We start from the raw sequence: 115,343 nt of genomic DNA, 5'->3' as shown, positions 1-115,343 counted from the left end.
TGGGCACCAGTGAAATCGCCGGTAATTTTATCGCGTTTTCGATAGCATCATTGATTAACCTGCCAGGTAATGCTCTGGGCTCGGCGTCAACGATTATCACCGGCAAACGTCTTGGGAAAAACCAGGTTTATCAGGCCTCAATACAGGTGCGTCATGTTTTCTGGCTATCGACCTTTGGTCTGTGCTGCCTCGCGCTGTTGTCAGCCCCCCTTGCCGGGGTACTGGCGCGGTTCTATACCAAAGATCCTGAGGTTATCCGGGTGACCGAGCATCTGATCTGGCTGAATGCTGCATTTATGCCAATCTGGGCGACGTCATGGGTTTTGCCGGCCAGCTTCAAAGGGGCCAGGGACGCGCGTTTTGCGATGTATGTATCGATGTTTAGTATGTGGGGGGCCAGGGTCGTTTTAGGCTACCTGCTGGGAATCTATTTTGGAATGGGTGTGATTGGCGTATGGTTAGGGATGTTCCTTGACTGGGCAGTCCGCGGTGCCTGTTTCTGGTGGCGACTGGTGAGTGGCAGTTGGCTGAATAATTATCGCCGTTTACAGGCCAAAGCCGCGGCGGCCGCCGCCAAAGTCCGGGAAGTGCCGCAGGATGCGACGGAAAAGTAGCACGCTGCTTCTTATGCATCGATGCATCGTTTGCTCTATTCACTATGTAGTCAGTTTCTGCCGTCAGCAGAAGAGGCAGGTAAACAGGACCGCAGTTCACCGTTAAGCAGGATAAATGATGAGCAGAGCAACAAAATTAACTCTCCGGACAGCCTCCGGGCCAGATATACCGTCGACAGAACCGGCATCGTTTGCGGTTTTTAAACAACTGGTGTTTGACCATATTCCTCTGCCTGCCTGGTTTGTTTCAGCCAATGGCAGCGAGATGGTTGCCAATCATTGCTGGCACGAAAAAATGGCAAAACTTGCCGCTAAAGTACCACAAGAGTGGCTCAGCTGGTTGCATCCTGAAGATAAGGTGATTGCCAGTGCGGCCTGGGCCGGTGCGTTACAACATCGTTTGCCCTTTCATCATCAGGTCCGGCTTGCCCTGGCTGATGGCAGTTTCATCTGGCATATCGTTTATGCTTTTTACCTCGAATCATTTGATTGCTGGTTGGTGAAGTTTTTCGATATTGATGAGATGCAGGTGGCCAAAGTTCGTGCCAACGATGATCTGCGTCACTCGAAAAGCATGCTGGATGCCAGTATTGATTGTATCAAGGTCATCAATCCCGAAGGCAACCTGGTGGATATGAATTTCTCGGGTTGTGAAGCCCTGGGAGTGGATCCGGATTCCGGATTTGGGATGGACTGGTTGAACCTGCTACCCCGTGAAATTCGCACCCGGGGTCGTAAAGCATTAAAAGTGGCGCGAACCGGGGTCAATGCACGTTTTTCCGGCAAAAGCCAGCTACCAGACAGTGCCCCTTTCTACTGGGACAACATTCTTACACCCGTGCTGGGACCAGACGGGAAAGTGGTCAGTATTCTCTGTGTTTCGCGGGATATTACCGAGCTTCATGTGGCTGAACAGCGATTTAAGTACATCAGCGAGCATGACGACCTTACCGGGTTGTATAACCGCCGCGTTTTCCACAGCTCACTAAAAAAATATCTCAGAACTGCAGATTCGCAAAACGCGTCACTGGCAGTCATGCTGATCGATCTCGATTATTTCAAACTGGTTAATGATACGCTCGGACATGTGGCCGGTGATCATCTGCTTTCTGTGCTGGCGAAGCGGCTCACCCGTTATTTGCCAGAAAAAGCCTTTATCGCAAGGATAGGCGGGGATGAGTTTGCTGCCATATTTCCTGGTATCGAAAACCGTGAGCAATTACAGCATGCGGGCACGAAACTGATTGAAGATACCTGCAAGCCGCTGAGTTATCAGGGACATGTTATCTCTTTTAGCCTCAGCATCGGTGGGGCGGTATTTCCGGCCCATGCCACGGAGAGTACTGCGCTGATTAAAGCAGCAGATATTGCGCTGAATGAATTAAAGCGTAACGGGCGCGGGGGGATTTGTTGTTTTGAACCTTCGATGACGAAACTGGTGGATACTACCCGTAATCAGTTAGAGCAGGCGAAAGATATTATTCAGAATGAAGCTATTCTCCCTTTTTATCAGCCCAAAGTACGGTTAACAGACGGTCAGATTATAGGAATGGAAGCGTTAATGCGCTTCTATAATACTCAGGGTGAACTCTGTTTCCCGGGGGATATCTGGGCTGCCTTCGAAAACTATGCGCTGGTCGAGAGGATCGGCTTTTTTATTCGTGACCGGGTGTTCGCTGATATTCGTCAGTGGATTGACCAGGGGCTGGAAGTCGTTCCGGTCTCCGTCAATGCATCCCCGGTTGAGTTTATGCGGGATAATTACGCAGAAAAATTCCTGCAACAGTTGCAAAAGTACGATTTACCTCCGGAGCTACTGGAAGTCGAAATTACCGAGCATATGTTCGATGGGCGGGGGGCTGGTTATGTGTTCCGTGCTATCAAACTACTGAAAGAGAAAGGTGTCAGGATATCCCTGGATGATTTTGGGACCGGTTACTCTGCGCTGGCGAATATCCGGGATTACCCTGTCGATGTCATCAAAGTTGATCGCACTTTTGTTAGTAGTTTGAGTCAGGGCAAGGAGGGACTGGCGGTCATAAAAGCGTTATTGTTGTTGGCTACTCAACTGGAACTGGATGTCGTGGCTGAGGGCATAGAAAATACCGAGCAGCGTGAGTTTCTGATTAATGAAGGCTATACGCACGGACAGGGATTCCTGTTTAGTGCCGCTGTTCCTGCAAACATCATCAGTGAGTATCTGGCTAATCTGGCAACTCATAAACTGCTGTAAGCCGTACTACATTGATCATCTGGAAAATATTGATACTTCCCCGGTGAGTCGTCATGCGGCAATGCTGACGGATGGCTGACCGGTTAAGTTCGGACTCCGTAGTACTTCGGTGAGTATTCCTGTGGTTCACACTGCCAGGGGTGTACAGTTTACTGTCTCTTATTCAGGGTGGGCACCCCGGCGGATGACAGTGGCATTTCTGATGCTGATAATTTGTGCCATGATTGAAATGGCAATTTCTGCCGGGGTCTTACTGCCAATTTTAAGACCGATGGGGGCGTGCAGTCGGGCGATATCTGTTCCAGAGCACTCCATAATCTCTCGTAGTCGTTGACGACGTTTCTCACTATTAGACGCTGAACCCATGGCGCCTATATAGAATGCATTGGTATTAACGGCCTCACTCACACTTAAGTCATCGATGGTCGGATGGTGAGTCAGTGATAACACAGCCGTGCCGGGGCCTGCGCCATAAAGTTCCAGCCAACGCGCAGGATGCATATTGATGATTTGTAACTGTGGGTTGGCCGGAAAATCTGTCAGTAACTGGCCAAAGAGATCTTCTCTGTGTTCGCAGATTCTGACGGAGTAACCGGTTAGCAGTGCCAGTCTGATACATTCATACGCCACCGGCGAATATCCGGCAATAAAGATTTCGGTGGCTGCCCCTACCGGCAAAATCACCTGTCGGGAGTTATAGCTAAGCTGACGCGGCCCTGTTGCTGCTGTCGCTTCGGTAATAGTATAGCCCTGACCAATACTGACGGTTTTAATCACCGGCGTGCCACCATTCAGTGCCTGTGATAACCGGGTGAGTTGCCGGTGATTGATTTCATCCGGCAAAATATGTTCGGTGAGGACATCAAGACTACCACCACAGGGAAGCTCAACCGGTGCAGCCAGGCCTTGCCCTCCGTAGCGCACAATCTGGCTACAGACCCGGAAATCCGGGCCTTCTAATCTTGACAGGAAATCATCCTCGATACAGCCACCGGAAATTGAACCGCAAAAATCTCCACCGGCATTCACCACCAGCATAGCCCCTGGTGGACGGGGGGCTGATCCCCAACTGTGCAGCACTGTGCATAGCCAGATAGCTTGTTGCTGTTGCAGCCAGTAAACAGCCTGCTGCATAACACGTTGATCCAGTGAAAGGAAACTGCTGATGGTTGGCATGGTCTCAGTCACCGGAGACTGAGGCGGCAGGGGCGACGACATCGCCCTGAGAAACCACCAGCAGATCATCAACACGGATATCACATTTCCGAAGAGCAATATCCATATGACAGGGTGTTTTACGTGTGCCACCGACTTCAGTGTTAGGGCCGGTAGAAAACAGGAAATTTCCGTAAAAGGCACGGGCATCCATACACATACCGTCATTTCTGTCGTGTAGTCCCATGGCAGTCCATTGTGCTCTGGGTTGCAATCCCCAACCAATATGGGAAATACCATAAACTTCCGGGTCGTTAAAATAGCGCATATAGTCCCTGAGGTATTCTGCTTCGAAGCCACCATGAATCCTGGTGACAAATCCTTTTTCAATTTCCAGGGTAATTTTTTCGCGGGTATAACTCTTAAAAGGTAAAAGGATATCGCCAATATCCAGTGACAAAATCCCTTCGGCCTGTTCTTCATTTGGCCAGGTAAACAAAAATCCACTTGGCCAGTGATCCCAACGACCCGGTTTGTCTGCGAAACCGTATTCTGTAACGGTCGGATACTGGCCCAAAGGTGCACGAAAATCGCTGCCCGCCGCTGATTTCACCGTCATTATGGATGCTTTTTCCAGTACTTCCGCCGCCGCCAGCACTCTCTGTTTATCCTGTTCCGTCGGCAACATACGTGCCAGCACTTCCGGCGGTTCGACGGCTAACAGGATACGGGTGCCGGTTTTAAGAATCTGTTCCTGCTCAGGGGAGTGTAGCAACATCATGGTATCAATTATCAGATCAGCAGCTTCCAGGGCGCGTTGAGCGGCCAGATTGCCGGTCAATGCCGTATCTCCGCAATACGCTGTCATGTCGTTGCCCATGGCTTTGGGATGGTTGAAGGAAGGCAGTTCAATTCCATAGACATTTGCGCCCAGCCTTAACGCCGCATCGGTTGCCGCCCTGACGGTACGTTGATCTGAGTAATGGCTTTTCAGAATGGCAACACTCTGTGTGTTATCCACGCCGGATAATCGAAGTACCTGTTCAAACATCCTGGCAAATTCACTGTCATTTACTGCCATAGATTACCTCATTACAGTTATAGGATTCACCGGCACAGTATTTAGTGTCAGCAAGGCTAATAAAGTGAACACACTATATTTACTGTTATATTCATGATCTGCTTAGCAGCGCAAGAAAATCCCTCAGGAATAAGAAAAAACTATGAGTTACTGCGTGATTTGTCAGTATGAGTAGGGCGGATTGCAGTGATACAGCTGAGGTTTCGGCAATTAATCCAGCTGCCGTAGTGACAGGTTGCAAAAAATATAAAGCGTCCACACTTTACATTGCCCCTCTGAGGGAGGGTAGCCCGGATAACAGTCAAATGTCTTGTCTGGCGGCTGATCATCATATTTTTAACTGTTATTTTTTGGTGTATAACACCACAAATAAAAGGGATTTATTAAATTTAATATGGTTTTTTTGTTATTTAACGGTTTTATATTTTTATATTTACCAGAATTTCGGAGCTATCTTTTTATTTTAATCTCCGGAGTCTGACAGGTGCCCTGCTGTGGTGCGAGCAGTGAGGTGAAATGGATAATAATAAGTCATTACGCTCTAAAAGGATGCATTTACAAGTGTCCCTGGAGATGTGATAGCCTGGGTTTGTTTTGTTGTTATTTATAAAATGTTGATATATATGCATTTTATTTAAAATGCGACGTAAGGGTTCATCTTTTCTCTGTGGTGCATACCGAATAATTATAGTGTATAGACTTTAATTTAAATTGCGGGTATACATTTTAATACGCGATGTAAGAGGTCATCTTGCGTTCATTGTGATTAAAAAATGTATCCGGAGCACATTCATGAGCAAATCCAGAAAAATTGCGGTTATAGGCGCAGGGTTAGGTGGAGCAGCCGCAGCACGTTTATTACAAAACGCCGGTTTTGATGTTGATGTTTATGAACAGGCACCAGAGTTCTCACGCATCGGAGCGGGTATCCATGTGGGGCCTAATATCATGAAAGTGTTCCGTGAGATGGGGTTGGAACAACAGTTGGAAGCCATGGGCTGTGATCCGGATGCCTGGATCAGCCGGGATGGCAGCAATGCCGAAGTTATGGCCGAAGCCAGCGTCCGTGACTATGGTGCAACTTACATCACTGTTCACCGGGGAGACATGCATCTGCTGCAGGTGCAGAGCCTGGACCCGCAAAAGCTGCATTATGGGAAACAACTGTTAAATGTTGAACAGACTCCCGATGATGTCACCCTTTACTTCACCGATGGTACCACCGCAACAGCCGATATCGTGGTAGGTGCTGACGGGATCAATTCTAAAATTCGTGAAATCCTGCTGGGGGCCGAACCACCTCTGTACAGTGGCTGGGTGGCGCATCGCGCATTAATCCGTGGTGAAAAACTGGAAAAGTTGCGGGCTGAACATCCCCTGGATGACTGTGTTAAATGGTGGCACAAAGATCGTCACCTGATGGCGTACTACACCACCCGCGAACGTGACGAATACTATTATGTTACCGGTGTCCCTCAGGAAGAAATGGATACCGGAGGGCGCTCTTTCTTAGAAAGCGATCATCAGGCAATGTACGATGCTTTTGCCGAATTCCATCCGCGAATTCAGGCAATGATTGCCGCCAGCGAGGACATTACGATCTGGCCTTTAAATAACCGTAACCCGCTGCCGGTTTGGAGTGATGGCCGTCTGGTACTGCTGGGAGATGCCTGCCACCCAATGAAGCCTCATATGGCACAGGGGGCGGGTATGGCGATAGAAGATGCTGCCATGCTGACGCGTTGCCTGCAGTTGGAAGGGCTGGAAAATTATTCGTCGGCATTCAGACTCTATGAATTAAACCGTAAAGACCGCGCTACCCGGGTTCAGTCTGTCTCAAATGCTAATTCATTTTTAAAATCCCAGGAAGATCCTTCCTGGGTCTACGGTTATGACGTCTATGCTGCGCCTATTCGTCGTACTGAGGAGGATAATGTATGAGTTCGACCTTTCTGTATGGTGCCAACCAGGCCCTGGGTTCAGTGCGGCTGCACTTTCTGCGTTATGGTGGTCAAGGTCAGCCATTGATTTTGGTGCCTGGAATTACCAGCCCGGCCATTACCTGGGGGTTTGTGGCTGAGCGACTGGGGCAACTCTATGATACTTATGTGCTGGATGTCCGAGGTCGTGGTCTCTCTTCTACCGGCGAAGGGCTGGATTACGGTACTGATGCCTGTTCTCAGGATATTGTCGATTTTGCGAAAGCGCTGAAACTTAAAAACTATATTCTCGCCGGACACTCAATGGGAGCACGCTTTGCTATCCGCAGCGCTACACTGGACAGCAATGGCCTCGAAAAGCTTGTTTTAATTGACCCACCGGTTTCAGGTCCGGGCCGACGGGCTTATCCCAGCAAACTGAACTGGTATGTCGACTCTATACAGCAATCACTGGCAGGAATGAGCGGTGAGCAGATGACAGCATTTTGTCCTACCTGGACCGAAGAGCAATTACAGCTTCGGGCTGAATGGCTGCATACCTGCTATTTACCGGCTATTGTGAAGGCGTTTAACGATTTTCATGAAGATGATATTCATCAGTATATTCCGCAGTTAACGGTGCCGGCATTACTGATGGTGGCAGGGAAAGGCGGGGTCATCCTGCCTGAAGATGAAGCCGAAATACAGCAACTGAATGCGGGGGTGACGGTAGCCCGGGTGCGGGGTGCCGGGCATATGATCCCGTGGGATGACGAAGCTGACTTTTTCCGTGTGCTGGGCAGCTATCTTAACTGCTCATTCCCGGAGAAAGCATGATGAGCAAAGTGTATAAGATTGGGCAGATTGTACCCAGCTCAAACACCACTATGGAAACTGAAATACCCGCCATGCTGATGGCGCGGCAGTTGATCCGTCCGGAACGCTTTACCTTTCATTCCAGCCGTATGCGGATGAAACATGTTAAGAAAGAGGAACTGGCGGCTATGGATGCCCAGTCTGACCGCTGTGCGCTGGAATTATCCGACGCGCGGGTGGACGTGCTGTGTTATGCATGCCTGGTGGCTATTATGGCCATGGGGTATGGTTATCATCGTGAATCTGAACAGCGGCTGGGTAATGTCACGGCAGAAAATCTGGCTCCGGCACCGATTGTGACCAGTGCAGGGGCGTTAGTCGATGCACTGAAAATGATGGGGGCCCGCAAAATTACGGTAGTGACGCCCTACATGAAACCACTGACTGAACTGGTGGTGGATTACATCCGCCACGAGGGCTTTGAGATTGTCGATTCGGTCGCGCTGGAGATTGCGGATAACCTGGAAGTGGCCCGGCATGATCCGCAGAAATTACCGGCCATCGTCAGCGGACTTAATTACCAGGATGCAGATGTGATTGTGCTTTCTGCCTGCGTGCAGATGCCTTCCTTGCCGGTCGTAGCGAAAGTTGAAGCCTTAACCGGAAAACCGGTGATTACGGCAGCCATTGCGACCACCTGGTCAATGTTAAATGCGCTGGGGTTAGAAACCATTGTCCCTGGTGCCGGAGCATTATTATCCGGTGCCTGGCCCGGGAGGACGTCGCATGACTGATACGATTTCCGCGGCAGAAAATTACCAGGGGGTCTGGAACGGCCGTATCGGTTTCGGTAAGAAACCGGTATTGCTGCTGGTGGACTTTATGCAGGGTTACACCACACCGGGCCTGCCGTTATACGCTCCGGATGTGGTGACGGCGGTGAATGTTAGCGAGCAGGTACTGGCGGTAGCCCGTCAGACAGAGACGCTGGTCATTCACACCAATATTCTCTATCACCTGCCAGACCAGATTGATGGCGGGATATGGGTTAAGAAATCGCCTGTAATGAGGGCTATGGTGCAGGGCAATCCTGCTGCTGAGTTTTGTGAACAGGTGAAACCCCTGGCTAGTGAACTGGTCATTACCAAGCAATATGCCAGTGCTTTTTTTGGTACCAGCCTGGCCGCAACCCTGACCGCTCAGGGCGTGGATACCGTGGTGATTGTCGGTTGTTCAACCAGTGGTTGTGTTCGTGCGACAGCGGTTGATGCTGTGCAGCATGGTTTTCGTACTATCGTACTGCGTGACGGGGTGGGTGACAGGCACCGTGACCCACACGAAGCCAACCTGTTTGATATTGATAGTAAATATGGCGATGTGATTACTGCTCAGCAGTTTATCGATCATCTACAACCATCATCCTGAGGCAGGGTGACCGCGGCAGCGGTCACCCTTTGTGTGTCATTGACTCTGCTGTGACGATTTTCCGGAGCCAATACTCATTATCTGGTGGATAATAATGGCCGCCAGGGTGGCTGTACCAATTCCACCCATCGCAAAGCTGCCGATATTGACTGAAAAATTACCTGCCCCCAATACCAGTGTGACACCGACTGTAAACAGGTTTTTAGGCTCAGCAAAATTCACCTGATTGTCGACGAACAATCTGATCATCGCAGCAGCGATTAATCCAAATACTGCGACAGCCAGCCCCGCCAGTACCGGTGCCGGAATAGTGTGCAGCAAGGCTCCAAATTTCGGCGAGAATCCCAGTGCAATGGCGAAAAAAGCTGCAATCAGAAACACCAGTGTCGAAAACACCCGGGTCACTGCCATTACGCCCATATTTTCTACGTAGGTGGTGACACCGGTGCCGCCATTGAAGGCAGACACAATTGTCGCAAGACCATCGCCGATAAACCCTCTGGCGATGTAAGGATCAAGATCCCGGCCCGTCATGGCGCTGATTGCCTTAATATGCCCAAGGTTTTCGGCAATCAAAATAAAGGCTACGGGTGCTATCAGTATCATGGCTGATGTGCTGAATTGCGGATGAACAAAGACCGGTACTCCGAACCACGGGGCCTGAGCCAGGGCCGAAAAATCAATCGCTGGCATCAGGCCAGCCAGGTTACCCAGCACGATAACACACAGATAACCAGTCACTATGCCGGCCAGAATAGAAATCCGCCGCAGCGAGGGCGGGCCATATGCAGAAATCAGGGCCACAGAGAGTAATGTCACCATAACAACCAGAATATGCATCCCGCTTCCCTGAGCGCTTTGCACAGCCACCGGAGCCAGATTCAGACCAATAGCCGTACCCACCGCCCCGGTGACCACCGGTGGCATCAGCTTTTCAATCCAGCTGGTGCCGGTAGCACTGACAATGCCGCCAATAATGACGTACAGGACGCCGGCCGCAATAATGCCTCCCAGTGCCAGCGGGATATCGGCATTGACGCCAGTGCCTTTCCAGCCAGTCACGGCCAGCACTACCGCGATAAAGGAAAATGATGACCCCAGATAGGCGGGCAGTCGTCCGCCGGTACAGATAAAAAACACTAAGGTGCCGATGCCGGAAAAAAGGATGGCCAGGTTCGGGTCAAAACCCATCAGTAAAGGGCCAAGAATGGTGGAACCGGACATAGCAAAGAGGTGTTGAATACCCATAGTAATACTGGCTCCTGCCGGTAATCGTTGCTCAGGGTATACCGTATTGTTTTGGGTCAGTGACCAGCGGGGAAAGTAAGCCATAGTGTGTACCGAAGGTGAGGGGAAATAAAAGCCGACCGAAGCCGGCCATCTGTCAACGGTTAACCAGTTTTGCCGGCAGCGCAATCACCAGCAAACAGCTTAATAACAAACAGACCGCAAATACCCACAGGGCGTCGCCACCACTACCGGTATATTGCATCGCCAGACCCATGATGGAGTTACTGACCAGCCCGGCGATATTAGCCACAGAGCAGGCCAGGGCAAATCCGGTCGCGGCCGCGGTGCCTTGTAAAAAGGTACCAGGCAGGCTAAAAAACACCGGTACTGCACCGATAATGGCAAACTGTGCGACCGAAAACAGTAATACAGTGGCAATCACGTTATGGGTAAAGAAAGTGCTGGCCCCCATGGCAATGGCACCTACGATAAACGGGATAATGATATGCCAGCGCCGTTCACGGTAGCGGTCTGAACTTGCCCCGAGGTACAACATGCCAATCAATGCCGCCAGACTGGGGATCGCTGTCAACATACCAATGGTACTGATGTCGTGAACACCGGTATTTTTGATAAAAGTCGGCATCCAGAAACCCATTGCATAGGCACTGAGTAGAATCGAGAAGTCTATTCCGCCGAGCATCCAGACCTTAAGATTGAAAAATCCATCGCGGAAGCGGTGGCGGGCATGAGTCGCCTCTGCCGCATCTTTAGTCAGTTCGGCACTAATCTGAGTTTTTTCATCCCCGGACAGCCATTTTGCCTGACCAACAGTGTCCGGCAGCACCCAGAACGTCAGAATACCCAGAATGACCGTCGGGATACCTTCCAACAGAAACATCCACTGCCAGCCCTGCATCCCCTGGTGGTGGGAAAATGCGGCCATGATCCAGCCGGATAGAGGACCTCCCACTACTCCGGATAACGGAAGGCCAATCATAAACAGCGAAATGATACGGCTACGACGCCAGGAGGGATACCAGCGGGTCAGATAAAACAGTACACCGGGCAGAAAACCTGCCTCTGCGGCACCTAACAGAAAACGCAGAATATAGAACTGAGTAGCGGTCTGAACAAATAATGTCCCGGCAGAGAGCAACCCCCAGGTAATCATTATGCGCGCAATCCAGATTTTAGCGCCGACCCGCTCAAGGACCAGATTACTGGGGACTTCAAACAGAATATATCCAACAAAAAACAAGCCGGCGCCTAATCCAAACGCCGCTTCACTAAGTTGTAGCTGGCTGGCCATTTCCAGCTTGGCAAGACCGATATTGATGCGGTCCAGATAGGCCGCCAGGTAACAGAGGCAAAGAAACGGAATAATCCGCCACGTGATCTTACGGTAAGCCTGGTGGTTACGGGCTGCCGCTGACACTGACGTATTTACATCTGCAGGTGCAATGCTCATACAAAGTCTCCGGATAGTCTGTTCCGGCACTTAGCCGGCTCGGGGAATGGATCCGGGGGCTTTAGGTTTCCCGGAACGGTTAAGGACAGCCTGGCCGGTTGCGATATGTCCGGAGGCGTTCACTGTACAAACACCTGCAACAATCAGGCCAAAAATAGTGAGTACACTCTATTGATAGAGATTGTCAGTCTGGATGCAATTATTCAGGAGGATAAGCCATGATAAGCAACCATGACTGCATCATTATTGTGCGGTCACCTGGTGTTACTGCCATTGCGTTGTGCGGCCGCGATGTCCGGGGAGGAAGAATAGGGTGTGATATGCCTCTCAGCAGGCATTATGGAAACTGGCCTGATAATTGCAAAGCAATAAAATAACAGCGTAGGCACTTGAAGTGATTGTCCATGGAAGCCACGGCAAAGCTTCGGGGGATTAATAAAGAAAACGTTTGCGGGTTGCTGACGATCAGCTAAAGTCATTTCCAGATTATCGTGAACCAGGAAACAGATGAATGGAAAAACAGCCCCTTACAGACCCTGCGGTTGCTGACTACTTTTTTACTGCTCAGGTCGGGCACCTGCTGCGCAAAGTTTATCAGCGCCACCAGGCGATATTTCAGCAAAATATCGGCGAGGCGCAGCTGACGGCAGTGCAGTTTATCACCCTGTGCGCTCTTCGTGAAACGGGTCCCTGTGCACAGACCGACCTGGTCAGAATAACTGCGGTTGACCAGGCCACTATTCGCGGCGTTGTCGATCGCCTGAAAGCCCGGGGGCTGATTGCGGTCACTCAGGATACTCAGGATAAGCGAAAAGTGATTTTATCGCTAACTGATGAAGGTATGGCTCAGGTCGGTGACACCATTCCCCGGGCCCGCCAGGTGACCGAGTTGACCTATGGCAGGCTCAATGCTGCCGAGCGTGTGGCGCTGGATTTTTTATTAAAGAAAATGCTTGAAGACGAAGAATCACACATGTCCTGAGGTGACATCGCACACTTCACCTCAGGTCTGGAAGGAAAATGAGGTGGGGAGCGATGCAAGATAAAATAACTGAGACCGGAGCACCTGCGTTACAAAAAAAATTGCAACATTTTGATTTACAGGTGAATGGTGAAACACGCAATGTCAGTGCTTATAAAGACAGCTCATTGCTGCTGGTGCTTCGTAATGAACTGTCGCTCAACGGGCCTAAATATGGCTGTGGGCTGGGGGAATGCGGGGCCTGCACGGTACTGATTGGCGGCATCGCCGCTCGTTCCTGTGTGATCCCTGCCTGGGGCGTCCGTCAACGGGAAATTACCACTCTGGAAGGTCTGGGGAACCGCCAGCGCCTCCATCCGGTTCAGCAGGCATTTATCGATAAGCAGGCGGCACAGTGTGGTTTTTGCCTGAATGGCATGATCATGACCTGCGCCAGCTTGCTGAATGACAACCCCAACCCTGATGAACAGCAAATCCGTCAGGCACTGTCAGGTAATCTTTGTCGTTGCGGCACTCATCTTGAAATTCTGCAGGCAGCAAGGCACGCCGTTATCCTTTGTCAGCGACTGACGGAGGAGAATGCCGATGAGTAATCACGATTTACCTACCCGGCAACAGTTGCTGGAAAAAGAAGGCGTATTGCTGGTTGTCGATCAGATTCAGCCCCCGGCCGGCCTGGTGCCTAAAGGCCGCCAGCCGGTACTGAAACCGAAGGAACTGGGGCTGTTTATTGCCATCTGTGATGACGGACAGGTTCTGGCGTTTAATGGTCATGTCGATTTAGGTACAGGAATTAAAACCTCACTGGCACAGATTGTCGCCGAAGAACTGTATCTTAGGATGGATCAGGTCTCAATGGTACTGGGCGATACCCAGCGTGCGCCCAATCAGGGAGCGACCATCGCCAGCGCCTCGATTCAGATTTCTGCGGTTCCGCTTCGTCAGGCGGCCGCTGAGGCCAGACTATGGCTGCGCCACGAAGCCGCCCGTCGGTTATCTGTCGAACCGCAACAGCTCATTTTGCTGGATGGGGTCTTTTCCGTCGCGGAAGAGGGCGCTGACAGGCGTAGCCTCTCGTTTGCTGACTTAGTCCGTGGTCAGCATATCCGGATCACCAACAGTGGTCAGGCAGCGCTGAAACCTGCTTCGGAATACCGTATTGTCGGTGAGAGTACCGCACGGGTAGATATACCGGGTAAAGCCACTGGTGAGCTGACCTGGGTGCAGGATTTGCGCCTGCCTGGCATGTTGCATGGCAGGGTTATACGGCCACCCTATGCCGGTTTTGACAGCGGGTCATTTGTCGGACAGTCGTTAATCGATATCGATGAATCTTCGGTCGCGCATATTGAGGGCCTGATTTCGGTCGTGCGGATAGCTGATTTTGTCGGGGTGGTGGCTGAACGCGAAGATCAGGCAGAACAAGCGATGCACAGTCTGAAAATCCGCTGGAAACAATGGCAACAGGCTATTCCGGACATGAGTGATGTGGAGCAGGCGATCCGTGATAATCCCCGTACTTCACGGGTGGTTCATGATACCGGTGAGGTTGATTCCGCGCTTGCCGCCGTCGATCGCCGCCTGACCCGTCGCTATCTCTGGCCCTATCAGTTGCATGGGTCTATCGGCCCCTCCTGCGCGGTCGCAGATTATTCCCCGGAACTGATCAGTGTCTGGTCTGGAACTCAGAACCCCCATGTACTTCAGGCGGATATTGCCTGGCTGCTGGAATGTGAAGAGTCGTTGATTGAAATTAACCGGATGGAAGCGGCTGGCTGCTACGGACGTAACTGTGCTGATGATGTTGCGGCGGATGCGGTTTTATTATCGCGGGCTGTCGGCCGTCCGGTCAGAGTGCAACTGACCCGGCAGCAGGAGCATCTGTGGGAGCCGAAAGGCACTGCACAGTTAATGGAAGTCGACGGAGGGCTGGATGAAAATGGTCATCCCTTGGTCTACGACTTTAAAACATCTTACCCGTCGAACGGATCGCCAACACTGGCTCTGCTTCTGACCGGGCGTGTCGACCCGATTGCCCTTGCCTATGAAATGGGTGACCGAACTTCAATTCCTCCGTATGACTATAAGCATATGCGGATCACTATTGAGGATATGGCGCCACTCATCCGGGCATCATGGATGCGCGGGGTATCCGCGCTGCCTAATACCTTTGCCCATGAATCCTATATGGATGAACTGGCAAAAGCGGCCGGGGTAGACCCGGTCGAATACCGGCTAAGGTATATTAAGGATGAGCGTGCCGCCGAACTGATGAGGGCAACGGCTGATCGTGCCGGCTGGCAACCCAAAGCCACCGGTACAGCGATAGTTCCGGATGAGAATGGCATTCTGCGCGGACGCGGATTTGCTTATGCGCGCTATATTCACAGTAAATTCCCCGGCTTTGGTGCCGCCTGGGCGGCCTGGGTAGCGGATGTGGCTATAGATAAAAAATCCGGTGAGATTGCGGTTACCCGGATTACGGTAGGACACGATGCCGGTATGATGGTTAACCCTGCCGGAGTCCAACACCAAATCCACGGTAACGTCATTCAGTCGACCAGCAGAGCATTAAAAGAAACCCTGACATTTGAGAATTCCACGATTGCCGCAAAAGAGTGGGGAGCCTATCCGGTGCTCACTTTCCCGGAAGTGCCGGATGTCGATGTACTGATGATGCCAAGGCCCTACGATCCCCCGCTCGGGGCCGGTGAGTCCGCTTCGGTCCCCAGTGCGGCGGCTATTGCCAATGCGGTATTTGATGCCACCGGCATTCGTTTCCGGGAATTACCCATCACCTCAGACCGGTTACGTGAAGCTCTGAACGGCCCGGACCCACAGCCGAAGATTGCTTCGCCGACGAAAGCGCCGATAAAAAATACCCGCCGGAAGTGGCTGTTTGGCGGGATGACCGGGCTTACCGGAGCGGCAGTAGGGCTGGCTATCAATGCAATGCCATGGAGAATGGCGATTGCGCCTGTTGAAACGCCGTCTGCAGGTACCTGGTCAGAAGCGACTCTGGAACGTGGCCGTCTGGTCGCTGCCGCCGGGGATTGTGCCGTCTGCCATACGGCGTCAGAAGGCGCGGTGAATGCCGGTGGACTAAGGATGGATACGCCGTTCGGCGCGCTCTATTCAACTAATATCACCCCGGATCCCGATACCGGGATTGGTAACTGGTCATATACCGCCTTTGAACGAGCGATGCGTGAAGGGATCAGCCGCGACGGGCACCATTTGTACCCGGCCTTTCCTTATACTTCATTCCGTAAAATCAGCGACGGGGATATGCAGGCATTGTACGCCTGGCTGATGTCGCAGCCGGCGGTTAAACAAACACCACCGCCTAATGAAATGCGTTTTCCGTTCAGCTTCCGACCGCTGATGGCAGGCTGGAATGCCATGTTCCTGGGGCGTGGAGAATATCAGCAGAATACAACGCAAAGCGCTGAGTGGAACCGGGGGGCGTACCTGGTGGAAGGTGCAGGTCACTGTGGTGCCTGCCATTCACCCAGGAACCTGTTAGGGGCTGAGAAAACCGGCGACAGCGCGTTGTCGGGCGGCTGGGTCGATGGCTGGGAAGCCCCGGCACTCAATCAACTGAATCAGTCGGCAGTGCCCTGGACCGAGGAAAGTCTTTACCGGTACCTGAGTACCGGGCATGACGCTGATCATGGCGTTGCTGCAGGACCGATGGGGCCGGTAGTCAGCCATCTGGCGACCTTGCCCGAGAGTGATCTCCGGGCGATGGCCCGTTATCTCACCAATATCAATGGTCAAACTTCGCCAGAGCCGCAGCCAACCAGTACTGCGCCTGCCGTGACATTTTCCACCGGCAATGCCATCGCCGGGGAGCGTCTGTTTAACGGAGCCTGTGTGGCCTGCCACAGTGCTGCCCACGGGGGGCCAAAGTTGTTTGGCGTCAGTCCGGATTTGGCGAAGAGCAGCAGTGTTTTCAGTCGTCAGCCAGATAACCTTTTACAGGTCATTTTGCGGGGGATTGATAAACCCGCCACCGATGGGCTGGGCTATATGCCAGGATTTGGCGGAAATATGAGCGATAAGCAAATTGCCGACATTGCCGCATTTCTTCGCCAACGCTATGCCAGTAATGAACCCGCATGGGAAGATTTACCGGCTCAGGTCGCCAGAGTACGCGCCAATCCAGGTAGTCATTGATTCGCTGAACAGTGCCTGTCCAGTCGTGGTTCCAGGACGGGCACTGCCGATTCACAGCTAAAGGATGTCATGAAACAGGTTCATCCTTGAGTCACACGGTTGACTACTGTGGGTTTACTGCTGCCCGTAGAATGGCAATCTCCTTACAGAGCAACATCCTGTCCTTTCAGGAAAAAATATATTTATCACTATACTAACTCTCTGATTTAGCAGGTATCGCTTTTAATTGGCGATTATTTGCTTTATCTGACTTCCTGTGTGTTTTTATCCCGATTTAGTTTGTTTTGTGGTCTAATGGTATTGCTAAGGTATTATATTGGTTTTATAAAGATTGCATCCGGTAACCGGTTGGAAATTCACCAACAGCAGGGGGAGTAATGTGATGCAAAATAAAATTCCTAAGTTGTCAGTCATGATGTTTCTGGAGTGGTTTATCTGGGGAGCCTGGTTTGTGCCATTATGGGCTTTTCTGAGTAGTCGCGGGTTCACTCCTGTGCAAATTGCCTGGTGTTATGCCTGCACCTCGATAGCCGCGATTATTTCACCAGTAGTGGCAGGAGCATTGTGTGACCGTTATTTTCAGGCGCAGAAAGTATTGTCGTTGCTCTCAATTACCGGTGCGATACTGATGTATCTGGCTGCGCAACAGACCCATTTTTCTGCCTTTTTTCCATTGCTGTTGCTCTATGCATTGACCTATATGCCCACTATTGCGTTGACCAACAGTATCGCGTTTAGCCACGTTGACCGGGTCGACACTGACTTTCCCCGTATCCGGGTAATGGGAACGCTGGGCTGGATAGCCTCGGGTATTGTGTGTGGCTTCCTGCCGTCGATGCTGGGTTATGGGGATATTTCATCGACCAATATTCCGCTGTTAATCACTGCCATAAGCTCCCTACTGTTAGGGTTATTTTCGCTGTTATTACCTGCGACCGAACCGAAAAGTCGTGGCAAATTCAGTCTTCGTGAAGCATTGGGCATTGATGCCCTCAGGCTGCTTAAAGACCGTAGCTTTCTGGTGTTCTTTGTCTGCTCCTTCCTTTTCAGCATGCCGCTGGCGTTTTATTACATCTTTGCCGAGGGCTTCCTGACGGAAGCAGGGCTGGCACATGCAACAGGCTGGATGACTCTCGGGCAACTGTCTGAGATCTTTGGACTGCTGGCGATGCCCTTTTTCATCAAACGATTTGGGATTGGTAAGGTGTTATTACTCGGGCTGGTCACTGCCGCCATCCGATACCTGTTCTTCGTGTTTGGCGGGGATGAGAATACCTTTGCTATCGCTTTGCTATTCATGGGTATTTTGCTGCACGGAGTCAGTTATGATTTTTACTTTGTGACTGCCTATATCTATGTCGACAACAAAGCGCCGGTGGCGATGCGTAATGCGGCTCAGGGCCTGATAACGCTGGCCTGTCAGGGTATTGGAAGCTTACTGGGATATCGTCTGGGTGGCTATCTGATGCAGGAGCTGTTTGCTTATCAGACACCTCAGCATGGTATGACATTTAACTGGTCTGGAATGTGGTTATTTGGGTGCCTGATGATAGTGGTCATTACTGCGGTATTTATGTTGTTTTTCCGCGACGGAAAACAATCAGCAAAGTCTGCAAGCAGCAATAGACTGCCTGCCGGCGATAACAGCTAACCTGACGGCAGTTGAAGACACTTTTACTGCCGGTTTTTGAATAATCACAGGATAAGGATTAAACATGTCTGCAAGTCGTGAACAACGAATACTGGGAACATTCTATGGACAGGCCCTGGGGGATGCGATGGGTATGCCTTCAGAATTATGGCCACGCAGCAGGGTAAAAGAGGTTTTTGGCTGGATAGATAAATTCCTGCCGGGTCCTGCAGAGAATAATGCGGCCTGTTATTTTGGGCGTGCCGAATTCACCGATGATACATCGATGGCACTGGCACTGGCCGATGCCATTATCGAGTGTCAGGGGGCTGTAGTCCCTGAGGTGATCGGCCGAAATATTCTGAGCTGGGCCGAAGATTTTGATGCTTTCAATAAAAACGTGCTGGGTCCGACCTCTAAAATTGCCCTCAATGCGTTGAAGCAGGGAAAGCCAGTCAGTGAACTGGAGAATAACGGGCTGACCAATGGTGCCGCGATGCGGGTATCACCATTAGGTTGTCTGTTGCCGCCGGGCAATCTGTCCCGTTTTATTGAGCAGGTAAAACTGGCCTCCAGTCCGACCCATAAATCGGATGTGGCCATCGCCGGGGCGACGGTGATTGCTTATGCAGTATCACTGGCGATTGAAGGCGTTAGCTGGGAAGCGATCTGTGACCAGTTACCTTCAGTGGCCAGTCAGGCTCAGCTCGACCGTATTACCACATTTAGCCCGTCAATGGCGGCAAGAATCGAACTGGCGTTGAAAGTTGTTCAACAATCCGTCGGGGTTGAAAGTGCTATGGAGCAGATTTACCAACTGGTCGGTGCCGGGACAAGTACGATTGAGTCAGTGCCAGCGGCGGTTGCGATGGTCACTCTTGCCGATACCTGTCCAAACCGTTGCGCAGTTCTTTGCGCTAATCTCGGCGGCGACACCGATACTATTGGTGCAATGGCCGTAGCAATATGCGGTGCATTGCGGGGTATAGAGAGTATTGACCCTCAGCTCAAAGCTGAACTGGATCAGGTGAATCAACTGGATTTTACTCATTACAGCCGCGAATTTTATCGTCTAAGATGTGCTTCAGAGGTAAAAAATGGCTAGAGGAAAAGTGAATCTGCTGTTGGTTGAGCTGCATCCGGTGTGTGTTATCGGTGCGGCCGTGGTTGATGTCATTGCCTGTGTGCCGGCACTGCCACAGCGCGGAGGCGATCTGGCATTGACTCAGCAATCGGTGACTGCCGGAGGCTGTGCACTGAATGTCACATTGGCTTTACACCGTCTGGGAGTTGTTCCGGTGAATGCTCTGCCGGTCGGACAGGGCGCCTGGGCCTCCGTGATTCGCCAGAAGCTTCAGCAGTATGGTATTGAAACAGCGATTGAGATTCCTACCGGTGACAATGGCTGGAGTCTGGCGATGGTCGAACCAGATGGTGAACGAACTTTTATGTCAGTGGCGGGGGTCGAAAATCGCTGGACACCTGAGCTACTGGAAGAGCTTCAGGTGTCTGAGGATAGCTGGATCTACTTATCAGGGTATCAGCTCATCTCAACAGCAGGTGAAATACTTATTCACTGGCTGGAGAAACGACAGATTCAGCAACGTATTTTTGTCGATTTTGGACCGCGACTGGGGGATATCAGTCATGATCATTTCTGGCGTATTATGGCGCTACGTCCCGTGATTACGGTAAATCGTCAGGAGGCCATACTGCTCTGGCAAAAGCTGCTGCAGGATAGCGAAAATTATTCCCATGAAGCCCTGATGGACTACTGGCAACAACAGGTTTCTGCCACGCTGATTCTGAGGCTGGATCACCAAGGGGCAGGGTATTGTTCTGATACCAGCCAGGGCTGGATTCCCGCGACACAGGTTGATGTTGTGGATACTATCGGAGCAGGAGACAGTCATGCGGGAGCTTTACTGGCCGGGCTTTGTTGCGGTTGGGCATTGAGTGATGCTGTCAGTCTGGCAAACCAGGTAGCGGCTTACGTCGTATCTCAGCGTGGTGGCGATTGTGCTCCAACACTCCGACAACTGAGAGAATTTATCACCCGAAATTAACCGCTGATAAATGCATACATATCGCCACGGCAATAACTGATGCTGTATTCGACGGGCTGTCCGTAGGCGCTAAGTGCTAATTGTTTTATCACTAAGACAGGAATGGCCGCGGACAGGGTTATTTGCTGCTGAAGGGCGGGATCAGGCATTCGGGTAGTGACCCTGCTCTGTGTCTTTGCAGGAACAATACCATGAGCCCGTAAATAGTCGTACAGTGAAATGCCGATATCCTCAGGATTATCGATCAACTCAGCTGGGATATAGGATTCATCCAGCGAGACGGCTTCTTTATCCACATAACGTATGCGCTTAAATAAGAATACCTGGCTATTCACCGGCACCTGTAACTGGCGGGCAATATCTGCGGGACAGGCAATTGCGCTTTTACTGATCCATTCAGTATCAGGATGTTTCCCAAGAAGAACAGCCTGCTGAGATAATCCCTGAGGTTCCTGTAACGAATATTCAAGCTGGCTGCGAATCTGTGTTCCGTAGCCGCGGGAACGCCAGATAATTCCTTGCTGTTCCAGCAAGGAAAGTGCTTTTCTGACGGTGATCCTTGAAATGTTTAAATGCAGACTGAACTCTCGCTCACTGGGTAAAAAATCATCCTGCTGTAAATCGCCCTGACGTACCGCCTGCTTAATAATTCGGGCAAAACGTAGGTAGAGTGGAGTCTTATCTGTAACGGCCAGTTGTTGCTCCAGTCTGACCAGCAATGCAGAGTAATCTTTCATAAGTCCGTTTCTTTGAGGAGAGTCTGCGTCAGTATAGTCGTAAAGCGGGGGGACCGAACAGACGGATGGGCAACAAACAGTTTTAGCAACTACTGCAAGAACACGCAGAACAGTCAGGCCTGACAGCTCTGCGCTATTGGTTATTTTTTCAGTACCAGACGACCTTTTTTCACCGCTTCGCGTTGACCAATCAGATCGGCCCAGCGGTTCAGGTGGGTATAGGAGGATGCATCGAGGAATTTAGCGGCATCACCATACAACCCCCCCTGAACCAGCACTCCGTACCATGGCCAGATAGCCATATCGGCGATGGTATATTCTTCACCGGCAATATAGGTATTTTTCGCCAGTTGTTTATCCAGAACATCCAACTGACGTTTGGCTTCCATCGCGAAGCGGTTTATCGGATATTCCAGTTTTTCTGGTGCGTAGGCATAGAAGTGCCCAAAACCACCCCCAAGGAACGGGGCACTCCCCATTTGCCAGAACAGCCAGGAAAGGCAGGCGGCACGTTCGGCAGTGGCTGTCGGCAGAAAGCTGTTAAATTTTTCTGCCAGATAGAGCAGAATGGCTCCCGACTCAAAAATATTCACCGGTTCCGGACCACTCCGATCGACCAGTGCAGGAATTTTAGAGTTTGGATTGACAGAAACAAACCCGGAACCAAACTGATCACCTTCCATAATTCGGATCAGATGAGCATCATAACGAGCCTCTTCCACACCCTTTTCCAGTAGCTCTTCAAGCATAATACTCACTTTGACGCCGTTCGGCGTACCCAGCGAATACAGCTGGAAAGGATGTTCGCCGACAGGCAGATCCTGCTGATGCCGTGCGCCGGAATCAGGCCGGTTGATGCTGCCAAACCTGCCGCCGACAGACTCAGGGGGGGTCCATACTTCTGGTGGGGTATAGGAAGTACTCATAGGGTCTTGGTTCCTTTGGCTGAATGTTAAAATTCACTGCAGTTTGTACAGTATATATCAGCATAGCATTGCACTTTCAGGCAACCTTTGCCTGCCTGTGCGGAGATAAGATGCGAAGGAAGGAAAATTATGGTTTAATTAAAGTAAAAAAATCGTTAAAAGATGACTGTTATTTTACCCATAAAATCAATACCCTATAAGCGTAATAAGTATTTAGTGCTGTTGATGTTAGAATAGTGTAATTCAGACGTTGGCAGTTTAAACACCACCCGCTATCATCCAGATTGTTAGATACAAGTAATGTCACAGCCATCATATTGATGACTTTCTTTTAACCTAAGCCGTTTTCAGGTTTATTTATCATCAGGTCACTATGTCTTTCAGCACACCTAAAGAAATAGCAGCGCTGGCGGTCCAGTCCGGAGTCAATAAAAGCCACTCCTCGTTGCAAAATTTACTTATTCTCGGCTTTTTGGGCGGCGCTTTTATCGCTATTGGATTTCTTCTCGATCTCCATGTAATTGCACAGTTACCTGCAGACTGGGGCTCATTTGGCGGATTATTGGGCGCGATGGTGTTCCCGTTGGGTCTTATCCTGACGATCCTGGCCGGTGCCGAACTGCTGACCGGCAATATGATGGTACTGACGATTGCGGCGTTGTCGAAACAAATCAGCTGGGGCGCGCTGGCACGCAACTGGTTCTGGGTCACTATTGCCAATTTTATCGGTAGTGTCGCGGTGGCATGGTTCTTCGGTCACATGCTGGGAATGACCGAAGGGGCATTTCTGAAGAAAACGCTGGCGGTGGCTGCGGCTAAAACCAGTGCCCCCTTCGGTCAGGCATTTATTTCCGGTATTGGTTGTAACTGGCTGGTGTGCCTGGCAGTTTGGCTGGGTATGGCCAGTAAAGATGTGGTGGGCAAAATCATCGGTATCTGGTTCCCGGTGATGGCGTTTGTCGCGATTGGCTTCCAGCACGTAGTAGCGAATATGTTCGTTATTCCGGCCGCCATCTTTGCCGGTCAGGGTAACTGGTCAGAATATCTGATGAACTTTGTGGCGGTGTTCCTGGGTAATGCCGTCGGTGGCGCAATTTTTGTCGCTCTGATTTACTACATGGCCTACAGCCCTGAAAAACAGATGAAAACTGAAACTTTCTGATAGCCAATACGTTGTGAACATCGACGGCCGCCGCTGAATACAGGGGCGGCCGTTTTGTTTACCACGTCTGCAACCGGCGCTGGATTTCTTCCAGAAAGAGTCGTAACGCCGGTGGCTGAAGTTTACGTGACAGATACATACCGTAAATGCCCAGTGAGAGCGGAGTATATTGTGGCAGAACAGTCACCAGCCGCCCTTTAGCCAGCCAGGGGCTTGCCTCTGCCAACGGAATCATGGTGATACCGCACCCTGCCAGTGCGGCGTCCAACAGTACCGCAGAGATGCCGGCGCTGAGGTTACCATTGACTGCCAGTGACAAAGTTTCACCTTGCTCTGACAGCAGTTGCCACTGCGACTGGCTGAAATTACTGTAACTTAAGCAGTTATGAGCTGACAGGGCAGAGACAGACGCAGGGGTGCCGTGGATGGACAGGTATTCCGGTGAGGCACAAATCACCGAGGCACATTCTCCCAGTCGACGGGCAATAGCGCCGGGTTCAGGGTTTTCGGTGATTCGTATTGCGACATCAATTCTTTCGCCAATCATATTCACCGGGCGGTTATTAATATCCAGTTCAATACGCAGGTCAGGGTAGCGCAGCAGAAATTCAGGCAGTACAGGGCTGATGAGATGTGTTGCGGTATAGTGCGCACAGGCGACACGTAAAATTCCTGAAGGCGTCTCCCGGCCAGCCTGGCCGCTGATATCCTCTGAAAGCCGGTTTAACTGGCGGGTTTTCTGTAAAATCTCTTCCCCTGCCGGGGTCAGGGTCATATGGCGTGATGAACGGTGAATCAGCCGTGCTCCGGCCCATTTTTCCATCTCTTCCAGATAACGGCTGACCATCGGGCGCGATATTCCCAATGCCCGTGCGGCAGCACTCAGACTGCCGGCTTCACAAATGCGGTTGAATACCTGCGCCGCCATCACTCTGTCCATGATTACTCCTGATCGATTGACGAAATTCAGCATCTCATAATAAGAGGATTTTAACAGATCATGAAATCTATAGAATGTGCCGCATGAGCCGGTGACGCTGTTTTACAGCCTGTCCGGAACCCTTTAAACCTTAAATGTCTTCGCCGTCACGGCACAGACTCCGGGAATTTTCATGAAACTTTCTAAACTGATGTTATTAAGCGTGTTACTGAGTGGTGGAGTGGCCGCCGCACCGTTGCAGTTTACTGTCTATAATCCTCAGGAGCAGGGGATCTTTCCGGTGTCCTCTACGCTGGTCACGGGTGACAAACAGGCGATACTGTTTGATGCACAATTCAGTGTCAAGGACGGTGAAAAGCTGGTTAACCTGATCAGGAAAAGTGGCAAAAAGCTGACCCGGATTGTGATTACTGCGGGTGACCCGGATTACTATTTTGGTCTGCAACCGTTGGTGAATGCCTGGCCGAAGGTAGAAATTGTGGCGACCCAACGTGTCGTCACCCATATTCAGCAGACACAACAGGCAAAACTCAGTTACTGGGGACCGAAAATGGGCAGTGGTGCACCGCAAAAACTGGTGACCCCACAGGTGATTCCACAAACCCGTTTCAGTCTGGAAGGCCAACCGGTAGAGATTCGCAATGCAGATTCTCAGCAAGCCTATGTCTGGTTCCCACAGGAGAGGACCCTGCTGGGCGGAACAGCGGTGGATGCCGGAATTCATGTCTGGACCGCCGATACGCAAACCGTGGCGAGTCGCCTGCAGTGGCAGAAGACATTGCAGCAGATGCTGGCACTGAAACCACAGCGGGTTATCCCGGGGCATTTTATCGGTCAGGCTCCGGGCGGTGATCAGGCGATTCGTTTTACTCTGAAATATCTGCAGGATTTTGACAGCACACTTCAGCAGCATCATGACGCCGCCACTGTTATCAGCACCATGGAAGCGCTCTGGCCACATCTGGCCGACAAAAGTTCACTGGAGTTGAGTGCCAAAGTGAACACCGGAGAAATGCACTGGCAGTAAAGGTCATGCAGTCGGAGAAGAAAATCACTTCGGATAAAAAAATGGCAGGCTCAGAGGCCTGCCATTTATCGTTAACCATTCGTCGGATGATTAATGTGAAACATCTTCACCGAAGTATTTTTCGGAGATTTTTTCATAGGTTCCGTCTTTCTTAATGGTCGCCAGGGCGTCATTAATCGCCGTCTGCAGTGTGGATTCATCTTTACGCAGCAGTACCGCAGAAGCGCTGGCATTATCTTCTGAAGCGACGATTTTCACCGGAGCATCAGGACGGTGCTTTTTGAAATCAAGGAAAGACAGTTTGTCGTTCACCGTTGCATCGGCACGACCCTGAACAACCAGGTCGATGGACTGGTTAAAACCATCGGTGCTGACCAACTGAGCGCCATACTGACGGGCAATTTGTGCGTAGTTACTGGTCAGTGACTGAGCGGAGTTTTTCCCTTTCAGATCGGCAAAACTGTGAATGCTGGTATTGTCGTTTTTAACCACCACCACGGCTTTAGACACGATATAAGGTGTGGAAAAGTCATATTTCTTCTGACGCTCCGGGGTTACACCTACTTCATTGATCACTACATCATAACGTTTGGCATCCAGACCGGCGATCAGCCCGTCCCATTTGCCTTCGACAAATACCGGTTTAACGTGCAGTTGCTGAGCAATTGCACGGCCGATTTCCACATCGAACCCGGTCAAATCCCCGGAGATGGTGTGATAGGTGAACGGAGCATAAGTTCCTTCAGTACCAATTTTCAGTTCGCCTGCCGCTTTTACGCGTGCCAGGGCATCGTCTGCCAGTGCCGCATGTGCAAAGCTCAATGACATCAGTGCAGACAATAACAACGTGGTTTTTTTCATTTTTATACTCCTGGATTATGCCGGACCGACAGGCAGACCGTCGGTCAGAGTCGCAATATATTTGGCTGTTCTGGGTTTTTGCGGATGACGGAACAGCGTTTCAGATTCGCCGGTTTCCACAATTTCACCCGATTCAAGAAAAATAGTGTGGCTGGCGACCGATGCCGCCAGTCGTAAATCATGGGTTGCCATCAGCATGGTGGTGCCTTCATCTGCCAACTGGCTGAGCACAGCCACAACTTCTACCGACAGTTCCGGGTCCAGTGCTGAGGTGGGCTCATCGCACAGCAAAACTTTAGGCGACGGGGCCAGCGCCCGGGCAATCGCGACACGCTGTTGTTGCCCGCCGGACAGAGTGACCGGCATGACATCACGCTTATGCAGTAGCCCGACTTTAGTCAGTAATTCATCGGCCCGTGCGGCGGCGTCTGCTTTTGACCACTTATGAACCACAATCAGCCCTTCGGTAATGTTCTCCAGCACACTTTTATGCGGAAACAACGAGAAGTTCTGAAACACCATGCCAGTCTGACGACTGATACGTTGTATATCTTTGCTGCGCAGCGGTTTGTTATGAAACTCCAGTGTCTCCTGATCCAGTGTCAGCGAACCAGATTGCGGGATTTCCAGCAGATTAACACAACGCAGCAGGGTACTTTTACCACTGCCGGAAGGACCAATCAGCGCGGTAACCGACCCTTTAGGCAAATTCAGCGAAATGTCCTTCAGGACATGGTTATCCTGAAAAAACTTGTTAATTCCGGTTAATGAAATCATCAGGTTACGACTCCGCCTTTTCTTCACGGGAGAAATGGATCTCCAGTTTATTTTGCAGTGCTGACAACAAAGTACTGAAAAACAGATAGATAAGCGCTGCTTCGGAATACAGGATCAGTGGCTGGTAGGTCACAGCAGCAATTCGCTGTGCCGCCAGGAACATTTCAGGAACAGTAATCACCGAGGCGAGTGAGGTATCCTTCACCAGGGAGATAAAGGTATTCGAGAGCGGGGGAACCGCAATCCTCGCTGCCTGTGGCAAAATAATTCTGACCAGCGCCTGACGCCAGCTCATTCCGATGGAATGGGCGGCTTCCCACTGGCTGGCAGGGACCGACTTAATGGTGGCGCGAATGATTTCAGAAGAATAGGCACCGATATTCAGCGTGAATCCAATCACCGCGGCCGGGAATGCGGAAATAGTAATTCCGGCACTCGGCAGGGCATAGAAAATCAAAAACAGCTGCACCAGCAGCGGCGTCCCCCGTAGTAACCAGACATAAAAACGCGCCACTGCAACCAGTGGTTTAGGCCCGTACAGACGGATCAGCGCAATAATAAAACCCAGAGACAGCCCGAGAACGAATGAGAGTAGCGTTAAGGGGATGGTAAATGTTAATCCGGCATGTAACATCGGCCAGAATGATTCTGCTGCAAGATTCAGCCAGGCTGGCACAGTACACCTTCCAAACAATTGATGAAAAAAAATGGGCCAGCCGCAGGCTGACCTTTCCGCTTATTTTAAGCGGTAAATTATCACAGTGAAATATTATTTGTGCATATCTTTATATGCTAAGTCAGAGATACCTGACTTCTGTACTAAGGCATGGTCATTATTTAGCGGTTCATGGTGTTTGTTCCTTGATTACTAAAGTGACTGTCTGCCGGAAACAGCGACCATGAAATGTGATATAAAAGTCCTCAGGGGGGGGGCATGATACGATGCAAACGGGTTTATGACCAGGCCGAAGAGGCTGATGGCTGGCGGGCTTTCGCTGACCGATTGTGGCCGCGTGGGGTCAGTAAAGCTAAGTTCAGACCAGACGAATGGTGCAAATCGCTGGCTCCTTCCACATCGCTCCGCCAGCAATTTCATCAGCAGCATATTGATTACTCTTATTTTGCCTCACTCTATCGGGCAGAACTGGCAGCACCTGCTCTGCAGCCAGCACTACAGCAACTGGTTACACGAGCCGTCGGCGGAAATATCACGTTGCTGAGTGCTGTTAAGGATCTGCAATTCAGTCATTTAACGGTATTGAGAGAAGTGATGACAGAAATGATACAACAGCGACAGCAAACTTAGCCCGTCAGTCAAATATCGTTTGTCGCTACCTTCGCAGGCCAGTCTGGTAATGCTCTGCTAACCTTAACAGTAACTATCCGTAGAGATAATCCGCAGCATAACCTGCAATGACTGTGAGCAACCGGAGGCAATGAAATGGCTAAAAGACGTAGCGTACCCGGAATTCATCCTTATGATGGTCCTGCCGGAGGGTGGGGAGCACTGAAAGCAACGGCGATTGCCGTTCGCACCCAAATGGATATCCTTACCGCCCCGCCAACCCTGCTACGCACCAACCAGCCGGATGGGTTTGACTGCCCGGGATGTGCCTGGCCTGATAAAGATCACCGTTCAACCTTTCAGTTTTGCGAAAATGGTGCCAAAGCCGTGACCTGGGAAGCAACCAGTAAACGGGTCACGGCGGATTTTCTGGCGGCCAATACCGTGACCTCGTTACTGGCAAAATCAGATTATGAACTGGAAAACTACGGACGGCTGACCACGCCATTGGCTTATGATCCGGCCAGCGATACCCTGAAACCCGTTAGCTGGGACGAGGCCATGCAACAGATTGGGGAGGTTCTGCGTGGGCTGGAACCTAATCAGGTCGAATTCTATACCTCGGGACGGGCGTCTAATGAGGCAGCCTGGTTATTCCAGTTGTTTGCACGGGAATATGGGACCAACAATTTCCCTGACTGTTCGAATATGTGCCATGAGGCGACCAGCGTCGGTCTGCCACAGTCTATCGGTATCGGTAAAGGGACCGTTTCACTGGATGACTTTGACCATGCAGAACTGGTGATCTCTATTGGCCATAACCCGGGCACCAACCACCCACGGATGATGGGCACACTACACGAATTGTCACGTAAAAATGTGCCTATCATCGTGTTTAACCCACTGCGTGAAAGGGCACTTGAACGCTTTGCCGATCCCCAGAACGTCGCCGAAATGGCGACCTATAGCTCGACGGATATTGCTTCCGGTTATTATCAGGTCAGGGCCGGAGGTGATGCTGCGGCACTGAAAGGGATCGCCAAAGCCTTGCTGGAATCTGAAGCGCAGCAGGGCGGGGTGCTTGATCACGATTTTATCGCCGAACATACCCACGGTTTTGAGGCATTCTGTGATGACTTGCAGGCAACCCGCTGGCAGGAGATTGAGCAGGAAAGTGGTCTGACACAGGAAGTGCTTGAATCTGTCGCAGCTATCTATGCCAAATCGAATGCCACTATTATTACTTACGGTATGGGGATCACCCAGCATAACAAGGGCACAGAAAATGTGCGGCTGATTGCTGACCTGTTACTGATGCGTGGCAACATCGGAAAGCCAGGTGCGGGTATATGCCCGTTACGCGGACACTCCAATGTGCAGGGCAACCGGACAGTAGGAATTACCGAGAAACCGTCAGCAGATTTTCTGGCACGGCTGGAAAAAGAGTTCGGTTTTACTCCGCCTAAAGAACATGGTCACGATGCGGTAAAAGCCATGCAGTCGATGATTGACGGTAGCGCCCGGGCTTTGTTGTGTCTGGGCGGTAACTTTGCGGTGGCATTGCCAGACTCTCAGGCCTGCTTTCCTGCAATGAAGGCCCTGGATTTGAGTGTGCATATCGGTACCAAACTGAACCGCAGTCATTTACTGGTGGCCCGTCAGACCTTCATACTACCTTGCCTCGGCAGAACCGAACTGGATATTCAGTCTTCCGGGCGACAGTCAGTGACTGTCGAGGACTCCATGTCGATGGTTCATGCTTCTTCCGGCAAGCTGAAACCGGCATCACCGGATCTACGGTCTGAGCCGGCCATTGTCGCGGCAATGGCGACCAGTACCCTCCCTGACACTAAAGTGGCCTGGAATGAACTGGTGGCAGACTATGACCGGATTCGTGATCTGATAGAAAAAACCGTTCCGGGCTTTGAGGATTATAATCAGCGGATCCGCCAGCCCGGTGGGTTCCGTATGCCACTGCCACCCACTGAACGACACTGGCCGACGGCATCCGGTAAAGCGGAGTTTTCGGTGTTCCGTGGCGTGCATGAAAATATCAACGTGGAAGGCGACAATATACTACGGCTTATCACCTTGCGTAGCCATGACCAGTACAACACCACCATCTACGCACTGGATGATCGTTACCGGGGAGTGTTTGGCCGACGGGATATTTTATTTATGAGTGATAATGACCTTGAGCGTCTCGGGCTGGAACATGGTGATGTGGTCGATATTGAAACTGCGCTGCCGGGCAGTACGCTGAAAATGGAAGGGATCACCGTTGTCGCTTATAACATCGCCGAGGGTTCGGTGGGCGCTTATTATCCGGAGGCCAATGTGCTGGTGCCGCTGGATTATAACGATCCGCAGAGTGGCACTCCCTCTTATAAATCGGTGCCGGTGCGGGTGAAACTGCGTTCGAAAGAGCTGACTGAATTACCCCGTTCCGCCTGAGTCGCGATAATATCTGCCGGTGAAACGGCAGATTGCCAACGGATGGCGATCTGCTAAGGAACCGTTATATTCTCCCGCTGTTGTGTAAAAATCCGGAAAGCAGGGTGTTGCCGGATTTTGTGACTCCTCAACAGGTTCCCGATCTGCTATTACGCTAAGATTTTCCCGCTATGCGGAGCTGTTCTGTCGGGGCGTCAGGAAGGAACACGCAATCAGTCACCCGGCAGAGCAATTTTCTTTTTTTTATCCGGCGGTTTATTCGGGACAGAAAAAAGTCGCAAATTTTTTCACTCATACAAGGAAGAATTATGGGGCAGGATATTTTTATAAAGATTAAGGGTATCGGAGGAGAATCACAGGACTCCCTGCATCATGGAGAGACTGAGGTACTGGACTGGGATTTATCGGTTAGCCAGACATCTGATATGCATTCCGGTAGTGGTGGAGGTGCCGGGAAATGTACTGTTGATGACTTCCATTTCGAACATTATATCGATAAATCCACTCCTGGCTTTCTTCACTATTGCCTGATGGGGAAACATATTCCTGAAGCGGTTCTGACAGTAAGAAAAGCCGGCGGGGCTTCGCTGGAGTATCTGCGTATTACACTTCAGGAAATTATCATTACCGGGGTGCATCCGGTCTACCTTAATACCATGCGGGTTCCGCGTGAAACGGTAAGCCTCAGTTTCTCCCGGGTAAAAATAGATTACGTTTTACAAAATATGGACGGAAATTCTGCGGGTACGGTTTCTGCAGGATACGATATTAAAGCTAATGCCGTCATTTAATGACAGGTGATATAAGTAAATATAGCCATGTTATTTGTTGATAAAAATGGTTTAGTGGATGCGGAACGTATTACTGTGAAGCGATTTAATTCGATTGAACGCGGTAAGCTTGCTGCGGTCAATGGTATTATTGTGCATCAGACTGACAGCACGACAGCCAGAAGTACTTTTCACAGCTATCAGAACATCGGTGCGAATGGTGCTCATTTTCTGATAGATAAGGACGGAACTATCTGGCAGACAGCGTCATTGTACAAAATAACCAATCATGTGGGTTTCCTGCAATCGCGTTGTTTACTGAAAAAATCATGTAGCCCGCAGGAATTAAAAAAAGTAATGGATATGGATAAAATAAAAAACACCAGGGAAAAAATCAAGGAAAGTACACGGTTATGAAGCCAGGAAAAATTTCCCGGACAGATTCCCTTATAATGCTGACTCTATTGGAATAGAAATTGTCGGAAAGGCAAGGATTATAAATAAAGTATATGTATACGAAGCGGTTAATGACAAACAAAATAAATCATTAAAGTGGCTGGTAAAGAAATTATCAGACACCCTAAATGTTTCGCTAAATGAAGTTTATCGTCATCCTGATGTGGCCAGGAAAAATATCACGGAGGGGAGTACTGCAAAATGGTAACCATTAAAAAATTTTCATTAAAAATTTTACCTCCGCTACTGCCGGTCTTTATCATTTCTGCATGTAGCCATCCGGAAAAAGTAAAAACACTGACTGAGATTGAGACAGGTATGACGGTTTCATGGTCAATGAAAGATGAAAATCTTAAAGAGGAATGTAAAAAATTCCAGCCAACCCGGGAACAGATACTTAAGTTTTTTAATAAATCACAGCGTGTTGAAGGGTTCGTTGTTAGCGAAGATCGTTACACCCCCTGCTTTGCAACAGGCCGGTTAACATGGCGTGATGGCACTGGTGCAGAATGGTATTTGTATTCCAGCGGCACAGCCAACCTTTTGCTGGATAATGGTGAAACAATACATCTGTATCAGCGGGATTATCGCTGGTTTGATCCAACGGCATGCACTTATGGCCTGAGTGGTGAAGGTGAATGTTAATGGCTTTGAAATGATGGTAACCATTAAAAAATATTTATTAAGAATTTTATCTCTGTTACTGCCTGTCTTTATTATCTCTGCATGCAGTCATCCGGGAAAAGTGAAAACACTGACTGAAATCGAAACCGGAAAGACGCTTGAGTGGTATTTAGATGATGCAACCATAAGAGAAGATTGTATTAAGTTTAAACCCACCTATGTACAGATACTTAATTTTTTCAATAATTCGCAGCGTGTTGAAGGGTTCGTTGTTAACGAAGATCGTTACACCCCCTGCTTCGCAACAGGCCGGTTAATATGGCGTGATGGTACCAGTGCAGAATGGAGTTTGTATTCCAGCGGCACAGCCGGCCTTTTGCTGGATAATGGTGAAACAATACATCTGTATCAGCGGGATTATCGCTGGTTTGATCCAACGGCATACACTTATGGTCTGAGTGATGAAGGTGAATGTTAATGACTTTGAAATGATTAACCGGGCGCAGACCCGGCCAGCTCACTGGCCGGGATGACTGGTCGACTATTTTCATGCGCTTATGCAGACTTTCTCTTTGCAGGCCAGAGAGGGTGCCGTCCGGGATGAACTGCGGGCACTGATCGCTCCGGCCCTGCAAAGTCTCAGGTTTTTTCAGTAATTAGCTGTTAGCAAAATTGTGCAGTGCTTCACCGTCCAGGCGATAGCGGACCCATTCACTTTGCGGCAGGGCACCGATGCTTTTATAAAAGTCGATAGCCGGGGTATTCCAGTCGAGCACACTCCACTCTAAACGACCACACTGACGCTCAACGGCCAGCCCGGCAATATGCTTAATCAATGCCTTTCCGGCTCCCTGACCACGGGCTGCCGGTGACACATACAGGTCTTCCAGGTAGATGCCGTTACGCCCCAGCCAGGTAGAGTAACTGGTGAAAAATACTGCATAACCGATGATTTTTCCGTCCGCTTCACTGATCAGTGCTTCGGTTTTACTCTCTGGTCCAAACAGTGTGGCGCGGATTTCTTCCGCTGAAGTGACAACCTGTTCCGGAGCTTTTTCATAAATAGCCAGTTCGGTGATCATATCGAAAATAATCTGGCTGTCGTCAGGCTGTGCCTGACGGATACGCAAGGTCATGGGCTTTCCTTAAGTGAGTCTGTGATTGCAGGTGCTAAGCATAATCGTTATGCTCCGAAGAATTAAGTGCAATGAAATCACCTAATGATGAATATTATGCATCCTGTGTTACGCCGTCTGGATCTGAACCTGTTGCTGGTACTGGATGCTGTCTACCGGCATGCCTCGGTCAGACGCGCCGCTGAAGAGCTTTCCATGAGCACTTCTGCCCTCAGCCATGCACTTTCCCGGTTGCGGGAGTCGCTGAATGACCCGCTGTTTTATCGCGAAGGTCACCGGATGATTCCCAGCGTGTTTGCCACCGGACTGGCTCCCTCCGTCAGTCAGTTACTGGGGCAGCTTAACCAGGTACTGGCACCACAACCGGCGTTTAACCCGTTGACCAGTCAGGAATGTTTTAGCATGGGCATTACCGATTACACCGCCGCCTGTGTATTCCCGCAGTTAATGGCTACTCTGCAACCGCAGGGACCGGCGCTCAGTTTTGACTTACGCTATTTGTCGTCGGGTCTGGCCGTGAATGAATTGCTGGCAGGGGAAATCGACCTGGCGCTGGGGTTTAGTGTGCCGCATCAGCCGCCGCATCCGGAGCTGGATGAAATTGACTGGATGCAGGATGACTATGTGGTCATCAGCCATCAACAGCGACGCAGGCTAAGCTTCGAGGATTATCTGGCGGCACGACATCTGGTCGTGACCCCCTGGAATGAGCGACAGAGCGTGCTGGATTACCAGCTGGAGCAGCTGGGCCACCAGCGGCAGATTGCGATTAAAACACCGTCCATGTTGAGCGGTCCGTGGATTGTCGCGGAAACTGACTTATTGATGGCGCTCCCTCGCCGGGCAGCAGAACGTTTACGGCATTCGCTGCCGGTCACTGTCTGGGAACTGCCGTTTGAAGTTGAGCCTTTTACAGTGAAAATTTTGTCACACCGGCGCAGTGGTAAGAAACAGGCCACAGACTGGCTGAAAAGCCTGTTATGCAATATCGATAAAGAATAACCGGTTAAAGGGTAGGCTGTTTCAACTGACAATCATCCGCGTCTTTTCCGGGGCTGAAAGCAGTTTTCGCACCGCGCTGATCACTCTGGCCGGATCGGTCAGAAACGGGCTAATCCGGGATGTCACACAACGACTGTCGGCAAACCGCTCAGCACCGTTTAACTCAATATCGGTAATCAGCAGGACAGCATCCGCTGCGCGGATTAACTGCTCTGTCAAAGGATTTTCGATACCCAGTGCCCCCTGGGTTTCAATGTGAATATTCCAGTTTTCCTGCTGGCAGATTTTCTCAAGCCGTTCAGCGGCCATATAAGTATGGGCAACGCCACTGACACAGGCAGTGACAGCGACTAAATTCCGTCCGGTGAGTGGCATAAATCCTCCGGGCAACACGGTTAATCATCTACGCAGCAAACGGAACCTGTGCGGCCACTGCAGGCCGCAGGCAGGAACCGGCAGCCGTGGATTACTGGCTCAGATGTGCATCTATCTTAGTCATTATAGCGTCTGCACGTTTTACCGCATCGCTGATATTCACCCTGACAATGGTTTTGCCGCTGAAACGTTCTTCATTCTGAATACCAATATCTTTAGTCAGGATCACCAGGTCCGCCTCACTGATATCGTTCTCTGTCAGAGTATTTTCCTGACCCAGTGATCCCTGGGTTTCGACTTTAACCTGCCAGCCACGGGATTTGGCGGCAGTTTCCAGGGCTTCGGCGGCCATATAGGTATGTGCAACACCTGAAGGGCAGGCAGTTACAGCGATAATTTTTGTCATCAGGTTTTCCTCACGGGTGAATTTCGAAGTCCAGATCCAGATCCTCTTCCGCGGCAGGGGCTGCGGAGACTTTGTGACGGCTAAGATGCTTAAGCAGATTGACGCAAAGGGCAGTCACCACCATGCCGGTCACGACGGCTAACAGGTAACCAAATTTACCGCTAACCACCGGCAGAACAATTAATCCGCCCCAGCCGGCATAACATTCAGCACCGGTCAGCGCAGCGACCACGGCACCGCTTACTGAACCGAGCATAATCGAAGGGATCACCCGCAAAGGATCGCTGGCGGCAAACGGAATGGCGCCTTCTGTCACCCCGACGCATCCCATGACCAGCGCGGCTTTGCCGGCTTCCTGCTCTTCGGCAGAGAAATTACGGCGGCCGATCAACGTTGCCAGCCCCAGGCCAAGCGGCGGGATGCAGATACTGACTGCGGCAATTGCTACCACGTGATAAACACCCTGAGCGACACAGATCAGCATAAAGGCGTAGGCCACTTTATTTACCGGCCCTCCCATATCAAATGCCAGCATTAACCCCATAATTACTGCCAGGATCACCACGCTACCTTGTTGCATACCTTGCAGCCAGACAGTCAGGCTTTTGGTCAGCATACCAACGGGTTCTCCCAGGCCCCACATCATGATACCTGCGGTGATCAGAGTGCCAATTACAGGGATAACAAAGATAGGCATAACCGAGCGCAGCACTTTATGCACGGGGATTTTTTTCAGGTAATACACCACAATACCGCCAATAATTCCGGCAATCAGTGCCCCGAAGAAACCTGCCCCGAAGCTGTTACCGACCCAGGCGGCAATGGCACAAGGGGCAAGTGCAGAACGTTCGGAAATCGAGTAGCCAATATAGGCAGCCAGGAAAGGCACCATCAGTGTCAGACCTGCCACACCAATATCAAATAATTTTTTCAGATTCGCCGCCGACTCAGCATCCGGTACGGCGCCTTTACCATAAAACATCACCGCGACCGCCAGCAGAATCCCGCCGGAAACGACGAACGGGATCATATAAGAGACCCCGGTCATCAGGTGTTGCCGGGTATTTTTTAGAATCAGTGTTAATTCGCTCATCGATTGCTCCGGAACCTGAGAACGCCAGTATGCAGGCAGATGATCGCAACAATAGAGAATCCGGAGAACGCCAGACAGGGGAGAAAACAGGGATTTGCTGGATTTTTGTTGTATCCCTCCGGAAATGAGAGGGAATTCAAAATAAATCACATTTAGCTACATTAACCGATATTATTTAACATGTGAGCTGAGTCCCGGTTTCAGACTCTGCATACAATTGTCCAGTATTTGGCAGCTTTGTGAGATATCCGGCAGGACAGCGCTTACTTATCCTGTACTGACGATCAGTATTTTACGGAGAGGGGCCATGGCAGAAACAATAGAGTTTGTCTGTGAGTTAAATGAAGGGGTTCATGCCCGTCCGGCCAGTCAGATTGAGGCTGTCTGTAACCGGTACAGCTGCGATATTGAATGGCATAACCTTAGGAGCGGACGCAACGGGAATGCCAAAAGTGCCTTATCACTGATTGGTACTGATACGCTGAAAGGCGACAACTGCCGGCTGATAATTTCCGGAGACGACCAACAGCAGGCTTACCAGTTTCTGTACGACTGGATAAAAGAGGAATTCCCGCGTTGCGATGCACCGGTCAGTGCTGCGCCGGTACTGCAGCGTGAACCGCTACCTGAATCACTGAGCCGGCTAAATCCACACTGCTTCCCCGGCCAGCCGGTCAGCCAGGGAAGCAGTGCCGGTCGCCTGACATTACTGGCGGCATTCGATTTCGAAAACCCGGGTGAGCTCCCTGCGGCTGATGAAATTTCCCGGGAACAGCTGCGACTAGCCGGGGGGCTGGAGATGCTGGTGAAAACCCTGAAGCTGCAGTTACTGGACAACGAAGGCACCGCGACAGCGGTTCTGGAAGCCCATCTGTCGCTGGCAGGTGATCTTTTGTGGCAACAACGACTGACCGGCCATGTTGCTGAGGGCAACAGCTGCGCACAGGCGATAGTGTTGACCACCGATCATTTTTGTCGTCAGTTTAATCAATCTGACAGCGGTTACCTGAGGGAGCGGGTACTGGATATTCGTGATCTGGGCTTTCGCCTGTTGCAACAGATTTATGGCGAGCAACGTTTTCCGTCCGCCCGAAAACTGACGTCGCCTTCCATCTGCCTGTGCGAAGAACTCACCCCCGGACAGTTTCTGGAACTGGACAAAAGTCTGCTGAAAGGGCTGGTGCTAAAAAGTGCCGGAACCACATCACATACCGTGATCCTTGCCCGGTCATTTAATATTCCTACGCTGGCAGGGGTGAAAGTCACGGCGCTGCTGCCAAAACTCAACTCTGATGTCTACCTGGATGCGGACGCAGGGGTAGTGATTACTGATCCTTCACAAGCGATTCACCGTTACTACCGCCAGGAATCCCGGGTACAGGAAAGCCTGCGTCGTCAGCAAAGTGTCTGGAAAGATGCTCCGGGAAAAACTGCCGATGGCCGAAACCTTGAAGTCGCTGCCAATATTGCCCTGTCAGCCGAAGCTGCCGGTGCTTTTGCCAACGGCGCTGAGTCGATAGGTCTGTTTCGTACTGAAATGCTGTATATGGACAGGAGTAGTGCTCCGGGGGAAAGTGAGCTTTACAACATCTTCTGCCATGCTCTGGAATCTGCTGCGGGGCGCAGCATTATTGTCCGCACCATGGATATTGGTGGTGATAAACCAGTGCCTTATCTGCCCATTCCTGCTGAGAATAACCCGTTTCTCGGTTACCGCGCCGTGCGTATTTATCCGGAGTTTTTAACACTGTTTACCGGTCAGTTACGGGCGATTCTCCGTGCCTCTGCTCATGGTGACCTGAAGATTATGATCCCGATGATTTCATCGATGGAGGAAATTCTCTGGGTCAAAGAAAAACTGCAGGAAGTGAAGCAGCAGTTGCGGGAAGAACAAATTCCGTTTAATGAGCGCATCTCTCTCGGGATTATGCTGGAGGTGCCGTCGGTGATGTTTATCATTGACCAGTGCTGTGAAGAAGTAGATTTCTTCAGTATTGGCAGTAACGATCTAACGCAGTATCTGCTGGCGGTGGATCGTGACAATGCCAAAGTTGACCATTTGTATAACAGCTTTAATCCTGCTTTCTTGCGGGCGCTGGATTTTGTGGTTCAGGCGGTACACCGGCAGGGCAAATGGATAGGTCTGTGTGGAGAATTGGGTGGGAAAGTCTCAGCGCTGCCGTTGCTGGCAGGGTTGGGGCTGGATGAAATCAGTATGAGTGCTCCGGCGATTCCGGCGGTAAAAGCCGCACTTGCCCGGCTGGATGCCAAAGCCTGCCGTCAACTGCTTAATCAGGTGATGAATTGCAGGACGCCGCTGGAAGCCGGGCATCTGCTGGCACAGTTCAGAATGACTCAGCATGATGCACCGCTGATCTCCACTCAGTGCATTGAACTGAACAGCGACTGGCAAAGTAAGGAAGAGGTGATCAAGGGGATGACGGATAACCTGCTACTGGCAGGACGCTGCCGCTATCCACGCAAACTGGAAGCCGATTTATGGGCCAGAGAAGCGGTCTTTTCTACCGGCCTGGGTTTCAGTTTTGCGATTCCGCACAGTAAGTCTGAGCATATCGAACAATCCACCATTAGCGTGGCGAAGTTGGCCGAACCGGTGGCGTGGGGAGATGAACAGGCACAGTTTATTATTATGCTCACCCTGAATAAGCATGAAGCAGGGGATCAGCATATGCGGATATTCTCGCGTCTGGCGAGACGTATTATGCATCAGGATTTCCGTGATCATCTGAATCACGCAGAGTCAGCCGTAGCGATAGCTGCCTTACTGGAGCAGGAACTTGCTGTCTGACTGCCGGTAGGGAGTTTTCCGGCAAATCTTTCAAAATAAAGCACACCGCACATCATTGTGTGCGGTGTGCTTTGGTGTCTGATTCTGCCCGCCGGTGAGCGGGTCAAATTAACTATTGACTTAAAGTTGACATTAAGTTGCACACTGGATTGCAATTTTATCAGCAACGACGGAATACAACTTATGGCAACTGACAATGTAATTATGATTATCTGTTCAGGACTGGGAGCGACTTTGCTGACAGATGTCTGGGCATTGCTTCAGAAATGTGTACTGAAGGTTTCCGGACTCAATTATGCGCTGGTGGGGCGCTGGTGTCTGTGGATGACTGTCGGGCGTTTCTCTCATCAGACGATTATTTCAGCTCCACCACGCAAAGGCGAAACTGCTGCCGGCTGGATAATCCATTATCTGAGCGGGGTTTTGCTGGCCTTTATTCCCCTGACGATTGTCGGAGAAAGATGGCTGCAACAGCCCGCAGTCGGTATTGCTCTGATATCCGGTATTCTTAGTCTGGTCGCTCCTTTTCTGCTGATGCAGCCTGCGCTGGGGTTTGGCATTGCAGCGTCTAAAACCCCCAATCCCGGCCGGGCACGGCTGCTCAGCCTGGTCATCCATCTGGTGTTTGGCTGCGGCTTGTACCTCTCCCTGAAGTTACTGAATATGCTGTTGCTCTGAGTGGAGGGGGGGTTACAGGGTCCGGCAATGACGCCGATATTCTGAAGGCGAACGGTCCGTATGCTTACGGAAGATCCGGCAAAAATAGTTGCTATCTTCAAAACCGCACTGGTGGGCAATCTCTTTGATCTTGAGTTCGTACCCACGCAGCATTTTCTTAGCCAGCTCCAGCCGCACCGCCGTGAGATATTCATTAAACCCGATCGTGCCTGCTTTCTGAAACAGATGAGACAGGTAGTTCGGTGTAATGTGAAATTTACCGGCCACATTATCGCGGTTAAGCGGCTGGAAAGCGTGCTCATCAATATATTCCTGGATTGCCAGCAACAGCTCTTTGCTCTTACTCAGCGTATCCGCCAAATGAGTCATCTGATCGATACTGTGGCTAAGCAATCCGGTCAGGGTGATTTGTGCGGTCGGCATTGCCGGGGCCAGGGCCAGTTCATTCATGGCCATTAACAGATATGAACCCACCCTGGGGCCAAGCCGTGCCACATGTTGTTTCCTCAGGCTGACCAGCGATTTTCCGTCCCACTGTTGCAGGCTGAACCCAAGTTTTTGTTTGCCAAACAAAATACTCAGGGTGGTGGCCGGGGTTTGCCACTGCGGTAGATTCCATTTACCAGCCGGAATATATAATGCGGCTGGAGCTGTCAGTGGCGGACTGTGTAACGGCAGACATTGGTCAGAGACTTCGCCGGTAATGATCAGTTCCAGTCGCGGAAAGGGGACGGTTAAGGCCAACCGGGGGGCTGGGAGCTGAGTTGCAGGAAAATGCACACTGATCTCTGATTGTCTGCTGATTAGTTGTTCAAGTAAGGCAACGAGGTTGATGTCCGACATGGCTGCTCCGGTTATATTTATGCTGGATTTGAGTCACGTCACAGATTGCTGCAGCGGACACAATAATCCAGTGTTGTGTAGCTATCTCATACAGAATGTTGGCCGGAATTACAGTAATTTTCCTACATGTTGTGAAATGGTTAACAAAAGAGGTGGGTATGCAAAATCATTCTGCGGTATGGCTCGATGCTCTGGGGGCAAATGCTGAACTGACTGAAACCATGAAGCACCAGCTGGATACTCTGGGATATACCATTGTCCCGAATGTGGCGGATGCTGACTGGCTGGCCGCGATGCGTGAGCACATTGATCTGCTGGTGGCTCGTGAAGGGGATAATCTGGCGATTGAACATCACCAGGAGGCCACTGCTACACGGGTTGCTAATCTGGTGAATAAAGGGGTGATCTGGGAAAAAGTCTGGGCGCATCCGTTAATACTTTCTGCCTGCAAATATGTATTTCAGGGAGATTTCAAAGTTTCCAGCCTGAACGCACGTGAAGCGCTGTTTAACGGCGGGTTACAGCCTTTGCATGCCGACTGGAAGAAACCACGGCCTGATTTTCCTAAAGTGCACCTCGTCAACACTATCTGGGCACTGGATGACCTGTCTGCGGCTAACGGCGCACCAAGAATCATCCCTGCGACCCATTTGCGACCGGAACTGCCTGAAGATGTACTGGCCGATACTCATGCCACTCATCCGGATGAAGTGGTGTTTGCCGCCCCGGCGGGTAGCGTAATGATCTATAACGCCCATACCTGGCACGGTGGGACCACCAATACTACCGGTGAACGTCGTCGGGTACTGCATGGCCTGTATATCGACCGCGCCGATACTGCGCAACAGGATCAGCAGCGATGGCTTACCCCGGAAACAGCCAGCCGTCTTACCCCCGCACAGAAATGGCTGCTGGCGGTGGAGTGACGGGGAACCTCCTGGCAGGTAGTTGACAAACAAATGACATGTCAGATTCTGATTGACGGTCCCGGCAGGAACGCCACCGGAATATACCGGTGGCAGTAACGCAGAGTAGGGGCATGAAAATTACAAGTTACTAAAGGTGCCGCTATCAGTGGTTATTCCGGTCGTCTCCCTGATTCGGTTTAATATTTTACGTTTCAGGGCAATAAAGTCAGGGGTGTTTTTCATTTCCTGATCTCGTTTTGCAGGTAACGGTACTTCGAATATCGTATCGATGCGTCCCGGGCGTGGGGCCATTAGCACCACTCTGGTGCCAAGATAAATAGCTTCTTCCACATCATGAGTAACGAATAATACAGTACTTTTCTCCAGCGCATGTACATGAAGGATCAGATCATGCATTACGTCTCTGGTCTGTGCGTCGAGAGCCCCAAACGGTTCATCCATCAATAATATTTCCGGTTTAGCCATTAGCGCTCTGGCAATTGCGACCCGTTGCTTCATTCCACCGGATAACTGGTCAGGAAAATAACTACTGTACTGGTTAAGACCGGTAATTTTTAACAATGCCTCAGCACGTTCTTCCAGCTTGTCACTGGCCACTAACCGGGTACGGTAAAGCCTGCCGGAACGGAGTTTGTTGATAAAAGTAATATTTTTATAAACATTAAGCCATGGATAAAGGCTGTAATTCTGAAAAACCATTGCCCGGTCAACAGATGGTCCTTCAATTGGATATTCATTCACCATGATATTGCCTGATGAAATATCTTCCAACCCGGCAATGGTGCGTAACAGTGTAGATTTTCCACAGCCGGAAGCGCCTACGAAGGTAATAAATTCATTATCTCTTATCTCCAGATTAATATTGTCCAGAGCATGTGTCTGGCTGGAACGGCTGCTGTAGTATTTATTCAGTTGATCAATGACTATTTTTGACTTAGACATTACGCCCCCGACTTCCATCTAAAAAGAATCCTGCTCAATAATCTAAATAGCTGGTCAGTTAATAATCCGATTATTCCTATGATTATTATCCCTGAAAAAATCATATTGGTTTGCATATATCGCTGAGCCAGTATTATCTTATAACCCAGACCGGAATTAGCTGCGACAAGTTCTGCAACCACTAAATAAGTCCACGCCCAGCCACAGGTAATACGAAGAGTATCAAGCATGGTCGGTGAGGCGGAAGGAAGCAACACATAACGAATGATTTCGAATCGTGTAGCCCCCATAGTCTGTGATGCCTCTATTTGGGTCGTCGGAACATTACGGATATTTTCAGCCAGCATTAATACCATTTGAAAGAATGTACCGATGAAAATGATCATAACTTTCGCCCATTCATCAATACCAAACCAAAGCATAACAAGTGGGATAAAAGCTGCTGCGGGCATATAACGGATGAAGTCGATCAAAGGTTCAAAAAATGCGCGTAAAGGGGTGAACGTCCCCATCATTAATGCAAGTGGTATCGCTATGGCCGAAGAAAGAAAAAAACCGCCCATCACACGTTCAAGACTGATGCTGAAGTCATCTGGCATATTGTTGACTGAGTACCAGTTCCCAATAGCACTGATAACATTTAGCGGTGACGGCAGAAATAACGGATCAACCAGATTAAACTGACTGTAAATAATCCAGATCACTAATGGAGATAAAATCCCTGCAGCAGCGAGTACTATTTTTAAATATCCCGGTATTTCAGAACGAATACGCCATAATGAGGCACGACGCGGCTTAGTAGACATTGTTTAATGTCCTCGACAGAGTTAACGGATAGTGTTGAGCCATATTGTACATTTGGTGATAGTAAGGAAGTAATTGGTTGGCATAGTGATCAATTGTGGCCAGACTGGCATCAATCTGGGATTGCAGGTGACGGATTTCCTGCAAAAGTGATTCAACATCAAGATGGGGGAATTGGCCCTTCCAGTAGACTTTCTGACCATTCACCCAACAACCGATAACCGAACTCCCGTCTTCGCAATACACCAGCTGTTTATAAAGATTATTTAAAGGAATAAAAGCGAAGTTATTAAGATCGATTAGAACGATATCTGCCAGAGCTCCGGTCTCAATACGGCCGAGTTTTTCTTCACCTAACGCATAGGCTGCGCCTTCATTAAGACAATGCAAAATTTCTGTTTCAGAAGGCCATTTACGATAGTCGCTGTCAGTAATATTATGAATCAGCCCCGTCATTTTTGCTGCCTGCCAGAGGTTAGCAGTGTCATCCGAGCATAATTCATCGGTTCCAAGGCAAAGGTTAACTCCGGCATCCCTTAGTTTACGAAAAGGCATAATACCGCTGCCTAAACGTAAATTACATACCGGGTTATGCGCCACACTGCAGCCGGAGGTAGCCATTAATTCGATATCCTGATCGTCAACCCAAATAGCGTGGATAATTTGCACATAGCGGTCTAAAACACCCAGGTCTGACAGATATTTTATCAGTGACTTTTGGTACTTTTCTTCTCCAAGTACACGTTGAAGTCTTGTTTCAAGAACATGGATGTTGAATGGGATTTTGTGTTCTTTGCTAAAAGAGCTTAATTTTTTCAGATAGGTTTCTGTCACCCGCTGTGGCGCTGAACAGGAAACTGCGCAGCGCAGACGGCCATCTTCCTGATGATGCCACTTATCGAACATAATCTGATACAACGCCATAAGCTCATCATCAGATTGTATAGGGGCTTCGGACATAACCTTTTTAATGTCATCAGGCAATAGTTGTTCCAGGAATGGATATTTTTCATATTCGACAATATTAGGTTGATCTATCGAAACCCAGGCACGAATACCTGCATCACGATATGCAGTAAAAATACTGTCGGCACAAGCTTCGCTGGCAACGGGGATATGATAGGCATCATCATGAACGCAGGTTATTCCTCGTTTAAGCATTTCCAGGCTTGCGAGGAGTGTTCGCAAATAAATGAAACGTTGTTGGGCGCTTTCTGAGAGTACAGGTGGAACTTCATAGAGCATAAATATTTCAAGCGGCAGGCTATCGAGAAAACCCTTCATGAAATTTCCGGGGGAATGAAAATGACCATTTATTAATCCCGGCATGGCCAGACAACCTTTACCGTCAATAACTTCTGCGTTTTTAGTGATCTCTGGCAAATAGTCAGAATCGTCTGCAGGCAGAATATGGCTTATACAATTACCAGAAATAACAATGTCATAAAGGCTATTACAGTCATTACTATTATTTGAATAGATCCTGAGGTTCTTAAGCAATGTGACATTAGTTGAATATTGCATAGCATTCCCACGTTTAGATGTGTTTAATCGTCTAAAGCAAATTTGGTGCCATTTTATAAATTACATAAAAATCATATGGATAGTTGTTGTGGTTAATGTTAATTCCAAAAATCGTTAACGATATGCACTTAAATTGATCAAAAATTTCGTTAACTGATCAATTTAAGCGCAAATAAGATCCATTCTGTTGGTGAGTTACCAAGAGAAACCAGGTAACAGGATGATAAATATGAATTAAAAATTCTGGCACAAAATATGCTTGTGCAATGAAAACGCTAGTGATGGTGACAATAAATGAATATCAGGATTATTAATCCAAATAGCAGTAAGGAATTTGTGAACATTATAAACAACAGTGCGCAGGAAATTGCTTCTGTAGGTACAGCGATTTCTGTCGTTTGCCCTGAACAGGGAGTGGCCTCAGTAGAAAGTCATTGTGATGAAGCTATCGCATCGCTTGGTGTTATTTCATTGGTGATGAATGCGAAAAATGACGAAATTGATGGCTGGGTCGTGGCATGTTTTGGTGATACAGGAGTAGCACAATGCAGGGAGTTGACGGATAAGCCGGTGATTGGTATCACAGAGGCTGCCTTGTTTTCTGCCTGTATGCTCGGGGATAGCTTCTCCATTCTTACTCTTCCCCCCAGAACCATAAAACATGCCAGACGTGTGGTGATGGAATATGGTTTGTCAGATAAATGCCGGAATATCCGTGGAATTGATTTAAGTGTCGTGCAATGTCTGGACGAGCAATTAGTCTGGAGCGCTTTCCTCGAAGAGGGAAGACGAGCGTTACAGGAAGATCAATGCGAAGTGTTAGTTTTGGGATGTGCAGGATTATCGCAATGGGCAAAACCCTTGCAGAAGGAACTGGGCATTCCGGTTGTAGATGGAGTAAGCACTGCCATTAAATTTGCCGAAGCATTTGCTAGTTTAGGACTTGGAATCAGCAAGTCTCTGACTTACGCGATGCCGGGTAATCTTAATGAAGTTGCTGATGCGGTGAGGGTTAAGTGCTAATGCAACCACTGTACTATTATCGTGATTATTTTAGCCAGAAAGCACCAGTACTTTTTCCCGGAAAAAAGTTACTGGTTTATTTCATGATGGCGATTGAGGAATATGATCCACTGATAGGATCCACAGAAAATATTATTCCGGCATGCGATGCTCCTGACTATGTTAATCAATCCTGGCGGGATTATGGGAATCGTATTGGCGCGTTCCGGATAATGGAAAAGTTCGCGGCTTACGGGATTCCTTTGTCAATACTTCTCAATACTTCGGCCATCGAAAAAGCCCCTGCACTGGCAGACTATATAAGGAAGCATCAGTTATCTGTGGTCGCTCATGGTATTTCCAATTCAGATACTTTGAAATCTATGAACCCGGAAAGCGAATCAAGGTATATACAGCGGGCAACAAAACAGATTATTGATTTTTTTGGGGTAGCACCAAAGGGTTGGTCATCGCCCTGGCTACAATTTAACCCCGCTACTCTGGCGGCATTAGGCGAAGAAAATTATCAATATTTACTGGATCTGTGTATGTCAGAATCACCTGAGTGGCTGAATACAACATCTGGTTGCAATCTTCATATCCCCTATGCAGTTGAGATAAATGACAGTTCCTCAGTTATGGGACGATATGTAGATGCGGAAGGCTTTTCACGGATGATTATCGACCAATTCGATGAATTGTTGCATCAACCCGGAGCTGAAAATATTTGCTTTCCTATTGTTATTCATAGCTATATTAGCGGTCAGCCATTTCGCTTAAGAGCACTTAGCCGGGCTATGGATACATTGATCAGCCATCACCAGGATATTGTCTTTACAACACCGGATGAGATAGCCTGCCGCTATCGTGCATTAAATGGAATGGATTAATGAAAAAACAGTATCTTAGCTATATTAATGAACAGTTTTCCTCATCAATCGAGGATCTCACTCCACAGGTTAAAGTGATTTATATGGCGATATATACCGCTATAACTAGTCGCAGATTGCAACCAGGAACCCGGTTATCTGAGCCAGTACTGTCAACAACGTTCGATTGTTCCAGGGGTACAGTAAGGCTGGCTATTCAGGCGTTAGCCAGGGATAAAATAGTAACCCTGATTCCTTACAAAGGTGCGAAGGTATCAGCGCCGACGCCAGAGGAAGCAAAAGATTTATTCAAAGCAAGAAAATTACTTGAGGAAGCTATTGCGAAACAGTTGGTGGGGTTAAATAGAGATCGTCAGCTGATCAAAGCATTGAAAGCTAACATTGCAACCGAAGAAAAGGTCGCCAGTGAAGAATCCACTGCTTTGAGTTATAAACACCAGCAACAAATTTCTCATATATTTCATTTGATATTGGCAAAGGCACTGAATAATACGGTGATTTCAACAATTATGATTGATTTGCTGGCAAGGTCATCATTAGTCACTGATATTTACGAGAAACCAAACTCAGCATGCTGTACTCATATGTCTCATGAAAAATTGGTTGATCTGCTCATTAATAAACCGCAGGAATTCCCTGTCGCTATGATGGAACATCTTGACGAAATTTATCTGAATCTGGATTTCTGTGAGCAGGGAAGTCAGGATAAAGATATTGTAAATATACTCAAAGGCCATTAACTATCCCTCAGGAGTTCATTATGAATGCAAGAATGCCCATTTTTAAATATAGATTATTATCTGCTATTACTGGTATCGCATTACTGGGAGCAGCATCGCAAGCCAGTGCTGTGGAAAATATTAAAATTGGTACGGTGGTTTGGGTTGGGCAAGCACCATTTTATCTTGCTGAGAAACTCGACTTTTTTAAAAAGTACAATTTACACGCGACCCTGCAATTTTTCAGCGACCCTGCATTAATCCCGTCTGCAATGCTTAGTGGTGCAGTAAACGCGGGAACGTTAACCTATGATCAGGTACTCACGTACAATGCGAAGAAAATCCCACAACGGGTAGTTATGCCAATCGATTTTTCCTACGGTGGCGACGCAATTGTCGCTGATAAGGATATACATTCGGTTGCTGATTTTAAGGGGAAATCTGTCGGGTATAGTCCAAACTCAACATCTGAATTTTTGTTAACTTACGCTCTCCAGTCTAACAATATGAGTTATAAGGATATTAACCCTATCAGCATTGATGGTCAGGCTGTACCGGGGGCTATGGTATCCGGTAGCTTGCCGGTTGGCGTGACTTACGCTCCTTATATTACTAAGCTCACAGATATGAAGAGTGGGAAATTTCATGTTGTTTATTCTTCTAAGCAGGCCCCAGGCTTAATTGCTGATGTTCTAGTCGTAGACCAGGATCAGATTGATAAACATCCGGAAGCTGTTGAAGGTATGATGAGAGCATACCTTGACGGGATGAAGTACTTACAAGCTCATCCTGATGAATCTGCAAAAATTATTGCCCCTATTCTTGGTGTTCCAGTGTCAGACGTAAAACAACAACTTTCCCTGGTATATAATGTTTCGTTAAAAGATATGCATCAAAGTTTTGAACAGAATTCTTCGACTAAATCTTTATGGGGTAGTGGGAAAATTATAGGGGATATTTTAATTAAAAATAAACAAATTACAGCTATTCCTGATATACGACAGACATATAATGACAGCTTTGTGAAAAAAATAGAGAATTCACCAGGTGAGTAATGGTAAGTAAACTGGCCTTAATAATGAGTGGCTGATTATTGCTAAGTGCATTCAGGAAGTGAATATAATCTCGAAAAACTGAATGTATTTCTGGTTAATTAATTAAATGATAAACTGCTGATAATAATTTTGGCTGGGATTTTTTTATCTATTAGGCAGGAGGGATTGTATGAATAATTTATTTTTAAAATTATTCATCAGACCGTCCCGGTTCTTCCAGATACTGCTGAGTCGTGATTTGTCGGCAATAGCGAGTTATCATGACGTTCCTGAAACAGGGTGGCGCAGGCATGCATTTCTCAATGCCTCGCAGGTCAGCGAGGAAGAGATCAATCGTTTTGCAGGTTGGTAGCTTGTAGGTCAGAAAGAGTTCTGTCAGATATGCTGCCGTAAACCGGTGGTTATTATTCCTTATTATCCAGAATAAAGCAGGCAATATAGTGCTGATGCCTATATTGCCTGTTTATCAATGGATCACATTCTGCCAGCCCCTCTGTTGTTCAGAGAAATTCAGCTCATTTTCACCACTTCAGGCTCTGACTTTCACCGTCCTGCGTGCTGACAGCAAATAGGCCGCAACCACACAGGCTAGGATAAACCACGGAATTAGCGTAATGACTTCCGAATCGCTACCGCTGAGGGTTTGCAGATTATTAATCACCAGAATAATGGTGACCGCCATGCAGATAAACGACAGTACCGGGGCCCAGAACACGGTAAATGCCTGGTGTGATGATTTTCTCTGGCGAAAGAACATCACAACCGCCACGCAAACTCCCAGTTGCAGAACCAGAATACACAGGGTAGCGAGTGCTGAACCTACTGCAAAAATATGTACCATCGGGTCCAGACCGACGCCGCCGATACCGGCCAGTAATAACAGCATAATGGCGCTATGCAGGTGGCTGGCGTTGTGTGGGGTGCCGTTAGACGGGTGGGTTTTGCACAACTCTTTCCAGATGAGTCCGTCACGGCTGATATTGAAGATATAGCGCGAGATATTGTTGTGAAATGCCAGGGTAGCGGCAAACAGGCTGGTAATCAGCAGTACCGACATCGTTTCGACGGCCCACTCTCCGACATACTGGCGGGTGATGTTAAAGACAAAATTACCGGGGTCTTTTGCAGCAATGGCCACTATCTGATCAAAACCGTAGGCCTGAATCAGTGCCCAGCTGGTAAAACAGAAGAAGCCGGTAATCAACAGTAATGCACACAGCGTAGCACGGGGAACGGTTTTTTCCGGGTTCTTACACTCCTCGGCATAGATAGCGGTGGATTCAAAACCGATAAAACTGGCGATGGTGAAAATAAAAGCAATCCCGAGGTTTCCATGCAGAAATACCGAAGGTTCAAAAGACTGGAAACTGTAAGGCGCATTTTTCTTCACCAGCAAGGCAATATCGGTTACCAGGACAATGCCCACTTCTGCCAGCATGAGTACCCCAAGAATCTTACCGCCAATCTCGACCCGCTTAACACTCAGCATCCAGACAATCAGAATAAACAACATGCTTAACAGCCACCACGGGATATCAGCCCCTGTGTGCTGGTGAATAAACGCGGCAGTGAAATAGCCCAGCATTGCCACAATCGCAATCTGAATCGAAATATAAGCCATCAGTGCCAGTACCGAGGCAGATGCCCCCCAGTCTTTACCTATTCCGGTAGCAATATAAGTGTAAAACGCTCCCGAATTTTTGACGTGTCGGCTCATGGCTATAAACCCGACCGAAAACAGCATCAGGATAATGCAGGAAAAAATATAAAACACCGGAATGCCACCACCGTTACCGGAAATAATAGCCACAGGCAGTCCGCCGACTACCCCGGTCAGGGGGGACGCAGCAGCGACAACAAAGAAGACCAGGGAGAAAAGACCTAATGTATTTTTACGTAATCCGGAGTGCTCGCTCATCGCTGATACCTCTGTCAGAAGAGAAATCGCTCAGGCGATAAAGCCAACCTGAGGCAGGTAATTTCCTGCATCATTTCTCAGTGACTGCGGCGGCGTATAGAATAAATCGGACAGGTGAACAGTGCAGTGCTGCACTGTTTTAGGGATTAATGGAAACGTAACCGGTGCTGATATTTATCACCTGCAATATGTTTCTGATAGTCGCCAGGCGTGGTACTCACCGACCTCTTAAATTCCCGCAGAAAATGGGACTGATCACTGAATCCCAGATCGAATGCCAAATCACTGAATGACACGCTTTGCTGGCTGTGAAGACTGTTCAGTGCCGACTGACACCTGAGGATTTTGCAAAATGCCTTAGGTGACAGGCCTGTATCCTGACGGAACTGGCGCTGTATGGTCCGACAGGAGTAGCCGGTGAGCGTTTCTAACTCGTCAATCCGGATATTGCCCTTGTATTGTTGCATGGTATTTATTACCTGGCTGGTCAGAGGGGAGGATTTTCTGACCAGTCGCGGGGTAAAAAACGCATTAAACAGGGCAATTTTTCTCTGGAAATCAGAGGTCTGAATAATCAGCTCAAAGGCCTGGCGCGCATCCGGTACTACATCCATAAAGCTGAACTCGCGATCCGGAATTTCTCCGGCGCTGACATCCAGGAAATCGGGGATCACTCCGGGGGCGAAGCGTACACCAAAGTAATGATGGTGATGTTTCATATCAGCCCCACGGGCTTCCAGGGTGGTACCGCACACTCTGCCGCAAGGATTCAGTGCATCGCAGTCAAATAAAATATCCACGCAGCCATCGGGAACTGCCTGAGTCACTTCTGCCGAAGGAGCGATATCAAAACTGTAAAAATGGGAGATAGCCGGATTGGCCGAGCCCAGCAACGAGTAGTGCCGGGCGGCATTCAGGACAAACCAGGGCTGTTCCGGCTGAAAACATCCTGATCTCACATAACTATTGCTCTGCATACATCACCCTGCACGGGAAGTTAAAAATAAGTTAAAGCAATTCCTGTGCCAGCGTTTTTATGGCGATGTCGCAAATATTCAATACAGCCCAGCCAGCGTCGCGGTATTTCTGTCAGCACCGTTGGTCACCGGGATGCAGTACCCGGATGTTCAACACTTAATCCGACTTTCTGAATATTGCGGCGCGAAGCCGTCCGGGAGATCAACATGAGTGATTCAACCAGGATTGATTTTATCTATTTATCTGAGCAGGACATGATCCGTGCCGGTGTGACAGACATGGCTGCCTGTGTCGACACGATGGAAGAGATGTTCGGGTTGTTGTATCACGGAGATTACCGTATGGCGGGTCCGAACAGCGACTCCCACGGCGCTATGGTGACTTTCCCCGAAAACTCGCCATTTCCGTCAATGCCGAAACCCACGGCCGATCGCCGGATGATGGCCATGCCAGCTTATCTGGGAGGGAATTTTCGAACTTCCGGAGTGAAATGGTACGGCTCAAATATCGCGAACCGGGAAAAAGGTCTGCCACGTTCCATTCTGCTGATGACCCTGAATGATGCCGATACCGGAGCGCCTCTGGCGCATATGTCAGCTAATCTGCTGTCGGCTTACCGTACCGGCGCGATTCCCGGGGTAGGAGCAAAGCATCTGGCACGTAAAGATTCACGGGTAGTGGGGCTGCTGGGGCCCGGGGTCATGGGTAAAACCACGCTGGCGGCATTTATGGCTGTCTGCCCACAGATTGATACCCTGAAAGTGAAAGGCCGTGGTCAGCACAGTCTGGATAAATTTCTGAGCTGGGTTGCTCAAAGCTACCCGCAGATCACCACAGTGCAGGTAGTAGATAGCCTGGAAGCGCTGGTGCGCGACAGTGACATTGTGACCTACTGCAATTCAGGAGAAACCGGAGACCCTTCTGCTTACCCGCTGGTTAAACGGGAGTGGGTCAAAGCGGGCGCATTCCTGGCTATGCCTGCGTTATGCAACATCGATGAAGCTATGGAACAACCTGATATTCGTAAAGTTCTTGATAACACCCGTCTGTATGAAGCCTGGGCAGAAGAGGTTCCGGCACCCGCCCACAATACTATTCCAATTATCGGCGTTCGTTTTATGGACATGATTGCCGAAGGAAAACTGCAACCACAGCAGCTTGAAGATATGGGGAAAATTGTTGCCGGTGCTGCCCCGGGACGTACTAACGATCAGGAGATCATCATCATGTCTGTCGGCGGGATGCCGGTCGAAGATGTTGCCTGGGCGACGGTGATTTACCGCAATGCTAAATCGCGTAGGATTGGTGTCACTCTGAATTTATGGGAAACCCCTGAACTTAGCTAACTGATAATACGAGGAAAGATAATGACTACTGTGACACGTTTAACCACCGGTTCTGAATTTGAAAAAAAAGCCAGCTACTCACGTATTGTGGCGGTAGATAACTGGATCTTTGTATCGAATACTGCGGGACGTAATCCGCTGACTAAACAAATCCCTGAGGATTTAAAGCAACAGACGCTGCAGGTATTTGCCAATATTGAGGCCGCACTGACGGCCGTGGATTCTTCTCTGAAAGATGTTGTTTGCTCACGGGTATTTATTCAGCAACCTGACGATGTTGCACCGGTGATGGAAATCATTGGTGAGAAGTTCCGTGGCATCAACCCGGCAACCACCGTCACCTGCCCGCCGCTGGGTTCCACTGTCTATCAAGTGGAGTTAGAAGTCACCGCTTTCCGTGGTGCCGGAACGGCAGAAGTCAGAGAAATCACTCTGTCACAGTAATCTGGAGAAAGCAGCTATGGCACCTGCAATACAGCCGGTTACAACCTCGTCAGGGATGCCGGCAGAAACCTCAGTGGTGATTATTGGCGGAGGAATTATCGGGTTGACTGCAGCACTCTGTCTGGCCGAACGCGGGATACCGGTGGTGGTTCTGGAAAAAGGCAGAATTGCCGCAGAACAGTCATCACGTAATCTGGGATGGATTCGTAAAACCAGCCGGGCAGCAGATGATGTTCCGCTGGCACAGGCGGCTGACCGGTTATGGGCAGCGATGGCTGAACGAACCGGTCATGATGTTGGGTATCTCCAGTCCGGAATTATGTTTGTTGCGCGCAATGAAGTACAGATGGCTTTGCATGAAAAATGGCACTCCGGTGTCAGCGGCCTGACGCTGGATACCCGCATATTATCAGCAAGTGAGATCGACCGTCTGGTGCCCGGCGGAAACAGTCGCTGGGCGGGGGGGATTTATACCGCTTCCGACGGACGTGCGGAACCGACCCTGGCGGCACCGGCCATTGCAGCAGCTGCGATGAAAAAGGGCGCAATTATCCTGGAGCATTGTGCTGTCAGAACAGTGGTCACCAGCGGTGGCAGTGTCTCGGGTGTTATCACCGAACAGGGTGAGATTCGTTGTGAACAGGTGTTGCTGGCTACCGGAGCCTGGTCGCGGCGCTTTCTCGGTAATCTGGGAATTAACCTGCCGACATTACCGTTGATTTGTTCTGTTCTTCGTACCCGACCGTTGCAGGGTCCCGGTGAGATTGCACTTGGCGCCCCGGACTTTTCGTTTCGGCGGCATTACAGTGGCGGCTATATAGTGACTCAGCGCGGAGCACTGGATGCTCCATTAACTCTCGACCATTTACGGCTGGGCAGACGTTATCTGCCCCAGTTGAAACAGGCCCGGGATAATCTGCGCATTTCACTGGGACGTGATTTTATTACCGATCTTGCCACGGCACGACGCTGGCGCAGCCATCAGACCACCCCGTTTGAGCGGCAGAGGGTGCTTGACCCGGCAGCCAATCCGAAGCTAAACCAGGAAGCGCTGACTAACCTTCGGGCAGCCTGGCCGGTATTTGATCAGGCGACAGTCGCTGAATCCTGGGCGGGAGTAATTGATGTCACCCCTGACTCCACTCCGGTTATCGGCCCGGTAGATTCATTACCCGGGCTGACTCTGGCCTGTGGCTTTTCCGGACATGGTTTTGGAACTTCACCGGCCGCAGGTCAGCTGGCCGCCGATCTGGTCAGCGGTGCGACGCCACTGGTGGATCCGGCACCTTATCGTTTCTCCAGGTTAGCCTGATTCAGGAGTCCGGAAGACCGGTTATCAGTCACAGAATAAATGATGACTGATAACCGGAACGCCCGACCATAGCGCTGACGGGGTTGGTGAGCCATCGTCATTTACTGGCATGGTTACCAGTAAGCTTAATAATCCGGGAGTGGTCTGATTAAGTTTTTTACGATTTTAACTGGAATACTGGAAATTATTGAACTAAGTTAACCCGCAATATGCAGTTGATTACTCTGATTACTGCCGTCAGATATCGCAGGGTTTGCTCATTATGCCGTTTAATTCAGGCTTGCCGAAGTCGTCTATCCTATTCTTTTTAATTACATTTATACTGTTTATTATTCCGTTAAGTCTTGCCCGGAGCCATAACATTGTATTTTTTTGGCCGGTAAATACAGTCTCGGCGTTACTCATGTTGTATATCGCGAGAAGAAATTCCCGATGTCGACGAACGACGGCTATTTTTCTCTATAGTCTGTATCTTCTGGCTGGAATATTAGCATCGTTAATGGGTGATGATACTAATCCTGTCTATCAGTTACTGGTCCTGGTATGGATTAACTCTTTGCAGATGATATTTATTCCGCTGACAATCGCGATATTGGTGAAAAAGCACTGGCTTATTTTTCCTTACCGAAAAACCATGATAATGCTGATTCCGGTGGTTTGTGCCAGTCTGCTACAGTCACTATGCTATGCGGTGTTTGTCGCTTACACCCAACAGCACGTGTCGTTATTTGGTTTGATTGAATGGACCAGCGAGCAACTGGCCACCGGGTTGATCATGGTGATGATCGTCTATCCGTTTTTTTTCCTCAGGCTTTACCGGTGACTGGAATTAAAAGGCAGCGTTTTATAGTGCTGTTTGGTTTTATGGTATTGGTTCAGTTTATGATGTTTTTTAATTACTGGCTTGGCGTCTCATCCATCGCGGCGCTGGCGCTGTTTATCTCTGCCCGTTATCTTAACTTTTACGCATCAGTCTTTTATAACGGATTGTTTTTACTGATGTGTTCGTTGATGCGTGGTTATTATTATCTGAAGACTGATGCCGTAATCTTTGGCAACAGTATATACCGGGAGATATTTTCTCACCGACTGGAAGATATTTCTCTGGCGATTATTTCCGTGTTTCTGTGTGAGTTAATGCACTGGAAACAACGTGCCGTAAACAAGATGACCCGACAGTCAGAAACGGATTATTTAACAAAGCTGTATAATCGTCGCTACGTATTTTCGAATAAAACCACCATTATTTCGGGGCAGCAACAAGGTTTTATCTTGCTGGATATCGATAACTTTAAAAGTATTAATGACAATTATGGTCACGACAGCGGAGATGAGGTGCTTAAGTCAATTTCCGTAACCTTAAAAGAGTTACGCTACCCGGGCATGATAATTTCCCGATGGGGGGGTGAGGAATTTTTTGTTACCTTCAGCAGTCATCATCGTGGTGAATTTGTTGCTTTTTGCGATCAACTTCTGGATGCGGTCCGAACCACCAGGGTCAACGGCGGCCATCCGAAAATTCCCCGGGTGACGGTAAGTTGTGGTGCGGTGTTTAACTCTGATTATCAGGGGAATTTTGAAAATATGATTTCCGTCGCCGATAAAATGCTCTATCAGGCAAAAGCCCGGGGAAAAGATTGTTATGTGATCTACGATATCTGATTCACAGGGTGAGTGGCTGAAAACATCCTGTGTTTCTGGCTGGTCGTGGATTCGTTGTCATTAGTTTTATCCGCTGCCGGTCATTCAGCACAGTGAATGGCAGGAGGTGAGTTCCTGTCGTCAGCAGTTATCAATCAGAGTAAACTGGTCGGCGTTTTCCGTCTCATCAGCTGATTATGCCAGGAGTGTTTATGTCTGAAACCAACGTTATCCGTATTGCCGCTGCGGTTATTACCGACAGACAACAGAGAATGCTGTTGGTGAGGAAAAAAAATACCCGCTATTTTATGCAACCAGGCGGTAAAATCGAGCCACAGGAATCGGCACAAGCCGCAGTGATCAGAGAATTGCAGGAAGAACTTGGCGTTTCGCTAAAGGATTCTCTGTTAACACCGATGGGGGAGTTCACTGATGATGCCGCGAATGAACCAGGTTATATGGTCCACGCCACCCTGTTTCGTCATGAGCAACCGCTGAGTGAGGTGGTGGCAGCCGCCGAAATTGAGGAAGTCCGCTGGGTATCCCGCGAGGAAGCCAGCAGCATACTGCTGGCTCCGCTGACCAAAAATATCATTATTCCGCACGTATGGGGTAAAGTTAACGGTTAACGTCACCCCCCAGTCTGGCTGAGAGTGAAGAAGCTATCTCCAGCAATTTTTTACCTATGGTGTCAATGGTGTGCGGCCCGGCTTCCTGTTGCAACAGACTCACAGCCAGACCCGCCACCGCCTGGCCGGAGAAATCCCTGACTGGTGCGCCAATACACAACATGCCTTCGCGGATCTGCCCGTTATCGATGGAATAACCACATCCCCTGACATGGGCTAATTCTGCCGTTAAGGCATTGACAGAATCCACACTGTGGCTGGTCAGTGGTTCCGGCCAGCGGTCGGCAAAGCGTCGGCAGATCTCTTCATCACTTAACGTACTGAGAATGGCTTTACCGGTCGCAGTGAATGGCGCGGGCAGTCGCATGCCAATGCTGAAGGTAAAACCCAGAGCGGCTTTACTGTTGGAACAGGCAATGTAGACCACCTGGCAGTCATCCAGTACCGTGAGGGTAACGGTAAATTCACGTAGTTCATTTCGTCCCTGTAACAGGCGCTGAAATTCTTCAACCAAATCGGTCTGGCACAGGAAAGCATTTGCCCAACTCATGATTCGGGAACCGACCCGGTAAGTGCCGTCACTGTTGCGAATCAGCATGCCTTCATCTACCAACGCAGCACAGAGACCATGTACCGAACTCTTTGGCAGCCCGAGTTGGCTGACAATTTGGGTAAAGCTGAGCGGTGAGGGAGACTGACTGATCAGATCAAGGATCTGCACTGAGCGGCGAAGTGCAGGCACTGTCACTCCAGGTTTTTCTTCTGCTGAAATTTTAGGCATCGATCGCACTTCCATAACAGTAATTTGACGTTTTATTAATAATTGCGCAAAATTCATTCTAATGAATCTAGTTCAACTGGTTGAACTTTGTCCACCGGAACCGGAGAAAATGATGCTTAAATTAGACGATCCTTCCCTGTTAAGGGAAACCTGTCTGCTGGCAGGAGAATGGCGCTCAGCCGCGGATGGCGCGACTCTGGCGGTAAATAACCCTGCAACCCTTGATATCATCGCCCATGTTCCCCGCCTCGCACAGGCAGAAGTGGAACAGGCGGTGGTCTCCGCTCAGCAAGCCTTCGAACAGTGGAGACAACAAACTGCCGGTCAGCGCTGTGCTTTGCTACGCCGTTGGTTCGAATTGATTACCGAAAACAGCGAAGATCTGGCGGCGATTATGACGGCCGAACAAGGGAAGCCGTTGGCTGAATCACGTGGTGAAGTGAGCTACGCGGCCTCATTTATCGAATGGTTCGCCGAAGAAGGCAAGCGTACTTATGGTGATGTTATTCCGCCGACTCAGGCCGATAAACGGCTGCTGGTGATTAAACAGCCAGTTGGCGTCTGTGCTGCTATCACTCCCTGGAATTTTCCTGCCGCCATGATCACCCGTAAAGCCGGACCTGCACTGGCGGCGGGCTGTGTGATGATTGTGAAACCCGCCAAACAGACTCCATTGACGGCACTGGCACTGGGAGAACTAGCGATGCGTGCAGGGATTCCGGCGGGTGTCCTGCAGGTGATTACCGGTGACTCCAAAGTTATTGGCGGGGTTTTGACCCGCAGTGATGTGGTCAGGAAGTTATCATTTACTGGTTCGACGGCAATTGGCCGGTCGCTAATGGCAGATTGTGCACCAACACTGAAACGATTATCACTGGAACTGGGGGGCAATGCGCCGTTTATTGTTTTTGATGATGCAAATCTGGAGGAGGCGGTGGAAGGGGCGTTGCAGTCAAAATACCGCAATGCCGGTCAGACCTGTGTCTGTACAAACCGTTTTCTGGTGCAGTCCGGAATATACGACCGCTTTGCACAACGGCTGGCAGAGCGAGTGGCTGAACTGAAAATTGGTGACGGTACCGATGAAGGCGTTCAGATAGGCCCACTGATAGATGAGAACGCAGTGGTCAAGGTGCAACAACATCTCAAAGACGCGCAGCAAAAGGGCGGTCAGGTCACCACCGGCGGTGAGCGACTAACGCCTGAGGGGCTGTTTATTACCCCTGCGGTGATAGTGAATGCGGACCGGGAAATGTTGGTCGCACGTGAAGAAACCTTCGGGCCGGTAGCACCATTGTTCCGTTTTGATACCGAACAGCAGGCGATCGAAATGGCGAACGATACTGAATTCGGGCTGGCAGCTTATTTTTATACCGAAAACAGCCGACGGATGTGGCGGGTCTCTGAGGCTCTGGAATACGGCATGGTGGGTCACAATACCGGACTGATTTCGAACGAGGTCGCTCCGTTTGGCGGGATTAAACAGTCAGGGATTGGCAGAGAAGGTTCAAAATACGGTATCGATGAGTATCTGGAGATTAAGTATCTCTGCACTACCACAGGCTGAGCAGACACTTTTTTCACTGCAACGTTTATTGCGGCAATCGCCGGTCAGTAAGGAATCCACTATGTCAGAGTTTATTAAGCCATTTGAATTTACCACGGTACCTTCCATTCTGGTGGAATGGGAAGGTGCGCGGCGTTTGGGAGAAATTCTTGCCGGTCGCTTTTCTGAACGCAATGTCCTGATTGTCACCGATGGTGGTCTGGTGAAGGCGGGTTTGCTGGAGCCGGTAGAACAGAGCCTGCGCAGTCACGGGTTTGAAGTGGCGGTGTTTGACCGCGTAGTGGCCGATCCCCCGGAAGCGCTGGTGCTTGAATCTGCTCAACGGGCAAAAGATCATCAGACCAGCCTGGTGATTGGGCTGGGAGGGGGATCTTCGCTGGATGTGGCAAAGATTACGGCAATTCTGGCAAATTCCTCTCAGGAACTGAGTGGGTTGTACGGTATTGATAATGTCCGGGGACAACGTCTGCCGCTGGTACAAATCCCGACCACGGCCGGGACAGGCTCCGAAGTGACTAATATTTCGATTCTTACGACCGGCGAGACCACCAAAATGGGTGTCGTGTCACGCCAGTTGTACTGTGATTTTGTGCTGCTGGACGCGCAACTCACCGTCGGGCTGCCTGCAACCCACACTGCGGCAACCGGGATTGATGCGATGGTCCATGCCATCGAGGCTTATACCAGCCAGCATAAAAAGAATCCGCTGTCAGATGCTCTGGCGCGGGAAGCTTTACGTCTGATTTCAGCGCAACTGGTGATTGCCTGTGGTGATGGCAGTAACCGCAAAGCCCGCGAAGCTGTTTTGTTGGGGGCAACCCTGGCCGGACAGGCATTCTCCAACTCTCCGGTGGCGGCGGTACATGCGCTGGCCTATCCGCTGGGCGGACATTATCACATCCCCCATGGGCTATCGAACGCCCTGATGTTGGGCGCGGTACTCCGATACAACGCGAAACAGGCGGCCCCTTTATACGCTGAACTGGCGGATGTGCTGAACGTGGGTGCCGGTGGCGATATTCAGACTCGCTGCGGTGCCTTTATCGACGAAATGATCCGCATTATGGATGAAAGCGGTGCGCCAAGGCGTTTACGCGATGTCGGTGTGAGGGAAGATACCCTGCCGCTACTGGCCTCTGACGCAATGAAGCAGACTCGTTTGCTGATAAATAACCCGGTTGAGGTTAGTGAAGCTGACGCGCTGGACCTGTACCGGCAGGCTTTTTAAGCCGCCGTCATTGTACCCTGGGTACTGCAAGCAAAGGACATCTCACCATGACTGATATTCGCTTATATATGTTTCAGACCGGCTCGCTGAAATGCAAAGTACACAACATCAAAATGAATCAGGGCGACGGCGCCGATTATGAAATACCGGTGCCGTTTTTCCTGCTTACTCATCCTCAGGGCCACACTCTGATAGACGGCGGGAATGCGGTGGAAACAGCCACTGATCCGAAAGGCTATTGGGGCGGCATCACTGATGTCTACTGGCCGGTCATGCGGGAAGATCAGGGATGTGTGGCGCAACTTAAAAAAATGGGTATCCGGCCGGAAGAGATTCGTTATGTATTGCAGTCGCATTTGCATCTTGATCATACCGGGGCGGTGGGCCGGTTCCCGAATGCCACCCATATTGTACAGCGCCGTGAATATGAGTATGCCTTTACTCCTGACTGGTTTGCCGCGGGTGGCTATATCCGTAATGATTTCGACCGTCCCGGCCTGAAGTGGGAGTTTCTCAACGGAGAAAATAATGATTTTTATGATATTTACGGCGACGGTACGCTGAAGACGGTCTTTACTCCCGGCCATTCCCCCGGACACCAGTCGGTACTGGTGACATTGCCAAACAGCGGTCCGTTGCTGCTGACCATCGATGCTGCCTACACCATGGATCACTGGGATGAAAAGGCCCTGCCTGGATTTATGTCTTCGGCAGTAGAAGCAGTACGTTCGGTGCAAAAGATGCATAGTGTGGTCGAGCGTACCGGGGCTAAAGTGGTGACCGGCCACGATCCCGATGCCTGGCCATCTTTCCGTCATGCTCCGGAATATTATGATTAACGATTGAGCAGTTAATATTTTGTCCGTACAGGAAAAATCCAGTACGGACAAAAATAGTACCGATCTGTGTTTTTTCAGAATTCATAGTAATAGTGTGATCAGCAGGATAAATCACAGGGCACTTACCGCAGCCCTGTGACTGACACAGACTCACTTCTTCTTATTTAGCATCGCCTGCAAATCGGCAAATGGATTATAGGTGGCCGCACCGATATCTTTTTGGGCATCATCTCCGGCGACAACGCGGGTGCCGTACTGATCGGCTTCCGTATATTTTGAGTGCTCATGATCATGACAATACAGACACAATAGTTCCCAGTTGCTGCCGTCTTCGGGATTATTGGTGTGGTCATGATCAATATGATGAACGGTCAGTTCACGCAGGTTTGAATAGACAAACTCCCGCGAGCAACGTCCGCATATCCACGGGTATATTTTGAGTGCCTTCTCGCGATAACCGCTTTCCAGCCGTGCATAGTTTTTGGGGATCAGTGCCATTGCTGCTACCTGTGAACAAGATAAAGTGGAACAAGCCGCTACTATAGCTTAACCCGGCAGATAATGGGAACGAGCAGGGGACGGGTTTTGTTTTTCATGATCAGGTCTGCTCAGGGAAGGGCCTTGCCGTGGTAGTCAGATTTTCGCCAACGCCTCCCAGGCTAATCTTTGGTTGCCCGCCCATCGTGTCGAAATCCTTAACCTTTTTAATCTCAGTCATCGTCATTTCAGAAGTCTCCCTGTTGAGTTAACTACTGACCGGGATCTGTTTTAGGTCGAAGTGATTACTATAAGTGACTATAACTATTGATGATTATCACTTTCTGGTTTGACGGACAAATAGCAATAAATGTTAAGGCCTGGATCCGGCGAAAGATATAATTACTTAAGTTTACATTAAGAATAATAAATGGTTACACTTTGCTGATAAACAGAACGAAATCTTTTGGCTATGACGTCTATTTCACCCGGGAGGGTGAAATTTTTAACGATCTTATCTTCAGTGATAACTTCGAACAATTTGTAGTTAAAAAATTTCCCAGTGGCAATCCTCTGCGTGATATTTATCTGGTCAGGTATATTTCAAAGTACTTCATTATCAAGCGTGACCGGGAAGTAGATCACCGGCTGGAAAAGCGGTTGCAGAATTTTATCTACCGATCTGCCAATCTCCGTCTGATGCACTATCTGAATCAGGGAAGGGAGTGGTTATTGAATTACACCCCGAATATCTATTTTATTGCTGAAAAGAAAAGGTTTCGTCAATGCATTGATAGTTATGCAGTTTTTGAATTCATTGATGGAGGGTCGATTGGCGAAATTGATCAGTCTAATATAGAACGGGTCAGTGAATGTATTTCGGCTCTTCATCGCGGTGGATTATCTTCCAATGATATTCATGCCGGAAACTTTATTATATGTGATGACGGGCGGTTGAAAGTGATTGATTTGTCATTTAAAGGCAGCCTGTCGTTGTGTAAAGCTAACGACATGCTGCTTCTGGAGAATAAATATCAGGTTCAGGTGACCCGGAAAAATTTCTATTATTATCTGCTGAAAATTAGAAATAACCTGCGTACTCTGTCGAGAAAAATACGCGGTAAGCTCTGAATTATTTTTCGCAGAAACAGAGTGTCAAAAATTTTCTGAAACAACTATCAACACGACTTATTGCAGAGACCACCGGTTTCACCACCAGCATTTGAATCGTGAATACCGGCTGTCATGTTATTTCTGCAGGAAAACCCGGGCACTGGATAACCTGTTGTGACTGACGGTAAAAATATCTTCACCACGTACCAGAAAAGGGTTATTTACGGGGCCGTATCCCCAACTGACACGAGCAATGCCATGATTCCACTGTACCGGAGCAGGAGTGAAAATAAAGCCGCTGTGCAGGGATTGTACTTTACCAATCGCCGCATTGACCTGTTCCATACCCTGATTAAGACCATTCTCGTCGGCAACAAAAAAGTCCGCTGTATAGACCGTTGGAAATTTTGCCGCTCGTTCAGCGGGATGGGGATCATTCCAGAGGGCAAAATGACGGTCAATCAGTTGCTGTAATCCCGCAGGTTCGGTCTGAGTTGCTTCTATATTCATGTTGATCTCCTTCGCAAAGACATTATGGGCACCGGTTAGCAGACCGGTGGCCAGTAACATAGTGCTGAATATTTTCTTCATCCGTTTATCCTCTTAGCCGGCAGTTTTTTCTTTACCGGTTAGTTCAATCTGAGAACCCCAGGGAGTCAGAAAGTAAAACCACTGGGTGCCATCGGCATTGGTGACCGGTTCACTCAGTATTTTCAGACCGGCTTTTTTCAACGCCTGGTATCCTGCCATCACGTCGCTGGTCTTCAGGGCAATATGGGTTTCGGCATCGTCGTCCTGGTGTGGGCGATGATGATCAATCTGTTTTCCGCTGTACTGAAACAGTTCTACGCCGGTACCATTCGGTAAGCGCACCATGGCAAAATGCTTAAGTTCGCTGGACTGATGCCAGTTATAGGCGGTTTTCCAGGCGGCCGGAATGGCCCCAGGCGCTATGTTGGATTCCAGTGTGGCGCCAAAGGTGGTCCGGAAAAAGCTGATAGCCTGGTTCAGGTCAGGAACGTTAATTCCGACATGATCTAAACCGGCAACGGTCACCAGTGGTGTCTGTGCGGCGCTGATTGCCGGGACTGAAAAACTGGCAGCACCCAATACCAGTGAGGAAGCGAACAACAATGAAGTGATTTTCTGGTGGCTCATGTTAATTATCCTTCAGATAAATGATTCACCCGACGAATCTTTGTTGCTGACCGTCGGTATCGTTTGGTTTAATCAGCATATCGACGGGGAGCTAATTTCAAAATAGAATGATTTGAAACTCATCATTGCAGATTTGAAATGAATAAATTCCCGGATTTTGAAGGACTCGCGATGTTTGCCAAAGTCGCCGAAGAAGGGTCATTCGCTGCGGCGGCCAGAGTGATGGGGGTGTCGGTACCCACCGTATCACGTGCTGTAGCCAGACTTGAGGAACGGTTAGGCGGGCGCCTGTTTAACCGCACCTCGCGGCAGTTGTCACTGACAGAGTTTGGTCAAAGCATGGCGGCAAAAGCCTCGGAGATATATCGTCAGGCAGAAGAGGTTGAAAGTGAAGCCCATGAACTTTCGGTGCAACCACGCGGTCAGATTCGTTTGGCGGTGCCTATGTCATTTGGTCTGCGCTGGGTTGCACCACTGTTACCGAAACTACTGGATCAGTTCCCCGAGCTGAGCGTCGATCTTCATCTGTCTGATGCCTCCGTGGATTTAATCGCTGATGGTTTTGACGCGGCATTGCGAATCGCGGCATTGCCGGATTCTTCGCTGGTAGCGCGTAAGATCTGTAACGTGACACAGTACCTGTTGGCTTCTCCGGACTACCTTACGCGCGAGGGAGTGCCTCAGCACCCGCGTGAACTGTCGGCCAGAACATGTTTTAGCTATGCTTATCGTGCCCGCAGCCAGGTGTGGCGTTTCACTCATCCTTCGGGTGCTCAGGAAGATGTCGTACCCAATGGCCCGTTGCGGGTGACAAATTCAGATGCATTACTGCCACCACTGCTGGACGGGCAGGGGATTGCCGAATTGCCGGACTTTATGGCGGCTGAGTATCTGAAAACGGGTCAGTTAATCCATCTGCTGGATGAATGGTCAATGACTCAGGGCGGGCTCTATTTTGTGACCCCGACAGCCCGCAGTCGTCCGCTCAAAGTGAAAGTGTTGTCAGATTTCTTTGTTAAGCACCTGAGTGATCCTGAGTGGGGTTAAGCTAAGACAGTGTCATTTACCGGACACTGTAACCATTTCATTTTTGCAATGATGTCTTTCTTTATTTTCTATTTTGTGGTTTTCAGGGTTCCTTTATTGTTGTCTTATGCCGCAGACAGCCGGCTTCAAAACAGAAGGGCATCACTCATGAAAACAGCCGTACAGCTACTGCAAAACTATCTGGACAGTATCCGGGACCCAAAAGCCGCTGCTGCACTTTTTGCCGCTGAGGGTGCTCTGGAATTACCGTATCTGCAGACTCTGGGCCAGCAACACAGGGTTCAGGGACCGGCAGCTATCGAAAGCTTTATTGGCGGGCTGCTAAGTAAAGTTCCTGAGTTTCGTTTCCGTAATATCCGGTTCTTTATTGAAACACCGACCCAGGCTTTTGCCGAATATAGCGTGGAAGCTCCTGTCGAAGGAACCGGACGGATATACAAGCAGACCTATGCCGGAAGGCTGGTCGCGGAAGACGGGAAGATAGTTTTGTTGCGTGAATCACTGGATACGCTTGCAGCGTGGCGTGCTTTCCACGGCGAATAATCCTGAGCTGAGCCTGTCTGCAAGGCGTTACTCAATTCAATAGTAGACTTACGGAGAAAATAATGAGCCTTAGCCCTAAAATTAGTACCGCGGGTGATCACGATAAAACCCTGCCGACCGAAATCATCGTCAGTGCCTACTACCGTGTGCACCCTGAAGACCGGCAAACCTTTATTGATGCGGTTAAACCGGAAATGCAGGCGGCTCAGCAATTACCGGGCTGTGTATTTTATGCCTTTTCTCAGGACCTGGTGAATCCGGATGCATTTCATCTGTCCGAAGGGTGGGCGAATATTGAAGCCTATGAACGTCATGAGCATTCGGAAACCTTTCTAAAAGCGCTGGCCACCGTGGTGAAAAACGTACGTATTCTGCATCGCGAAGGGATTCGTTATGATGTGGCCAAACAGCATATTGATGATCCGCGCGGCAAAGTCGCGTCCTGACGGGTTTTGCAGAAGCTTTCAGAAGAATCATTGCCGTTTTTCAGGCTAAGATAGCAGATATCAGGTCAGTCATATATCTGACTGACCACACCCTGAATAAAACACTTAACCCGTGGGGATCTTAACAATGTCAGTCACTTCAGGCGCACACCATATTGGTTTAACTGTCAGTAACCTTGAAGAGAGTGCTGAGTTCTTTACTAAATTGTTAGGATGGAAAGAAGTCAAACGACGTGATGATTATCCTGCCATCTTTGTAAAAGATGATTCACTGATGATTACGCTCTGGAAAACACAAACCACAGCGCCGGTTAACTTTGCTCGCAAAATGAATGTCGGACTCCATCACTTAGCACTACGAATTGATAACCAAGAGGCTCTTTATCAGTTGCTGAAGGTGTTGAAGGATAATCAGATTGAAATCGAATTTGAGCCAACCCTGTTGGGAGACGGGCCGTCAATGCATATGATGTGCTATGAACCCAGTGGGATAAGAATTGAGTTCTATTGCGCAGGGTAGATGAATTTTTAGGTATTGGCAGGATAAATGCGGTCAGGGATTTTCTGGTGACCTTTGCAGTTAAGCAGTTAATATACCAGCCCGGAAATTACCGGCCTGTTTAGCAGTAGAGTTAATCGCTATCCCGCCTAAGTTTCCCTGTCCGTTTTATTAAAAGGTAGTGAGACGACAATATCCTCGTACGGGAAACTGCCTTCTGTTTCTGGCTGTGGACTACCGTTACCCGGAATCCGGCGGCTTTGCTGTTCAGACGTCTACCGACCCACCGGTCACCGAGCCACCAGGGGGGAGAAAAGCGTTATCCCCGGGGCTGGTGTGCAATAAATCCGGTTAATCCCTGAATAGCCAGGCCGTCTGGTCCGGCTCAAGTTCCCATTTCAGACCATTGAGCGGAGGAATATAGTGGCCGTTATCTTTGCTGCCGATTTCACTGGCATACATCCGGTTGAGTTTCTCATTGAGTTCATTAATGATGGTCGTAAATTTCTGATCATTGGCCAGATTATTTATTTCCTGAGGATCGTTTGTTAAGTCGTAGAGTTCAATATCGTTATATCTGCGAAGCATCTCCATTGTGCCGGGAGTGTGATGTTGTTGCAAAGAAAAATAGCGGGTGAACTTATATTTTCCGTCATAGATCATTCTGATACCGCCCCGTTTTTTCAGGTCAGGAGAAAATATACTGAAGCGTCGTTTTTTCTCTTCACTGCTCAGCCTTTCATCACGGATAACTCTGAACATATTGCCAACATAAGTCGCGTCTGAATACAACAGCATATCGTAACAATAGAGTATCCCTTCCCGCAGATGATTAACCGGATATCGCTCCGGAGAGTACAGCAGAGAGCTGAAATCAACCCCTTTTCTTGAGGCCAGGATCCGGCTTTTCTTAGGGTTGTCTTGTCCGGTTAAACCGGCGATGGTCGGGATGACATCCAGGTGGGAGGTCAGGGCCTGGCACTCTTTGCCCCCCTGGAAGTCAGGGTGTACGATAATCATCGGCACATGGACCTGTTGCTGGTAAGTACAGGTACCCTTACCATTCATCTGATGTGCTCCCGCCAGTTCTCCGTGGTCAGAGGTATAAACAATAATTGTTTTTTCTGTCATGCCCAGCGCATCGATTTCATCAAGGATCCTCACCAGCTGGGTATCGTTATCGCGTATGCAGTTAAAATAATAGTCCTGAAGTTTTCTCCAGCGTCTGTCCACATCAGCGATAGTACCAACCATGATGCCGTTGCATAACTGGAACTCAAGATGTGCCGCCGGGCGGCCTGGCTGATGAAACGACTGATGACGAGATTCCGCCAGAGGAGCATCCGGCCAACGTTGTTTATAGAGCGAATTTTCCGGTGGTTGCGACGGAAAAGAACCGCTGTTACCTGTAATTAAACGGCCCTGCCATTGGTTTTTTTCGCCAGGTTCATCGGTATTAAGGTACATGACATCATGAGGATTGACTAAATTAATCGCCAGCATCCAGGGCTGGTTTATCTCCTGCTTTTCTCTGCCATTTCCGCGCAGCCAGCTTATGGCCTGACTGGCGGTCAGTTCATCGAAAAGATAGCCACCGTGGCTACGCCCGATGATATCACCGATGCCGGTATAGTCATTAAAACCATACTCCTGCATCAGGGCATTGAGTTCATCGCGCCGGATAGAAGTAATGTCTGTGTAAGCCGTGGTTTTTTTAGCGGCAGGATTTTGTATCTGGTTATTAAGATGCCATTTGCCTTTGTAGGCCGGGTAGTAGCCAAGTTGCTGCATGACATGACCCAGGGTACCCAGTTTGGGGTCCAGACTGTCAGGCATCCATGGAAAGCCAAGATTATCAAACATCCCCGTCTGGGGCATATGCAGGCCGGTATATAATACTGATCGTGATGGTGTGCAGACACTACTGCAAATATAATGGTTGGTGAAACGTGTCCCGGTTTTCGCTAACCTTTCCCGTCCGGGCACGGGGAACGGATATTCATCAAAATAGCGCTCCTGATCTGAGACAATAAACAGAATATTATAGCCTTCCGGAAGTTTAGCTGGCGGAGTCACAGGAACAGCACGTGGCTGATCGGTCTGTGAATTTTCAGCTTTACTATCCGCTAATGCCATTTTTCCACTGAACAGGGAAGCCGCAGTGACTGCGGATGTTATCCGGATAAAATCCCTGCGTGAGGTATTAGTGTTTTTTTTCATATTTACAGTCCTTGTGATTATATTTAAATTAACCTGGTTTATTTATTTAGTATTTCTTAATATTCATTGTAATTCTGAGTTTCATTATATTAATTAACCGGTTTCGGATTCTTTCTTTTTATTGCGGTTTTTTTGGCGGGGTGTGAGTTTATGGATGATTTATTAAAGGTGTCATTATTTGATAAATTATTCTTAAATTAATCATTTATTTTTGTAAGTCGCATAGCGTAATGAGATGCCGCTGATTTTATTAAAGTCACACAGTGACTTTTAGAGTCTCAGTCTGTGAACTTTTTATCTGAAATACCTCCTTTTCCTGGTGATAACTGACTGACAGGCTGAATAATTCTACATCCAGAAGGTTCAGATGACTGACCTGATAAGTATTCAGATCGTGACCCTGTCATTGGGAATCATCTATGGGGCGGAAGCCATGCGCAGTGGACATGGACAGATGATAACCGTAGCAGCGAGCGGAAGCAGTGAGGTACAGAGTTAAGCTATTGTCGGGAGGAACACAGGAAATGAGCAAAGATGATGGACATGCTTCAGCGTTTCTGACCATAGTGCGCGCAAATTACAAATGAATAAGGTGGGGGCCAGTGATCATGTCAATTGCCGAAAACAACCAGATAAGGGAATCCTTATCACTCATCTGGTTCAGATAACAGCGCCTGTCCGCAACAACACAACCAGTTTTATCGACCCGAATCTATATTTGAATCTAAATTGAAAGTGCCGACCGGACACAGAAAAAAGCCCGCTTAAGTTTCCTTAAGCGGGCTTCTCTAATCTGGCTCCTCTGACTGGGATCGCCTTTGCCAGTAACTGGCTAATATTCAAGCTAAACCTGAATTCACTTTCTGTCAAGAGCACCAAAATGACCACCAATTGTTGCGGGTTACGTAAGGCTGGGTATGAAAGAGCTTGTGGAAAAGAACTTTATTGCGGAAACAATGATTCAGAACTACTATTTTATTAATCCGGACTTTATGTTCAGTGGTGATCGTCTGTCGTTCGTTAAATCCTGTATTTTAACGGAATCGGAGCATTCCAGGATAAAAATAGGATAAGGCAATGAAAAAAATACCAAAATACATGAATGGAATTTTAGTTCCTCAACCAGATTAAGTAAATCCATTTTATATTTGATAACAGGGTTAGTAGGTGTGAAGCATGAGAATTGCCTTACATATTTATAAGGATTCGACATCCATATCAAAACCTGTAACTCTGAACCTTTCAAGGGCATGTGTCAGATTAAGTCGCAACTAATACAAATTAAAATTGATATTTAACCCCGCCATCTCGCGTGCGCCAAATCATCATAAGAATCTTTTTATCAATACAATTTTTTGGTGGTTTTATATCTGAGAAGCAAAGTCTGTCTTTTTTACCTTCTATTTGATAGCCATCACCGAAGGCATAGATAACAATAAGAAATGGTATTTTATCACCAGTTGGAATATTGTATTTTTTTAAAATTTCATTTTTGTTTTTTTGCCACCAATTAATCTTGTTTGAGTCGGTAAACGGTAATTTATTAACAATAATCTGTGCTGTACTACCATCGTAATGTGCGCCGATAACAGAAACGTTAGGCTTTACTGTAAACAGATAACCAATAATACATAAAAGCACAGCCAGTAAAAAAATGACTGGTTTACGCATTATCGTTTTCCTTCTATGTCAATCACAGCTTTCATATTTGTCAGAAATGGACGAAAACCAAATTTGTTGAATCGTTGAAGAACGAACCATATTTTGAAAAACTGAAACTGATTGAATTTTTGTTTACGTATATCTCCGACGTCCAGACCAAAATGATCCTGGCCGGTAAACCTGACACTTGCTTTCCAGCCATGATCATTAACATCAAGACGGAGAATTTCTATTTTTGTTGCATAAACGTCGTGAATAGTAATTCCCATTCCATTAATTTTATCAAGTATTAAAGAGTCAAATTTCGGAAGTAAAGAGAGTTTAATGGCAGAAGTTAAATTATCCAGTCGTTCATGAGTAAATCCTTTCCTGGTATAATCAATGAATAATCCAATCGTTTCTTGCATGATAGACGTTTTTTTCTTAGAAGCATAGTCAGAATGTAACTTCTCGCGATATGCTGTATCCAACTGTGGATTATTAAAAGCTGAGCCTCGTGAAAGCTGAAAATTCCTTAGCATCTGATTGATTAGATATCTGTGCGGACCAATGAAAGAAAAAGGTATCGATGTAACCTGCATTTCCTCGAACAAAAGCTGCGCACTTTGCTGGACACTCAGCTTATCGCCACGATGAACGCTACCATAAACTCCTGCGAATCTTGATTGTGGATTATCAAATGCTGTCAGTCGGGTCAGTGTGTAGGGATCAACCACATTTGATATCTTGTTAAGTCCGAACTCTCTTCTCAGCCTGTCTTCCGGAATGTCGCCATAACGCATATCGTCCGTAGAAAAATCATTGAAACGGCGCTGGGTCGTGAAGATTGTTAAAGGAAATAATGCATTGCTCACTAGGGGTACTCCGTTACCTGGTTTATCGCAATTGAATTTACAAACTGCCTTTCTAACAAACTATATCGTAAAACCATGTCGTTGATAGCGATATCGTACCGTTATGGTTAGAACATATAGCTGATGTCATTTACCATATCCGTAATGACAACATGACTCAACGTGATAGTGAGAGGTTTCGGACTCAATGTGTTCAAATTCAGTGCTCTTAAAGAAAAAAATTGGTCAATTCATCTCACATTTCATTAACTTATTGATCTATAAAAACGATCAATAATGAGGTATTGATGGTTTATATCGATTAATAACGATTAATCAAATGATCAGGGTAAGTTTCACTGCCAGCCGGGTAAGTAATCGTCCACGATAACCGTCAATGCGTTCTAAAAACTCGTGATATCGTTCAAAGGGCAGGGCGGGACGATGAGCGCGTTTACCTGTGGTAATCGCACCTGACATTTCCTGAGCAGGATTGTAATCAAGAATACCCTGTTGAACGGCGTAACGCATAATGGCAGTGGTACGCTGTTGAAGACGAATAGCCACTTCATTAAAACCCTTATCCTCAACCACTTTTGTCGGCACCAGCAGGTCGCGGGTTTTCAGTTCTGCGATTTGACAATTGCCTGTTACCGGAAAAAGATAGGTTTCAAGCGTACGCAGAATTTTCCCCTTGTTTTCTTCTGACCATTTTTTAATGCCCGCATGCCATTGTCTGGCGATCGATTCAAACGAAAAAGTGCCGCTATTTTCCCGTTTGTCGTCCTGCTTCTTCACAACAGGGTCGTTTCCTTTCGCCAGCAGCTTTTTTGCTTCGTTACGGCGTTGCCTTGCAACAGATAAAGAGATGGCAGGATAAACGCCAAGTGCCAGAGTTTTTTGCTTACCGCCAAAACGGTACTGCATGCGCCAGTATTTTGAGCCGTTGGGGTGTATGAGCAGATACATACTGAAGCCGTCCGTGAGCTTAACGGCTTTCCCGGAAGGCTTTGTATTTTTATTTTTATATCAGTAAGCGCCATAGGTCAGCCCTCCGTCAGATAGTACAAAACAGATCGAACCGGATGTACCAGCAAATATACCATTAAATGAGGGTGGATGGTGCCGAACTCTACGGGACGTTATTGAACATAGGGGAGTGGATAACTGCCTGACTGGAAAACGGAAAGCAGACGTTATGGAACGTCTGCTGACCTGAATATGGCTCCTCTGACTGGACTCGAACCAGTGACATACGGATTAACAGTCCGCCGTTCTACCGACTGAACTACAGAGGAATTGTCGTGAAGACGGGGCGAATATTAATGGCCTGATGGCAGGTTGTCAATACGGATAAACACATTAGGATTCAACTGCCTAACTTTAAAACATTCTGACGGTTATCTGTGCGCTCAGCGGCTTCTTGTTCACCGGCAGTGAAATCTGTCAGGACTCAGGGCTACGAATAATCTCATTTATGTTAACAAATAGTGAACTAAGGAAACATTTTGCCACATTCCACTATGCTTAACGGGGCAGGGAGGCTGTAGAGCACGGAAAACAGGAACCTTCCGGCTTACCGGCAGTGTATCCGGTAAGACAACATTCTGTCAGAGATAAGGAATCTTAATATGAATGTACCTGAAAGGCGACGGGGGTCGGTGCTGGCTACGGGGATATTTGAATTGCTGAACCCTGTTCCTTATGGATTTTTTGTGGGTGCGCTGATTTTCGATATCACCTATGCGTACAGCAGTCAGATACTTTGGCAGAAATCCGCCAGCTGGCTGATTACCCTGGGGTTATTGTTTGCCATTATTCCGCGGCTGATTAACCTGGTACAGGTCTGGACCGGGCCTGACTACCCTGGCCGGCGTTTGCAAAGGCTAAGTTTCTGGCTGAATGTGCTGGCCATTATTGCTGCCATTTTTAATGCTTTCGTCCACAGCCGCGATGCTTACGGAGTAGTACCGGAAAATGTGGTGTTATCAGTGATTACTGTCATCTTCCTGGCATTGGGTGCCCTGGTGGTGAGCGGTCGGTCACGTAATTTTGCAGGAGGCAGACCATGAATAAAACGCTGAAACTGGCCCCGTTGGCGGTCATCATCGCTTTAGGGCTGACTGGCTGTGATCAGCAGGCAAAACTTACTCCGCAACAACAATCCGGAAGTGACCCGCATCTGCCGGTGGCGAAAAACTTCCTGGTACCGCCAATGCAGGTGCCGGATGCCGCAGGTTGGCAACAAGGTGCAACTCCGAAAGTTGCGGAAGGCTTAAAAATTGAGAAAATCGCTTCAGACTTGAAGCATCCGCGACAAATTTACGTGTTACCGAACAACGATGTACTGGTGGTGGAAAGTAACAGCCCGGGCACAGAGGCGGTGACAACACCGAAACAAATGATTGCCTCACTGGTGAAAAATAAGTCCGGTAAAGGCGCCAAAGGTGGCAACCAGATTACCTTGTTACGGCATACAGCGAATGGCTGGGAAAAGCATCTGTTTCTGCAACATTTGAATTCCCCGTTCGGGGTGCAACTGATTGGTGACACATTGTATGTCGCCAATACCGACAGTATCTGGCGCTACCCTTATCAGACCGGACAGACCGAAATTACTGATCCGGGCAGTGAACTGGCTGATTTACCCAACACCATTAATCACCACTGGACCAAATCACTGCTGGCCAGCCCGGATGGTACCCGGTTATATGTCGGGGTCGGTTCAAACAGTAATGTGACCGAAAATGGCCCGGAAGTAGAATATCGCCGCGCAGATATTCTTGAGGTATTTACCGATACCGGTGCCAGCCGGATATATGCCAGTGGTATCCGTAATCCGACCGGATTGCAATGGGAACCCGCCAGCGGAAAACTTTGGGCCATCGCAAATGAACGGGATGAAATCGGTGCGGATCTGGTGCCGGATTATCTGACCTCGGTAACACAAGGCGGCTTCTATGGCTGGCCTTACAGTTACTATGGTCAGCATGTTGATCCGCGGGCCATGCCACAGCGACCTGATTTGGTAGAAAAAGCGTTAAAACCTGATTATGCGATAGGGTCACATGTGGCACCGCTGGGGTTATGGTTCTATACCGGCCAGTCATTACCGCAGAAATATCACGGCGGGGCTTTTATCAGTGAACACGGCAGTTGGGACCGTTCACCATTGAGTGGTTACCAGGTTTCTTATGTGGCCTTTAACAATGGTCAGCCCACCGGCAAGCCTGAACCGGTCGTCACCGGCTTCTATTCTGAGGATCAGAAACAGTTGTATGGTGCGCCAGTCGGGTTGATGCAGGACCAGCAGGGTGCACTGATTATTGCCGATGATGTCGGAAATGCGGTCTGGCGGGTAACAGCCAGTCAGTAAGGTGGCCGTTTTACCGGTTACAGTTAACATAAGTCGGGTCACGGCGGCACGCTGCTGGTGCTGGCGTGACCCGCACTCAACTATGTACCTGCCGGACTGGTTTGCCAGTGATTCCCTATCACACAGGCCTGTACGGGTTGACCAAAATTCGGTCTGTGATCAATGCCATACTATTCATTTTCCATAATTACGTTAGACAGTTAACAGCATTGTCAGATTTTCTGACAGGCGGTGCTGTCTGATGGTCTTTTCCTGTGTCTTCCAGTGCGGTAGTTTCTGTTAGCGCGGTTTCTGTTGTTAAGGGCACAGGCTGTCCGGGCCATGATACTTTGGGTATGTTTTTGCTGTTGACTGAGACAATTCTCCTGCCAGAAACAACCTCCGGTATAGCAGGCTGACGTATTTTGCAAAACAAACAGCAAAAAAGTTACCTGGATCATCGATATACTTATCAGTCTATCCCTGTTTACCCGATCCCGTGTCAGGAACCTGATAAACACGATGAAAAAACCCTTAACTCTGGCCCGGCGCCATTTTCTGTTATCCGGTCTGGCTTTATGCCTGCCGGCGCTGGCAAAAGAAGAATTTGCGACTCTGACTTTCACTCCGTTGTCTCCTGCACACAGTAGTGCAGAAAAACAGCCTTCGATGGGGCGTAGAACCCCCTCACAAACGCCTGGTGCAGTAGAGGTGACAACGTCACCTGGGGCTATGCAGTCACGGGCCCGCAAACTGGTAATGATAGACCCTGGCCATGGCGGTAAAGATCCGGGGGCCATTGGCGAAAAAGGAGAGGAAGAAAAGCATGTAGTGCTGGAAATTGCTCATAATTTGCAGGCACTGTTCGCTAACCACCGGCATATTGAAGTGCGGTTAACCCGCGAGGATGACCACTTTATCCCATTGTATCAGCGGGTCAATATCGCGCATCAGCACAATGCAGATATGTTTTTATCGATTCATGCCGATGGTTTTACCAGCCCGCAGGCACATGGTGCATCGGTATATGCATTGTCCACCCGCGGGGCCAGCAGTACCATGGCCCGTTATCTGTCGCAGCGGGAGAATGCCGCCGATGATTACGCAGATATTAACGTGCAGACCAAAGATGCTCAGTTACAACGGGTATTTTTTGATCTGGTGCAAAATCAGAATATTAAAAGTAGCCTGGATCTGTGCCGGCATATGATTGGACATATTCGTACCGTGCATACCATGCACAGTTATCACCCCGAGCAGGCAGCATTTGTGGTGCTGAAATCCCCCTCTATACCTTCGGTCCTGATAGAAACCTCCTTTATTACCAATCCACAGGAGGAGCATTTGCTGGGAACCCGTCAGTTCAGAATGAAGATGGCAAAGGCGATTGCCGGCGGAATTGAGAGCTATTTTACCGTATAACGCGGTCAGAACCGGGAGGATAACCTTGCGAACCACTCAGTAAAGTCGGGATTATTATGCGTTATTTTTATATTAGCTTAGCTAAAAAATTAATTTCACTCATGATAAGCCAGTGAATATGATGCCCCTTATCGGCTGGTAACTCGCCGGCATCATGACAAAGGGGATCTCATGAGTATTAATTTTTTAGGGATGATCGGGCATCGCCTGGCATCCGAGATCATTCCGGCACAAGGGCCGGTGTTTGATAAACACTATATCAGTGAATTTGCCAGGGTACACGAACAGGCCGGGTTTGACCGTATTCTGGTGGGCTACTGGTCCGATCAACCTGATGGATTTCTGGTGACCGCACTGGCTGGCAGCCAGACCTCCAGGATTAAATTTCTGCTGGCCCATCGCCCGGGATTTGTCTCGCCAACCCTGGCGGCCCGCAAACTGGCTACCCTGGATCAACTACTGGACGGTCGTCTGGCGGTTCATATTATCAGTGGCGGCAGTGATGCCGAACAACGGCGTGACGGCGATTATCTGAATAAAGCGCAACGTTATGCCCGTACCGATGAGTTTCTGGATGTGCTGCAACAGAGCCTGACCCGTTCCCGTCCTTATGACCATCAGGGCGAATACTATCAGGCCGAAGCGGCTTTCTCTGCTATTAAGCCTGCCCAGCCCCGTCTGCCTGTCTTTTTTGGCGGTTCTTCTGCCGAGGCGATAGAAGTTGCCGGCAAGCATGCGGATGTATTTGCTCTGTGGGGCGAACCGCTGGCAGGGGCTGCCCAGACGGTGGCCGCAGTGCGTGCCAGTGCCGCCCGCCATCAGCGTAACATCGACTTCAGTATCTCTTTCCGGCCAATAATTGGTGCCACCGAAACGGAAGCCCGGGAAAAAGCCGCTCATATTTATCAGCTGGCGAAAAAACAGTTGGCAGATTCCGGCCACCATTTTGGATTACCTAAACCTCAGAGTACCGGTGCGCAACGGCTGCGTGATGCTGCGGCGCAGGGGGAGTGGCTGGATAAATATTTATGGACCGGCGTGGCCGGACTGGTGGCGGGGGGATACAACTCAACGGCGCTGGTCGGTACCGCTGATCAGGTTTCTGACGCATTACTGGAATATTACCGGCTGGGGATCAAAAACGTACTGATTCGTGGTTTCGATCCGCTTAACGATGCCCGCGAGTTTGGCGAGGCACTGTTACCACTGACCCGTGAAAAGGTGGCCGCAGAAGACGCGCTGGCGAGGATTGCCTGATGATTAAACGGACACCGCTGGCACTGTTATTGCTGGCGCTGGTTTCCCCGCTGATTCATGCCGCAGATGAAGTCACGCTGCGGGTGGGGGATGTAAAAGGGGACCGTCTGGTGGCGTTGAAAGCCTCAGGAGAACTGCAACATCTTCCCTACCATCTGCAACTGAGTTCCTTTGATTCCGGTGCACCGGTGCAGGAGGCATTAAATGCAGGAGCACTGGATGTTGGGTTTACCGGTGATTTGCCATTTCTGTATGTCTATGCTGCCGGCGCACCGGTCAAAGCGGTCGGTGCCTGGCAAAATAACCCTGACAGCATCGCCTTACTTTCACGGCCCGCAGCAGGAATTCACTCACTTGCCGATTTAAAGGGAAAGCGCATTGCGGTTAACCGCGGTGGCTGGGGGCAGTATCTGGTGCTCGGATTACTAAAACGGGCAGGGCTACAACCTTCCGATGTGACATTACGCTTTCTTAGCCCGACCGATGGTCGTGCTGCGCTGGCTTCCGGATCGGTGGATGCCTGGGCCCCGTGGGAACCCTATCTCTCTTCCGCGGTAATCCTTGATCATGCGCAGCGGGTACCGGAAGGAGGAGGCCTGGGAATAATGAGTGGTTACTCCTTTGTTCTGGCGCGTCAGGATGCGATTAACAGTCCTAAGCGCGCCGCTATCGTCGATTTACTGACCCGTCTGGCACGGGCGCAACGCTGGGCGCAACAGCATCCGCAGCAATTCGCCGTGGCCCTCTCTGATGAATTGCATATGCCACAGAATGTGACTGGTGCATGGATCGCCAGCGCGCGAATTTCACCGGTGGTTTTCAACCAGACCATTCAGGCAGCATTGCAACATTCTGCAGACGTTTTCCACCAGGAAAAAGTATTACCTAAAGCGGTAGATGTCAGCCGTGCCTTTGATTTCAGTCTGGCAACAGGCGCTGACAAGATTGCAGCGACGCCGGCAAATACCACTCAGGAGCAACCATGAAAAGGATCACTGCGTTAATGATATTACTGGGTGTGTCAGCAGCCAGCGTACAGGCAGAAGAAGTGACTTTACAGATAGCTGACCAGAAGGGCGGGATGCGTGCTGTACTGGAAGCAGCGGGTGATTTACAGCATCTGCCTTATCACATCCGCTGGACAGAGTTTCCTGCAGCCGCTCCGTTAGGGGAAGCGCTGAATGCGGGCGCAGTGGACGCCGGTATTATCGGTGATGCGCCGCTGTTATTCGCTGAAGCCGGTGGTGCACAGGTGAAAGCCATTGCGGTGGCAAAATCTGATGCTTACGGCACGGCCTTACTGGTCAATGCCAACAGTCCGCTCCATTCAGCGGCTGATCTGAAAGGTAAAAGTATTGCCACTAACCGCGGGTCGATCGGCCATTTTGTGGCACTGAAGGCGCTGGCCAGTGCCGGGCTGAAAGCCAGTGATGTGGATTTCCGTTTTCTCGGTCCGGCAGATGCCAAACTGGCGCTGGTCCGTGGTTCGGTCGATGTCTGGGCGACCTGGGAACCTTACACCGCCTTTGCACAAACTCAGGATCACATGCGGGTACTGGTGAACGGCCGTGGCTTATGGGCCGGAAACAGTTATGTCGCTGCCACCGATACGGCGCTGGCCAATCCCGCCAAGCGCAAAGCCTTACAGGATTTTCTGGTACGTCTGGCCAGCGCTCAGCAATGGGCCAACGAGCATCCGGACAGCTACAGTCAGACATTGTCAAAAATCATCGGTTTCCCGCCAGAGGCCGTCAAACTGTCGTTTACCCGACGCCATATGGTCTGGCAGTCGATTGACCCACAGACCGTGGTCCAGCAGCAACAGACCGCTGATTTTTATCACCAGAGCGGACTGCTACCTAAGAGTATTCAGGTAGCGTCCACCTTTGATCACAGTTTTATACTCCCTGCGCCAGACGTAAGTTCTGCCGCAGCCGCTACTCCCGCACAGGAAGGTCAATAATGGCAATTTTCTCACTGGATACCCCGGAGCCTGAAACTCAGCGCGCCGAAAAATCCCGGGCCGTCCGAAAACGGCTGGTGAATGCACTGGTTCCCTGGGCATTACCGGTCGTCGTGATTGTGCTGTGGCAACTGGCGGCACAGATTGGCTGGCTGTCGGTCAGAATACTGCCTGCACCAGTCACTATCGGTAAAACGTTCTGGCGCATGACACTGAGTGGTGAACTCGGCAGTAATCTGGCGATCAGTACCGCCAGGGCATTAACTGGCTTCGCGATTGGCGGCTCCCTCGGCTTATTACTGGGATTTATCACCGGGCTGTCACGCATCGGTGAACGGTTACTGGACACCTCGGTACAGATGTTGCGCAATATCCCGCACCTGGCACTGATCCCGTTGGTGATTTTATGGTTTGGGATTGATGAAACCGCCAAAATCTTCCTGGTGGCGCTGGGTACCTTGTTCCCGATTTACCTCAACACTTATCACGGAATCCGTAACATCGACCGCGGATTACTGGAAATGGCCCGAAGCTATGGGTTACGGGGTTTCAGCCTGTTTCGTCAGGTGATCTTACCGGGGGCCTTACCGTCCATTATGGTCGGTGTCCGTTACGCCCTTGGGGTGATGTGGCTGACGCTGATCGTGGCCGAAACCATCTCTGCTGACTCCGGCATTGGTTATCTGGCAATGAATGCCCGTGAGTTCCTGCAAACCGATGTGGTGGTGGTCGCCATTATTCTGTATGCGCTGCTTGGAAAACTGGCTGATGTCTGCACCGTACTGTTGGAACGGGTCTGGCTTCGCTGGCATCCGGCTTACCAGTCTAAGGAGAAAAACTAATGACTATTCAACAATCACCGGCCGGGACGCCACTGAATATACAGCATATCAGCAAAAGATACGGCGACCGAACCGTACTGAACAATATCGATCTGCAGGTAGACGGAGGGCAGTTTATTGCCGTGGTCGGCCGCAGTGGCTGTGGTAAAAGTACCTTTTTACGTCTGCTGGCCGGGCTGGAACAGGCAGATGGCGGCAAACTTCTAAGCGGCAGCCGTCCTTTGCAGGAGTCGCAGCAGGAAACGCGGTTAATGTTTCAGGAAGCCCGGCTGTTACCGTGGAAAAGCGTACTGGACAATGTTGGTCTGGGGTTGAAAGGGCAATGGCAGTCTGATGCTGCACAGGCGCTGGAAGCCGTCGGGCTGGCTCACCGCGCCAAAGAGTGGCCATCGGCATTATCGGGCGGCCAAAAACAACGTGTGGCACTGGCCCGGGCACTGATTCACCGTCCTGAACTTTTGCTGTTGGATGAACCGCTGGGAGCACTGGATGCGCTGACACGTATCGAAATGCAGACCCTGATCGAATCATTGTGGCAGGAACACGGATTTACCGTGGTTCTGGTTACCCATGATGTCAGTGAGGCGGTAGCGCTGGCGGACAGAGTGATACTGATTGATGAAGGCAAAGTGACCCTTGACCTGACCATCGATGTTCCTCGTCCCCGCCGTCGTGGTAATGCCCGGCTGGCAGAACTCGAAGCGGAAGTACTGAACCATATTCTGACTCCGGCATCCACTGACAGTCTGAGGAAAATCGCATGAGCCAACAGAAGAATTATCCCCGACTTACCGGATTTATCCGTGAGCTTTCTGAGGTGTTGGAGCGCTTTCCGGCGGATGATGAAGCGTCTATTTTGCAGCACAGTGCACCTTTGCTGGCCCGGCTGGTCAGCGCAGATGACTGGCTGGATGATGAGTTCGCCGTACCACATCCGGAGCACTATCAGCAGTATTTGCTGCATGTTGACTCCGCGGAACGCTTTTCGGTGGTCAGTTTTGTCTGGGGCCCCGGTCAGCAGACTCCGGTACATGACCACCGGGTCTGGGGCCTGATTGGCATGCTGCGGGGGTCGGAAAAATCGCAGTCGTTTATCCGTGACAGTCAAGGCCTGGCACCTTCAGGTGAAGCTGTGGTACTGAATCCTGGCGATGTTGAGACACTCTCGCCGGCTGAAGGCGATATTCACCAGGTATCTAATAGGTTTCAGGACCGGGTTTCGGTCAGCATTCATGTTTACGGCGGCAATATCGGTCGGGTTTCACGGGCAACCTTCCGTCCTGATGGCAGTGAAAAACTGTTCATTTCCGGTTATGCCAATCAGCGTTTACCTAATATCTGGGGATTATCTACTCATGAGTCATGAACATCATTTTGCGCTGCGTAGTGCAGCGGATATTCGCCAGACACTGCTGGCACAACAGGAACTGGCGTTGGTGGATGTGCGGGAAGAGGCCATTTATGCTACCGGGCATCCACTCTTTGCCGTGAACCTGCCGCTGTCTAAACTGGAAATTGAACTTTTTTCGCGGATTCCGCGTCGCAACACGCCGGTAGTCATCTACGATGATGGCGAAGGGCTGGCATTACCGGCGGCTAAATTGTTACATAAACTGGGCTATAGCGACGTTTCCCTGTTAGAGGGTGGACTGGAAGGCTGGCGCAGCGCGGGTGAGCAGCTGTTTATCGATGTTAACTCCCCCTCAAAAGCCTTCGGCGAGCTGGTGGAACATCAGCGGCATACCCCGTCACTGTCTGCGCAACAGGTGGCGGAGTTGCAGGCAAGTGGCGCCGATTTGCGGATTTTCGACGTTCGCCGTTATGACGAATTTCAGACGATGAATATCCCGGGCAGCCTTAGCCTGCCAGGCGGTGAGCTGTTACTGCGTATCCGCGATTTACTGCCGTCGGAAAAAACTCAGGTAATTATCAATTGTGCCGGGCGTACCCGTAGCATTATCGGCACTCAGACCCTGGTCAATGCCGGAATCACTAACCCGGTAGCCGCATTACGTAACGGGACGATTGGCTGGACCCTGGCGGGACAAGACCTGGAGCACGGGCAGTCACGTCAGTATGGCGAACTGTCGGCGGAAAACCGGGTCCGGTCTTCACAGCAGGCAGCGCGTGTCGCAGAGTTGGCCGGGGTAAGTCATATTTCACTGACACAGTTGCGGGAGTGGCAGCAACAAGCGGACCGTACGACTTATCTGTTTGATATCCGCAGTGCTGAAGAGTATGTGGCGGGCCACTTACCAGGCGCGCGTCATGTGCCGGGGGGGCAGTTGGTCCAGGAAACCGACCATTATGCCAGCGTTCGTGGGGCACGGATTGTGCTGGTGGATGATCTGTACACCCGGGCCGATATCACCGCATCCTGGCTGGCTCAGATGAACTGGCAGGTGGCGGTACTGAGCGGACTGGATAGCAGTGAGTTCAGTGAGCGGGGCGAGTGGCGGGTGCCGGTGGCGGAAGCCGGACAGTATCCGCAGATTGATGCAAGGACAGCAGAGCAGTGGCTGGCAGCGGGTGGAACGAAGATCTTTGATTTCACTACCAGTGCTAACTATGTCAAAGGTCATATCCCCGGGGCCGGTTGGGTACTGAGGGCCGATCTCCCTCAGCTTGCCGAAGAGGGAGGACTTCCGGAGGCGGAACGTTACATTGTCACTTGTGGCAGCAGCCTGCTGGCGCGCTATGCGGTGGGTAAGCTTCAGCAACTGACAGGCAAGCCTGTGTTTCTTCTGGAAGGAGGCAATGCCTCATGGCGAGCCGCAGGTCTGCCGGAAGAACGGGGAGAAAGCTGGTTACTTTCAGAACGTAAAGACCGCTATCGTCGGCCTTACGAGGGTACCGATGTTGCACCAGAGGCTATGCAGGCTTATCTGGACTGGGAATATGGTCTGGTCGACCAACTGGAAAAAGACGCCACCCACGGTTTCACTGTAATCTGATGGCGTCGTGAGCCCGTCGGTCAGTGACCGGCGGGTAGCTTTGGCTGTTCACCCCGCTTCATCTCCGCGATTCATTTGATCAATCCTTTGAGACTTGCCGGCTGGTTGCATTACCCTTATTCGTTAGCTGTATTGTGGCCTGCGGGTGATATTGGTTTTGCTGACTGAGAGCCGTCCCACGGCGGGTTGATTTTTATCTGAGCCGGTGACAGGATAACTGAATCGATACAGGGGTGAGTTTAACTATAAGAATTCACGATGGTTTTTATTAGCAGGACGGTGACCGAACAATGGCTGATCATAAGAGTCGCGAGGTGGCAGACAGCGATAAAAGTCTGGATCGCTTTGATATTGCTATTCTCAAAATCCTGCAACAGGACAGTTCGGTGTCTAACGTCGCACTGGCGGAGATGATAAACCTGAGTCCACCTGCTTGCCTGCGCCGGGTAGAGCGACTGAAACATCAGGGCTATATTAGCGGTACGGTAGCCTTGCTAAATCCACAGGCACTGAAAGCCGGACTGGTGGTAATGATAGGTGTGGTGCTCGACAGGTCGACACCGCAATCTTTCAAAGATTTCGAAGGGGCAGTGAATAAGATTCGTGGCTGCATGGAATGTCATATGGTCAGTGGCGAATTTGATTACATCATGCTGATTCGCACTGCGGATAACCAGAGTTTTAATAAGCTACATGCCGAACAGTTGCTGTTCCTGCCCGGAGTCCGGCAAATTCGCTCTTTTATCGGCTTACGCGAAGTGTTTTCTACCACGCAAATCCCGCTCTGAATTCCCTTAAGCTATCGCCGCCCACTGTTGGCGGCCTTGATTTTCAGTCTGTTCTCCAGCCCCTGTAATAACTATTTCCTATCACCCGTCACTGCCCAGATCTCCCGAAAATCGATGGGCTGGCCCTCTTTGTGGCATGCGCGCAGGGATGGGGGGGTAAGTTACTGATAGTTATTTGTTAATTATCCCGGTTGGCACAAAGCGCACAAAAACCTCATGGCTTGATGAGTAATAAAATTTCTTAATTACCTCATCATGGGAAATGTTTTACATAATTAAATTTACAAAAGGAAATTTAATTATAATAAAGGTTGATAAAACGAAATTTACAAAAATAACGACTGAGATAAGGTGAATGGGTACAGCATTCAGCGCGATAAACCACCGTTGTTTATGGCCCCGACATCCCAGGAGATAAAAATGAATCTTGAAAAATTCCCCCGCTACCCGCTGACATTTGGACCATCCCCGATTACGCCCATGAAAAGGCTGAGCGCAGAATTAGGCGGTAAAGTGGAAATTTATGCCAAGCGTGAAGATTGTAACAGTGGGCTGGCGTTTGGTGGCAATAAAACCCGTAAACTCGAATACCTGATCCCTGAAGCTCTGGCTCAGGGCTGCGATACCCTGGTGTCTATTGGTGGGGTTCAGTCTAACCAGACCCGCCAGGTCGCTGCCGTCGCTGCACACCTGGGCATGAAATGTGTGTTAGTTCAGGAAAACTGGGTGAATTATTCCGATTCGGTGTATGACCGGGTGGGAAATATTGAGTTATCGCGGATTATGGGGGCTGATGTCCGGCTGGATGCCGCCGGTTTTGATATCGGTATCCGGGAAAGCTGGAAACAGGCGATGGAAGAGACAGCAGAAAAGGGCGGTAAACCTTTTCCAATCCCTGCCGGTTGTTCAGAACACCCTTATGGGGGGTTAGGTTTTGTCGGTTTTGCCGAAGAAGTCCGTCAGCAGGAGATAGAGCTGGGTTTCAAATTTGATTATATTGTGGTCTGTGCCGTGACGGGCAGTACCCATGCCGGGATGGTGGTAGGCTTTGCAGCCGACGGACGTTCCCGCCGGGTGATTGGTATTGATGCTTCGGCCAAACCTGAAAAAACCAAAGCTCAGGTGCTGCGAATTGCGAAAAATACCGCAGAACTGGTGGAACTGGGGCGTGAAATTACCGAAGAAGATATCGTGCTGGATACCCGCTACGGTGGACCGGAATACGGGCTGCCTAATGAAGGAACGCTGGAAGCTATCCGGTTGTGTGCCCGAACCGAAGGGGTACTGACTGACCCGGTCTACGAAGGAAAATCAATGCATGGTATGATTGATATGATTCGTAACGGGGAATTTCCGGAGGGTTCGAAAGTTCTCTACGCCCACCTGGGGGGCGCTCCGGCCCTGAGTGCCTACAGCTACATTTTCCGTAACGGTTAATCTCCGCCCCTGATTGCCGCCGGTTCGGTGTGAGAGGAACCGGCGGTCGTTCACAGCAGTCAGAGACCAATGGGGATCAGTCAGGCAGCTTCGCCGTGAACATGAGCTTGGGGTCAGACATCCAGTTTCCGCTGAGTAATCCACTCCACGCGCGCCGGGTCACGGTGTGAAAAGAACGCACTGGTCGCGGTATCAATCGCGGTAATTCGCAACATTTCCTCAGCAGTCAGAGCAAAGTCCAGCACATCCAGGTTTTCAGCCATTCGGGGTTTACGTACGGTTTTTGCCAGAGACACAATATTACGCTGCAACAACCAGCGCAGGATCACCTGGCCTACCGATTTTCCATAGCCGGCACCGATAGTGGCCAGTTGTGGATGGTTAAACAGGTCGTTACGGCCTTCGGCAAATGGTGCCCAGGCTTCCGGTTGAATCCCCCGACTCTGCATCCAGGGGACGGTTTGCAATTGTTGGTGGAACGGATTCACCTCGACCTGATTCACCGCCGGAACGATAGAGTTAAAGGCGATAAGATCTGCCAGTCGGTCAGGGTGGAAATTACTGACGCCGATAGCGCGGATTTTTCCGGCCTGGTGCAACTCTTCCATCGCCCGCCAGGCACCATGCACATCACCATAGGGTTGATGGATAAGATACAGGTCAACATAGTCCAGTTGCAGACGGTTCAGGGATCGTTCGAACTGTGCTTTTGCTCCATTGTAGCTGGTATCCTGTAACCATAATTTGGTGGTGATAAACAGCTCATCGCGGGCAATTCCGCTCTGCCTGAGCGCATTTCCGACCTGAGTCTCATTCTGGTAAGAGGCCGCGGTATCAATCAACCGGTAGCCACTGTCCAGGGCATCAAGAACCGCCCGCTCGCATTCGGCGGCATCGGTCATCTGGAATACACCAAACCCGAGCAGAGGCATGTCGATGCCGTTATTGAGTGTTACTGAGTTCATGATGTTCTCCTTTCACTTTGGAAGGGTAAATTATTTCCCCGGTGGATAAATGGCGATAACCCGTCTAAACCGCCCCGGGTTAAGATCAGGATTTATCATCGGCAATAAAGCTCACTGCCCGGAACTGGCTGTTTTATGGCTATGCCGCACTGGCCTGATGTAATGCGGCTTCAGCTCGTAAAGCGGCGCTGTTATCAACGGGACGCAGTACTTCAATCAGTTGATGTAGTTGTCCCGTGCTGAGACCCACTCTGAGGCTTGCCCGGGTATGGGCCAGTAATTGCGATTCTGCACCTTCTGTCGCTGCCAGTGCTCCGACAGTCGCCAGTTCACGACTTTGCCAGTCGAGATTATCGCGGGCAAAAATGTCACCGAACAGATGGGTCTGCAGGAACTGATTAATGACCGGAACAAAGTCGAACAACGCACCTGCCACTGGGCCGCCGGCGATAATGCTCTGGTTTTCGTAACCCAGTCGTTGTAGAGCCTCGCCGACTGGCGCGGGCGCAGAGGGCTCTGTGCCTTCGGCATCCTGAATTCCGCGTTGTTTACGTGATTCAGTCACTTTCATCAGCAGTCCCAGCGCATTCAGACTGCGTGGGAAACCGCAATAGGCATACAACTGGACCAGAATTTCTTTAGCTTCACTGAGTGTCAGCCCGGCGTTCAGCGCCAACTCCAGTTGGTTTTCCAGCAATTCCATCCGGCTGGTCGCTACATAACAGCCCATCAGCGGAATGGTCTGTTGTATTGCAGAAAGTGTCTCAGAAGCAGCGGGTTGTCGTGACATGGGTAACTCCTGTTGGCGTTAATTAAGTGAACCATCAGTCGCGCTGAAAACAATGATGACTCGGGGTCTTATGCGGTAGTGCGGGCAGTATAGGCCATCACAGCACTGGCACAGGCAAACAAAGCGATTATCCAGCCCATGGTCCAGGGGGTGCCGTCACTGAACAGGGCTAACAGCAAAGACGAAATGATGCCGCTGCCATATTGCAGAGCGCCCATCAGTGCGGCGGCCGACCCTGCAATTTCGGGGACCTGGTCCAGGGCACAGGCCGTCGAGGTCGCAGCGATAATTCCGTTCATCGAAAAAAAGATGAAGACCGGCACAATAATGAGTGTGATCCCACCGATATTCAGTGCTGTCGCAACGCCCAGAGTCAGCGCCGCCAGCAGGGCGACAGCCACAGCAATTTTGAGCAGATTTTCCAGGGGGTAGTGATGCACCAGCCGACGGTTGAGCATGCTGACAGCCATCAGACCGACAATATTCACCGCAAACAACCAGCCATAGAATTGCGGTGCGACGCCGAAATATCGGATGTAAACCCAGGGTGAGCCTGTGATAAAGGCGTAGGCGGCCACATAGTAAAACGTCAGGCACAGCGTGAAACGCAGGTAGGCAGCATCCCGCAGCAGGCGCAGATAGTGACGAAAAGCCCCGGCCAGCGAAACATTAACCCTGCGTTCTGCCGGCAGGGTTTCGGGCAGAAAATTCAGTGCCAGCAACAATACGGCTCCAATAGCCACCAGTAACCAGAAAATAGAGTGCCAACTGGTAAACCTGATCATTTGTCCGCCAATCAGCGGACCTGCTATCGGCGCGATGGCCATAATAATCATCAGCGTGGAGAGCATTTGTGCTGCGCGGCTGCGGCTAAACAGATCCCGAATCATGGCCCGGGCCAGCATCGGTCCAGTGCAGGCTCCGAGTGCCTGAAAAACTCGCCAGAAGACAATCTGTGTCATATCTGAAGACAGGGCGCACCCGGCGGAACCCACAATAAACAGCACAATCCCGATAAATAGCGGGGACCGGCGACCATAACGGTCACTAAGCGGTCCCCAGATTAGCTGGGCAATACAGAACCCGGCTAAAAAGCCGCTAATCGTCAGTTCAGAATTACCCCGTAAATCGCTGTTCATCTGTGGCATCGCTGGCAGGTAGATATCGGTGGACAGTGAAGTAACAGCCATCAGGGCACTCAGGATAATTACAAACACCACGCCGGTGGGTTTGGCAGATGATACAGCGGAAGGTTGTGCAGATGAGTTAAGCATAGGGCTCCGGCGAAAATAAGCAGGGCTCAAAGAATAATGCTTTTCGGAGTGCAGATAATCAGGGGGAAACGGATAGATGCTATGAGTCCCGCTCATAAATAGTATTTTGCTGCGGCTGCTGCAAAATCCGGGAAAGCTTATCTGAAAGCGATGTTTTGCCGGTAACCACGACGCTTATATCATAATTTCTTTGTTTTCAGAGGAATTAACATGAAATTTCTGTTGTCGATGGTCGCCGGGGGATTGTTATTGAGTCTGGGAGTGAGTGCTACCGCCCGGGCTGAACAAACATTGCGGATTGGCTACCAAAAATCTTCAACCTTACTGACTTTATTGAAACAACAGGGGACGCTGGATAAAGCGCTGTCCGGGCAGGGGACCTCTGTCAGTTGGCATGAGTTTACCAGCGGTCTCCCCCTGCTAGAGGCACTGAATACCGGTAATGTCGATATTACCGCCGATGTGGCAGATACCGTGCCGGTGTTCGCTCAGGCCGCCGGGGCAGATTTCACCTATTATGCCCGTGAGACCCCATCTCCGGAGGCACAGGCTATCCTGGTGCCTGACGGTTCGACGGTGAAGAGTTTGGCAGAACTTAAGGGGAAAAAAATCGCAGTGACTAAAGCAGCCGGTAGCCATTATCTGCTGATTGTTGCACTCAAACAGGCGGGACTAACGTTAAAAGATGTTGATCCGGCCTGGCTGACGCCTGCTGATGGTCGGGCAGCGCTGGAAAATGGCAGTGTCGCGGCCTGGGTGACATGGGAGCCGTATGTGACCAGTGCCCGTCAGGAGCAGCATGCGCGGGTGCTGGTCAGCGGTAAAGGGCTGGCCAGCTACCAGCGCTATTATCTGGTTGCCAGCCCGTATGTAAAGGCTCATCCGGAAGTCGTCAGTACGGTTTATCACGCCCTGCAACAGGAATCCCATTGGCTGAAATCTAATCCGCAGGCCGCAGCGAAAATCTTATCTCCATTGTGGGGAAATCTGCCACTGGCTACCATAGAAAAAGCTAATGCTTACCGTAGTTATCAGGTAGAGCCGGTGAAAAACAATGACCTGGCGGAGCAACAAAAGATTGCTGACGTGTTTTATCAGGCTAAATTACTACCAAAACCGGTAAATGCCCGGCAGGTTGCTACCTGGCAGCCTTCCACACCTTAATTCATCATGATGGCAGGGCTGTAACTACAGCGCTGCCGGATTCGGTTGGCTGATGACAGTTGCCTGTCCTGTTAAGGTCTTACAGCCAAAAATTCCCCGCAAGAATCTTCAGACACTTTTTGTTACCCGGGGTTCAATCGGTTCATATTGAACTGACAATAAAAATGATTATACTTCTCATTCTCTTTACTGTGCGTTAGCGAATTCCTGATCTCTTTGGTTAAGCCCGTATACCGGAAGGTGGGGCACTCATCGGGCCTGTCTGTTTTGCTGCGCGCAATAAGCCGGTTATCGATATAACCGAATATAATTCTAATGAGGACGATAATGTTTTTTGCTGCCAGACGAACTGAACAACAGGCCCGTTCCCCTGTTGCCGATTCTGTGAAAGGTCGTATCCCGTCGCTGTCTTTACTTGCTGTTATTATTGCTTCCGTGTTGCATGTCCCACAGGGGGTGGCGGCTGATGCAGTGACATCTTCAGGCAATGCGGCCAACAGCCAACCCGCGAGCAGTAAGCAGAATACCATCAACAGTAAAAGCAGCACCCTGGTAGTGACTGCGCAGGATCAGGCAAACGATTCCGGTGCACCAAAACCTACCGACTACAATGTGCCACTGACGCGTGCTGCGACGAAAATGGCACTGACTGCCAGAGATACTCCGCAGTCCATCAGTGTGATTACGAAACAGAGGATAGAGGATCAGCAACTCGATACGCTGTCAGATGTATTACAAAATACCACCGGTATCACTCAGGAAAACTCAGGGGCTAACCGCAGTAATTATTATTCCCGTGGATTCAAAATTGATAACTACCAGATAGACGGCGTTCCGGTTCTGGAAGATTCGGTCTGGAATCTGGGGGACACCCTGTCAGATACCGCCATCTATGATCGCGTTGAAGTAGTTCGTGGTGCCACCGGCCTGATGAGCGGGGTTGGTGATCCGGCAGCCTCGGTCAATATGATCCGTAAACAGGCCGATAGTAAAACATTTAAGGGTAACTTAAATACCAGCTACGGCAGTTGGGGTAATCAGCGTTACGTCGCCGATCTCTCCGGGCCTTTAAGTGAAAACGGCAGAGTACGTGGTCGTGTGGTGGCCGGGTATCAGCGTAGCGGAAGCTGGCTGGATGATTACCATACCCAGAAGAAATTTTTCTATGGCACTGTGGCAGCCGATCTGACCGACTCTACCACTCTGTCTTTAGGATATGATTACGAAGAAACGCAGGTACATGGTGCGACCTGGGGCGGATTACCCACCTTCTATCTGGATGGCAGCAAAACCGATTACAAACGCAGCACCAATCTGTCACCCAGCTGGGCTTACAATAACGTGCATAACCGTACGGTGTTTGCCAGCCTGAAACAGCAACTGGCAAACGGCTGGGAATTTAACCTGACCGGTACCCACAGTGAAGCCGAAATGGACAGTAAGCTGCTGTATATCGACGGCTACTTCGACAAAACTACCGGAATTGGTATCGGGCCTTATGCGGGTTATGACCTGCTGGGCGGTACCGGTGATAATACCGCCATTCGCCATGAGAACGATATTGATGCCTATGCAAGTGGTCCGTATGAACTGTTTGGTCGTCAACATGAAATGATGTTGGGTGTGACTTATATCCGGCAGAACAACCGTTACTACAGCGCTTCCACCAGCTTTACCTCGGCAGATGTCGGTGACTTTAATCACTGGGGCGACTATCCGGAACCGGACTGGGATCCGCAGACGTTGGCAGGGGATAATACCATCCACCAGAAATCTGCCTATCTGGCGACCCGTATTTCACTGGCCGATCCGCTGCACCTGATCCTCGGTGCCCGCTATACTCAGTATAAAGCGGATACCATGACCGAGAATATGGAGAAGAACAATATCACGCCATATGCCGGACTGGTGTATGACATCAATGATACTTACTCGGCCTATGCCAGCTACACGTCAATCTTTAAGCCTCAGGCTTATCGTGATGCCAACGGCGCGTATCTGAGCCCAATCACCGGTAAAAGCTACGAAACAGGAATTAAGGGTGACTGGCTGAACAGCCGTCTGAGTGCCTATCTGTCGGTGTTCCGTATCGAACAGGATCATATCGGAGCGACAGATTACTCATTTGTTAAGGGCAGTACCGATTATGCCTACTACGAGCAGAACGGCACCGTCAGCCGTGGTGTGGAATTTGAGATTAACGGTGCAGTCACTGATAACCTGCAACTGACGTTTGGCGCCACCCGCTATGTGGCGAAAGATGGTAGCGGCAATGCGCTTCAGCCGACTCAGCCTCAGACGACCTTCAAACTGTTTGGAAGTTATCGTCTGCCATCGATGCCAGAGCTGACCGTGGGTGGTGGAGTCAACTGGCAGAACCATACCTGGGACAGCGTTGCCGGACCTGGCGGTAGCAGCTACCTGTATGCGGATCAGGGCAGTTATGCGCTGGTGGATCTGTTTGGACGCTATCACGTGACCAAAAACCTGTCTGTGCAGGCGAACCTGAATAACCTGTTTGACAAGAAATATAATATCGATGTGGGTCGTAACTTTATCTACGGCGAACCACGCAATGTTTCTGTGTCGGCCAGTTATCATTTCTAATCAGCCTGCTGAATGCCCCGTCAGGGGCATTCTTTTTAATGCAGTTTATCCTGTCACTGTTATCCGACGTTGTCCGGCCAGTAATCCTGTCAGGGCCAGCAATACCGGTACCAGAGAACCCCATAACACTCCGTTCCAGCCCACCAGATGCAACAGCGCCCCCGATGCAAATGACCCGATAATCATTACCCCGAATACTACGAAATCGTTCAGTGACTGGACCGTGGTTTTCTCTGAGGGCTGATGATAATTGATGATCTGTGCCGAGGCGCCGGTGAAGCCAAAATTCCAGCCCAGGCCGAGTAAAATCAGCGATAACCAATAGTGCATCACATCGGTGCCAGCCAGACCAACGAACACAGATAATACCAGGATCAATAATCCAGCGATGGTGATTCTGTCGGAGCCAAACCGGCTGATTAACCGGCCGGTAAAAAAGCCTGGTCCGTACATGGCTATCACATGCCACTGAATTCCAAGATTAGAGTCCTGTTGTGAAATCCCGTGCATATGCATGGCCAGAGGGGAGGCGGTCATTAGGAAATTCATTACCATATAGGAGACAGCACCGCTGAACACCGTGCGCGTAAAGCCTGGCTGGCGGACCAGTTCCCGTAACGGACGGCCACGGCTTTCAGCACCCATCCTGACCGGAGGTAACTTTACTCCAGCCAGCACTGCCGCAGAAATCAGTGCCACCAGGGCCTGAGCCAAAAAGGTGGCTGCAAACAGCTGTCCGGGCCACAGACTCATGGTGCCAGTGACCAGCATCGGGCCAATCACCCCGGCAATTACCCCTCCACCCATCACCAGTGACAGCGCACGGGCACGCTGGCCGGGCGCTGCACCATCGGTAGCGGCAAAGCGGAAAGTGACAGCGACCGCGGCATAAGCTCCGCCGAAAAAGGCAGCCAGACAGAATAATGAAAACGAGCCGGTGATAACAGCCAGTGCAGCCAGCAGACCAGTCAGCACACCCGAACTGGTTCCTGTCATAAAGGCAGACCGACGTCCATATTTTCTGGCCAATTGCCCGAAGGGTAAAATACAGGCCGCCATACCTGCCACAAACACAGTGACCGGCAGGGTTGCCAGCGAATTGTCAGGTGCCAGGTTATTGCCGACAATCGCCCCGGTGGCATAGAACACCACCGAGTTTGCACCCGCCAGTGCCTGAGCCGTTGCCAGCCGGAAAATATTACTTTTTTGTTGTTGCTCTGAAAGCGCAGTTTCACCATTCATGCAGAGAATTATCCTGGGTAAGGTTCGGAACAAAGAGTTAAGCCGGCAGTCAGGTCCGGATGATGCAGGTCATCACAAAATATTACCGGACCCATACTGTCTCTGACTGCAACGGTTTACTCTTGCAAGAATGACAGTGTTATCTGGCACTGACGAATAACAAAATATATCTGTACGGGAAAGAAAAACTATTCCGTGTGCGGCTATTCTTCCTGAGTTCTGGCTAACGAAAGATTGCCTTGCGACACAGAAATCAACTGCTCTACCGGGAAGTTCAGTTGTTTAGCCAGACGGAGATAGTGATTGCGGATTTCTGCCGGCATCTCTGGTGTGCGGGACAGTAACCATAAATAACGGCGGTTAGGTCCACTCACCAACGCATACCGGTATTGTTCATCCACAGCAATCACGTTGTAGCCACCATAGAACGGACCAAAAAACGATACTTTCAGAGCACCTACATCGGGCTGGCCGGTGAATAATGCTTTCCTCACACTGGTTTTCCAGCGCCGGTTCTGCACATCATATCCCCGGTTTGTGACCCGCAAACTTCCGTCACTTTGTGGCTGATAACTGGCGGTCACCTGTTCCAGCCCGCGTTCAAAACGATTATCCAGCCGCATAATTTCATACCACTGGCCGGAATAACGGCTGGCGTCAAAATCAGTCACCGGAATGACGCCTTTCGGCGGAGTGGGGGAACGACAGGCGGCAAGCGCGACGGATAAGGCAACTACCGATACCACGGGCCAGATTTTCATCTCAACTCCTCTCAACAACGGTATGTTGCTGAGTATAGCATCACCACAGAAAACGGCGGGTGTGATTCAAAAAAAACTGTTATATTTTAACTAAATAGACTTTCTTTAACACAGGAGTTGCATCATGTCATACTGGACCCTGCACTGGCTGGAAGCTACAGGTTCGCTGTCACGCTTCCGTGACCAGATTACAGAAAATTTTGTCAGGGCTGAGGCGCTGCTCAGCAGCATGATGCCATCACCGCGGCTGGATATTCTGATACAGAATCTGCCTGGTCAGGTAATTCCTGAAGCCGGATTACTGGGACGTGCTTTTACTGATAAGTTATTTAGTCTGGCGGTGGATCCTGACAACCCTGCGTTTGAGGAAAGCCTGCATCAGGGAACAATGCAAAGGCATATTTTGCATGAAGTCCATCACTGTTTACGGATGGCGGGGCCGGGTTACGGGTTTACCGCCGGAGAAGCACTGGTCAGCGAAGGGTTGGCAGGGCAGTTTGTCAGGCAACTGGCCGATAGTCCCCCTGAAATTTGGGAAGTGGCTCTCAGTGAGGCACAGTTACTGCAGTGGCCGCTACCCACTGAAGTACTGAATCAGCAACCCTACGACCATGCTGCGCTGTTTTTTGGCAGCGGTACTTTACCGCGCTGGTATGGTTACAGCCTCGGGTATCAGATGGTAGCTGCCTGGCTGGCTCAGTCCGGTACTCCTGACCCGCAGCAATGGATTAATGTTCCGGCAGCCCGGGTGATAGCCGCAGCCCAACAGGCAGGACTGGTAACAGCCTGACATTATGGCTTGGCGACCTGTCGCCTAAACCAGGTCGTTCGAGAGTGACGTGGAAAACAGTTCGATCCCCATGTTCAGTGCTCAGCTAATTTTCTGCAAAGCTTATGATTTCTATTCGGTTGTTTTCTCTCTGCCAGTCAGCAATATTTTGCTGAACTGTATAATTTTTGACGGGCGATATGGCAGAGAAGAAAACCGCGTATCTCGATCAGCAGCAACGAGACTGGATTAAGCAGCAACAGCAGCGCTGGTGGTGGCGCAGCGAATTTCCTACCTGGGGGCTGATTGTCACCATTTATGTGGGCTGGTTTGGTAGCTTTATGCTGGCAGAATCTCTGGGGAAAGGGCTGACCACTCTGTTGCTTGTCTGGTTCACCGCCTGGTATATGTCACTGCAGCATGAACTGATTCACGGGCATCCCACGCGCTACGCGCGGGTGAACCAGTTATTGGGGTTGTTGCCTCTGGCCGTCTGGTATCCCTATGGCCTGTATCGTGACTCCCATTTGGCTCATCACCGTAATGAACTGCTTACCTACCCGCAGGACGATCCTGAAACCTACTATTTTTCGCGCCAAAGCTGGCAGCGCTTCGGGCCATTGCGACGCGCGTTGATTCGCCTGCGAAATACCTTTCCCGGTAGGCTGATACTGGGGCCGCTGATGGATATAGCTGCGACGTTCCGGCAGTTGCTGAGTGATTTTGTCTGGCTTCGTGCCCGGGCGATACTGATGTGGCTGGTACATGGTCTGTTGTTAGTGGTGGTATTTCACTGGATAACCAGGCATGGCATGTCGGTTGGCTGGTATCTGCTGGTTGTCAGCTATCCGGCGCTGGCACTGACTAAAGTCCGCTCCTTTTATGAACACCGGGCGGACGACAATCCAGCCGCGCGTTCCGTGATTAACGAAGCCGGTGCCGGCTGGCGTTTACTATTCCTGAATCTGAACTACCATTCAGTACACCACGATTTACCGGGTATCCCCTGGTATGCACTGAGAACCATTTACCTGCTGAACCGACAACGTTATCAGCAACGTAACCATGGATTCGTGGTGAAGGGGTACCGCGACTGGTGGCGGCATTTTATGACCGAGCCGGTAGATGTTGAACTCCATCCGTCTGAACAGGAATCTCCGCGTGATTAGTCTTCCGATGTATGATGTCTGGCATCCTGCAACACTGGCGCTGACCGGAGAGTTAGCCCGCCGGTTGCAGCGACGGGGTTTTACCGAACAACAGACCCGCGTAGTGTGGCCGGATGACTTAGTCGGTCACTGGCAGTCACAGGAACTGTTGTTATCCCAGACCTGTGGTTATCCGCTGGTAACACTGCTGGATTCTGTGCGGACTATAGGTTGTTTCCACTACACTGCGGCAGGTTGTCAGGATTACCGATACCGAAGTCTGTACGTAGTACGCGATACAGACAGGCAACGCACTGTGGCGGATTTTTTCGGGCAGCGACTGGTGTGTAATTCTGCGGATTCGCAGTCCGGGTATAATGTCTGGGTCAGGCGACTGACAGAGCAGAGGTCGTCGATCACTGAGTTTTTTTCAGAAGTTCACTTCAGCGGCGGTCATCGCCAGTCTCTGATGGCATTGCAGCAGCAGACTGCCGATATTACGGCCGTGGATTGTGTCTCACTGGCATTATTTTCCCACTACCACCCGCAATGGCTGCACGGGCTGAGCGTTATTGAACAGTCGCCGCTGACGCCTGGTTTGCCGTTGATTGCTTCGGCGCAGGTCACTGATCAGCAAGTGCAATTATTGCGGCAAACCCTGACGGAGCTGGTGGCTGACCCGTTGAATCAGCCGTTGTGTGCGCCGTTATTCATCGGCGGATTTAGTGAGATATCACGCGAAGCTTATCAGGGACTGATACCGACGGACCGGTCACTTCCCTGAAAGTGTCACACTACCCCTCAATGAACTGGTTGGCGATAGCCGGTAACCCGAGTTTTTCCCGCAGATTTCCGGCCGCATACTGTTGGCGCATCACTCCACGTTGCTTCAGCAACGGGACCACTTCACGAGTGAAGTTATCGAAATCGGTCGGCAGATAAGGGAACATCAGGTTAAATCCGTCTGCTGCACCACTGTCGAAAATAGTGATTAACTGATCTGCGATTTCCTCCGCAGTCCCGGCCAGTAACCAGCTGTCTGAACTCTGCAATAACTGACGACCAATCTCAATCAGTGACATTGACGGGTCGTAACCTTTAATCACTTCCAGCAGGGTGCGTATCCCATCAAAGTTATGACTCTCTGGCAACTCCGGCAATGGCTGATCGCGCGGATACTGCCGTAGGTCAGTTTTGAGGTAGGAAGAGAGTAGATCGATCGCCATTTCATCGCCGGACAGTTGCTGATTCAAGGCGAGACGTTGCGTTTTTTCCTCCTCTGAGCGGATTACCACCGGTAACACCCCGGCAATGATTTTGAGTGATTCCGGGCGACGACCAACGCTCAGTAATCGCTGGTTCATATCCTGACGGTAGGCCAGCCCCTGTTCGATGGACCGGATAAACACAAAGTGCATATCCGCATACTCAGCAGCCAGTTGTTTGCCGGCGGCGGAGGAGCCGGCCTGCACCAGTACCGGTCGCCCCTGGGGGGGCCGCGGGACATTCAGAGGGCCACGGACCTGAAAATAATCGCCCTGATGATTTACGGTGTGGACTTTATTCGGATCGGCAATCACCCCCGTTTGTTTATTAAATTGCAGGGCATCATCCTGCCAGGAGTCCCATAATTGGGTGACCACACGAATAAACTCCGCTGCCCGCTGATAGCGGTCCTGATGAGCCGGCAGGGCATCACGCCCGAAGTTGGCCGCTTCTTCAGGTAGCCATGAGGTCACAATATTCCAGCTCACCCGTCCTTCGCTGATCCAGTCCATCGAGGCAATAAAACGTGCCAGGTTATAGGGCTCGTGATAAGTCGTGGAAGCGGTTCCCATCAGCCCGATATCCCGGGTGACGGCGGCCAACGCTGACAGTAGAGTCAGCGGTTCCAGCCGCAGATTGGAATACTCCGTCAGCCCGGAAGGAACGCTGTCCCAGACACTATAGTGATCAGCAATAAAGATATTATCCAGAGTGGCAGCTTCGGCCTGGGCCGCCAGTTTACGGTAATATTCCAGGGAAAAAATCTGCTGATCGACGGCGGCCGGATGCCGCCACGAAAAACGATAATCTCCCTGCGGATTATAGAAAAACAGATTTAAAATCAGATGTCGTGACGACATAAACCGCTCCATAACAGAATGTATTCGCCGTGATTACAGATTTTTATTCACCCAGTCACCAGCAACAGTAGCCGGATCGGCATGTTGCAGGTCAACCTGCTGATTCAGCTCTGTCAGGGCTTTATTATTCAGCTTCGCGGAGACCTCATCCAGAGTCTGGCTGACCTGCGGGGTCAGAATGGCCTTTCTGACCAACGGGACCACATTCTGGCTAGGTTGTTCATGTTTATCATCCTGTAATACTACCCAGTCCTCTTTGGCCAGGTTGCCCTGAGTAGAGACCACGGTGGCGACATCGATACGTTTAGAATTCAGTGCCATTCGTGACAATGGTCCTCCCATATCCAGGGTTTCAACCCGTTTAAACTTAATGCCATAGACCCGTTCCAGCCCCGGCAGACCTAATGCGCGGGTCACCACTTCCGGTGGGCCACCGACCACCAGTTTGTCGGCCACTTTCGCCAGGTCAGACAGTGTTTTCAGATGGTATTTCTGCGCAGTTTCGGCGCGCACCGCCCAGGCGGTGGTAGATTCTGCTGCAGACGCTTTCAGCAGGGTAAATTCGGCGGGCAATACCTTTTTCAGTGCGGCTTCAACATCCTGCTGCTGAGTGACTTCAGCTTTCGGATCATAGTAGTTAAGCAGAGCGCCAAGATACTCTGGCACGATATCAATTTCCCCGCTTTTCAGAGCAGGGATAATAATTTCCCGGTTCCCCAGATTCAGGCGGGTATTTACCTGCAGCCCTTTCTTTTGCAATGCCTTTGCATAAATATTCGCCAGAATCGACTGTTCAGAAAAGTTCGCGCCGCCGATGGTCAGGGTTTCGGCATGGGCGGTGACCCCGGCCAGCAGCAGTGCCGCCCCCAGTAGTGACAGAGCCGGTGATTTCAGGTGTAACGATAATTTTTTCATTCAGAGACCTCTGTGGTTAACGGGTAAGGGGGTGTGGGTTACTGTTGAAATGAGTAGCCTGTACTGTGACGAAACAGCAGGCGACGTAACGCCAGCAAAATCAGGTCACAAATAATGGCCAGCACCGATACGATGAATGCGCCGGAAATGATTTGCGGCACATCCTGTTGTCCCAGTCCGTCGATAAGAAAACGGCCAAGGCCGCCGGCACCGGCATAGGCTGCGATGACTGCTGTTGCAATTAGTTGCAGTAAAGCGGTACGAAATCCACTGAAGATGAGCGGCATAGCTAAAGGTAAACGTAAGCCGGTCAGGCTTTGCCAGCCCGTCATCCCCATGGCTCTGGCTGCATCGCATAGCTGTTTATCCGCATGATAAATCCCGGCATAGGTATTGGTGACAATCGGCGGCAGGGACATAGCGATCAATGCGATAAACACCGGCAGGTCGGTAAAACCTATCAGCAGAATAAACAGCAATATCAGGCCCAGTGACGGTACCGCGCGCCCGGCGTTAAACAGGTTGATAAACCAGAAAGCCAGCCGTGGGCGATATCCCAGAAATATACCTGCCGGGACCCCGATAACGGTGGCAATCACAATGCTGACTGAAACATACCAGCCATGCTCCGCAATCCGCTGTAAAATACCGGAATCCCCGGTCCAGTGTCCGGCATCGGTCAGCCAGTGAAAGGTCGCGATAAAGGTCGCAATTATCTGTTCCATGGCATAATCCACTGGCCGGTACGGGCAATCACAAAATCGAAAATGAAAGATAACAACAGACTCAGAAACAGACTCACCCAAATTGGGGTCAGGAAATCCTGATTAAATCCCGCCAGTAGCAGTTGTCCCAATCCACCCTGACCAATCAGTGAGGTCACGGTGACCAGCCCGACCAGCGTCACGGAGGCAATCCGCAGACCACTGATCACCGCCGGCAGTATCAGAAAAAATTCCACATCCAGAAAGCGTTGAATTCGCCGGTAACCGAGTGCCCGTGCCGATTCCAGCACATCGGCAGGCAGCTTTTCCATTCCTGCCAGCAGATTACTGAGCAGAATCAACAGCGAGTAGAGCGTCAGCCCGATCACCGAAGTGGTGACACTCAGCCCTGTGAACGGAATCAGTAATATGAATAATGCCAGCGACGGAATGGTAAACAATATGCCGCAGAAAGTGACAATCGGTTGAGCCGTGGCTGGCCAGCGCAGAATGACCAGTAAAAATACGGCGCTCAACAGGGAACCAAAAAGCAGAGAGTAAATTACCATCTGCACATGTTGCCAGCTTAGCTCAGCAATCATGGTGCTGTTGGTCATAATCCAGTGCCAGTCAATCATCGGCGGATTTCCTCGCGGTGAGTGTCGAGACTCTGATTCAGCAGCGCGAGTGACAATACTCCACAGTAACGGCCCTCAGCGTCGGTTTTGACCAGCAGCCCGTGGGGGGCAGTCAGTAGCTGATTACAGGCAAAACGCAGTGATTCCTGTAAACCAATAGTTTGCGGAGGGGGAGTGCCTTCTGTCTGCCAGTGTAACGGCCGCCAGTTATCATCCAGCACCAATACCGGGGCATGAGCCAGTTGCGGGTGCGGACTGATATCCTGTAATGACGGACTTCCTGCCAGCGGGACATCATATTGTGGCGTGGAAGAGACCACTATCCGCTCCAGGCGGCGCAGGTTAGCTTCCGGACCGATAAACTGCCGCACGAAATCATTCGCCGGATTTGCCAGTATATGATCGGGGGTGTCGTACTGAACCAGCTTCCCGCCTTGCTGAAATATGGCTATCCGATCGCCGAGACGAATCGCCTCATTGATATCATGAGTCACCAGTACAATAGTTTTTTTCAGACGTTGCTGGATATGCAACAATTCTCCCTGCAGTTTATCTCTGACGATAGGGTCAATTGCCGCAAAAGGCTCATCCATCAGCAGGATAGGGGGATCGGCTGCCAGTGCTCTGGCAATCGCGACACGGCCTTGCTGACCACCTGACAGCTCATGCGGGTAGCGTTGTAACAGGCTGCGATCCAGAGACATCAGATCGACCAATGCCTCAATACGTTCGGCAATCCTGTGACGATCCCAGCCACATAATAAAGGTACGGTAGCAATATTCCGGAACACGGTACGATGCGGAAACAGAGCAGCATTTTGCATGACGAAGCCGATTTGTCGTCTGACCTGTATAATATCTGACTGAGATAACAGTTTATTTTCAACATACACCAGGCCGGCATCGGGAATATCCAACTGGTTTATCATTCTCAGGATCGTGGTTTTACCGCAACCACTGGGCCCGACAAAGGTGCAGAATTCACTCTTATTGATCACCAGGTTCAAATTGTTGACTGCAGCATGCTGGCTTCCCGGATAGGTTTTGAAAATTCCCTCAAGTTTAATCATATCCTGCTATCGCTTTGGTAAAGAATAATAATCAGTATAGAAGAGATAGTAGTGATATGCCGGAAAGCGACAAAATGCTGAATTGTGTTTTGTATTTTTGGAATAAGCAAAAGGGAACGGATGCTATTTTCCTGAGAAAATTCACGGATTATCCGCGGGCGGTGATGTACAGGGCAGAAGAAATAGGACGGCCCGGCGAGCCGGGCATAAAAAAATCGCGGGTTAACTTACAGTGGTACGGTTTGTAACACTACCAGTGAGAAGACCATAATCACCGAAAACAGTACCACCGGGACAAAACAGAAACGAATATGGTCTTTCAATTCAACACCGGTCAGGCCAATAGCCAGGTAAGTGGTGGCAAACACCGGACTTATCATCATGGTGATATTTTTTCCGACCACCATGGTGAGTCCCATCTGTTCCCAGCTCAGGCCATAATGGGTGCCGACTTTCGCGACCAGTGGATAAATCCCGTAAAAAAAAGCATCCGGGCCGATGACGAAACCAATCAGACCTCCCAGCAGGCCCATCATAATATGCAGGTGAGCTCCCAGTGCATCCGGCATAACCTGCAGCACCACGTCTGCCATTTCTGTCAGAATTGAACCGTGACCGCCACCACTGAGAATGCCGACAAAGGCACCGGCAGCCATTACGGTAGCCGAAATCATATACGCAGAATAGGCGTATTTTTTCATTACTGCTTCCTGCTGTTTCAGTGACGGATAATTCACAATCATCGCCAGCGAGAAAGAAGCCATAAAAATCACATAGGCCTGAATATGGGTGACCAGCAGTAACACAGTAGCGCCGACAACCAGCAGCACATTGACGGTAAAAACCCATTTATTGCGCACTTCACCCGGACCATGATCATTTTTGCGGTTCAGTGAATCAGGTTCTGACAAGGTTTCGGGAATCGGTAAGCCCTGAGCCAGGCGTCGCTTTTCACGCAGCCCCAACACCAGCCCCATCACCAGTACGCAGAACAGACCAAAAACCTGGGTCGGAATCAGTTGGTGGTACAGCTCATTCACATCCAGTCCTGACACTGCGGCTACCCGTGCCAGCGGCCCAGCCCACGGGGTGAAATTAGTTACCCCCATTCCGGCGGCCAGCATACATAATAAAACCACCGGCCGCAGTTTATAATGTTGGTACACGGGCAGCATTGCCCCGACTGTAATCAGTACGGAAGGTACGGAAGAACCGTCAATATGTGCAACGGTGGCAATAATCCCGGTCACTATTACAATGGCGATGACATTATTACCGGCAATTTTGGTCAGCCAGTTGACCAGCGGCTGAAATACTCCCGCTTCGGTCATAATACTGAAGAATATAATCGAGAAGGTGAACAGCACAGCATTGGGTGCCACCTGCATAACGCCTTTCATAATGTACTGGTTCATTTGCATCGGAGTGTACCCGGCGCAAAAACCGGCGATCACCGACAGACAGATAAATAATGCAACCGGTGTCGCCTTTCCACGGATAAGGAAGAACATCAAAACGCCAATGAGCACATAGCCAACTAATGCAAGGTACATATTATTATCCTTATAGTTATAAAATGCTTTTATTACACCGGACAACCTGCTTTACGTAATATCGAATTAAAACGTTCAGGGTCGCTGGTGCCACTGGCATTACTTTTACGGATAGCTTCTTCTTTGAGTAAATGAGACTGAGCATGTTTGAGTACTGCCGCAGCATCATGGGCCGGGATGGCGATAACCCCGTCACTGTCGGCAAGAATTAAATCGCCAGGTGTAACGGCCATTCCGGCACAGGCAATCGGGCTGTTTACTTCACCAGGACCTCTTTTATCAGGGCCGCGATGAGTATGTCCTTTGGCAAATACCGGGATTTCACCATCGGCCCACTCCGCCAGATCGCGGATGGCACCATCCACAACAAATCCGGCAATTTTTTTGGTGAGAGCGGTGGTCCGGATTAAACCGCCAATCAGCGCCTGGGTCTGGCAACCGCCGCCATCAATGACAATCATATCCCCGGGTCGAGCCTGCTCCAGCGCCTTGTGGATCATCAGGTTATCGCCAGGCCGTACTTTCACGGTGATAGCCGGGCCACAGCAGCTGATATTGACATCTTCGTGATAACGCTGGAGTCCCAGAGTGCCGGTGATTCGTCCCATGCAGTCACCGGCCACCGCCACCGGAATGTCACGGAATGCCTTGATGATTTCCTCTGGGATGTCGTCACGACGTTCACCGATAAAAAAGCCTGCCGGCCAGACTGTGGATGAAATACTCATTTTTCCCCCCTTAATGTGAATACTGCAAAATGGCTGAACACATGGTTCACAGGCAGTATTGTTGCGGGGACTTATTTCCTCTAATGTACTTTTTTACCAAATCGATGAATTTAAGGAATAGCTATTGAATAACAGAGACCTGGACTATTTCATTGTTGCGGCAAGAATGCTGAATTTGGGAATAGCATCACAAAACCTTAATATCACTCAGCCGGCACTTTCGAAGTCAATCGCCAGACTGGAAAAGGAGCTGGGGATCAGCCTGTTCAGCCGCACTGGTCGTGGCCTGGCACTGACGGAAGCCGGCGAGGTACTGTATCAGCGCGGGAAGATTTTGCAGCACTCCCGGCAGGAAATTGTCACTCTGATGGCTGAGCTGGGCAGTGGCAATCAGGGGGTAGTACGAATTGGTAGTGCCGGGTCCGTGACCCAGTACCTGTTACCGACAGTTTGCCACCAACTGCAACAGGAAGCGCCAGGGATTAAGCTGGAAATTCAGATTGGAATGAATGATATTCTGTTTAGCCGGCTGGAACGTCATGAACTGGATTTGGTGATTGGACCACTGATCGATTATCACCAGCCTGCGGTGCAGTATCCGGTAACGTCGGACAGGGTGGTGGTGGCTGCCAGCCGTAATCATCCGCTGGCAGGAAATTCCGCCACCTTACGTGAGTTGGCCCGTTACGGATGGATTTTACCGGCGGCCAGCGTCCGGATGCGGCAATGGCTGGAACTGGTCTTCGACCAGCATCACTGTCCACCCCCGGAGGTCAAAATTGAGGTCAGTTCACTGGCTGCAGCTCCGGATTTGATCGCCAGTAGTGGTTTACTCAGCTTTATCTCAGAAAACAGTCTCGCAGAAGATGCCTTTGCGTCACGACTGGTCAGGATCGACATTCCGCAGTTAGTGATGGAGCGGCGTGTGGGTATCACTTGCCTGGAAGATTCCTGGCTCTCGCCGGCAACCCGTAAAGTGATCGAAGTGACTCGTCGCTATGGTCAGTCAGAAACCACCGGCCGAAACGATGAGTGACTACCTGCTGCATTACTGAGGGAAGCGTAAAAACACCGGCTGAGCCTCATAGTGTTCTGCTATTGCCTGTAATACCGGAAACTCTGATTTCATCACTACCTGTGGGATCATCAGTTGGATAAAGCTCCAGACCACCGTTCCGGTCACTGCTACCTGATCGGGATTATCTGACGGGACGTGGCCGGCAATCTGTGATTCCCACACCCGGCAGGCCTGGAGTAACTGCCCGGTAACCCTTTCCACCCACGGCTGGTACTGTTTCTCCTCCGGGCGCAGTCGATGTTCATAAACATATTGCACCGTTTTTTCGGCAGCAATCAGGATAGTCCCGAGGATCTCTGTATCTCTGGCTAGTGCGGCGGGTGCCGTGGGGAGTAATTTTTTCTCTGCGCCAGCGAGGGTCTCAAAATACTGCAGAATCAGCGACGAATCCACCAGACGAACGCCGTCATCAGTCAACAGCGTCGGGGCTTTGACTGACGGGTTAAAGCCGGAAAATTCCTGGTAATCACTGAACACCGACAGCTTCAGACTATCAAAACTGATACCATACAGCGCCAGAGAAATGGCTGTTCTTCTCACATAAGGGGAATCCATCATGCCAATCAGTTTCATAGAGTCTCCATCAGTCAGTGTTAAGAGTACAGTCCACGCCACAGGTGAAGTACTGGCGTAGTCTCCTCAGACTAGCTTAAATTTGGGCGGTAAACACCAGTCTGTTAAGGCAGTTTATGTCAGTTTTTGTGCCGAATGGTGAAAGGTGGCTGGTCCGGGTAAGTTACTCGCTTGATTTCTGATGGTTGGATCAAAAGGTTCAGCCATGAGAGGCACAGATACATGCCTCCCTGACGACTTAAAGTTCTGTAAGCTGAAGCGGATTCATGTAATCGGTAAAACTGCTAACTTTTCCCTGTTTCAGGGTAATAAACCAGACATAATTAATGGTCAGCGGTTCCCCTCCTGGCAAGCGGGTATGATGGCCGACTGCTTCTGCAATAATTTCATCACCGGTTTCTCTGACCCTGATATCGGTGAGTTGGCCAAACTGCAGTAACTGAGGTAGTTGCTGCATATAGGCCTGAATTTGTGCTTTGCCCTGTAACCGGACCGGGGCACCGGGGGGAGCGAAAGGAAACTGATGGGTGGCATCTTCGGTATATATTGCCATCCAGCCAGGGATATCCTGGTTTTTCAGGGCGGTCAGAGCATGGGATAACCATGCGGGAAATTCAGAACACAGTTGTGACATTAGAGTACTCCACAGGATTAACGGACTATGAGTCATAAAAATACTAACAAACTTTCGGACCGAGAGTCCATTAATAAATCGGCTCGCCGTGGTCGGCCTGCCGCTTCTGTAGAAAAAATGCTGGAGGCCGCCGACCAGCTGTTTAACCAAGGGAACCATCAACAAACGATTACTATGGATGAAGTTGCGGCACATGCGGGGGTGGGTAAGGGAACATTATTCAGGGCTTTCGGTAACCGGGAAGGGCTACTGGATGCACTCTGGGGCCGTAAACTGGCTGGACTCAGAACATCATTTGAACAATCTGGTCAGAACCTAACGGCCGCTGAACAACTGGAGTTATTTTTTGACCAGTTGTTGCTGTTTAAAATCACCAACGGCTATCTGATCCGGGCCAGGGAAATTTCGCCGGACAGTGTGCTTAAATCAGAAAACTATCGTTGGATGTTATCGGTAGCGAGTGGATTAATCCGTCAGACGACGGGACTGTGTGAAACGGCTCAGGCGGAATATATAGCTCATGCGTTGCTGGCAACATTGCATATCGATTTGCTTGATGAGTTACTGGCAACCGGCAGTACGCTACAGGATATACGTCACCTACAGCAGCAACATATTCGTCAGTGGATCGGGATAAAAGGCAGTGAAACCACTGACGGGATGTAACCCCAAAATCGCCACCTGAATTCAGCATCAGGGATATTCAGAACCAGTGAACACAGTGGTTCTGCGAAGAGATTGGTATGGTATTTGCAGCGACAGGCTAAACGGTTAAGGTAGTGACCAGGGTCATCCCGTTGAGGCTAACGGGTATCTGGCTGGACAGGTCAGTTTATTTTGAGCTTGCACATTGAGGGGGCGCTCTGTGACAAAACGGGTAGCAGTGATCGGTGCCGGAGTGTTGGGGCTTTCGGTTGCACGTGAATTAGCCTTGCGCGGGATAGAGGTTACGGTTTTTGACCGTGAGACGGCAGGGGCCGGAACCAGTACCACCAGCTACGCCTGGATTAACTCTAACGGTAAATCGCCGGACAGTTATCACCGGTTGAATACCGAAGCCATCGATGAACACCGGAAACTACAGCATAACAGTCTGACAGCAGGACGCTGGCTGGAAGAGACCGGCACTTATGAATGGGCCATCGATCCGCAGGGCGAACAGCAATTACTTGAACGGGTTAGCCGGTTGACCGCCCATCACTATCCACTGCAACAGGTGACCCTCGGAGAAATACAAACACGGATCCCTGAATTACAGATCCCGCCGGGTGCCGGTTCATTATGGTATTTCCCGCAGGAGTGCCTGCTCAATCCGTTTATCTACCTGGCCGCACAACTCGCCGTGCTTCGTGAACAGGGCGCAGAAATGCTGACCCGCTGTGAGGTGGTAGATATCAGTGAAGATTCCTCAGGAGTGACTCTGCTGCTGTCTGATGGGCGCAAGTGGCAGGGCGATGAGGTAATTATTGCCACCGGGCGGTGGTCACAACAACTGGCAAACCGGCTGGGTTTGTCTCTGGCGATGATCGATGCCAATCAGCAGGGAAAAGTGGCCTGCGGTTTCCTGGCTTACACCACGCCAGTGCTGACCCAGTTGTCGGCAAACCTGATCTCGCCGGAATTGAATATTCGTCCGGCGGGCGGCGGGCGGCTGATTTTACAGGCCACGGATTTGGATATTCATGCAAACCCGGTACAACCCCCTCCGGTAGACGGTTTTATCGGCAGAGAAATGCTGATTCGTCTGCGACGGCTGCTGGCGAATACCGATAACGCCCGGCTGGAAAGCATTGCTGTCGGGCAACGGGCGAAGCCTGCAGATGGATTGCCTGCTATCGGCTATCTTACACCGCAACGTAAGGTTTACCTGATGGTGACCCACAGTGGTATCACACTGGCGCCATTGATCGGCAGGCTGGTTGCGGAGGAAGTCAGTTCACAGCAACGTCCGGCATTGCTGGAAGATTTTGCGCCAGACCGTTTACTGGGCAAAACGGCGGCTGACTTCCCGTCAGAAGGGGTCTGGTTCCCGGCGGCACAATAACCATCACCCCCGGCCTGTTTCCCAGGCCGGGGCAGAGGATTGCTGTAGGCTGCCGGGGGGGTTACTGCAGGTGGCTAATCAGTTCCTGATTAAAGCGGGCCGGTTCTTCCATCTGTGGTGCATGTCCGGGTCCTTTAAATTCGATTATTGTGGCCTGGAAGATTTCTGGCAGATGATGGCTGAACTTCCCGAGCGTCGTTTTCATCGGTTACAGGTCAGTCGTTTTAGCGAATTTTTTATTCAGTGGCTGGAAAATCAGTAGTCGGGTGAGAAATTCCGGATTACCCGGACAGCCATCTGTAAAGGCTGCCCGGTATTTCACGTGGTGATGACCTGTCAGAATTTCAGTTTTAACTGAACCCCGGTCACCCAGCTATTTTTAATCTTCTGGTTCGCAAAGGCACCCGGATTTTTGATGTACTGCACGCCAGGGCGCAGAGACATCCATGGAGTGACCTGCACGTTATAATCCACTTCTGCCAGTTCTTCACCGATTCCCAGCCCGCTTAACTGATCAGCGGCAGCGGTTTCTCCCGCAGCCTCCAGATTCGCGATTGCATTGTTCCGGCTGTGGCTGTTATAGACAGCACGACCGAAACCAATCGCGACTGAGTCATCCGGGCGCGCTTCGAACGGAGCATTTAAAACCATCCCGGTGGAGTACCAGTGACGGAAAGGCGAGGTCGCACCATCAGTGGTGGTCGCCTGACCAAAGATATGCAGATTACGACGGGCTACCGATGCAGACTGCCATAGTGTCTGGTCTGCCAGCAGATAGGCCCCCCAACGTTTTTGGGCACGAATCTGTGAATCATCGATCCGCGTTTCGTTAGAGCTGTCGTAGTAGTAGCCTACTTTATACAGCCCCGGCAAAGCCGCATGCAGGTGATAGATCAACTCCAGTGGCATGATATAGCCAGTGGTACCCGGACCAACTGGTTTAAATGCTCTTGCAGAACGGCTGCTCATTTGGGGATTGACGTTAAACACCGCCGTCTGAATCGTCCAGCTGTCATTAAACTGGTAACTCAGCTCGCCGCCGAAATGGGCGCTTGGATAGTTACCCCAGCCACTGCCGCCGGATAAAGTTAGCGGGTGTCCGCAGAAACCGGCGTTCATAAAACTACACATAATCGGCAGTGTGGCAAAATCGTTGCCCATCGACAGTAAACCGACTTTATATTTCAGTTGGGGAGTCAGCAGGGTATTGGTATAACTCAGTTCAGACAGACGGGTATAGAGACCGCCGTAGATCTCCTGAATCGGCAACCGGTTACCTACCAGGTCAGCTGAAGCACTGCGCCCGCGGCGGTCATTAATTGTCAGTTGCAGGCTGCCTGCATGGGAGGTGTTAAACAGTTTGTTGAAATCGAAAGTCGCACCAACGCGAATCTGTTGCGCATAACGGGTTCCCCGTGACTGACCACCTTTAACCACGCTGGCGGTCTCAGAAACGTAGTCTCCGCTGAGTGTAATTCCTTTTTGTTCAAGTGCCTGCCGTTCACCGCCCCAGTCACCGGTCAGGGTCGGCTGAGTCATCAGATCGCTGGCGTAAGCGGCGGGAATTGCCAGTGCACATAATATGGCGGCTGGCAGGATGCGGATATTATTTTTAATGACTTTCATTATTTTATTGTCATGTGGATGAATAAGCTTTTCTATTGTATTGCTAATTAATAACTATAGTTATTATTATTTTATCGCTCATTGAAATGTTGTGTTTCCTGATGTTTCTCAGGGTAACATAATAAGATATAATGGAATAAATGTCTGATATTTAACCGTTATGTTCAATAGTTAAACAATGGATTTTCGGATGTTTAAAATAAAAAATAATAAAAATATGCAGCAGAGTTATTTATCTGATCTACGATAGTTAATTAAATCTGTAAATTAAACCGGCCAGTTACACAATACGGTTAAATAAGTTGCAATTGATTTTCAATCCTGGCGAATAAACATACAACAGATGGCAGGCGGATATTTTCGCCAGTGAATGCAGATGAGTTCACCGCACGAGAGAAAATCCCCCGGGGATGGCAGAATTACACATCGCTCGTAATCTCTACCTGTAAATCTCTCTGAAAATAAGCAGTGATGGTGTTCAGCCAAACTCCTTGCGCAAAGCCTCAACAAACTTACGGACTTTGGTGGTAGGGCGAAGCCCGGCCGGGATCAAAATATGCATCGGACGTGACGGACCGGCATAGTCTGCCAGTACCTGCACCAGACGCCCTTCGGCAATTTCCTGGCGGAGAATATCTTCCGGTCCCAGGGTGATACCGTGACCTGCATTAGCGGCATAAAGCAGCGCTTTCCAGTCGGTAGAGCGAAAACGACCGCGGGGTTTGATTTCCTGCTGTTGCTGGTTTTTGCTGAAAATCCAGCGGCAGGGATTAGCTGCTGACCAGATCCCATAGACGAGGCAGGAGTGATGTTGCAAATCCTCCGGGTGTCGTGGTACCCCGGCCCTCTCCAGATATCCGGCAGAGGCGCAGGCAATCATGCGGTAGGGGCGCAGTGGCCAGCTGATCATACTGCTGTCAGCTAATTCTCCTATCCGGATCAGCACTTCATAACCCTCTTCGGTAGGGTCAGAAAACCTGTCATTCAGGGTGAGTTCGACTTCGGTTTTCGGGTAGTCTTCGAGATAACGGGTGATAAACGGCGCCAGGGCATGGGCCCCAAAGGTCATCGGGGCATTTATCCGCAGAACACCGGCTGGTGAGAGCTTCATTTCCAGAGCAATGGCATCAGCTTCTTCTGCTTCAGCCAGCACAGTTTTACATTTACTTAGATAGCTGTGGCCGATTTCTGTCAGACTCTGGCGACGGGTGGTGCGATTCAGTAACCGGGTGCCCAGCCGGGCCTCCAGCCAGGCAACATTTTTCGCCACCATTTGGGGTGACATATTCAGTGCCTCGGCGGCGGAGGCAAATGATCCCAGTTCGGCGGCTTTAACAAAAACGCTCATGCTGGTCAGCTTGTCCACGATTCACTCCTGATTGTTGTTTATCACAGTGTTATATCAGTGTTTATCTCGTTATTGCATTTAAATACATTGAGCCCGTCGATTAACATGTTCAGGAGATTACGATGAAACTGGGAATTATTGGTGCAGGCTATGTTGGACGGACCATAGCGAAACTGGCTATTGAGGCCGGACATCAGGTAATGATAAGTAACTCACGCGGACCAGAGACACTGTTTAGCCTGCGGGCGATGACAGGATGTGAAACGGGGACCGTGAGCGAGGCGATAAAATTCGGTGAGTTTGTGATAGTGGCCGTACCACTCAATGCCGTGGGAAGGTTACCGGCGGATCAACTGGTGGGCAAACAGCTATTAGATGCAGTGAACTATTATCCTGAACGTGACGGACAAGTTGCGGCACTGGAGGCGGGGCAGATCTCTACCAGCCAGTGGCTGGCAGAGCAATTACCGGGGGCGATTATTACCAAAGCCTTTAATGCTATTCCGATGACGGAACTTGAAACTGATGGCTTGCCGGAAGGAAACGAAGGGCGGCGTGCCTTGCCGTTGGCAGGAGATAATGTCGAAGGCAAACGTATTGCCGCCGAACTTTACCAGACCTTTGGCTTCGATACGGTGGATGCCGGAGGACTGGCAGAAGGAAGGCGCTTTGAACGCGGTACACCTGCCTATTGTGTGCGAATGACCCGGGATGAGCTGGAAACAGCACTGAGTCAGGTGTGAGGTGAACCATGGTGCCGTGACAACCCTCTTGTCACGGCGCTGCCGGTCTGTTCAGACAACTGACAGTTGATAACTGACCGAGAGTTCACCCTTTTTCTGTTTTACTTTAGTGATCACCACCTCACCGGTGGTGCCGGTAGAGGCAACATGCGTGCCGCCGCATGCTGTGGCCGGAAGGTCGCCCCAGCTTACCTGCCGTCGTCCCTGGTATTCAGAAGTTCGTCGCGGTAAATCAGCGGCGACCATGTCTGCCACCCGTTGGCTAATCTCTTCGGCGGTAACAGGCTGTGCATTGTTACCGGCAATGAAAACAATCCGACCTTCACCCGGCCGGTGATTACCTTTCACTGCCTGCCAACCGGATTGTTCACCCGCATAAGCTATCAGGTGTCCGGCAGAGTGGTAGCGGGTGTTTAGCTGCCGCACCGCACTGTTTACCGTCAGGATGACTGGCCCAGCAGGGACCGCCCGGTCAGTAATGTGTATCACTTCTCCGTTCTCTGACATCGCCTTAACCAGCTTGGCTCCCCCTACACAGCCCTGATCGGAAGGCTGGCCTCCGCCCTGTGGATGAAAAAGCGTTGCCGCCAGAACAACCCTGAACTGTCCGTCCGGCAGCGCGGAACAACTGAGTACCTCTGTTGTCAGGCTGAGTGAATCGCTTTGAAAAAAATAAAGTATGGTCACAGGAAATGTCCTGGTTAATGGCATCTCTGCCGTGGATATAGCGCAGTCCTACGAAATTATTCGCGAAATTCCTGCAGGGAAGAGAGGGTTGCGGTGGCACCACCGCAGACCACCAGTAAAATATTATTTAATCCGGCTGAGCGCAGCTGTTGCGAATAAAGTACCGCCAGAGCGGCGCCACAGGCCGGTTCAGTCACCACCCGATGATCATCGGCAAAGGTCAGGCAGGCATCCACTGCCTGGCGATCGCTGACAATACAGGGGAGCACCGGTCGTTGTCGGCTGATTTGCCAGGCATGATCACACACCTGACGGGCTCCCAGAGAGGTAGCAACCCCGGACAGGACCGGCAGTCTGACCGGTTTACCCGCCTGTAAGGCTGCCTGGTAAGAAGCCATACCGGCGGTTTCTGCGGCATAGATTGGGACTTCAGCCAGTCCGTTACGTGTCAGGCCGGCATCGACCCCGGACAGCAGGCCGCCACCGCCAACCGATAACACCACCGCATCCGGAATAACACCGTCAGCGACCACTTCATCAATCATTGTGGCGTGGCCTTCCCACAGTAAAGGGTCATCGAATGGGTGAATAAATGCATCATTTAGACCTTTCAGCGCCAGTGCAGCCTGATTGGCTTCTGCCCAGCTACTGCCCGAGACACGCACGTCGGCACCTTCCAGTGCCAGCAGATCTCTGGCCCGCTGAGAGGTAGTCTCAGGTACAAATACCACTACCGGAACCCCCAGCCTGCGGCCGGCATAGGCGACCGCCAGCCCCGCGTTCCCTCCGGATGAGGAGATAAAACGCTGGGCACCACGTGAATAATAGATTTCGCAGGCGTGGCCTACGCCGCGTAATTTGAAAGAGCCACAAGGCTGCAGGGCTTCCATTTTAAGCCAGACTCTGGCGTTGTTGCTCTGGCCTAACGGCAGCGATTCAGTCAGAGGGGTTTTGATACTTAACATTGGGTCTGCTCCATCGGTGTTTCCGTGTGTAGTGATTTATCACCGGCTGAACAGTGAACAATGACACGGGGTTTGAGCCACCTTGCGGCGGTGACAGTCAGGAGTCCTGCGATTTCAGGGCATCCAGATAGTTATAAATGGTATAGCGGGTGACGCCGAGGGCTGCGGCGGCTTTCTCTACACCGCCTTTCATCATAAATAATCCTTTCTGCTGCATTGCACTGACAGCGAGGAGATTGGCTTGTTTGCCGGCAGAGCGACTGTGACCAGGGCTCTGCGCGGTGGCAGAAGCAATAATTTCACGCATCATCTGTTCCATATTTTCCGGAGCAGGTTCAGCGGGTATAGCAGGCTGTGTTGCTGGCACAGACAGGTTGCCCAGAGCAGAGAGGATCTGTAAGGCATTATCTACTCCTGCCTGATCTACATTGATGCACAACGCGGCAAAAGGGCAGCCGGTGTGATCGCGGTAAATGGCGCTACTGCTACGAAGTGGTTTGCCGTCACGACTGTATGTGGTGTAGTCCAGTATCAGAGAGACCTTTTCACTGCTGTTTTCCATGGCCTGGATAAATGCCTGGTCAGTGCGCAGACCTGCCAGAATCGGATCTCCCTGCTTCCGGCCGGTTACCTGTGAGTTGACTATCTCAACTATGGAATATTCTGGTTGCCTTAAGTCGTGCAGCACCACTTCCGCATTGCGGGAAACCACGCTTCCAATCACCCTGACGGCGGCAGCTAACATCATTAAAAAATGATCGTTAACTTCGGTGGATGATGGTTCAGACATGGCGAAAAACCTTGCAAAAAATGGGGAAAACGGCGCCAGGAAAGGATACGCCCGATGTTAAATCAACATTTTGTTGATTTAATGGTTAAATATAGAATCATGAGCTTATAAGATCAACAAAAAGTTGATTTGTGTGGCCAGAGGTGGAGAGTTAGATGGCAGACAGGGCAGGTCCTATCGCAGGGAAGCGGCTGTTAAGCGCTAAACAGCAACCAATTGTGTTAGCTGAGCGAGGGAAGACAGTCCTTCCATCGGACCTTTGTTGGAAACAGCAATAGCCCCGCTGGTATTAGCGAACTCAAGTGCCTGACGGATGGGATATCCCGCCAGTAACAGGCTGACAAAAGTTGCGCCAAAACAGTCACCCGCACCGGTAGGATCAATCACTTCACAGCCGGAGCCTTTGACATGTAATTCATTCAGACTGCCCGCCGTCATCTGATAATGGCTGGCTCCTTGTGGACCTCGTTTAACCACCACATGAGCAATACCGTTATTCAGCAGTTCCTGAATAACCGAAGATTCACTCTGATGTTTTCTGCTGGAAAAATGGGCAACTTCACTCTCGCTGGGCAGGAAAATATCGGTATATTCCAGAATGAAGTCAAAGGCTTGCTCCATCTCCGGAATATTGAGCATCTCTTTACGAATATTGGGGTCAAACGACACCGTGCC

At 50.1% G+C, this 115,343-nt stretch carries 114 protein-coding genes, 1 tRNA gene and 2 pseudogenes (2 of these 117 only partly in view); 68 read left to right on the top strand and 49 right to left on the bottom strand.

Features of this window, described 5'->3' with window-relative positions:
• Both HA49_RS06355 and HA49_RS06350 read left to right on the top strand, forming a co-directional pair.
• Positions 1-614 carry the 3' portion of an EmmdR/YeeO family multidrug/toxin efflux MATE transporter gene (locus tag HA49_RS06355; protein WP_046791697.1) on the top strand. Its footprint begins 868 nt before the window's first position, so 614 of the gene's 1,482 nt are visible here — the last part of the coding sequence; its start codon lies off the left edge, out of view; it ends in the stop codon at positions 612-614.
• 118 nt (positions 615-732) lie between these two features.
• The gene (locus HA49_RS06350) at positions 733-2,847 is read left to right on the top strand and encodes a putative bifunctional diguanylate cyclase/phosphodiesterase (RefSeq protein WP_052752445.1); all 2,115 of its coding nucleotides are present in this window, start codon (positions 733-735) and stop codon (positions 2,845-2,847) included.
• 159 nt (positions 2,848-3,006) lie between these two features.
• Here the strand turns inward: HA49_RS06350 and HA49_RS06345 are convergent, their stop codons facing one another.
• A complete protein-coding gene (locus HA49_RS06345; protein WP_038021281.1) occupies positions 3,007-4,023 on the bottom strand; it encodes an XdhC family protein in 1,017 nt (338 codons plus the stop codon).
• Positions 4,024-4,027: 4 nt separating this feature from the next.
• On the bottom strand, positions 4,028-5,083 hold the full coding sequence (locus HA49_RS06340) for a 2,5-dihydroxypyridine 5,6-dioxygenase (protein ID WP_038021280.1): 1,056 nt from the start codon (positions 5,081-5,083) through the stop codon (positions 4,028-4,030).
• Positions 5,084-5,875: 792 nt separating this feature from the next.
• On the opposite strand from HA49_RS06340, the gene HA49_RS06335 reads away from it, so the two are divergent.
• Genes HA49_RS06335 through HA49_RS06320 form a run of 4 tightly spaced genes read left to right on the top strand, consistent with a single transcriptional unit; the run spans position 5,876 to position 9,243 of the window.
• Positions 5,876-7,024: an FAD-dependent monooxygenase gene (locus HA49_RS06335; RefSeq protein WP_038021278.1), complete on the top strand. Its 1,149-nt coding sequence runs from the start codon at positions 5,876-5,878 to the stop codon at positions 7,022-7,024.
• On the top strand, positions 7,021-7,839 hold the full coding sequence (locus tag HA49_RS06330; RefSeq protein WP_038021276.1) for an alpha/beta fold hydrolase: 819 nt from the start codon (positions 7,021-7,023) through the stop codon (positions 7,837-7,839). The genes HA49_RS06335 and HA49_RS06330 overlap by 4 nt, the downstream gene beginning before the upstream one ends.
• Entirely contained in the window at positions 7,839-8,612 is a 774-nt protein-coding gene (locus HA49_RS06325) for a maleate cis-trans isomerase family protein (protein WP_038022574.1), read from the top strand. The genes HA49_RS06330 and HA49_RS06325 overlap by 1 nt, the downstream gene beginning before the upstream one ends.
• Positions 8,605-9,243 (top strand): isochorismatase family protein, encoded by a 639-nt coding sequence (locus tag HA49_RS06320; protein WP_038021274.1) that lies wholly within the window; start codon positions 8,605-8,607, stop codon positions 9,241-9,243. Before HA49_RS06325 ends, HA49_RS06320 begins: the two co-directional genes overlap by 8 nt.
• 36 nt (positions 9,244-9,279) lie before the next feature.
• Here HA49_RS06320 and HA49_RS06315 read toward each other — a convergent pair whose 3' ends face one another.
• Together HA49_RS06315 and HA49_RS06310 are read right to left on the bottom strand one after the other, a co-directional pair.
• Positions 9,280-10,575: a solute carrier family 23 protein gene (locus HA49_RS06315; protein ID WP_038021272.1), complete on the bottom strand. Its 1,296-nt coding sequence runs from the start codon at positions 10,573-10,575 to the stop codon at positions 9,280-9,282.
• Between the two features lie 52 nt (positions 10,576-10,627).
• The gene (locus HA49_RS06310) at positions 10,628-11,944 is read right to left on the bottom strand and encodes an MFS transporter (RefSeq protein ID WP_084706379.1); all 1,317 of its coding nucleotides are present in this window, start codon (positions 11,942-11,944) and stop codon (positions 10,628-10,630) included.
• A 511-nt stretch (positions 11,945-12,455) separates the two neighbouring features.
• Between HA49_RS06310 and HA49_RS06305 the strand changes: the two genes are divergently transcribed.
• The 6 genes from HA49_RS06305 to HA49_RS06280 all read left to right on the top strand — a co-directional run bounded on the left by HA49_RS06305 (position 12,456) and on the right by HA49_RS06280 (position 20,801).
• A complete protein-coding gene (locus tag HA49_RS06305; RefSeq protein ID WP_038021270.1) occupies positions 12,456-12,926 on the top strand; it encodes a MarR family winged helix-turn-helix transcriptional regulator in 471 nt (156 codons plus the stop codon).
• A gap of 53 nt (positions 12,927-12,979) precedes the next feature.
• Entirely contained in the window at positions 12,980-13,519 is a 540-nt protein-coding gene (locus tag HA49_RS06300; RefSeq protein WP_038021268.1) for a (2Fe-2S)-binding protein, read from the top strand.
• Positions 13,506-17,105, top strand: a complete 3,600-nt coding sequence (locus HA49_RS06295; protein WP_038021266.1) for a molybdopterin cofactor-binding domain-containing protein — start codon at positions 13,506-13,508, stop codon at positions 17,103-17,105. Before HA49_RS06300 ends, HA49_RS06295 begins: the two co-directional genes overlap by 14 nt.
• Positions 17,106-17,487: 382 nt before the next feature.
• Positions 17,488-18,756, top strand: coding sequence for a nucleoside permease (locus HA49_RS06290; protein WP_038021265.1), 1,269 nt, complete (start codon positions 17,488-17,490; stop codon positions 18,754-18,756).
• Between the two features lie 64 nt (positions 18,757-18,820).
• Positions 18,821-19,840, top strand: coding sequence for an ADP-ribosylglycohydrolase family protein (locus HA49_RS06285; protein ID WP_038021262.1), 1,020 nt, complete (start codon positions 18,821-18,823; stop codon positions 19,838-19,840).
• Complete coding sequence (locus HA49_RS06280; protein ID WP_038021260.1) at positions 19,833-20,801, top strand: PfkB family carbohydrate kinase; 969 nt, start codon at positions 19,833-19,835, stop codon at positions 20,799-20,801. Before HA49_RS06285 ends, HA49_RS06280 begins: the two co-directional genes overlap by 8 nt.
• Here HA49_RS06280 and HA49_RS06275 read toward each other — a convergent pair.
• On the bottom strand, positions 20,798-21,538 hold the full coding sequence (locus HA49_RS06275) for a GntR family transcriptional regulator (RefSeq protein WP_038021258.1): 741 nt from the start codon (positions 21,536-21,538) through the stop codon (positions 20,798-20,800). The two genes, HA49_RS06280 and HA49_RS06275, sit on opposite strands and share 4 nt — an antisense overlap.
• A gap of 140 nt (positions 21,539-21,678) precedes the next feature.
• Positions 21,679-22,464, bottom strand: a complete 786-nt coding sequence (yghU, locus tag HA49_RS06270) for a glutathione-dependent disulfide-bond oxidoreductase (RefSeq protein WP_046791696.1) — start codon at positions 22,462-22,464, stop codon at positions 21,679-21,681.
• A 373-nt stretch (positions 22,465-22,837) separates the two neighbouring features.
• Between yghU and HA49_RS06265 the strand changes: the two genes are divergently transcribed.
• Complete coding sequence (locus tag HA49_RS06265; protein WP_038021256.1) at positions 22,838-23,626, top strand: formate/nitrite transporter family protein; 789 nt, start codon at positions 22,838-22,840, stop codon at positions 23,624-23,626.
• A gap of 58 nt (positions 23,627-23,684) precedes the next feature.
• Here HA49_RS06265 and HA49_RS06260 read toward each other — a convergent pair whose 3' ends face one another.
• The gene (locus HA49_RS06260; protein ID WP_038021254.1) at positions 23,685-24,566 is read right to left on the bottom strand and encodes a LysR family transcriptional regulator; all 882 of its coding nucleotides are present in this window, start codon (positions 24,564-24,566) and stop codon (positions 23,685-23,687) included.
• A 172-nt stretch (positions 24,567-24,738) separates the two neighbouring features.
• Here HA49_RS06260 and HA49_RS06255 point away from each other — a divergent pair, with 172 nt between their 5' ends.
• Entirely contained in the window at positions 24,739-25,593 is an 855-nt protein-coding gene (locus HA49_RS06255) for a Vmh family MBL fold metallo-hydrolase (protein ID WP_038021252.1), read from the top strand.
• Between the two features lie 90 nt (positions 25,594-25,683).
• Here HA49_RS06255 and HA49_RS06250 read toward each other — a convergent pair whose 3' ends face one another.
• The 3 genes from HA49_RS06250 to HA49_RS06240 are packed head-to-tail and all read right to left on the bottom strand — an operon-like array spanning position 25,684 to position 27,907.
• On the bottom strand, positions 25,684-26,454 hold the full coding sequence (locus HA49_RS06250) for an amino acid ABC transporter substrate-binding protein (protein ID WP_038021250.1): 771 nt from the start codon (positions 26,452-26,454) through the stop codon (positions 25,684-25,686).
• Positions 26,455-26,469: 15 nt separating this feature from the next.
• Positions 26,470-27,231, bottom strand: a complete 762-nt coding sequence (locus HA49_RS06245; protein WP_038021248.1) for an amino acid ABC transporter ATP-binding protein — start codon at positions 27,229-27,231, stop codon at positions 26,470-26,472.
• Positions 27,232-27,235: 4 nt separating this feature from the next.
• The gene (locus tag HA49_RS06240; protein ID WP_038021246.1) at positions 27,236-27,907 is read right to left on the bottom strand and encodes an amino acid ABC transporter permease; all 672 of its coding nucleotides are present in this window, start codon (positions 27,905-27,907) and stop codon (positions 27,236-27,238) included.
• A 258-nt stretch (positions 27,908-28,165) separates the two neighbouring features.
• Here HA49_RS06240 and HA49_RS06235 point away from each other — a divergent pair, with 258 nt between their 5' ends.
• The 7 genes from HA49_RS06235 (at position 28,166) to HA49_RS06210 (ending at position 33,298) form a co-directional block, all read left to right on the top strand.
• Positions 28,166-28,537: a DUF488 domain-containing protein gene (locus HA49_RS06235; RefSeq protein ID WP_038021244.1), complete on the top strand. Its 372-nt coding sequence runs from the start codon at positions 28,166-28,168 to the stop codon at positions 28,535-28,537.
• Between the two features lie 135 nt (positions 28,538-28,672).
• Positions 28,673-30,970 carry an FdhF/YdeP family oxidoreductase gene (locus HA49_RS06230; protein ID WP_038021242.1) on the top strand — a complete coding sequence of 766 codons (2,298 nt, stop codon included), beginning with the start codon at positions 28,673-28,675 and terminating at the stop codon, positions 30,968-30,970.
• Positions 30,971-31,278: 308 nt separating this feature from the next.
• Positions 31,279-31,761, top strand: a complete 483-nt coding sequence (locus HA49_RS06225; protein ID WP_038021239.1) for an Hcp family type VI secretion system effector — start codon at positions 31,279-31,281, stop codon at positions 31,759-31,761.
• Between the two features lie 27 nt (positions 31,762-31,788).
• Positions 31,789-32,157 (top strand): peptidoglycan recognition protein family protein, encoded by a 369-nt coding sequence (locus HA49_RS21945; RefSeq protein WP_281177689.1) that lies wholly within the window; start codon positions 31,789-31,791, stop codon positions 32,155-32,157.
• Positions 32,158-32,203: 46 nt separating this feature from the next.
• Positions 32,204-32,404, top strand: a complete 201-nt coding sequence (locus HA49_RS21940; RefSeq protein WP_342667034.1) for a peptidoglycan recognition protein family protein — start codon at positions 32,204-32,206, stop codon at positions 32,402-32,404.
• Complete coding sequence (locus HA49_RS06215) at positions 32,398-32,841, top strand: hypothetical protein (protein ID WP_038021237.1); 444 nt, start codon at positions 32,398-32,400, stop codon at positions 32,839-32,841. Before HA49_RS21940 ends, HA49_RS06215 begins: the two co-directional genes overlap by 7 nt.
• Positions 32,842-32,941: 100 nt before the next feature.
• Complete coding sequence (locus tag HA49_RS06210; RefSeq protein ID WP_156994567.1) at positions 32,942-33,298, top strand: hypothetical protein; 357 nt, start codon at positions 32,942-32,944, stop codon at positions 33,296-33,298.
• A 178-nt stretch (positions 33,299-33,476) separates the two neighbouring features.
• Here HA49_RS06210 and HA49_RS06205 read toward each other — a convergent pair whose 3' ends face one another.
• Positions 33,477-33,956 carry a GNAT family N-acetyltransferase gene (locus HA49_RS06205; protein ID WP_038021233.1) on the bottom strand — a complete coding sequence of 160 codons (480 nt, stop codon included), beginning with the start codon at positions 33,954-33,956 and terminating at the stop codon, positions 33,477-33,479.
• Between the two features lie 84 nt (positions 33,957-34,040).
• Between HA49_RS06205 and HA49_RS06200 the strand changes: the two genes are divergently transcribed.
• Positions 34,041-34,958 (top strand): LysR family transcriptional regulator, encoded by a 918-nt coding sequence (locus tag HA49_RS06200; protein ID WP_038021231.1) that lies wholly within the window; start codon positions 34,041-34,043, stop codon positions 34,956-34,958.
• 21 nt (positions 34,959-34,979) lie between these two features.
• On the opposite strand, the gene HA49_RS06195 is transcribed toward HA49_RS06200, so the two are convergent.
• The 3 genes from HA49_RS06195 to HA49_RS06185 all read right to left on the bottom strand — a co-directional run bounded on the left by HA49_RS06195 (position 34,980) and on the right by HA49_RS06185 (position 36,832).
• Complete coding sequence (locus HA49_RS06195; protein WP_038021229.1) at positions 34,980-35,333, bottom strand: PTS fructose-like transporter subunit IIB; 354 nt, start codon at positions 35,331-35,333, stop codon at positions 34,980-34,982.
• Positions 35,334-35,424: 91 nt separating this feature from the next.
• Positions 35,425-35,739: a PTS fructose-like transporter subunit IIB gene (locus HA49_RS06190; protein ID WP_038021227.1), complete on the bottom strand. Its 315-nt coding sequence runs from the start codon at positions 35,737-35,739 to the stop codon at positions 35,425-35,427.
• A gap of 10 nt (positions 35,740-35,749) precedes the next feature.
• A complete protein-coding gene (locus HA49_RS06185) occupies positions 35,750-36,832 on the bottom strand; it encodes a PTS fructose transporter subunit EIIC (protein ID WP_038021225.1) in 1,083 nt (360 codons plus the stop codon).
• Between the two features lie 307 nt (positions 36,833-37,139).
• On the opposite strand from HA49_RS06185, the gene ptsP reads away from it, so the two are divergent.
• On the top strand, positions 37,140-39,641 hold the full coding sequence (gene ptsP, locus HA49_RS06180; protein WP_038021223.1) for a phosphoenolpyruvate--protein phosphotransferase: 2,502 nt from the start codon (positions 37,140-37,142) through the stop codon (positions 39,639-39,641).
• Positions 39,642-39,824: 183 nt separating this feature from the next.
• Complete coding sequence (locus HA49_RS06175; RefSeq protein WP_038021222.1) at positions 39,825-40,319, top strand: DUF2938 domain-containing protein; 495 nt, start codon at positions 39,825-39,827, stop codon at positions 40,317-40,319.
• 12 nt (positions 40,320-40,331) lie between these two features.
• Here HA49_RS06175 and HA49_RS06170 read toward each other — a convergent pair whose 3' ends face one another.
• A complete protein-coding gene (locus HA49_RS06170; protein ID WP_038021220.1) occupies positions 40,332-41,162 on the bottom strand; it encodes a helix-turn-helix transcriptional regulator in 831 nt (276 codons plus the stop codon).
• A gap of 158 nt (positions 41,163-41,320) precedes the next feature.
• On the opposite strand from HA49_RS06170, the gene HA49_RS06165 reads away from it, so the two are divergent.
• Entirely contained in the window at positions 41,321-42,088 is a 768-nt protein-coding gene (locus tag HA49_RS06165; protein ID WP_038022568.1) for a phytanoyl-CoA dioxygenase family protein, read from the top strand.
• A 120-nt stretch (positions 42,089-42,208) separates the two neighbouring features.
• Here HA49_RS06165 and HA49_RS06160 read toward each other — a convergent pair whose 3' ends face one another.
• Genes HA49_RS06160 through HA49_RS06150 form a run of 3 tightly spaced genes read right to left on the bottom strand, consistent with a single transcriptional unit; the run spans position 42,209 to position 45,361 of the window.
• Positions 42,209-43,033, bottom strand: coding sequence for an ABC transporter ATP-binding protein (locus HA49_RS06160; protein WP_038022565.1), 825 nt, complete (start codon positions 43,031-43,033; stop codon positions 42,209-42,211).
• Positions 43,033-43,839: an ABC transporter permease gene (locus HA49_RS06155; protein ID WP_038021218.1), complete on the bottom strand. Its 807-nt coding sequence runs from the start codon at positions 43,837-43,839 to the stop codon at positions 43,033-43,035. The genes HA49_RS06160 and HA49_RS06155 overlap by 1 nt, the downstream gene beginning before the upstream one ends.
• Positions 43,829-45,361: an amidohydrolase family protein gene (locus HA49_RS06150; RefSeq protein WP_038021216.1), complete on the bottom strand. Its 1,533-nt coding sequence runs from the start codon at positions 45,359-45,361 to the stop codon at positions 43,829-43,831. The genes HA49_RS06155 and HA49_RS06150 overlap by 11 nt, the downstream gene beginning before the upstream one ends.
• Before the next feature lie 294 nt (positions 45,362-45,655).
• On the opposite strand from HA49_RS06150, the gene HA49_RS06145 reads away from it, so the two are divergent.
• The 5 genes from HA49_RS06145 (at position 45,656) to HA49_RS06125 (ending at position 49,379) form a co-directional block, all read left to right on the top strand.
• Positions 45,656-46,384, top strand: coding sequence for an aspartate/glutamate racemase family protein (locus HA49_RS06145; RefSeq protein WP_038021214.1), 729 nt, complete (start codon positions 45,656-45,658; stop codon positions 46,382-46,384).
• On the top strand, positions 46,384-47,253 hold the full coding sequence (locus tag HA49_RS06140; protein ID WP_052752444.1) for a polysaccharide deacetylase family protein: 870 nt from the start codon (positions 46,384-46,386) through the stop codon (positions 47,251-47,253). Before HA49_RS06145 ends, HA49_RS06140 begins: the two co-directional genes overlap by 1 nt.
• Positions 47,253-47,993, top strand: coding sequence for a GntR family transcriptional regulator (locus HA49_RS06135; protein WP_038021212.1), 741 nt, complete (start codon positions 47,253-47,255; stop codon positions 47,991-47,993). Before HA49_RS06140 ends, HA49_RS06135 begins: the two co-directional genes overlap by 1 nt.
• A 20-nt stretch (positions 47,994-48,013) precedes the next feature.
• Positions 48,014-49,027, top strand: coding sequence for an ABC transporter substrate-binding protein (locus tag HA49_RS06130; RefSeq protein WP_038021210.1), 1,014 nt, complete (start codon positions 48,014-48,016; stop codon positions 49,025-49,027).
• Positions 49,028-49,196: 169 nt separating this feature from the next.
• Entirely contained in the window at positions 49,197-49,379 is a 183-nt protein-coding gene (locus HA49_RS06125; protein ID WP_038021209.1) for a hypothetical protein, read from the top strand.
• A 177-nt stretch (positions 49,380-49,556) separates the two neighbouring features.
• On the opposite strand, the gene HA49_RS06120 is transcribed toward HA49_RS06125, so the two are convergent.
• Both HA49_RS06120 and HA49_RS06115 read right to left on the bottom strand, forming a co-directional pair.
• A complete protein-coding gene (locus HA49_RS06120) occupies positions 49,557-50,945 on the bottom strand; it encodes an APC family permease (RefSeq protein ID WP_038021207.1) in 1,389 nt (462 codons plus the stop codon).
• Between the two features lie 146 nt (positions 50,946-51,091).
• Complete coding sequence (locus tag HA49_RS06115) at positions 51,092-51,922, bottom strand: helix-turn-helix domain-containing protein (protein ID WP_038021205.1); 831 nt, start codon at positions 51,920-51,922, stop codon at positions 51,092-51,094.
• Between the two features lie 207 nt (positions 51,923-52,129).
• Between HA49_RS06115 and HA49_RS06110 the strand changes: the two genes are divergently transcribed.
• The 6 genes from HA49_RS06110 (at position 52,130) to HA49_RS06085 (ending at position 57,295) form a co-directional block, all read left to right on the top strand.
• Positions 52,130-53,269 carry an ornithine cyclodeaminase family protein gene (locus HA49_RS06110; RefSeq protein WP_038021203.1) on the top strand — a complete coding sequence of 380 codons (1,140 nt, stop codon included), beginning with the start codon at positions 52,130-52,132 and terminating at the stop codon, positions 53,267-53,269.
• A 21-nt stretch (positions 53,270-53,290) separates the two neighbouring features.
• On the top strand, positions 53,291-53,713 hold the full coding sequence (locus HA49_RS06105) for a RidA family protein (RefSeq protein WP_038021201.1): 423 nt from the start codon (positions 53,291-53,293) through the stop codon (positions 53,711-53,713).
• Between the two features lie 16 nt (positions 53,714-53,729).
• Complete coding sequence (locus tag HA49_RS06100; protein WP_038021199.1) at positions 53,730-55,025, top strand: NAD(P)/FAD-dependent oxidoreductase; 1,296 nt, start codon at positions 53,730-53,732, stop codon at positions 55,023-55,025.
• Positions 55,026-55,524: 499 nt separating this feature from the next.
• Positions 55,525-55,848: a hypothetical protein gene (locus HA49_RS06095; RefSeq protein ID WP_038021197.1), complete on the top strand. Its 324-nt coding sequence runs from the start codon at positions 55,525-55,527 to the stop codon at positions 55,846-55,848.
• A complete protein-coding gene (locus tag HA49_RS06090; RefSeq protein WP_038021195.1) occupies positions 55,845-56,687 on the top strand; it encodes a GGDEF domain-containing protein in 843 nt (280 codons plus the stop codon). Before HA49_RS06095 ends, HA49_RS06090 begins: the two co-directional genes overlap by 4 nt.
• Positions 56,688-56,878: 191 nt before the next feature.
• Positions 56,879-57,295, top strand: a complete 417-nt coding sequence (locus HA49_RS06085) for an NUDIX hydrolase (protein WP_038021193.1) — start codon at positions 56,879-56,881, stop codon at positions 57,293-57,295.
• Here the strand turns inward: HA49_RS06085 and HA49_RS06080 are convergent.
• Positions 57,285-58,076: an IclR family transcriptional regulator gene (locus tag HA49_RS06080; protein WP_046791694.1), complete on the bottom strand. Its 792-nt coding sequence runs from the start codon at positions 58,074-58,076 to the stop codon at positions 57,285-57,287. The genes HA49_RS06085 and HA49_RS06080 overlap by 11 nt on opposite strands.
• A 112-nt stretch (positions 58,077-58,188) precedes the next feature.
• Here HA49_RS06080 and HA49_RS06075 point away from each other — a divergent pair, with 112 nt between their 5' ends.
• The 3 genes from HA49_RS06075 to attM are packed head-to-tail and all read left to right on the top strand — an operon-like array spanning position 58,189 to position 61,710.
• A complete protein-coding gene (locus tag HA49_RS06075; RefSeq protein ID WP_038021191.1) occupies positions 58,189-59,643 on the top strand; it encodes an NAD-dependent succinate-semialdehyde dehydrogenase in 1,455 nt (484 codons plus the stop codon).
• Positions 59,600-60,871: an iron-containing alcohol dehydrogenase gene (locus tag HA49_RS06070; RefSeq protein WP_245610159.1), complete on the top strand. Its 1,272-nt coding sequence runs from the start codon at positions 59,600-59,602 to the stop codon at positions 60,869-60,871. The genes HA49_RS06075 and HA49_RS06070 overlap by 44 nt, the downstream gene beginning before the upstream one ends.
• Before the next feature lie 47 nt (positions 60,872-60,918).
• A complete protein-coding gene (gene attM, locus HA49_RS06065) occupies positions 60,919-61,710 on the top strand; it encodes an AttM family quorum-quenching N-acyl homoserine lactonase (RefSeq protein ID WP_211259047.1) in 792 nt (263 codons plus the stop codon).
• A gap of 150 nt (positions 61,711-61,860) precedes the next feature.
• On the opposite strand, the gene yajD is transcribed toward attM, so the two are convergent.
• Positions 61,861-62,208, bottom strand: a complete 348-nt coding sequence (gene yajD, locus HA49_RS06060) for an HNH nuclease YajD (protein WP_038021188.1) — start codon at positions 62,206-62,208, stop codon at positions 61,861-61,863.
• A 420-nt stretch (positions 62,209-62,628) separates the two neighbouring features.
• Here yajD and HA49_RS06055 point away from each other — a divergent pair, with 420 nt between their 5' ends.
• A complete protein-coding gene (locus tag HA49_RS06055; protein ID WP_038021185.1) occupies positions 62,629-63,318 on the top strand; it encodes a lipopolysaccharide core heptose(II) kinase RfaY in 690 nt (229 codons plus the stop codon).
• 117 nt (positions 63,319-63,435) lie between these two features.
• On the opposite strand, the gene HA49_RS06050 is transcribed toward HA49_RS06055, so the two are convergent.
• Both HA49_RS06050 and HA49_RS06045 read right to left on the bottom strand, forming a co-directional pair.
• Positions 63,436-63,891, bottom strand: a complete 456-nt coding sequence (locus tag HA49_RS06050; protein ID WP_211259046.1) for a nuclear transport factor 2 family protein — start codon at positions 63,889-63,891, stop codon at positions 63,436-63,438.
• 12 nt (positions 63,892-63,903) lie between these two features.
• The gene (locus HA49_RS06045; protein WP_038021183.1) at positions 63,904-64,458 is read right to left on the bottom strand and encodes a VOC family protein; all 555 of its coding nucleotides are present in this window, start codon (positions 64,456-64,458) and stop codon (positions 63,904-63,906) included.
• Between the two features lie 138 nt (positions 64,459-64,596).
• Between HA49_RS06045 and HA49_RS06040 the strand changes: the two genes are divergently transcribed.
• The 4 genes from HA49_RS06040 (at position 64,597) to HA49_RS06025 (ending at position 67,014) form a co-directional block, all read left to right on the top strand.
• Positions 64,597-65,505 carry a LysR family transcriptional regulator gene (locus tag HA49_RS06040; RefSeq protein WP_038021181.1) on the top strand — a complete coding sequence of 303 codons (909 nt, stop codon included), beginning with the start codon at positions 64,597-64,599 and terminating at the stop codon, positions 65,503-65,505.
• Positions 65,506-65,652: 147 nt separating this feature from the next.
• On the top strand, positions 65,653-66,048 hold the full coding sequence (locus HA49_RS06035) for a nuclear transport factor 2 family protein (protein WP_038022552.1): 396 nt from the start codon (positions 65,653-65,655) through the stop codon (positions 66,046-66,048).
• 62 nt (positions 66,049-66,110) lie between these two features.
• A complete protein-coding gene (locus tag HA49_RS06030) occupies positions 66,111-66,494 on the top strand; it encodes a putative quinol monooxygenase (RefSeq protein WP_038021179.1) in 384 nt (127 codons plus the stop codon).
• Between the two features lie 127 nt (positions 66,495-66,621).
• Positions 66,622-67,014, top strand: a complete 393-nt coding sequence (locus tag HA49_RS06025; RefSeq protein WP_038021177.1) for a VOC family protein — start codon at positions 66,622-66,624, stop codon at positions 67,012-67,014.
• 330 nt (positions 67,015-67,344) lie between these two features.
• Here the strand turns inward: HA49_RS06025 and HA49_RS06020 are convergent, their stop codons facing one another.
• On the bottom strand, positions 67,345-69,213 hold the full coding sequence (locus HA49_RS06020; RefSeq protein ID WP_072055916.1) for a sulfatase family protein: 1,869 nt from the start codon (positions 69,211-69,213) through the stop codon (positions 67,345-67,347).
• 367 nt (positions 69,214-69,580) lie between these two features.
• Between HA49_RS06020 and HA49_RS21935 the strand changes: the two genes are divergently transcribed.
• Entirely contained in the window at positions 69,581-69,712 is a 132-nt protein-coding gene (locus HA49_RS21935) for a hypothetical protein (RefSeq protein ID WP_281177687.1), read from the top strand.
• A gap of 415 nt (positions 69,713-70,127) precedes the next feature.
• A pseudogene (locus tag HA49_RS22060) lies at positions 70,128-70,286 on the top strand (replication protein); the annotation flags it as partial.
• Between the two features lie 208 nt (positions 70,287-70,494).
• On the opposite strand, the gene HA49_RS06015 reads toward HA49_RS22060, so the two are convergent.
• From HA49_RS06015 to HA49_RS06000, 4 genes and pseudogenes are all read right to left on the bottom strand, one after another.
• Positions 70,495-70,884: a DUF943 family protein gene (locus HA49_RS06015; protein WP_038021174.1), complete on the bottom strand. Its 390-nt coding sequence runs from the start codon at positions 70,882-70,884 to the stop codon at positions 70,495-70,497.
• Positions 70,884-71,729: a DUF3289 family protein gene (locus tag HA49_RS06010; RefSeq protein ID WP_038021172.1), complete on the bottom strand. Its 846-nt coding sequence runs from the start codon at positions 71,727-71,729 to the stop codon at positions 70,884-70,886. The genes HA49_RS06015 and HA49_RS06010 overlap by 1 nt, the downstream gene beginning before the upstream one ends.
• Positions 71,730-72,047: 318 nt before the next feature.
• Positions 72,048-72,751: pseudogene (locus HA49_RS06005) on the bottom strand (tyrosine-type recombinase/integrase); the annotation flags it as partial.
• Positions 72,752-72,930: 179 nt separating this feature from the next.
• Positions 72,931-73,006: transfer RNA gene (locus HA49_RS06000), tRNA-Asn, on the bottom strand.
• Between the two features lie 333 nt (positions 73,007-73,339).
• On the opposite strand from HA49_RS06000, the gene HA49_RS05995 reads away from it, so the two are divergent.
• From HA49_RS05995 to HA49_RS05940, 12 genes are all read left to right on the top strand, one after another.
• Positions 73,340-73,780, top strand: a complete 441-nt coding sequence (locus tag HA49_RS05995) for a DUF2231 domain-containing protein (protein ID WP_038021171.1) — start codon at positions 73,340-73,342, stop codon at positions 73,778-73,780.
• Positions 73,777-75,084: a PQQ-dependent sugar dehydrogenase gene (locus tag HA49_RS05990; RefSeq protein ID WP_038021169.1), complete on the top strand. Its 1,308-nt coding sequence runs from the start codon at positions 73,777-73,779 to the stop codon at positions 75,082-75,084. The genes HA49_RS05995 and HA49_RS05990 overlap by 4 nt, the downstream gene beginning before the upstream one ends.
• Positions 75,085-75,585: 501 nt before the next feature.
• Positions 75,586-76,485 (top strand): N-acetylmuramoyl-L-alanine amidase, encoded by a 900-nt coding sequence (locus tag HA49_RS05985; RefSeq protein ID WP_038021167.1) that lies wholly within the window; start codon positions 75,586-75,588, stop codon positions 76,483-76,485.
• A gap of 171 nt (positions 76,486-76,656) precedes the next feature.
• Positions 76,657-77,742: an LLM class flavin-dependent oxidoreductase gene (locus HA49_RS05980; RefSeq protein ID WP_038021165.1), complete on the top strand. Its 1,086-nt coding sequence runs from the start codon at positions 76,657-76,659 to the stop codon at positions 77,740-77,742.
• A complete protein-coding gene (locus tag HA49_RS05975; protein ID WP_038021163.1) occupies positions 77,742-78,728 on the top strand; it encodes an ABC transporter substrate-binding protein in 987 nt (328 codons plus the stop codon). Before HA49_RS05980 ends, HA49_RS05975 begins: the two co-directional genes overlap by 1 nt.
• Positions 78,725-79,705, top strand: a complete 981-nt coding sequence (locus HA49_RS05970; RefSeq protein ID WP_046791693.1) for an ABC transporter substrate-binding protein — start codon at positions 78,725-78,727, stop codon at positions 79,703-79,705. Before HA49_RS05975 ends, HA49_RS05970 begins: the two co-directional genes overlap by 4 nt.
• Positions 79,705-80,547, top strand: coding sequence for an aliphatic sulfonate ABC transporter permease SsuC (ssuC, locus tag HA49_RS05965; RefSeq protein WP_084706374.1), 843 nt, complete (start codon positions 79,705-79,707; stop codon positions 80,545-80,547). Before HA49_RS05970 ends, ssuC begins: the two co-directional genes overlap by 1 nt.
• Positions 80,547-81,311 carry an aliphatic sulfonates ABC transporter ATP-binding protein gene (ssuB, locus tag HA49_RS05960; protein ID WP_038021162.1) on the top strand — a complete coding sequence of 255 codons (765 nt, stop codon included), beginning with the start codon at positions 80,547-80,549 and terminating at the stop codon, positions 81,309-81,311. Before ssuC ends, ssuB begins: the two co-directional genes overlap by 1 nt.
• Entirely contained in the window at positions 81,308-81,913 is a 606-nt protein-coding gene (locus HA49_RS05955) for a cysteine dioxygenase family protein (RefSeq protein WP_038021160.1), read from the top strand. The genes ssuB and HA49_RS05955 overlap by 4 nt, the downstream gene beginning before the upstream one ends.
• Positions 81,903-83,501, top strand: a complete 1,599-nt coding sequence (locus HA49_RS05950) for a rhodanese homology domain-containing protein (RefSeq protein WP_046791692.1) — start codon at positions 81,903-81,905, stop codon at positions 83,499-83,501. Before HA49_RS05955 ends, HA49_RS05950 begins: the two co-directional genes overlap by 11 nt.
• A 290-nt stretch (positions 83,502-83,791) precedes the next feature.
• Positions 83,792-84,289 carry an Lrp/AsnC family transcriptional regulator gene (locus tag HA49_RS05945; protein WP_046791691.1) on the top strand — a complete coding sequence of 166 codons (498 nt, stop codon included), beginning with the start codon at positions 83,792-83,794 and terminating at the stop codon, positions 84,287-84,289.
• A gap of 420 nt (positions 84,290-84,709) precedes the next feature.
• A complete protein-coding gene (locus tag HA49_RS05940; protein WP_038021158.1) occupies positions 84,710-85,726 on the top strand; it encodes a 1-aminocyclopropane-1-carboxylate deaminase in 1,017 nt (338 codons plus the stop codon).
• A 113-nt stretch (positions 85,727-85,839) separates the two neighbouring features.
• Here the strand turns inward: HA49_RS05940 and HA49_RS05935 are convergent, their stop codons facing one another.
• The 3 genes from HA49_RS05935 to HA49_RS05925 form a co-directional block, all read right to left on the bottom strand.
• On the bottom strand, positions 85,840-86,691 hold the full coding sequence (locus HA49_RS05935; protein ID WP_038021156.1) for an aldo/keto reductase: 852 nt from the start codon (positions 86,689-86,691) through the stop codon (positions 85,840-85,842).
• A gap of 139 nt (positions 86,692-86,830) precedes the next feature.
• Complete coding sequence (locus tag HA49_RS05930) at positions 86,831-87,481, bottom strand: carboxymuconolactone decarboxylase family protein (RefSeq protein WP_038021154.1); 651 nt, start codon at positions 87,479-87,481, stop codon at positions 86,831-86,833.
• 68 nt (positions 87,482-87,549) lie between these two features.
• Positions 87,550-88,755, bottom strand: coding sequence for a multidrug effflux MFS transporter (locus tag HA49_RS05925; RefSeq protein WP_038021152.1), 1,206 nt, complete (start codon positions 88,753-88,755; stop codon positions 87,550-87,552).
• A 210-nt stretch (positions 88,756-88,965) separates the two neighbouring features.
• Between HA49_RS05925 and HA49_RS05920 the strand changes: the two genes are divergently transcribed.
• Positions 88,966-89,919 (top strand): aliphatic sulfonate ABC transporter substrate-binding protein, encoded by a 954-nt coding sequence (locus HA49_RS05920; RefSeq protein ID WP_038021149.1) that lies wholly within the window; start codon positions 88,966-88,968, stop codon positions 89,917-89,919.
• A 327-nt stretch (positions 89,920-90,246) separates the two neighbouring features.
• Positions 90,247-92,526, top strand: a complete 2,280-nt coding sequence (gene fhuE / locus HA49_RS05915) for a ferric-rhodotorulic acid/ferric-coprogen receptor FhuE (protein WP_038021147.1) — start codon at positions 90,247-90,249, stop codon at positions 92,524-92,526.
• Positions 92,527-92,571: 45 nt separating this feature from the next.
• On the opposite strand, the gene HA49_RS05910 is transcribed toward fhuE, so the two are convergent.
• The gene (locus HA49_RS05910; RefSeq protein ID WP_038021144.1) at positions 92,572-93,768 is read right to left on the bottom strand and encodes an MFS transporter; all 1,197 of its coding nucleotides are present in this window, start codon (positions 93,766-93,768) and stop codon (positions 92,572-92,574) included.
• 203 nt (positions 93,769-93,971) lie between these two features.
• Positions 93,972-94,529, bottom strand: a complete 558-nt coding sequence (locus HA49_RS05905) for a lipocalin family protein (RefSeq protein ID WP_038021142.1) — start codon at positions 94,527-94,529, stop codon at positions 93,972-93,974.
• 124 nt (positions 94,530-94,653) lie between these two features.
• Here HA49_RS05905 and HA49_RS05900 point away from each other — a divergent pair, with 124 nt between their 5' ends.
• The 3 genes from HA49_RS05900 to HA49_RS05890 all read left to right on the top strand — a co-directional run bounded on the left by HA49_RS05900 (position 94,654) and on the right by HA49_RS05890 (position 97,230).
• Positions 94,654-95,319 (top strand): DUF2268 domain-containing putative Zn-dependent protease, encoded by a 666-nt coding sequence (locus HA49_RS05900; protein WP_038021140.1) that lies wholly within the window; start codon positions 94,654-94,656, stop codon positions 95,317-95,319.
• Positions 95,320-95,498: 179 nt separating this feature from the next.
• Positions 95,499-96,467 carry a fatty acid desaturase gene (locus HA49_RS05895; RefSeq protein WP_038021138.1) on the top strand — a complete coding sequence of 323 codons (969 nt, stop codon included), beginning with the start codon at positions 95,499-95,501 and terminating at the stop codon, positions 96,465-96,467.
• The gene (locus HA49_RS05890) at positions 96,460-97,230 is read left to right on the top strand and encodes a phosphate/phosphite/phosphonate ABC transporter substrate-binding protein (protein ID WP_245610158.1); all 771 of its coding nucleotides are present in this window, start codon (positions 96,460-96,462) and stop codon (positions 97,228-97,230) included. Before HA49_RS05895 ends, HA49_RS05890 begins: the two co-directional genes overlap by 8 nt.
• Before the next feature lie 10 nt (positions 97,231-97,240).
• Here the strand turns inward: HA49_RS05890 and HA49_RS05885 are convergent, their stop codons facing one another.
• The 7 genes from HA49_RS05885 to HA49_RS05855 form a co-directional block, all read right to left on the bottom strand.
• Positions 97,241-98,572 (bottom strand): LLM class flavin-dependent oxidoreductase, encoded by a 1,332-nt coding sequence (locus HA49_RS05885; protein ID WP_038021136.1) that lies wholly within the window; start codon positions 98,570-98,572, stop codon positions 97,241-97,243.
• Positions 98,573-98,605: 33 nt separating this feature from the next.
• Positions 98,606-99,487 (bottom strand): ABC transporter substrate-binding protein, encoded by an 882-nt coding sequence (locus tag HA49_RS05880; RefSeq protein ID WP_038021134.1) that lies wholly within the window; start codon positions 99,485-99,487, stop codon positions 98,606-98,608.
• Positions 99,488-99,525: 38 nt separating this feature from the next.
• Positions 99,526-100,212 (bottom strand): ABC transporter permease, encoded by a 687-nt coding sequence (locus HA49_RS05875; protein WP_038021132.1) that lies wholly within the window; start codon positions 100,210-100,212, stop codon positions 99,526-99,528.
• Positions 100,200-100,829, bottom strand: coding sequence for an ABC transporter permease (locus HA49_RS05870; protein ID WP_038021130.1), 630 nt, complete (start codon positions 100,827-100,829; stop codon positions 100,200-100,202). Before HA49_RS05870 ends, HA49_RS05875 begins: the two co-directional genes overlap by 13 nt.
• Positions 100,826-101,899 carry an ABC transporter ATP-binding protein gene (locus HA49_RS05865; RefSeq protein WP_038021128.1) on the bottom strand — a complete coding sequence of 358 codons (1,074 nt, stop codon included), beginning with the start codon at positions 101,897-101,899 and terminating at the stop codon, positions 100,826-100,828. Before HA49_RS05865 ends, HA49_RS05870 begins: the two co-directional genes overlap by 4 nt.
• A 227-nt stretch (positions 101,900-102,126) precedes the next feature.
• Entirely contained in the window at positions 102,127-103,452 is a 1,326-nt protein-coding gene (locus HA49_RS05860) for a CitMHS family transporter (protein WP_038021125.1), read from the bottom strand.
• 32 nt (positions 103,453-103,484) lie between these two features.
• Positions 103,485-104,180, bottom strand: coding sequence for an RraA family protein (locus HA49_RS05855; RefSeq protein WP_038021123.1), 696 nt, complete (start codon positions 104,178-104,180; stop codon positions 103,485-103,487).
• Between the two features lie 124 nt (positions 104,181-104,304).
• On the opposite strand from HA49_RS05855, the gene HA49_RS05850 reads away from it, so the two are divergent.
• Positions 104,305-105,216 carry a LysR family transcriptional regulator gene (locus tag HA49_RS05850; protein ID WP_038021121.1) on the top strand — a complete coding sequence of 304 codons (912 nt, stop codon included), beginning with the start codon at positions 104,305-104,307 and terminating at the stop codon, positions 105,214-105,216.
• A 12-nt stretch (positions 105,217-105,228) separates the two neighbouring features.
• Here HA49_RS05850 and HA49_RS05845 read toward each other — a convergent pair whose 3' ends face one another.
• On the bottom strand, positions 105,229-105,831 hold the full coding sequence (locus tag HA49_RS05845) for a glutathione S-transferase family protein (RefSeq protein WP_038021119.1): 603 nt from the start codon (positions 105,829-105,831) through the stop codon (positions 105,229-105,231).
• Positions 105,832-106,069: 238 nt separating this feature from the next.
• Complete coding sequence (locus HA49_RS05840) at positions 106,070-106,465, bottom strand: nuclear transport factor 2 family protein (protein WP_038021117.1); 396 nt, start codon at positions 106,463-106,465, stop codon at positions 106,070-106,072.
• A 27-nt stretch (positions 106,466-106,492) separates the two neighbouring features.
• On the opposite strand from HA49_RS05840, the gene HA49_RS05835 reads away from it, so the two are divergent.
• The 3 genes from HA49_RS05835 to HA49_RS05825 all read left to right on the top strand — a co-directional run bounded on the left by HA49_RS05835 (position 106,493) and on the right by HA49_RS05825 (position 108,771).
• Positions 106,493-107,131: a TetR/AcrR family transcriptional regulator gene (locus tag HA49_RS05835; protein WP_052752442.1), complete on the top strand. Its 639-nt coding sequence runs from the start codon at positions 106,493-106,495 to the stop codon at positions 107,129-107,131.
• A gap of 199 nt (positions 107,132-107,330) precedes the next feature.
• On the top strand, positions 107,331-108,509 hold the full coding sequence (locus tag HA49_RS05830) for an NAD(P)/FAD-dependent oxidoreductase (RefSeq protein ID WP_038021115.1): 1,179 nt from the start codon (positions 107,331-107,333) through the stop codon (positions 108,507-108,509).
• A 70-nt stretch (positions 108,510-108,579) separates the two neighbouring features.
• On the top strand, positions 108,580-108,771 hold the full coding sequence (locus HA49_RS05825) for a hypothetical protein (RefSeq protein WP_038021113.1): 192 nt from the start codon (positions 108,580-108,582) through the stop codon (positions 108,769-108,771).
• Between the two features lie 74 nt (positions 108,772-108,845).
• Here HA49_RS05825 and HA49_RS05820 read toward each other — a convergent pair whose 3' ends face one another.
• Together HA49_RS05820 and HA49_RS05815 are read right to left on the bottom strand one after the other, a co-directional pair.
• Positions 108,846-110,135, bottom strand: a complete 1,290-nt coding sequence (locus tag HA49_RS05820; protein ID WP_046791690.1) for a carbohydrate porin — start codon at positions 110,133-110,135, stop codon at positions 108,846-108,848.
• 478 nt (positions 110,136-110,613) lie between these two features.
• Positions 110,614-111,501, bottom strand: coding sequence for a LysR family transcriptional regulator (locus tag HA49_RS05815; protein WP_038021111.1), 888 nt, complete (start codon positions 111,499-111,501; stop codon positions 110,614-110,616).
• A 104-nt stretch (positions 111,502-111,605) separates the two neighbouring features.
• Here HA49_RS05815 and HA49_RS05810 point away from each other — a divergent pair, with 104 nt between their 5' ends.
• Positions 111,606-112,226 carry an NADPH-dependent F420 reductase gene (locus HA49_RS05810; protein ID WP_038021109.1) on the top strand — a complete coding sequence of 207 codons (621 nt, stop codon included), beginning with the start codon at positions 111,606-111,608 and terminating at the stop codon, positions 112,224-112,226.
• A 51-nt stretch (positions 112,227-112,277) separates the two neighbouring features.
• On the opposite strand, the gene HA49_RS05805 is transcribed toward HA49_RS05810, so the two are convergent.
• The 4 genes from HA49_RS05805 to HA49_RS05790 form a co-directional block, all read right to left on the bottom strand.
• Positions 112,278-112,913: a serine-tRNA(Ala) deacylase AlaX gene (locus HA49_RS05805; protein WP_038021107.1), complete on the bottom strand. Its 636-nt coding sequence runs from the start codon at positions 112,911-112,913 to the stop codon at positions 112,278-112,280.
• A gap of 56 nt (positions 112,914-112,969) precedes the next feature.
• The gene (locus tag HA49_RS05800; protein ID WP_038021105.1) at positions 112,970-113,878 is read right to left on the bottom strand and encodes a pyridoxal-phosphate dependent enzyme; all 909 of its coding nucleotides are present in this window, start codon (positions 113,876-113,878) and stop codon (positions 112,970-112,972) included.
• 97 nt (positions 113,879-113,975) lie between these two features.
• The gene (locus HA49_RS05795; RefSeq protein ID WP_038021103.1) at positions 113,976-114,668 is read right to left on the bottom strand and encodes a helix-turn-helix transcriptional regulator; all 693 of its coding nucleotides are present in this window, start codon (positions 114,666-114,668) and stop codon (positions 113,976-113,978) included.
• 201 nt (positions 114,669-114,869) lie between these two features.
• Positions 114,870-115,343 carry the 3' end of a sugar kinase gene (locus HA49_RS05790; RefSeq protein WP_038021102.1) on the bottom strand. The gene runs 480 nt beyond the window's last position, so 474 of the gene's 954 nt are visible here — the last part of the coding sequence; its start codon lies off the right edge, out of view; the stop codon is at positions 114,870-114,872.

The sequence above is a fragment of the Tatumella morbirosei genome, from assembly GCF_000757425.2.
Classification (GTDB): Bacteria; Pseudomonadota; Gammaproteobacteria; order Enterobacterales; family Enterobacteriaceae; genus Tatumella; species Tatumella morbirosei.
The sequence above is the reverse complement of the archived record's forward strand: the minus strand, read 5'-3'. Positions and strand labels throughout refer to the sequence as shown.

Bases quoted from the DNA above. Each gene is read 5' to 3' on its own strand.
- HA49_RS06150 (WP_038021216.1), bottom strand. From the start codon at position 45,361: ATGCAATATTCAACTAATGTCACATTGCTTAAGAACCTCAGGATCTAT.
- HA49_RS05860 (WP_038021125.1), bottom strand. From the start codon at position 103,452: ATGTACCTTGCATTAGTTGGCTATGTGCTCATTGGCGTTTTGATGTTC.
- HA49_RS06080 (WP_046791694.1), bottom strand. From the start codon at position 58,076: ATGCCTAAAATTTCAGCAGAAGAAAAACCTGGAGTGACAGTGCCTGCA.
- HA49_RS05980 (WP_038021165.1), top strand. From the start codon at position 76,657: ATGAGTATTAATTTTTTAGGGATGATCGGGCATCGCCTGGCATCCGAG.
- HA49_RS06075 (WP_038021191.1), top strand. From the start codon at position 58,189: ATGCTTAAATTAGACGATCCTTCCCTGTTAAGGGAAACCTGTCTGCTG.
- HA49_RS05955 (WP_038021160.1), top strand. From the start codon at position 81,308: ATGAGCCAACAGAAGAATTATCCCCGACTTACCGGATTTATCCGTGAG.
- HA49_RS06110 (WP_038021203.1), top strand. From the start codon at position 52,130: ATGAGTGATTCAACCAGGATTGATTTTATCTATTTATCTGAGCAGGAC.
- HA49_RS06095 (WP_038021197.1), top strand. From the start codon at position 55,525: ATGGGTGATGATACTAATCCTGTCTATCAGTTACTGGTCCTGGTATGG.
- ptsP (WP_038021223.1), top strand. From the start codon at position 37,140: ATGGCAGAAACAATAGAGTTTGTCTGTGAGTTAAATGAAGGGGTTCAT.
- HA49_RS05905 (WP_038021142.1), bottom strand. From the start codon at position 94,529: ATGAAAATCTGGCCCGTGGTATCGGTAGTTGCCTTATCCGTCGCGCTT.
- HA49_RS06350 (WP_052752445.1), top strand. From the start codon at position 733: ATGAGCAGAGCAACAAAATTAACTCTCCGGACAGCCTCCGGGCCAGAT.
- HA49_RS06205 (WP_038021233.1), bottom strand. From the start codon at position 33,956: ATGACCTTGCGTATCCGTCAGGCACAGCCTGACGACAGCCAGATTATT.
- HA49_RS05920 (WP_038021149.1), top strand. From the start codon at position 88,966: ATGAAATTTCTGTTGTCGATGGTCGCCGGGGGATTGTTATTGAGTCTG.
- HA49_RS06175 (WP_038021222.1), top strand. From the start codon at position 39,825: ATGGCAACTGACAATGTAATTATGATTATCTGTTCAGGACTGGGAGCG.
- HA49_RS05975 (WP_038021163.1), top strand. From the start codon at position 77,742: ATGATTAAACGGACACCGCTGGCACTGTTATTGCTGGCGCTGGTTTCC.
- HA49_RS06215 (WP_038021237.1), top strand. From the start codon at position 32,398: ATGGTAACCATTAAAAAATTTTCATTAAAAATTTTACCTCCGCTACTG.
- HA49_RS06230 (WP_038021242.1), top strand. From the start codon at position 28,673: ATGGCTAAAAGACGTAGCGTACCCGGAATTCATCCTTATGATGGTCCT.
- HA49_RS05990 (WP_038021169.1), top strand. From the start codon at position 73,777: ATGAATAAAACGCTGAAACTGGCCCCGTTGGCGGTCATCATCGCTTTA.
- HA49_RS06050 (WP_211259046.1), bottom strand. From the start codon at position 63,891: ATGAAGAAAATATTCAGCACTATGTTACTGGCCACCGGTCTGCTAACC.
- HA49_RS05945 (WP_046791691.1), top strand. From the start codon at position 83,792: ATGGCTGATCATAAGAGTCGCGAGGTGGCAGACAGCGATAAAAGTCTG.
- HA49_RS06345 (WP_038021281.1), bottom strand. From the start codon at position 4,023: ATGCCAACCATCAGCAGTTTCCTTTCACTGGATCAACGTGTTATGCAG.
- HA49_RS05880 (WP_038021134.1), bottom strand. From the start codon at position 99,487: ATGAAAAAATTATCGTTACACCTGAAATCACCGGCTCTGTCACTACTG.
- HA49_RS06255 (WP_038021252.1), top strand. From the start codon at position 24,739: ATGAAACTTTCTAAACTGATGTTATTAAGCGTGTTACTGAGTGGTGGA.
- HA49_RS05820 (WP_046791690.1), bottom strand. From the start codon at position 110,135: ATGAAAGTCATTAAAAATAATATCCGCATCCTGCCAGCCGCCATATTA.
- HA49_RS06290 (WP_038021265.1), top strand. From the start codon at position 17,488: ATGCAAAATAAAATTCCTAAGTTGTCAGTCATGATGTTTCTGGAGTGG.
- HA49_RS05840 (WP_038021117.1), bottom strand. From the start codon at position 106,465: ATGTCACAACTGTGTTCTGAATTTCCCGCATGGTTATCCCATGCTCTG.
- HA49_RS05885 (WP_038021136.1), bottom strand. From the start codon at position 98,572: ATGTCGTCACGACATCTGATTTTAAATCTGTTTTTCTATAATCCGCAG.
- HA49_RS06225 (WP_038021239.1), top strand. From the start codon at position 31,279: ATGGGGCAGGATATTTTTATAAAGATTAAGGGTATCGGAGGAGAATCA.
- HA49_RS06200 (WP_038021231.1), top strand. From the start codon at position 34,041: ATGATGAATATTATGCATCCTGTGTTACGCCGTCTGGATCTGAACCTG.
- HA49_RS06100 (WP_038021199.1), top strand. From the start codon at position 53,730: ATGGCACCTGCAATACAGCCGGTTACAACCTCGTCAGGGATGCCGGCA.
- HA49_RS06190 (WP_038021227.1), bottom strand. From the start codon at position 35,739: ATGACAAAAATTATCGCTGTAACTGCCTGCCCTTCAGGTGTTGCACAT.
- HA49_RS06025 (WP_038021177.1), top strand. From the start codon at position 66,622: ATGTCAGTCACTTCAGGCGCACACCATATTGGTTTAACTGTCAGTAAC.
- HA49_RS06085 (WP_038021193.1), top strand. From the start codon at position 56,879: ATGTCTGAAACCAACGTTATCCGTATTGCCGCTGCGGTTATTACCGAC.
- HA49_RS06120 (WP_038021207.1), bottom strand. From the start codon at position 50,945: ATGAGCGAGCACTCCGGATTACGTAAAAATACATTAGGTCTTTTCTCC.
- HA49_RS05845 (WP_038021119.1), bottom strand. From the start codon at position 105,831: ATGAAACTGATTGGCATGATGGATTCCCCTTATGTGAGAAGAACAGCC.
- yghU (WP_046791696.1), bottom strand. From the start codon at position 22,464: ATGAGTACTTCCTATACCCCACCAGAAGTATGGACCCCCCCTGAGTCT.
- HA49_RS05800 (WP_038021105.1), bottom strand. From the start codon at position 113,878: ATGTTAAGTATCAAAACCCCTCTGACTGAATCGCTGCCGTTAGGCCAG.
- HA49_RS05995 (WP_038021171.1), top strand. From the start codon at position 73,340: ATGAATGTACCTGAAAGGCGACGGGGGTCGGTGCTGGCTACGGGGATA.
- HA49_RS06160 (WP_038022565.1), bottom strand. From the start codon at position 43,033: ATGTCTAAGTCAAAAATAGTCATTGATCAACTGAATAAATACTACAGC.
- HA49_RS06140 (WP_052752444.1), top strand. From the start codon at position 46,384: ATGCAACCACTGTACTATTATCGTGATTATTTTAGCCAGAAAGCACCA.
- HA49_RS06250 (WP_038021250.1), bottom strand. From the start codon at position 26,454: ATGAAAAAAACCACGTTGTTATTGTCTGCACTGATGTCATTGAGCTTT.
- HA49_RS06135 (WP_038021212.1), top strand. From the start codon at position 47,253: ATGAAAAAACAGTATCTTAGCTATATTAATGAACAGTTTTCCTCATCA.
- HA49_RS05930 (WP_038021154.1), bottom strand. From the start codon at position 87,481: ATGTCACGACAACCCGCTGCTTCTGAGACACTTTCTGCAATACAACAG.
- HA49_RS05895 (WP_038021138.1), top strand. From the start codon at position 95,499: ATGGCAGAGAAGAAAACCGCGTATCTCGATCAGCAGCAACGAGACTGG.
- HA49_RS05835 (WP_052752442.1), top strand. From the start codon at position 106,493: ATGAGTCATAAAAATACTAACAAACTTTCGGACCGAGAGTCCATTAAT.
- HA49_RS05875 (WP_038021132.1), bottom strand. From the start codon at position 100,212: ATGGAACAGATAATTGCGACCTTTATCGCGACCTTTCACTGGCTGACC.
- HA49_RS06040 (WP_038021181.1), top strand. From the start codon at position 64,597: ATGAATAAATTCCCGGATTTTGAAGGACTCGCGATGTTTGCCAAAGTC.
- HA49_RS06310 (WP_084706379.1), bottom strand. From the start codon at position 11,944: ATGAGCATTGCACCTGCAGATGTAAATACGTCAGTGTCAGCGGCAGCC.
- HA49_RS06340 (WP_038021280.1), bottom strand. From the start codon at position 5,083: ATGGCAGTAAATGACAGTGAATTTGCCAGGATGTTTGAACAGGTACTT.
- HA49_RS06145 (WP_038021214.1), top strand. From the start codon at position 45,656: ATGAATATCAGGATTATTAATCCAAATAGCAGTAAGGAATTTGTGAAC.
- HA49_RS06170 (WP_038021220.1), bottom strand. From the start codon at position 41,162: ATGTCGGACATCAACCTCGTTGCCTTACTTGAACAACTAATCAGCAGA.
- HA49_RS06245 (WP_038021248.1), bottom strand. From the start codon at position 27,231: ATGATTTCATTAACCGGAATTAACAAGTTTTTTCAGGATAACCATGTC.
- HA49_RS06035 (WP_038022552.1), top strand. From the start codon at position 65,653: ATGAAAACAGCCGTACAGCTACTGCAAAACTATCTGGACAGTATCCGG.
- HA49_RS06320 (WP_038021274.1), top strand. From the start codon at position 8,605: ATGACTGATACGATTTCCGCGGCAGAAAATTACCAGGGGGTCTGGAAC.
- HA49_RS06335 (WP_038021278.1), top strand. From the start codon at position 5,876: ATGAGCAAATCCAGAAAAATTGCGGTTATAGGCGCAGGGTTAGGTGGA.
- HA49_RS05935 (WP_038021156.1), bottom strand. From the start codon at position 86,691: ATGAACTCAGTAACACTCAATAACGGCATCGACATGCCTCTGCTCGGG.
- HA49_RS06130 (WP_038021210.1), top strand. From the start codon at position 48,014: ATGAATGCAAGAATGCCCATTTTTAAATATAGATTATTATCTGCTATT.
- HA49_RS06070 (WP_245610159.1), top strand. From the start codon at position 59,600: ATGAGTATCTGGAGATTAAGTATCTCTGCACTACCACAGGCTGAGCAG.
- yajD (WP_038021188.1), bottom strand. From the start codon at position 62,208: ATGGCACTGATCCCCAAAAACTATGCACGGCTGGAAAGCGGTTATCGC.
- HA49_RS05985 (WP_038021167.1), top strand. From the start codon at position 75,586: ATGAAAAAACCCTTAACTCTGGCCCGGCGCCATTTTCTGTTATCCGGT.
- attM (WP_211259047.1), top strand. From the start codon at position 60,919: ATGACTGATATTCGCTTATATATGTTTCAGACCGGCTCGCTGAAATGC.
- ssuC (WP_084706374.1), top strand. From the start codon at position 79,705: ATGGCAATTTTCTCACTGGATACCCCGGAGCCTGAAACTCAGCGCGCC.
- HA49_RS05870 (WP_038021130.1), bottom strand. From the start codon at position 100,829: ATGATTGACTGGCACTGGATTATGACCAACAGCACCATGATTGCTGAG.
- HA49_RS06260 (WP_038021254.1), bottom strand. From the start codon at position 24,566: ATGGACAGAGTGATGGCGGCGCAGGTATTCAACCGCATTTGTGAAGCC.
- HA49_RS05970 (WP_046791693.1), top strand. From the start codon at position 78,725: ATGAAAAGGATCACTGCGTTAATGATATTACTGGGTGTGTCAGCAGCC.
- HA49_RS05950 (WP_046791692.1), top strand. From the start codon at position 81,903: ATGAGTCATGAACATCATTTTGCGCTGCGTAGTGCAGCGGATATTCGC.
- HA49_RS06030 (WP_038021179.1), top strand. From the start codon at position 66,111: ATGAGCCTTAGCCCTAAAATTAGTACCGCGGGTGATCACGATAAAACC.
- HA49_RS05865 (WP_038021128.1), bottom strand. From the start codon at position 101,899: ATGATTAAACTTGAGGGAATTTTCAAAACCTATCCGGGAAGCCAGCAT.
- HA49_RS06105 (WP_038021201.1), top strand. From the start codon at position 53,291: ATGACTACTGTGACACGTTTAACCACCGGTTCTGAATTTGAAAAAAAA.
- HA49_RS05940 (WP_038021158.1), top strand. From the start codon at position 84,710: ATGAATCTTGAAAAATTCCCCCGCTACCCGCTGACATTTGGACCATCC.
- HA49_RS06325 (WP_038022574.1), top strand. From the start codon at position 7,839: ATGAGCAAAGTGTATAAGATTGGGCAGATTGTACCCAGCTCAAACACC.
- HA49_RS05900 (WP_038021140.1), top strand. From the start codon at position 94,654: ATGTCATACTGGACCCTGCACTGGCTGGAAGCTACAGGTTCGCTGTCA.
- HA49_RS06295 (WP_038021266.1), top strand. From the start codon at position 13,506: ATGCCGATGAGTAATCACGATTTACCTACCCGGCAACAGTTGCTGGAA.
- HA49_RS06125 (WP_038021209.1), top strand. From the start codon at position 49,197: ATGAATAATTTATTTTTAAAATTATTCATCAGACCGTCCCGGTTCTTC.
- HA49_RS06015 (WP_038021174.1), bottom strand. From the start codon at position 70,884: ATGCGTAAACCAGTCATTTTTTTACTGGCTGTGCTTTTATGTATTATT.
- HA49_RS05795 (WP_038021103.1), bottom strand. From the start codon at position 114,668: ATGTCTGAACCATCATCCACCGAAGTTAACGATCATTTTTTAATGATG.
- HA49_RS06300 (WP_038021268.1), top strand. From the start codon at position 12,980: ATGCAAGATAAAATAACTGAGACCGGAGCACCTGCGTTACAAAAAAAA.
- HA49_RS05855 (WP_038021123.1), bottom strand. From the start codon at position 104,180: ATGAGTATTTCATCCACAGTCTGGCCGGCAGGCTTTTTTATCGGTGAA.
- HA49_RS06265 (WP_038021256.1), top strand. From the start codon at position 22,838: ATGTCTTTCAGCACACCTAAAGAAATAGCAGCGCTGGCGGTCCAGTCC.
- HA49_RS21945 (WP_281177689.1), top strand. From the start codon at position 31,789: ATGTTATTTGTTGATAAAAATGGTTTAGTGGATGCGGAACGTATTACT.
- HA49_RS06020 (WP_072055916.1), bottom strand. From the start codon at position 69,213: ATGAAAAAAAACACTAATACCTCACGCAGGGATTTTATCCGGATAACA.
- HA49_RS06165 (WP_038022568.1), top strand. From the start codon at position 41,321: ATGCAAAATCATTCTGCGGTATGGCTCGATGCTCTGGGGGCAAATGCT.
- HA49_RS06155 (WP_038021218.1), bottom strand. From the start codon at position 43,839: ATGTCTACTAAGCCGCGTCGTGCCTCATTATGGCGTATTCGTTCTGAA.
- HA49_RS06330 (WP_038021276.1), top strand. From the start codon at position 7,021: ATGAGTTCGACCTTTCTGTATGGTGCCAACCAGGCCCTGGGTTCAGTG.
- HA49_RS06275 (WP_038021258.1), bottom strand. From the start codon at position 21,538: ATGAAAGATTACTCTGCATTGCTGGTCAGACTGGAGCAACAACTGGCC.
- HA49_RS05910 (WP_038021144.1), bottom strand. From the start codon at position 93,768: ATGAATGGTGAAACTGCGCTTTCAGAGCAACAACAAAAAAGTAATATT.
- HA49_RS06115 (WP_038021205.1), bottom strand. From the start codon at position 51,922: ATGCAGAGCAATAGTTATGTGAGATCAGGATGTTTTCAGCCGGAACAG.
- ssuB (WP_038021162.1), top strand. From the start codon at position 80,547: ATGACTATTCAACAATCACCGGCCGGGACGCCACTGAATATACAGCAT.
- HA49_RS05810 (WP_038021109.1), top strand. From the start codon at position 111,606: ATGAAACTGGGAATTATTGGTGCAGGCTATGTTGGACGGACCATAGCG.
- HA49_RS06280 (WP_038021260.1), top strand. From the start codon at position 19,833: ATGGCTAGAGGAAAAGTGAATCTGCTGTTGGTTGAGCTGCATCCGGTG.
- HA49_RS06235 (WP_038021244.1), top strand. From the start codon at position 28,166: ATGATACGATGCAAACGGGTTTATGACCAGGCCGAAGAGGCTGATGGC.
- HA49_RS06045 (WP_038021183.1), bottom strand. From the start codon at position 64,458: ATGAGCCACCAGAAAATCACTTCATTGTTGTTCGCTTCCTCACTGGTA.
- HA49_RS06315 (WP_038021272.1), bottom strand. From the start codon at position 10,575: ATGGCTTACTTTCCCCGCTGGTCACTGACCCAAAACAATACGGTATAC.
- HA49_RS06185 (WP_038021225.1), bottom strand. From the start codon at position 36,832: ATGAGCGAATTAACACTGATTCTAAAAAATACCCGGCAACACCTGATG.
- HA49_RS06195 (WP_038021229.1), bottom strand. From the start codon at position 35,333: ATGCCACTCACCGGACGGAATTTAGTCGCTGTCACTGCCTGTGTCAGT.
- HA49_RS05925 (WP_038021152.1), bottom strand. From the start codon at position 88,755: ATGCTTAACTCATCTGCACAACCTTCCGCTGTATCATCTGCCAAACCC.
- HA49_RS21935 (WP_281177687.1), top strand. From the start codon at position 69,581: ATGACTGACCTGATAAGTATTCAGATCGTGACCCTGTCATTGGGAATC.
- fhuE (WP_038021147.1), top strand. From the start codon at position 90,247: ATGTTTTTTGCTGCCAGACGAACTGAACAACAGGCCCGTTCCCCTGTT.
- HA49_RS06285 (WP_038021262.1), top strand. From the start codon at position 18,821: ATGTCTGCAAGTCGTGAACAACGAATACTGGGAACATTCTATGGACAG.
- HA49_RS06305 (WP_038021270.1), top strand. From the start codon at position 12,456: ATGGAAAAACAGCCCCTTACAGACCCTGCGGTTGCTGACTACTTTTTT.